Source organism: Bacillus sp. Cr_A10, from assembly GCF_029222665.1.
Classification (GTDB): Bacteria; Bacillota; Bacilli; order Bacillales_A; family Planococcaceae; genus Psychrobacillus.
Genome location: NZ_JARHXR010000003.1, coordinates 1 through 115,343, shown reverse-complemented (window position 1 = coordinate 115,343; position 115,343 = coordinate 1). Strand labels below are relative to the sequence as shown.

The window sequence follows — 115,343 nt, the reverse complement described above, 5'->3', positions numbered from 1 at the left end:
GCCTTCCAATAAACCGGGTAAACGAATAGCCAAAAACCCCAACCCAATAAACAGAATTAACCAAGCAATAAGAATTGCTTTGTAATAACGCATGACTATATTAGATAAAAAACGCATAAATTTCCCCCTAACAAAATATCTAACCCCATTGTACTGTAAAGAAGAGAAAACATACTAATATAATGTTAATATTATAGGAACAATGAAAGGGAGGTTTAGTGAATGAAAATTACTCCACCGAAACTATCTAGCTCGTTAGAAGAACTGGACATCCAAAGTGCACTTCAGGAAGATAATTATGTCTCAAGCGGTATCGTTACAGAATTAAATTTCGAAGAGGAACAAGAGGATAAAATTATATTCGATCAAATCCATTTTCAAAACATTTCGATGGAAGGAGTTCGGTTTCATCAAGTAGAATTTATCGATTGTTTATTTGATAAATGTGATTTGTCCAATGTAGACTTTGGGGACGCGGTGTTTCATCGTGTAGAAATTCGAGGCTCCAAGTTAATTGGTGCAAATATCTCACAGAGCAGACTAACAGAAGTAAAAATAGAGGACTCTGTTGCAAATTATGTAAGTTTGAGTTTTTCTAAACTAAAGAAAGTAGCCTTTAAACAAGTCACGTTAAATAGAGCAGATTTCATAGAGGTTGCTTTTGATAAAGTAAAGATTGAGAAATGCGAACTAAACGACGCTAACTTCACGGAAACTTCCATGAAGGACATTGATTTAAGTTCCAATACATATGAGCAATTAACTGTTTCCATTGAGAAGCTTAGAGATTGTACAGTGTCTACTGAACAAGCAATTGGTTTTGCAAAGTCACTAGGATTAAAAATAATAGAATAAAGAAAACCCCTTGTCCTAAGACGAGGGGTTTTCTATTAAAAGAATAAGTTTAGTACTTGGTAGATAAGTCCTGCAACTATCGCAGAGATTGGAAGTGTAATAATCCATGTTAAAACGATTTTTTTAGCTACTCCCCATTTTACACCTTTCACACGTTGTGCAGCTCCAACTCCCATAATAGCAGAAGAAATTACATGTGTTGTAGATACTGGTAAATGAATGGTTGTAGCACCAAATATAATCATAGCAGATGATAAGTCAGCTGCGGCACCGTTGATCGGACGTATCTTCATAATTTTACCGCCAACTGTTTTAATGATTTTATAACCACCAATGGATGTACCTAGACCCATTGCTAATGCAGCAGAAATACGTACCCACATCTGAATATCATCCGTAGTTTGTAATTCTGCAGCAATTAATGCCATCGTAATAATCCCCATTGCTTTTTGCGCATCATTAGTTCCGTGTGTAAAAGATTGAAGTGCAGCTGTACCAATTTGGAATATACGGAATCCTTTGTTTGTCCCATAGAGGCTTCCTTTTTTAAAGATGACTTTAAACAAAGACATCATAAGGAATCCGACTGCAAGTGCAAGGAAGGGGGAAAGGATTAGTGCTTGAATTATTTTAATGAACCCTGCCCAATTTAAAATGGCAAAGCCGGCAGCAGAAACTGCAGCTCCTGCGATAGATCCAATCAGCGCATGTGAAGAACTGGATGGAATTCCAAAATACCATGTAACCAAGTTCCAAATAATAGCTGAAAGAAGTGCAGCTAATATAATGAGGGAGCCGTTTTGCAGTGCAAAAGGATCCACAATATCTTTTGTAATTGTTTTGGCAACACCTGTAAAAGTGAGGGCACCAACAAAGTTCATAATTGCAGCCATCATAACAGCTACTCTTGGTTTTAAAGCTCTTGTTGAAACGGATGTTGCAATTGCATTAGCAGTATCATGAAATCCATTGATAAAGTCAAAGGCTAAAGCAAAAAATACTACTAGAATCGTAAGAATGAAAATAGTTTCCATTTTAAAGCACTCCTACGCATTTCGCATGATAATTGCTTCAATCGTAGTTGCTACGTTTTGACAATAATCCGCGACTTCTTCTAATTTTTCATATATATCTTTAAATTGTATAATTCGAACTGGATCTTTTTCTTTTAGGAATAATTGTTTAATCGACGAACGAAGTACATCGTCACACTTACGTTCATAATCTTTTATAAGAATAGCATGTTCATGCATTTGAAGTAACTTCTTATTTGCAAGAAGCTCCATAGCTTTTACAATTTCATCCGTACTTTTAACGATATAACCTAAAAACGTACGCATAGAATCATCGATTTCAATGAGCGAGAACATTTCTAGATTAGCAGTGAAATCGTCAATTCCGTCTAAAATATCATCCATTCTAACAGCTAATGACAAAATATCTTCGCGTTCAATAGGAGTCATGAAGGATTTGTTAAGCATCACGATTAAATCGTGTATTAGTTTGTCCCCTGCAGTCTCATAATTTTTTACATGCACACTGATTTCTTTTAAATCAGCAACAGTGTTGATACGGAAGTCGTCAGCGTAATGAGCTGCTTCTTGGACGTTCTGAGCTACCTTAAGTAAAGATGTAAAAAATGGATCTTGTTTTTTTGAACTAATCATAAAAGCCTCCTGGACTTTAGAATTTTTTTTGTCGATTAATCTCAAATATCATAACAAAAAAATTACAAAATCTACACACTTTTTACTTAAAAACTGTGAAATTTACAATGCTGTAACATTGTTCCCTAAAATAAGGGTGATAAAACATATTGAAAACGTTTACATATTTGAATTTACAGTAAATATTGATATTTTCAGAGGAAAAAATTTGTCGATTTAAGCAAAAAGATAGAAAAAACTATTTTTGAAAAAAAGTAAAAATATGAAACTTTCAGAAAGTGTTTCCGTATATATAAGTAGTTGGAAAAAGGGGTGATAAAAATCGAGCAAATCTTTTTATACGGTTTAATCATTGTTGGTCTTGTAACGATTTTATATGTTTTGTTTGCGGATGCGATTGACGGTCTAGATGCCGGGATTTTTAATCCTACTGTTATTTTATCTTTTGTTTTATTTGTATGTGCTTCAGGCTTTATATTATTTAAAATTACAGACTGGAGTAATACGATTATTATCGTAGCTGCACTAATCATTTCTAGTATTTTGTCCTTTTTAATGTATTACTTTATTTTAGTTCCGTTGGCTTCATCAGAAGTATCAACAGCTTATACGGATGAATCACTTCAAGGACAGGTTGGAAAAGTAATTGTTCCTATTCCAAAGGACGGTTTTGGCGAAATTGTTATTGAGACAGTTAATGGATTGATATCCAAAAGGGCAACTGAGTATGACAATGAAGAGATTGACTACGGTAAACAAGTATTAATCATTGATGTAGATGCGGGTACTTTTTTAGTGAAAGAATATGAGCCATTAAAATATAAGGGGTAGGGGGAAATGAAATGTTGGATATGGGACTTTTAATAGTAATTGGGGCTGTTGTATTTGTGATAGTTGTTATCCTAGCAGTTTACATTACAAAATACCGAACAGTTGGACCGGATGAAGCGCTAATCGTAACGGGGAGTTATTTAGGGTCGAAAAATGTACATACAGACGACTCTGGCAATCGCATTAAAATTATTCGTGGTGGAGGTACTTTTGTATTTCCAGTATTTCAACAAGGCCAACCACTAAGCTTATTGTCAAGTAAATTAGAGGTTACAACACCTGAAGTGTACACGGAACAAGGAGTTCCAGTTATGGCAGATGGAACAGCTATTATTAAAATAGGTGGTTCGATTTCGGAAATTGCAACAGCGGCGGAGCAATTTTTAGGGAAATCAAAAGAAGATCGTGAAAACGAAGCGAAGGAAGTATTGGAAGGTCACTTACGTTCTATATTAGGATCGATGACAGTTGAAGAAATTTATAAGAATCGTGACAAGTTTTCGCAGGAAGTACAACGTGTTGCTTCGCAAGATTTGGCTAAGATGGGTCTTATAATTGTTTCATTTACAATTAAGGATGTTCGAGATAAGAACGGATACCTAGACTCTCTAGGTAAACCAAGAATTGCACAGGTGAAAAGAGATGCAGATATTGCTACTGCAGAGGCTGAAAAAGAAACACGTATTAAACGTGCGGAAGCTTCAAAAGATGCACAACGTGCTGAGTTAGAGCGAGCTACAGAAATTGCGGAAGCGGAAAAAGAGAACCAACTGAAAGTAGCAGAGTACCGCCGTGAACAAGATATTGCTAAAGCACGTGCGGACCAAGCGTATGAGTTGGAAACTGCAAGATCGAAGCAAGAAGTAACAGAGCAAGAAATGCAAATTCAAATCATAGAACGTCAAAAGCAAATTGAATTGGAAGAGAAAGAGATACTTCGTCGTGAGAAACAATATGATTCGGAAGTGAAGAAAAAAGCGGATGCCGATCGTTATGCTATTGAACAAAATGCAGCCGCAGCTAAGTCTCGAGAGATAGCGGAAGCAGATGCGGAAAAATACAGAATTGAAGCAAAAGCAAAGGCTGAGGCAGAAAAAGTTCGATTAGATGGTGTTGCTAAAGCAGATTCTCAAAGAGCACAAGGAGAATCTGAAGCAGATATTATTCGTCTAAAAGGTCTTGCCGAAGCGGAAGCAAAACGTAAAATTGCAGAAGCGTTTGAAATGTATGGGCAAGCTGCAGTTCTAGACATGATTGTACGGATGTTGCCTCAGTATGCAAAGGAAATTGCAAGCCCGCTTTCAAATATTGACAAGATTACAGTGGTCGATACAGGCAGTGGTGAAGGTGGAGGTGCAAACAAAGTTACTTCTTATGCAACCAATTTAATGTCCACTCTTCAGGAAACATTGAAGGCTTCCTCCGGAATTGATGTAAAAGAAATGCTTGAAAATTACGCAGGAAAAGGAAATATTCGTCCGAGCATTGAGCAGCTTACTCATGCTGTAACTGCTAAAAGTGAATCACAGTCGGTAGAAGATTTAGAAGAAGCACTAGTCAAATAAAAAGATGCAGACCGTTCGCTTTAATAGTGAGACGGTCTTTTTTTGTAAAGAAAAGCTCTGTGAAGACGGCCAAGGAGAGACTAATCCGGCGGAGGCTCACGCGAGCTTGCGGTAACCGCACACTAAAAGCTGTATGATACTTCCTATATATTAGGGATGCCTCACCAGACACAATCTGCCTAAAACTCTCCGTAACGATTTCGAGTTATGTCATTAAAGGGAACGAGTAGCTTTTTTCTATATACGCTTCTTTCATAAATGTTAGTGTAAAAGCTTTTGCTAATTGTTATAATAAATATAAATATTTCGTCAAATTCCAACAAAATAAGACTCTCTTAAAAATAGGCAGAATAATCAGATTTATATTTTGTGCATGAGTAGTTAAAGATATAATGGAAGAAAAAATAGTTTAAAATGCTGTCAGAACGCATGGAGGCCAAATGATACTTACTAAAGAGCAGATCCTGGATATCAAAACTAAATATTCTTTATCTAAAGTCGTGACAGATAAGACTATCACTACGTATATCGGAAGCGCTAATAACATTTCTTATTCTTTATATACTTTGCTACCGAACAGCACTTCTTGGATTAATTTTTATTCAAAAGAATATAACAATTATGTAGAGCGCTATACCATTGTTGATGGAGAATTAGAAGTTAAACGTAAAGGTGAAAAGGTTATTTTACAAGCAGGAGACGTCATCAATGCTAGTATGGAACCGTCCGTTGTAACCTGTTATGCACAGAAAGAAGTAGAGATATTATTGGAGATGACAACTCCTTTTTTTGAGAGAGATTTTACAGAACGAGAAATTTTGCACCGCGATGCGAGAAGGATACAAGAAGTAGATGGATATACATATCATCATTGTGCAAGAATAAGAGATTATTCCATTGAACTATGGAAGCGTATAAAACCTGGTGAAAGTATTAAGGTCATAAGTACAGGATCGTATTTTCATGACATAGGAAAGCTAGCAGTTCCAATTGAAATATTAAATAAGTCTGGGAAGCTTACAGATGATGAATGGAAAATCATTAAAATGCATACAACGTTAGGTGCAGAAATGATGAGAAATCATGAAATTGAACGATTACGTCAAGCCGCTTTTATTGTAGAGGAGCATCATGAAAGGTATGATGGAAAGGGATATCCCTTTGGGTTAATCGGCGAAGAAATTTCCTTAGAAGCTTCCATTGTTGCGGTAGTTGACGCTTTTGATGCAATGACGACAAATCGTGTATACAGAGGTGCTATGACATTCGAAGAAGCGATAAAAGAAATTAAAAATGGTAGAGGCACCCAATTTAACCCATTAGTAGTAGATGAATTTCTAAAAATGTTAAAAGAAAAGAATTATGAATGGAATTAAAAAGGAGAGAAGAAAAATGACTTATCGTATTGAGCATGACTCTATGGGAGAGATAAAAGTTCCGCAAGAAAGTCTTTGGGGAGCACAAACACAAAGATCGAAAGAAAACTTTAAAATCGGTACAGAAAAAATGCCGATTGGTGTTGTACACGGCCTTGCCCTATTAAAAAAATCTGCAGCAATTGTTAGTCATTCTCTTGGGAATTTATCTGAAGCCAAAAAAGATGCCATTTCCGTAGCTGCCGATGAAATTCTTGCTGGCAAACTAGATCATCACTTTCCATTAGTTGTTTGGCAAACTGGTAGTGGTACACAATCTAATATGAATGTAAATGAAGTAATAGCTCATCGAGGTAATCAAATCCTTGAAGAAAAAGGTATCGAAGAGCGTCTTCATCCAAACGATGATGTTAATAAATCTCAGAGCTCTAACGATACGTTTCCAACAGCACTTCATATTGCAGGAGTTCTAGCAGTTGAAAAACAACTTTTGCCTGCTATTGAGGTCTTAAAAGAAACACTTGGGAAAAAATCAGAACAATTCATGGATATCGTGAAAATTGGTCGTACTCATTTACAAGATGCAACTCCGCTTTCTCTTGGACAAGAGTTTAGTGGTTGGCACAGAATGTTAGAGAAATCAGCAAAAATGATTACCCAGGCAGTTCAAGACATGAAGGAACTTGCAATCGGTGGTACTGCTGTAGGAACAGGGCTAAATGCACCGAAGGGATTTGGTGATTTAGTTGCTTCGGAAATATCTAAAGAACTAGGTATTGAATTCACTTCGGCTAAAAACAAATTCCATTCCTTAACTAGCTATGATGATGTTGTATATGTACACGGAGCAGTTAAAGCACTTGCTGCTGACTTGATGAAAATTGCAAATGACATTCGCTTGCTTGCAAGTGGTCCACGCTCCGGAATTGGAGAGATTACTATTCCAGAAAATGAACCAGGAAGCTCTATTATGCCTGGAAAAGTAAACCCAACACAAAGTGAAGCGATGACAATGGTTGTTGCTCAAGTGATGGGGAATGACACGACAATTTCTTTTGCAGCTAGCCAAGGGAATTATCAATTGAATGTATTTAAGCCAGTAATTATTCACAATTTCCTTCAGTCTACTCGTTTACTAAGTGATGCAATCATTAGCTTTAACAACAATTGTGCTGTGGGAATCGAACCAAACCTGGAAACAATTAAACATCATGTGAACAATTCATTAATGCTTGTAACTGCTTTAAATCCTTATATTGGATATGAAAATGCAGCGAAAATAGCAAAGCATGCACATAAAAATGGAACGACATTAAAAGAAGCTGCAATTGAATTAGATTTATTGACTTCTGAAAAGTTCGATGAAATTGTACGTCCTGAAAAAATGATTTAACCAAAAATCATTGGTGTATGCAAATCTTCTTAAGGTGCAATTTGAATATAAAGAGGTTATCTATCAGAATGAAAAAGATATTGTTTATACTACTAAGTTCTATATTAGTGCTTTCTGCGTGTGGTCAGAAAGAGACGGAAGTAGGCCATGAAGAACATGCTGAGCATATTGCTCATTCAGAAAATGGCGATATACAAGAAACAACTGCATCAGCTGAAATTTTACCAACATTTTTAGACAGTCAATCTGAGGATATGAAGCTTGTGTACCAAGCAGCGGCAAAAGCAAATGATATCCTAAAATGGATGCCTTGCTATTGTGGATGTGGTGACAGTGCTGGTCACATGAGTAACTTTAACTGCTTTGTACAGGAGATTAAAGAAAATGGCGAAGTAGTATGGGATGACCATGGTACACGTTGTGCAGCATGTTTAGAAATTGCAGTTATGTCGATTAATATGACACAAGAGGGTAAGTCACTTGTAGAAATTCGAAATGCAATCGATGAAGCATATAAAGAAGGCTATGCAACTCCAACAGATACACCGATGCCATCATAAAAAAACAGCCCGTTTCACTAATTTAGTGAGAATGGGCTGTTTTCTTTTAAGAAGAAGTTTCCACCGCAACTTGTAAATTTTGTACCAGAGAGCTATTTACATCACAGACACTTCCTGTTAAAACATAAACTCCTATAGAAGGAAGGTTACAGATTGTTATGGAGAAGCGACTGCTCGGTTTTGGAAAACTGCAGAACCATCATTTTATATATACATTACTCACTAATGATTCTTGTATGACATCCGTTGGAATTTCAAATGTTACGAGACCCATTGAACCCGGTGCTACTTCATATTTATCGAAAGAAATGGTCAGTTTATGGTCTGCTGTAATAGAGAACGTTTGATCCGGGCGAATTGCTGCAAAGCCTATTTCCTCTTCGCTCGCAATCCAATACACAATACTTTCATCCGATTCCATTTGTCTTATCATTTCTTCCTTGATATAGGAGGAAATTACTTCTATATATGCATCATCTTTAAACAAGCTCGGTAACGTAATAAGAACTTCATTTTTCTTATCTATTGTATCTGTTCTTAGCGTAGTAGATGAGGAACCTACAAGGTTCACTTCATAACGACTTATCGATAGAATTTCCTCTGTATCGGTGACCACTTCATACGTAGATGCTACACCAAGATGGCCCCCACCAGCTTCTTTTAATGCTTCCATTTCAATTAGGAAGCTTTCGTAAAGTGCTTCGTTTTCAGCAATATATTTTTCATTTAAAATATTTTCTAATTCTTCATTTTCTAGTCCAGTGACGTTAGGAGTTTTTATATCAGCGTTGTATGTGTCCTCAGATACTTGAATTTCTTGTACTGTCACTACTTGAACAATAGAACCTAGCACGGGTACAGATGATAGCGTTTGGGCCAATGCGGGACTTACATTTACACTTGCCACAAAGATAGCGGCCGCTGCTACCATTCCAATGCCCCATTTTTTAAATGGCATACTTTTTTTCCTCTTTCCTTTTGACTCACGAATGGTGTCCATTACAACATGTTTTAGCTCAGTTGGTATTTCAGTATTATCGTATTGTTTTTTAGAATCATGTAACTTACTCATGCATGCACCTTCTCTTCCATATTTGTTCGTAATTTTCGCAAGGCAGCATATAATCTCGTCTTAACAGTATTAATGTTTTCTCCTAGCATGGTGGCGATATCCTCGATTTTCATATCTTCAAAGAATCGAAGAATAATTATGGTTTTGTGCTGCGCCGATAAATGGTCTATTGCTTCATACAAATCAATATCTCGAATTTCGTCCTCTTGAATTGGTAGATGAAAGTCTAACACATCATCCTCAATTAAGGTGATTCTTTTATTTTTGTGAATATAATCAATTGAGGTATTGATTAAAATTCTATAAAACCACGTTTTTAAATAATGAATATGGTCTAAGGAATCAATGGATTGTAGAGACTTCATAATACTTTCCTGTATTATATCCAATGCAGATTCCTTACTTTTAACATAGCTAAAAGCAAGACGATAATGCGCATGTTGATTTTCAATAATATAGTTTTCAACTAGCTGAAACTTTTCTTTTTTTGTCATGACATCTTTGTACTCCTTTTTCATTTCAGTAACATAATTATGTAACAAAAATTAGACGGAGGACTGGAGTGGAAAGTTTGCCTTATATAAAGAATATTTTCCCCAGCAACAATCCTTCAAATGTAAATATGAATGGCGATGTCCCTTTTCTTAAGAAATTCTTCATATTTATCCTTCTAAAATGTTAAGAAACAATCGATATACTATGTTCATAGTAAACGGAAGGAGAAATAAAATGATACAAGTACAGGATGTAAATCATACATTTTTAATCGGGAAAAAAGGAAAGGAAAAGAAAGTGCCTGTTTTAAAAGGGCTATCTTTTGAAGTGGAGCAAGGAGAGATTGTTGCGATAGTTGGAAAAAGTGGCTCAGGTAAGTCTACTTTGCTTCACACAATAGCAGGTTTTATGAGTCCTGAACAAGGATCCATTACTGTGAATGGTAAGGAAACTGCTTATTTAAATGAAGCAGAAAGAGCACAGTTCCGATTAAATAATTTTGGATTCATCTTTCAAAATTTTCAATTGATGCCGGGACTAACAGCGTCAGAAAATATAGAGCTTCCGCTTAAATTAAAGGGAGTATCTTCTAAAAAAAGAAAAGCTAATGTAAAACAATTGCTACAAAAAGTTGGACTACAAGAAGTAGCAGATCATTATCCAAATGAATTATCAGGGGGGCAGCAACAGCGTGTAAGTATTGCACGTGCGCTCATAACTAATCCACCGATTATCTTTGCAGATGAACCTACTGGTAGCTTAGACTCGGAAACAGAGCAAGACATTTTATTGCTTATACAGGATCTTAATCAAGGATTAGGTGTAACGTTTGTCATTATTACCCATGATGAAGAAGTTGCAAGTATTGCACATCGTAAATTTAAAATGCATGACGGGGAACTAGTAAAAGGAGGTGCTCCATATGTTGTTTAAAGACCAAGTTGATTTTGTACGTCAACATATTAAGAAGAATAAACTGAGAGTATTTATGACGGTTCTAGCTGCCACAATGGGATGTGCATTTTTAATCGTGCTTGCCTCCATCGGGTTCGGGATTCAAGATACAATGCGGAAAGAAATATTACAAGATCAAGCGATTACAGAAGTAGAAGTGTATCCAAATGCTGACGAGGAACTGGATATTTCACAAATAAGATCTATTGAGCATGTAGATGCAATTGTACAAAGGTTAAATTTAAATGCTATGGCTAATTCTCAAATAGAGGACCGTAGCCTTCAAGGAAATGTAATTCTTACAAACTTTGACGAAGAACAAAAATCAAATCTACAATTATCAGAAGGCAGAATGCCCGAAAAGGATAATGAAATAATAGTTGGCTATCAGTTTGCGGAAAGTTTGTTAACGGATGCAGAGCGTAAAGAAATGGAACAAAATGTAGAAGAAAATGCAGAACAAATCGGAGGATACAAGGACTCTTTAATTGGAAAAACAATTTCTTTATCACTTCAGTCTTATGAAGCTGAGGAAGCTTTTCAGGAGAAATGGAATTTTACAATTGTTGGAGTTACAGAAAATCCAGCAAGAGATTGGATTATAGATACAAATGTGTTGGTCAACGAATCTTGGAAGGACAAGTTTAAAGAAGTAATTGTTGCGAATTCAGAAATAGAAGTAGTAGAAGAAGATTTATTTTATGCACAAACGAAAGTATTTACCTCTAGTTTAGAGCATGTAAAATCAGTTACAGAAGATCTAAAGGAAAAAGGCTATAATGTCTATTCGGTCTCTGAACAGTTGGAACAAATAGATGTTTTTTTCATGGCATTTAAAATTGGCCTTATCTTTGTAGGCACAATTGCAGTATTGATTTCATCCATTGGAATCTTTAACACAATGACTATGGCTGTAACTGAAAGAACTCGAGAAATAGGAGTCATGAAGGCAATAGGGGCAAGTCCCAAGCTTATTCAACGGTTATTCTTAATGGAAAGTGCTTGGATCGGTATTATTGGAACAGTTTTAGCTGTAGTCATTTCATATGCAGTGAGTTTACTGGCAAATTTGGTATTGCCAATGGTAGTAGGAGCAGCGTTAGGGGATGAAGATATTCAAAATCTATCCATTACTTTTTCGTTGATTCCATGGCAGCTTGTTGTTATTGCATCGATCATTAGCATAGGGGTTGCAATGATTTCTGGTTGGAGACCCGCGCGAAAGGCAACGAATATTGATGTAATCAATGCTTTAAGACAGGAATTATAAAAGAAAGGTCGTCCTTGATTGGGACGACCTTATTTATTGTGCGATTGTAAAATAAGCAATAAATAGAACAAATACAACGAGTGCATTTATTAAATTGTATTTAGAACGAGAAATTTTTTTATCGAATCGATCAGATTTGTTAATGAATTTAACTCCTAAATAAGTAATGATAATTGCTAAAACCAAAGCGAGAATTGGCGGCATTGGATATACATGTACATCGACAAAATGAACGATAATGATTGCAATAGCCATGGCAATACCATAAGCAACTTTCTTTAAGGTTGGTTCTTTCACTGATTTTGCTCCATTTCTTTTAAAAATAACTTATTGTATAAGTATAACTTCTTTTTAAGATAATTCCTTTACTAGTTTCAATTCACTTTGAATTTTTGTTTTAATTCTTTATTTTCAAGGGCACAATGGGGATTTCATTATTGCACCACAGCAAGTGTTAACCCGAGTAACTCTATGTTAACCTTATTATAACCCCAAGTTGCAGAAGCTGGTTGGTGAGTAATTTTAATGACTGTTTAGCAAGTAAAGGAAATGTAGCCTAGTCTGGGCTAATACTGCACTCTTTGGAGACTGTGGATTTGCCTGCATAGGGATGGCTGGAGCATAAAACAATTAACTGGAGGTTTTGAAATGCTAAGTAATACATTGTCAGTAATCCTAATTGGGCTAGGCATCGTCTTAGCTTTATCTCTATTTGGTGTTATCGAAATTCCGCTAGCATTTGTGTATATCGGCATATTTATAGTGGCCATTGCCCTGTTAATAGTTATTTTTTATAGAAAAAGGAAAATGGAAGGAAATAACTCCTAGTAGGGAGCTATATAGGGAAAAGTCGGTTCTCAGAAGCAAGGAGAACCGGCTTTTTTCAATTAAAATACTCTTTTAGTTCATTTTCTAAGAAAGGATTCGCATGGAGCATTTGTTTAAAATGCTTATATCCTTCCAGTTGTTCAGATGTTGCCTTTTTCCCTGTTTTATATGCACGTATTAAGATGTTTTTAGGAGTGTTTTCTAAATCGATAAATTCGACAAGTTGTGCTTCGTAACCAACCATATTTAAGATTTCAGCTCGAATAGAATCTGTGGCAAGTGCTGCAAAACGTTCTTTTATAAGACCGTGTTTCAACATAATATCTAGACCTGGTGCATCTAGCTGTCTATTCAGTTCGTGCTGACAGCAAGGAACACTTAAAATAACGCTAGCACCCCATTTGACAGCGCGGGCAAGAGCCATATCTGTTGCAACATCGCAAGCATGGAGCGTGACTACCATATCCACAGCAGTTTCCTCGTTGTAATCATTAATATCTCCTACTAAAAACTCTAACTGATCATAGCCTAAGTCCTCAGCAATTTTTGCGCATTCTTCAATAACTTCTTTTTTCAAATCTAAGCCTGTTACTCGAATGTCGAGACCCTTTTCAATTTTTAAATAATGATAGAGGGCAAATGTTAAGTAAGATTTACCTGATCCAAAATCCAGAATTCGAACGGTTTTGTCCTTTGGTAAGTGAACAAGGGTATCATCGATAAATTCAACAAAACGATTGATTTGTTTGAATTTATCGTACTTTTGTTTTTTTACTTTTCCTTCAGCGGTTTGGACGCCTAAATGTATAAGGAATGGATACGGTGTATTTTCATCTAGCAAATAATTTTTTTTTCGATTATGTGATAGGTTGACTGGTTTTGTTGTAGCTAATTTCTCGGACTTCCACATTACTTTGTTTTTCTTGGAAAGTTGGATTTGTACTTTTTCCATTGTGAAATCAGCATGGATTTGACGAAATTGTTCCAATAGTTCGGTCAGTGTTGTTTCAAATGCCTCTATTGTAATATTTTCATGCTTCAAAATACGTTCATATTGATACTCTAGCTGAATATGATATACATTTTTTATTTCAATCGGTTTTAGTTTTACTCGTTTAATTTCATTTGACTTGGCACGAGGCTGACTGACTGTAGCAGCAACCAACTGCTTTTTCTCTATTTGCTCTAGCAGATAATCTTTCATTTCTTGAAATTCCATAAAAACCGCCTTCTTTTAGTAGGATCCTTGGCAATAGTGTATCACAACAAGGAGATTCTAGGGTAGAAGGATGGGTTAGTTGGAAAAATGAATATATTAGTTGGAATTTTAGGTCGACTAGTTGGTAAATAAGCAAGTTTAGTTGGAATTATCGGACCTTTAGTTGGAATGTAAAAGAAATCCCCTTCAGTCTTGAAGGGGTTATTCTTTGATATAGGTCAGAGTTTTACCAGTCACTCCAAATAATATGGTTAGGATGGGGCTAAGCAAGCAGAAAAATGCAAATGGCAAATAGTCGAGAGTAGAAACAGCTAATACATTCGTGATAAATATACCGCACACACTCCACGGAACAAGAGGATTAACGACAGTACCTGCATCTTCCATTACTCTTGCCAAGTTCTTATTGGCTAAACCGACCTTTTGGAATGGAGCTTGGAACGCCTCCCCAGTCAATAAAATCGATAAGTATTGCTCTCCGATTAATGTGTTTACTCCAATTGCGGTAAAAGCAGCTGCCGAAATAACGGATCCGACAGTTTTTAATGAACTCTCTACTTTTAGTAATAAACTTTGTACGATACCAAGAGTGAATAAGAGTCCCCCCATACTTAAGGCAAGTAAAACAAGACCGATAGTGAACATCATGCTATTCATACCACCTCTGGATAACAGGGAGTCTACTACTTCAATACCTGTTTGAGATGAATAGCCAGTGAATAATATGTTTAATATTTCTCCAGCTGTAAGATATTGATGGAAGTAAGAAACGACAATCCCTGCAATAGAAGTTAGAGCAAGAGATAATATTGCAGGCACTTTCTTTATGGAAAGTACAATAAGTAAAGCAAGTGGTAATAATGTGTACCAATGAATCATACCTGTTTGAAGAAGGCCTTCTTGAAAGCTTGAAATCTGCTCTAAATGTTGAGAATCTTTATTTGGCGATAACATACCGTAGCCTATTAGCGAAATAACAAATGCTGGAATGGTTGTCCATCCCATATTCTTTATATGGTCGAATAAATCCACACGAACAATTGCAGAGGCAAGATTTGTAGTGTCTGATAAAGGAGACATTTTATCTCCAAAAAAAGCACCGGAAACAATTGCTCCAGCTGTAATAGCTAAAGAAATATCCATCGCACCTGCCATTCCGATAAAGGCAACTCCAACTGTTGCGACAGTAGTTAACGAGCTTCCGATAGACAAACCAATTATACATGTAATGATAAATACGATGGCATAGAAAAAGTGTGGCGATATGAACTGAAAACCAAGATATATAAGTGTAGGGATGGTTCCACCTATCATCCAGCTACTAATTAAAATGCCTATAAAGAAAAAGATGAAAATGGCTCCAAGCCCCGCCTTTGAACCTTCAACAAGTCCATCTTCTAATTGTTTGTAAGGTACTTTTTTTATGAGTCCGTACGTAATGAGTAAAAGAATAGCGAGTAAAATAGGCATATGTGGAACTGTATCAAATTTTATAATACAAATGGCCATTATAGAAATAATTGATAAAGTAAGCAGTATTGACTCCCAAAATGACGGAGTGATCTTTGATTGAATACGAAACACTGTAAAACCTCCAAGGTGACTAATATTAGACATTAAAAAAACCTTCTATATCCCTATTTGTTAGGGACGAAGGAATCTCCGCGGTACCACCCTATTTGTTGGGCCATACATACCCAACCACTTCATTTCAAAAAGAGCTTTAAAAATTGTTGTAATTCATCTGTCATTCTACCTGAACTTTCACCAACCGTTCAGTCTCTTTTTTCTGTAAACATGCAGACTACTATGACAATCACTCTTATATAATTCACTTTCGCGATTCAACGCTTTCAATCACTGAAGTAATTAGGATTTTACCACTTTTCAGCGCCCTGTCAAGTAAACTAGTAATTTTTTAACACTATTATTTATTCAGAATTTTATGATAAAATGATACTGCATATAAACAATCAAAGGGGAGATTTGTTTGTTAAATGAAAAAACAGTAGGAGAAATTGTTAAAGAAGCAGCGAGAAAGTACCCGGAAACAGAAGCATATGTTTACCCAGAGCACGGTATCCGAAAAACTTATAAGGAATTCGATGAAGAAACTGACGAGCTAGCAAAAGCTTTTATTGGAATGGGGATACAAAAAGGGGAACATGTTGCAATTTGGTCAGACAACAAAAGAGAGTGGCTACTAAGTCAGTTTGCGACTGGAAAAATGGGGGCAGTACTCGTTACTGTGAACACGAACTATCAAGAAAAAGAGTTAGAATATTTATTACAACAATCTGATTCTACTACCCTAATTTTATGTGAGTCTTTTAAAGGTACTTCCTATTTAGATATTTTGAGATCGGTATGTCCTGAGATTTATCACTCGGAAAAAGGGAATATTCAATCCGAAAAACTTCCTCATTTTAAACGTGTCATTGTGATGAGCGAAAATCAGTATCCTGGAATCTATACTTGGTCGGAATTACTTGCTCATGGAAAAGGAGTATCTGATGAAACTTTAGATGAAACGTTTAAATCACTTAATAATGAAGAAGTGATTAACATTCAATATACTTCTGGAACAACAGGCTTTCCAAAAGGTGTAATGCTTTCACACAAAAATGTAGTCAATAACGGACAACTTGTTGGAGATTATATTCATCTTTCGGAACATGATCGTCTATGTATTCCTGTTCCATTCTTTCATTGTTTCGGCTGTGTGATGGGCACAATTGCATCGGTTACTCATGGCACTACAATGGTCATAGTGGAACAGTTCGATGCAGGGAAAGTACTGCAAATTGTACAAGATGAAAAGTGTACAGCCTTACATGGTGTACCAACGATGTTTATAGCAGAGTTAAACCATCCAAAATTTACTCAGTTTGATTTATCTACACTCCGTACTGGGATTATGGCAGGCTCCATTTGTCCAATAGAAGTCATGAAAAAAGTGATGGAAGATATGGGGGCATCCGAAATTACAATTGCATACGGACAAACAGAATCATCCCCAGTTATTACACAAACAAAAACAGACGATGCAATTGAAAAACGGGTTTCCTCTGTCGGTAAAGCACACCCTGGAGTTGAAGTTAAAATTATCGATCCGGTGACAGGAGAAGAAGCACCGGCAGGAGTTCCAGGGGAACTTTGTACAAGAGGTTACCTTGTAATGAAAGGCTATTATAAAAATGAAGAAGCAACAAAATCTGTTATTGATTCGAATGGCTGGCTTCACACAGGAGATATTGCTGTAATGGATGAAGATGGTTACATCGATATTACAGGGCGCATTAAAGATATGGTGATCCGTGGTGGAGAAAATATTTACCCAAAAGAAGTAGAGGAATTTCTATATCAGCATCCTGCTATTCAAGATGTGCAAGTAGTCGGCGTGCCTGATGCCAAATACGGAGAAGAGCTAATGGCGTGGGTCATTTTGAAGGCTGGTGAAAGCTTAACTTCAGAGGATTTAAAAGAGTACTGTAAAGGGAAAATATCGTTTCATAAAATACCAAAGTATGTGGAGTTTATCAATTCATACCCAATGACAGCTTCTGGTAAAATTCAAAAGTTCCTTCTAAGAGAAATGTCGAAAGAGAAAATTGAAGTTTAATAATTAGCGACATATTTCCTGGGAAATAGACATAAAAAGTATAGATGCATATTCAATAATGGAAGAGACAAATAAAAGTGGGGAATCTAGCGGTAGCACATTTTATTTTACGTAAAAATTTTTACCGTGGAAAATGTCACATTTTCTCGTTTATCGTCTAATGTATGTAGGTGATAGGAAAGATAGGATGATTGAATAATTGGAGTCTAGAAGGGTAATGAATAGTAAGGTGAAAAATTAAGAGTAAATTGTTTAATTGAATGGTCCATATATAAATTAAAAAATTATTATGAGGTGACAGAGATTGAGTTTAAAAGCGGACAATATATTTATTAATTTACCTGTAGAAGATCTAAAAAAGTCAGTTGAATTTTTTTCGAAGATTGGATTTGAATTTGATGCAAATATGACCGATGACAATGCAACGTGTATGATCATAAATAAAAATATTTATGTTATGTTGTTAGTTAAAGATTATTTTAAAACATTTACGAAAAAAGAAATTTCAGATACAAAGAACAGTGCTGAAGTGATTTTGGCATTATCGGCAGATAGTAAAGAAAAAGTAGATGAAATTGTAAATAAAGCATTGGAAGCCGGTGGGAAAGAATCATATGAGCCTGTTGATCATGGTTTTATGTATGTTTGGAGTTTCCAAGATATAGATGGTCATCAATGGGAGATAATGTTTTACGATGAAACGGGAGCCACTCAAAATTAAAGATTAAAGTTAATTTCTAATAACTAGCAGGCGTTGATCCAAGAGGATTGACGCTTTTTGTAATGATTTTTATTATAACTTTCGCAGTAGGTAGAACGGTTATTTTATTACTAGGCGCTAGAAGTGGAAATCAACGAAGAGATTTGAAAAGACCTTATAGAGCATCATTTTTATAAGCGATGCTTTTTGGATTTGTTGTATACTATTACAAAGGAAATTTATAGAATTAGAGGTGTATTCATGTATTTAGATCACATTGTTCATCTTGTAACAAAAAAACCAACAGAAGTTGTAGAAGAGTGGAAAGGTAATGGGTTTCATGCTGTTATAGGAGGACAGCATACGCGATGGGGTACGTATAATGCGCTTCTTTACACAAAAACTAGTTATATTGAATGGCTTGCACTAGAAAATGAAGAAATTGCATTAAATGCAAATCATCCATTAATCAATCTTCTACTACATGATTTGAAAACGAAACCAGGTTTTGGAACAGTTTGTATTCGAACTGAAAACATCGAGAGTCTATTTAATCAACTAGAACGAAAAGGTATAGAAACCTCCGGAGTTTTACATGCTGAAAGAAAAACGACAAGTGGCTTGGTTCGTAAGTGGAAAATGCTTTTCGTAAAGGAAGAAATAAGTAATGATTTACCGACTCCGTTCTTCATTGAATGGCAGGAAGATGATGAAGAACGCTATCAATTATTACAAAAGGATGGAACAATAGTAGATAGTAATTTAGAGTTGACTATTTCAACTTGTGAGTTTCATGTGAGAAATCCTAGGGAAGTAATGGATAAATGGAAAAACTACTTTGAGATAAAAGAACAAGATAACCAAACATTACTACTAGCTAATACAAATTTAGTTTTTAAAAAGCTTGAGACAGGAGAACAGGAAAGACTTGCTTGTATATATGTAAATGGCCACGGAAAGCAGGAGCCGATTTATTATGAGCAAGGGACTTATTGTTTTTGCGAATAGGGGGAATCAGTTTGGATGAATTATTAGAAAAGGCGATTGTCGTCGCTGTCAATTTGCAAAGTGACGAGCATTTTGAATATGAATTAGAGGAGTTACATAACTTAGCTAAAGCGTTAAATGTGGAAGTTGTAGGAGAAGTGACACAAAATCTTGAAAGAGTTACGTCATCCCATTATGTTGGTACAGGTAAAGTGGAAGAGATTAAAAACTTCTATGAAGAAGCAGGAGCAAATCTTGTCATTTTTAATGATGAACTTTCACCGTCCCAAATTCGTAACTTAGAAAAAGAATTAGAATGTAAGGTAATCGATCGTACGATGCTTATTTTAGATATTTTTGCACGTCGAGCTAAATCGAATGAAGCACAAATGCAAGTAGAGCTTGCCCAGCTCCAATATATGTTACCACGTTTAGTAGGACTAAGAGCATCACTTGGTAGACAGGGTGGGGGAACTGGCGGCGGATTTAAAAACCGTGGTGCTGGGGAAACGAAGTTGGAGCTAGATAGACGTAAAATTGAAGACCAAATTGCTAAGTTAAAACGTGAGCTAGAGCATGTAAAGGACCAACGAGAAACACAAAGAAAGCAACGGAAGAAAAATGCCATACCAGTTGTTTCACTAGTTGGATATACAAATGCTGGTAAATCCACTATTATGAATCAACTTCTTCATAAAATTGGTCAAGAAGAATCGAAGCAAGTATTTGAAAAGGATATGCTTTTCGCGACATTAGAAACTTCTGTTCGGCAAATAAAATTGCAGGATCAGAAAGAGTTTTTATTAACTGACACGGTAGGATTTGTTAGTAAGCTTCCTCATCATCTTGTCAAAGCTTTCCGCTCAACGTTAGAAGAAGCTCGAAATGCAAATTTACTTCTCCATGTGGTAGATGTTTCGAATGAAGAGCACCGCTATATGATGGAGGTTACAAACGAAACCTTACATGCTGTCGGGGTAGAAGATGTACCAACTATCTATGTATATAACAAATCAGATTTGGCAGAATTAAAGTATCCTCATGTATCCGGCAATAATATTTGGATTTCTGCAAAAGAAGGAACGGGTTTAGACGAGCTGCTCGAATTGATTAAAAAGCATATTTTTTCTAATTATGTACAATGTTCTTTACTCGTACCATTTGATCGAGGAGATATCGTGTCATATTTAAATGAACATGCCTCTATTATGTCCACCTCTTATGAAGAAGAGGGTACTCTTGTAAAAGTAGAATTAAAACAATCCGATTACAACCGTTTTCTAGAGTTTGTATATGCCGAGTAGTGATTAAAAAAAGGTTGCTCACAAGTAGGATTTTTACTTGCGAACAACCTTTTTCTATTGGTAATTAGAATCTTATAATTCTTGAAACTGAATATTATGAAGTCTGGCAAAAATTCCATCCTGCGCTACTAATTCACTATACGAACCATCTTCTGCAATTCCGTCATCGGTTACAACAATTACTCGATCCGCATCACGGATGGTTGCAAGACGATGGGCAATAATAAGGGTTGTACGATTTTCTGCAAGCTCCATTAAAGATTTTTGGATGATTTTTTCTGTCTCTGTATCAAGGGCAGAAGTTGCCTCGTCCAAAATTAAAATTGGAGGATTTTTAAGGAACATGCGAGCTATTGCTAGACGTTGTTTTTGTCCTCCTGATAATTTAAGTCCACGCTCACCGATTTGTGTGTCATATCCATCTGGAAGCGAACTAATAAAATCTTCCAAATGTGCTTTTCTCGCTGCATCCTGAATTTCTTCTTCTGATGCTTCTTTTTTACCGTACGCAATATTCTCTCGAATTGTACCAGTAAATAAAAATACATCTTGTTGAACGATACCAATTTGAGAACGTAAAGATTGCATCGTAACATCCTGGATGTTTAAACCATCAATAGAGATTGCACCTTCATTCACATCATAAAAACGAGGAATGAGCGAGCATATAGTTGTTTTACCAGCTCCAGAGGGACCAACAAATGCAACGGTTTCTCCAGCTTTTATCGATAAATTAATATTCTCGAGCACTGATTTATGCTCATCATAGCGAAAGCTGACATTTTCAAACTCAATGTCTCCATTCAAATGAGATACATTTAATGCATTCGGTCGGTCTTGAACCTCAGGATCCTGCTCAACAAGTTCTAAAAAGCGTTTAAATCCGGCCATTCCTTTTGGATACAGTTCTAAAAGTGCAGTAATTTTATCTACTGGTTTAATTAACACGTTTACATAAAGGACAAAACTTACTAGCTGTCCGTAGGATAGCGTCCCTTTGTATGTGAACCATGCTCCTACAACCAAGACTACCAATGTCACAAGGCGAGTCATCATATAGATGCTGGAATGTGTTCCAGCCATCACTTTATAAGCAATAAGTTTTGCTAGTCGAAATTGACCGTTATCTTCTTTAAAGCGAGCAATTTCAAAGTTTTCATTTGTAAAAGATTGTACTACTCTAACACCGGATACACTATCTTCAACGCGAGCATTTACGTCTGCAATTTTACCGTACATGTTCTTCCATGCTTTGTTCATCATAATATTTCCGTATGTAGCAACAATAGATAAGAACGGGACCATAATGATGGCGATCACTGCGAGCTCTGGATTAATGTTGAACATAATTGCAAAGGCACCGATCAATGTCATAATGGCGATAAATAAATCTTCGGGACCATGATGGGCAAGCTCACCAATATCAAATAAGTCATTTGTAATCCGGCTCATAATATGCCCGGTCTTTGTATTGTCAAAGAAGCGGAATGATTGCCGTTGTACATGGTTAAATAATTGCTGTCTCATATCCGTTTCAATATTTATACCGAGTTTATGACCTAAATAACTAACGATAAATTGAAGAAATGTACTTATTATATATACGATAAATAGTAAAATACTCACCCTTACTATCATATTCCAATCTCCACCTGGTAAAAGGTCATCAATGAACCATTGAACTGCTACCGGAAATGCAAGTTCTAAAATAGCTACGAACACTGCACTGCTAAAGTCGATAATGAATAATCGTTTATGCGGTTTGTAAAAGGCAAAAAACTTTTTAAGCACAGAAATCTACTCTCCTTTCCTATGTCATAACGACTATTATATAGAATAATTTCAGAATTCGAAATAAGTAAATGTTTTTTGACAATAAAAAAAGGGAAGTTTATAATATGTTTTTTATAAGCAACACTCAAAGGTCGGACATCTGTACAACTTTTTGATTACTTTGAGTTTTCTAAATTAGAAGAGAGGTATAAAACATGGCTACAAAAGAAGAAATAGTTCAGTCGGTACCGCAGAAAGGGTTTTTTGGGCATCCAAAAGGTTTATTGTCTCTATTTTTTACGGAGTTTTGGGAGCGCTTTTCTTACTACGGAATGCGAGCGATATTAATTTACTATATGTACTACGAAGTAACAGCAGGCGGACTAGGGATGGATCGTACTACAGCTAACTCCATAATGGCTATCTACGGTTCATTAGTTTATATGTCTGGAATTATTGGTGGTTGGATTGCTGATAGACTTTTTGGTACTACTAAAACCGTATTTTACGGTGGTGTCCTCATTATGTTTGGACATATTGTGTTAGCGTTTCCTGGTGGAACGACACCATTATTTATTTCAATGGCTTTAATCATTGTCGGTACGGGTTTATTAAAACCGAATGTTTCTAGTGTCGTCGGAGATTTGTATTTAGAAACTGATCCTCGTCGTGACTCTGGCTTTAGTATTTTCTATATGGGTATTAACATGGGGGCATTTATTGCACCTTTAATTGTCGGAACAATTGGACTAAAGTATAATTTCCACTTAGGATTTGGAATTGCAGCTATAGGTATGGCAATTGGTTTAATAGTATTCCTAATTACAAAGAAAAAGTATTTAGGTTTAGCCGGCTCTTATGCTCCAAATCCAATGGGAAGAGAAGAGCGAAAAAAAGTATTCACTAGAATTGGGGTTGGAGTATTACTACTTCTAATCATCGGATACTTTTTAATTGACCAAGGTATTATGACATTCGATGCATTTACAATGACCGTATCTATCTTAGGGATTGTTATTCCAACGCTTTACTTTATCGTTATGTATAGAAGTGAAAAGACAACGGTAGATGAAAAATCTAGATTACTTGCGTATATTCCGTTATTTGTCTCAGCGATGATGTTTTGGGCAATTCAAGAACAAGGATCAAGCATCTTGGCGGTATATGCAGACGAACGTGTAGATTTAACGATCGGTTCTTTTGAGATATCTCCTGCATGGTTCCAATCATTGAATCCGTTATTTATCATTGGGTTTGCTCCAGTGTTTGCTTGGCTTTGGGTAAAACTAGGGGATCGACAACCATCTACACCGAAAAAATTCGCATACGGCCTATTATTTGGTGGTCTGTCGTTTATCGTCATGATTATCCCAGCGTATGTAAATGGGACTGAATCACTTGTTAGTCCATGGTGGCTAGTATTGAGTTTCTTTTTAGTTGTTCTTGGTGAATTATTACTTTCGCCAGTTGGTCTATCTACAACTACTAAGCTTGCGCCAACTGCATTTGCTGCACAAACGATGAGTTTGTGGTTTATGACAAGTGCTTCTGCTCAAGCGATCAATGCACAAGTCGTTAAATTTTATTCTCCAGAGAATGAAATTCTTTACTTCGGGGTCATAGGTGCGGTAGCAATTGGAATAGGATTTTTACTATTCTTCTTAACACCACTTATTCAAAGATACATGCGTGGAGTAAACTAATAGAAAATAAATGAAACCTTTCCTTAACTTTCCTCGTAAAGTTATTATCAATAGGGAAGGGATGATAAACGATATGAAGAAATGGTCGACACTTTTAGCTGTAGCCACATTAACATTAGGTTTAGCAGCGTGTAATGAAACAGCTGCCCCGGCAAATGAGAAGGATGTAACTGAGAAAAGTGAGTTAACTTTACAAGAAGTATATGATAAGTCAATGGCAGCTTCAGAAGAATTAAAGAGTGTAAAAGCAAAAATTGATATGAAGCAAACGATGCAATTGCCTGGACAAGACGTAAATTTAGACATTAATTCATTAATGGATATGGATTATATAATTGATCCATTACAAATTCACCAAACAGGAACAACATCTATGAAATCTACTGATGAAAATATGGGAAATCAAGAGATGAAGATGGAGAGCTATATAACGAAGGATGCTTTTTATACGTATGAGGGAGAATCTGGTCAATGGATGAAGTTTCCTCAAGAAATGATGAATCAGTTAATGAGCACAACAGATCAATCGAATCCATCAAATCAATTAAAACAAATTGAAGGATATTTAGAAGACTTCACCTTTGAGCAAGATAACGACAACTATATTCTTACTTTAGAAGCGTCTGGAGAAAAATTCACCGAGTTAGTAAAAGAACAAGTGGATGAGGCTCTTCAAAACATGGTTGGTGTGGAAGAAATTGAAATGGATATGATTATTAATTCCGTAAACTACTTAATTCATATTGATAAAGAGACATTCCAAACAAATAAAGTAGATATGGTTCTTGATATGGATATGACAATCGACGGAGAAACAATGAATATGAAACAAGATATGAAATCCGACTTCTCTAATTTCAATCAAGTAGAAGAAATTGTTATTCCTCAAGAAGTAATTGATAATGCGGTAGAAATTTAAGCTTTAAATGTATATGCGAAGCGTCAAGTAGATATTGAAAATAGCGAAAAAGACTGCTGTAAATGTTGCGAAAAAGCGACAATTACAGGCAGTCTTTTTGTTTTACATATTTTTTATAGTAAAATTAAATATGAGCTAATTTCAAATAGTACTTTGTCATAAATACACTAACATATATCATTTTGTTGATAGGAGTGGCAGGCGACGACTCCAGCGGGATGAGTGAGACAGATAAGACATCACAAGCGACGCGTAGCGGCGGTGATGGTTTATCGCTCACCCCGCGGAAAGCGTCCGCCTATAACGGAAATCAACTATACCTTATATTACTAAAATATATATTTCTTTAGTTTCCTTTAATTTGGTTCGTGTTTTTCAAGTAAATTTGAATTATGAAATTGCTTCATATAAATAAAATAGGATGAACTGGCATATACGTGTATTTTCAATTGAAAATCATTTTCATTTAAGCGTTGACTTGTATTGTCAAGGTGCTATAATAAAAACTGTGAGTAAATGATAATGATTTTCACTATCGCCCTTTCACAAATAGAAATGTTGAGGATAGTTATGAAAAAAAGATATCTTGTAATTGCACTAGTCGCACTTTCTCTCTTATCTCTCTTTGTTGGTGTAACTAGAATCTCACCAATGGATTTGTTAGATATTACTTCGGAGGAGACACAAATATTTCTCATTAGTCGCTTACCTAGACTTATCGCCATAATACTTGCAGGAGCAGGGATGAGTATCGCAGGTTTAATAATGCAGAGTCTAAGTAGAAATAAATTTGTATCACCGACCACAGCTGGTACTCTTGATGCTACCCGCTTAGGTATTTTAATCTCGATGCTTGTATTTACAAATGCAACGTATATGCAAAAAATCTCTTTTGCATTTATATTCGCACTAGCAGGTACATTGCTCTTTATGCAAATACTAAATCGGATTAAATTTAAGGATGCAATTTTTGTTCCGCTTGTAGGTCTGATGTTTGGAAATATTTTAGCCTCTATAACGACGTTTTTCGCTTACAAATCAAATATAATTCAAAATATCACCGTTTGGTTACAAGGAGACTTCTCTTTAATTTTAAAAGGTAGATATGAATTGCTTTACATAAGCGTACCAGTACTTATTATTGCCTATATTTACGCTAATCGCTTTACTGTAGCAGGAATGGGAGAGGATTTTGCAAAAAATCTCGGTCTTTCCTACAAAAGAGTATTAAATTTAGGTTTAGTGCTAGTTGCTTTGATCTCTACAACTGTTGTATTGACAGTTGGAATGATTCCTTTTTTAGGATTAATCATCCCAAATATAGTATCCATATTTAAAGGAGATCATTTAGAAAAAACATTACCACATACTGCGTTGCTAGGAGTCATTTTCTTGTTGATATGCGATATTCTAGGTAGGGTATTAATCTTTCCTTATGAAATCCCGATTAGTATGACAGTTGGTGTAATCGGAAGTGCAATCTTCCTATTCTTGCTGTTTAGGGGGAAAGCATATGCGTAACAAAACAAAAATGATTATATTACTAGCTTTGGCAATAGTTTTTATAGTACTTTATTTGTTTCAAGGGTTGAATGGAAGCTATGATTATGCATTGCCACGTCGAGCTATAAAGGTATTGGCGATGGGACTTACTGGGGTAGCGATTGCTTATTCTACGGTAATTTTCCAAACTATTACACATAATCGAATATTAACTCCAAGTGTAATGGGTCTGGATTCGTTATACATGTTAGTACAGACATGTATTTATTACTTCTTTGGTTCAATGTCGATTTTAGTTATAAACAAAAACTATAATTTCTTTATTTCTGTTATAGCAATGATCGGATTTGCTCTGTTACTTTATCGCTTTTTGTTCAACGCAGGGAAACGCCCAATCTATTTCTTGCTACTTGTAGGGATAATTTTAGGAACATTTTTAGGAAGTATTACAACTTTCCTTCAAGTACTTATTGATCCAAACGAGTTTACAAGTTTACAAAATAAGATGTTTGCAAGTTTTAACAACGTAAACGGTGATTTAGTTTGGTTAGCGATGGTTATTATCGTCTTAGCCATCCTATATGGTTGGCGCACGATTAGAGAGTTGGATGTAATGTCGCTAGGACGCGATAATGCTATTAATCTCGGTGTGGATTATGACAAAATAGTTAAAACGATGCTCGTACTATCAGCTGTTTTAATTGCTACTTCTACAGCGCTGGTTGGTCCTATTACATTCTTTGGCTTAATCGTCGCAAACTTATCGTACCAATTCTTCAACACATACAAGCATTCGGTATTAATTACTGGAGCTAGCATAATGAGTTTAATAGCACTAATTGGAGGACAGTGGATTGTAGAACGTATATTTACATTTGATACAACACTGAGCGTGATAATTAACTTTCTCGGAGGAATTTACTTCATTTATTTATTACTAAAGGAGAGTCGAGCTACATCATGATACAAGTTAAAGAAGTAACAAAGTATTTTTCTAAAAAGCCAGTAGTGGATAACGTAAGTGTTAATATCCAGTCAGGAAAAATTACATCCTTTATCGGACCTAATGGTGCTGGAAAATCTACACTTTTATCAATGGTTAGCCGCTTATTGGATGCAGATACAGGTGAAGTTCTACTAGATAAATCGAATGTTAGTAAATGGAAATCCGATGAGTTTTCTAAACGCGTATCCATATTAAAACAATCAAACTATATGAATGTACGCTTAACGATTCGTGAACTAGTGTCATTCGGCCGATTTCCTTATTCTAAAGGACGTTTAAATGCAGAAGACATGAAAATGGTCGACCAGGCTATTGAGTATATGAATTTAGCTGATATCGAGGATAGCTATTTAGATGAACTTTCTGGTGGTCAACGCCAACGCGCTTTTATCGCGATGGTTATTGCTCAAGATACGGAATACATCTTGCTAGATGAGCCATTAAATAATTTGGACATGAAGCATTCTGTACAAATTATGAAGATTCTTCGCAAGCTTGTAGAAGATCTAGGTAAAACGGTTGTCATCGTATTGCACGATATTAACTTTGCATCCGTGTATTCAGATTATATTGTCGCATTGAAGGACGGCCGTGTGATCAAAGACGGTCCTACTCATGAAATTATTAACTCTGATGCACTAAAAGAAATTTATGACATGGATATTCCAATACAAGAAATGAATAGCTGTCGAATTTGTGTTTATTTTAATTCATAAGAAAAAGGAGCGTTTAATAGATGAAAAACAAGAAATTTTTAGCGGTGATTTTCGCCATGCTAGTTCTATTACTTGCAGCGTGTGGATCAAACGAAGATGCGTCAACTAAAGAAGAAGGTACTTCAGAAGAAAAAACAGGATCAAACGAAGCATCATCAGTTTTCCCATTAACTATTCCTCAACCAGAGGGATATAAAGAAGTAACACTAGATAAAAAACCAGAAAATGTTGTTGTTTTTGACTATGGTTTTCTTGATACATTAGATGCACTAGGCGTTGATGTAACAGCTGTATCTCAAAGCAGCCTTCCAAAATATTTAAGCAAATATGCAGATGAAGCTGCATATAAAAATGCTGGCGCACTTAAAGAGCCAGACTTTGAAGCAATCAGCACGATGAATCCGGATGTAATTTTCATTTCTGGTCGTCAAGCAGACGCTTATGAAGAATTAAGTAAAATTGCTCCTACTGTTTATGTTGGAGTTGATACTACTGACTACATGAATTCATTCAAAGCTAATACTGAGTTAGCTGGTAAAATTTTCGGTAAAGAAGCAGAAGCAACAAAGGCATTAGAAGAAATTGATGCAAAGGTTGCAGAAATGTCAGAGAAAACAAAAAGCATTGAAGAAAAGGCTTTAGTAGTTCTTGCATCTGAAGGTGAACTAAGTGCATATGGTCCAGGTTCACGTTTTGGAATAGTACATGACGTGTACGGCTTTAAAGCAGTTGATGAAAATTTAGAAGTTTCTACACATGGTCAAAATGTTTCATATGAATATGTGTTAGAGAAAAATCCAGATATCCTATTCGTAGTAGACCGTGATGCAGTTGCCTCTGAGGGTGAGTCTGGCACAAAAGCGGCGATTGAAAATGAAATCGTAAGCAAAACAAATGCTGTTAAAAACGGTAAAGTATATTATTTGGATCCAGAAGCTTGGTACTTAGCAGGTGGCGGTATTGAATCGGAAAATGCAAAAATTGATGCAGTCCTAGAGGCAATTAAATAATATGTTTTATCAAATAAAACGGATGGTTATAAAAGAAGGTTTTTCGTCTAGTGTGGTAGAACGTTTTCAAGGAGAAGGAAAACTTGAAAAGCAACCGGGCTTTGAAAAGTTAGAAGTTCTAGTGAAAAAAGTTCGCCGTGGGGAAGAAGAAGTCCTTGTAGTAGTAGGTTGGAGATCAGAAGAGGACTGGAAGAATTGGGAGAAGAGTCCCGAGCATATTGCTGGTCACAAAGCGAATATAGGAAAGCCAAAGCCTGATTATATTATTGAATCCAGCCAAAATGTATATGAAGTAAAAGTAAGTAAATAATTTGAAATCCACAAGGTACACGTACCTTGTGGATTTTTTTTGGCAGAATCGAAGTCGGCTCCATAAACGAACCGAATTGCTCTATTAATTGGATGCTTATATTTTAATTGTACATAATATATTATCTAGCTTATACTTTTTGTTAGGAGGGGATTTTGTGAAAAAATGGTTTTATCCACTCGGAGTAGTTACTTTGGTAGGATTTGTCATGTTGTTTCTAAAAGTTTCAAAAGAAGAAATTATAGCAATTGATCATACAATGTCCGAACTTCTTGCAGGAAATGCTTTTATAACTTTATTTCATTATATTGGCGAAACAAAGTTTATTTTAGTAGCTATGCTTCTATTAATTATCTATTTGTGGTTACATTCAAGAAATTATAGAGCTATGCTCTTTGTTTTATTTTCAGTGGGTGTAGGAAATGTGCTAAATCAATTATTAAAAAAGTGGATTCAAAGAGAACGACCAGATGTTCCTCATCAATTAGAGACCTTTAGTTTTCCTTCCGGCCATGCAATGGTTGGTTTACTTTATGTATTTACCATTACCTATTTATTGACAGAGCATCAGTCAAATAATAAAATCAAAATTTTTACGTGGATTTTGGCTGTTCTTCTTGCAATGATGATTGGTCTATCCCGTATTGCAGAGAGTCGTCATTATGCTTCAGATGTGTTTGCTGGATGGATGGTAGGGTATACATGGTTTGTAGTGGTTGCCTTATGGTACGAATGGAGAAAAAAGAGTTTTAAAAAAGAATAGAAACAAAGGTCCTTTCCTTTATGGAGAGGATTTTTTGACTTGTAGAATAAAAAAAGGAGCAAATGTATATGTTTGAGCTACCAGATGAACTAGTTAAACTTGCTAAAAAGAGAATAGAAGGTTTTCCTGTAGAAGGTTTTGTTAAGGGGAGAGGGCCTCAAACCCCTACAATTATGTTAATTGGGGAAGCGCCAGGAGAAAATGAGGCAGTTGAAGGTATACCCTTCATAGGAAGAGCAGGGAATGAATTAGCAAAATCACTTGCCACAATCAACCTAACGAGAGATGAAGTATATATGACGAGTGCTGTAAGAAGCAGACCATATTTGTGGAAAGAGAAGAAAATGAGAAATGGGGAAATAACGAAAAGAAAATATAATAGGCCACCTACTCAGCAGGAAATAATTGCTCACGCACCACTTCTCGATTTTGAATTAAAAAATATTTCCCCACTCGTTATTGTAACTTTAGGCAATGTAGGACTCCAGCGTCTATTAGGAAAGGAAGCAAGGGTGTCAGAGATGCATGGCCAAATCATAAAACATCCCGTTCAACACCTTGCTTCACTAAAAGAAAGTGTATATAAATGGTCTACAGAGGAATATATTATAATGCCTACGTATCATCCAGCCGCAGTTTTTTACCGCCCGTCTAATCGAGATATATTAGAAAAGGATTGGTTAAATATTGGAGAGTATATTAAAAAATCTACTGCATTTTAATGTTTTCTTCAATTGAAAATTGTTGCGTCAAGGAAACTTAATGCGTATAATAAAGTGGAAATCATTGATAAGAAAGAAGTTGGTACAATGGAAGGCAATGTTGTTTTTGCACTATTACTTACATTGTTTGCGGGATTAGCAACAGGAATAGGCAGTTTGCTATCTTTGTTAACTTCTCGAACAAATACTAAATTTTTATCTGTTGCGTTAGGATTCTCGGCAGGTGTAATGATATATGTATCTTTAGTTGAAATATTTGTGAAAGCAAAAGTTTCACTAGTAGCGGAGCTAGGCGAGAAAAATGGTTATTGGATGACCATTGTTGGTTTTTTTGGTGGGATGATTTTTATTGCGATTATTGACCGTTTATTACCTTCCCTTGGCAACCCACATGACGCTAAAAGTGTAGAAGATATGGATGTGACACCAACTAATGCTGAATACACAAAACTAATGAAAATGGGTATGTTTACTGCACTCGCCATCGGAATACACAACTTTCCAGAGGGAATTGCAACATTTGCTTCTGCGTTGCAAGATCCAAATCTAGGGATTGCCATAGCGATAGCTGTAGCTATTCATAATATTCCAGAAGGGATTGCGGTTGCTGTTCCTATTTATTATGCGACTGGAAATCGTAAAAAAGCATTTAAATTATCATTTCTTTCGGGACTTGCAGAGCCTGTGGGTGCGTTTGTTGCATACTTAATATTAATGCCATTCTTAAACGGTGTAGTTTTCGGTGTAGTATTTGCCGCTGTTGCAGGAATTATGGTGTTTATTTCGTTAGATGAACTATTACCAGCTGCAAGAAAATACGATGAAGCGCATTCTTCTATTTACGGTGTCGTAGCTGGAATGCTTGTAATGGCACTTAGTCTAGTTTTAATGGCATAGAAAAGAATATGTTTCAAATGTATAAAGGCAGTGCAGTTCTCATTAAGAGAGAACCGCACTGCCTTTTTTATTTTTTAATGCAACAATTCCTGTCCGATTGATTGACACTGGTACAAGTTGAAAGTTAGGGAATATACCACTTAACTTAGAGATAAAGTCTTCCTCTGTTCCTCTTTCCACCAAAGAGAGAAGGGTAGGTCCAGCTCCACTTATACAGGTTCCGTATGCACCGGCTCTTTTCGCAGCAATTTTAATCTCTTTGCTTTCTGGAATAAGGTTTAGACGGTATGGTTCGTGGAATAAATCCTGTTCCATATACACACCAGCTTGTTCAAACGATTGAGATAGAAGTGCGGCTATTAATAAATTTGCAGCAGCACTTGCTTGTGCGGCAATTTTACGTGTATAGGTTTCAGGTAAGGCATTTCTTGCTTTTTCTGTTTTTAATTCAAAGTTTGGAATGAACAAAACAAAAGCAGCACCAATATTAGCTGTATGAAATACGTGAATTTCTCCATTTTCAGCAGAAGAAGAAATAGTAAAGCCACCGAAAATAGAGGCAGCTGCATTGTCAGGATGTCCTTCCATTGACGTTGCTACTTTTAGCTTGTCTTGTGAAGTAAGCTGAAGATCGAGCACTTGGTTAGCAACTTCTATTCCAGCCACAATCGCAGAAGCACTACTCCCCATCCCGCGAGCGAGGGGGATTTCACTTCTGACTTCTAAGTGGCAGGCAGGTAATTCTAATCCGTGTATTTGTGCAGTTTTTTGTGCAGCTTGCACCATTAAATGATTTTGTGGATCTGGTACTTCTGGAAGATTATCTGTTAAATTATCAATCTTCCATTTCTCAGAAACTTCCACGTCTACTTCTAAGTATTTATCCAATGCTATTCCGATTGAATCAAAACCAGGGCCTAAGTTAGCGGTGCTTGCAGGTATTAAAATGGACCATTTGTTACTCATAAAACTCCCTCAATGTATTGACGAATTTCTTCCTCGTCATTTTTTAATGAAACTAACTCAACTGTAGATACATTCATCGCTGTATCTGGATCTTTTAAACCGTTACCAGTAAAAATAGTAACCACTTTACTTCCTGCGGAGATTTTTCCACTTTTCACTGATTTAATAACTCCTGCTAAAGAAGCAGCAGATCCAGGCTCTACAAATATCCCTTCGCGATTAGCGATTAATTGATAAGCGTTTAGAATTTCTTCGTCTGTGACAGAATCAATAATACCACCAGATTCGTCTCGTGCCGCTTCAGCTAAAGACCAGCTTGCAGGATTCCCAATACGAATCGCTGTTGCAACTGTTTCTGGATTAGCAATTGGAGCACCTTGAACGATTGCAGCAGAGCCTTCAGCTTCAAAACCGAACATTTTAGGTAGACCTGATTGTTTTACTTCATTATATTCTTTGAAGCCTTTCCAATAAGCGCTTATGTTACCGGCATTTCCAACTGGAATACACAGAAAGTCAGGTGAAAAGCCTAAAGTGTCGACAATTTCAAAAGCAGCTGTTTTTTGACCTTCTATTCTATATGGATTGACAGAGTTAACTAAAGCAACGGGTGATGTTTCACTAACTTTCCTAACAATTTGTAGTGCATCATCAAAGTTACCGTCAATTTCAATTATTTTAGCTCCATACATACATGCCTGAGCTAATTTACCAAGCGCGACTTTTCCTTTTGGGATGACGACAATCGATTTTATTCCTGCACGAGCAGCGTATGCTGATGCAGCTGCCGAAGTATTTCCTGTAGAAGCACAAATGACACATTCACTGCCATCTTCGATTGCTTTAGCAACAGCGAAAACCATTCCTCGGTCTTTAAATGATCCAGTAGGATTTGCACCCTCTACTTTTCCGTAAAGTTCAATACCCAGTTCTTTGGACAAGTTATTTAATTTTATAAGAGGCGTATTTCCCTCGTGTAATGTTAAATTTGGTGTTTTATCTGTTACAGGTAAAAAATCTTTGTACTCTTCGATTAAACCTTGCCAAGCCATGTTGTGTTCCGCCTCTCTGTTCTTCTTGAATAAACATATGTATTTGTATAAAGGACATTTTACCTTAATAATACTTAAAAAACAAGATAAACTTTCTATTGAAAGTTTGCTAAACGAGCATTATACTAATCATGTAAACAAAAAACATTACAGGTGTAAAGACAGGAGAAAAAATGGCTACTATAAAGGAAAACAAACCCCTATCAAAAAATAAATTACTAGGCATTGCGGGTCTAGCTTGGATGTTCGATGCAATGGATGTAGGAATTTTATCCTTTGTTATTGCAGCGCTTGTTAGAGAATGGAGCTTGACTCCTAATGAGATGGGCTGGATTGGAAGTATAAATTCAATAGGGATGGCTGTTGGTGCATTGGTATTTGGAGTACTTGCAGATAAAGTAGGTCGTAAAAAAGTATTTATGATTACATTGGTCTTGTTCTCTGTGGCAGGGGGTTTATCAGCTCTCACCACTACATTAGCTGCATTTTTAATTCTACGATTTTTTGTTGGAATGGGGCTAGGAGGAGAATTACCGGTTGCATCCACGCTTGTTTCTGAAAGTGTCGAAGCAAAAGAACGAGGTAGAGTAGTAGTATTACTTGAAAGTTTTTGGGCAGCGGGCTGGCTTTTATCAGCACTAATTTCTTACTTTATAATTTTAAATTACGGTTGGAGAATAGGTTTAATTATTACGGCACTACCAGCGTTTTATGCAATTTATTTACGTTTAAAGTTACCAGACTCTCCGCGTTTTGTATCCAATGAAACACAATCAAGATCAATTATGCAAAATATGAAAGATGTATGGTCGAAGAAATATGCAAAAAGAACACTTATGCTTTGGATTGTCTGGTTTATGGTAGTCTTTTCGTATTATGGAATGTTCTTATGGTTACCAAGTGTAATGGTAATGAAGGGATTCGATTTGATAAAAAGTTTTGAATATGTATTAATAATGACTCTTGCTCAATTACCTGGCTACTTTACAGCTGCTTGGTTAATTGAAAAGGCAGGTCGTAAATTTGTATTGATAACGTTTTTACTTGGAACAGCAGCGAGTGCACTAGTTTTTGGTTCCGCTGATTCAACAGCTGTATTAATCATTTCAGGTATGCTCCTTTCATTTTTTAACTTAGGAGCTTGGGGTGCTTTGTATGCTTATTCACCAGAACAGTATCCTACAGTAATACGCGGAACTGGTTCCGGAATGGCTGCATCCGTTGGGCGTATTGGTGGGATTTTAGGACCTTTGTTGGTTGGTTCTCTTGTAACTGCTGGCTACGAAATTGGTTATATTTTTGGCATTTTCTGTGTGGCCATAGTAATTGGCGTTTTAGCAGTACTCTTCCTTGGTACAGAAACAAAACAAGTGGAATTAGACTAACTAAATATATAAAACCTGTTCCTTAAAGGGAGCAGGTTTTATTTTGTTTCATTCCCAATAACATAGTAAAATGAAAGAATGGAAATACGGGAGGTGCAGGACTTGGGAGATCTACGTCATAAACGAATTCTTATTATCGGTTCAAGTGGTGCAGGCAAATCAACCTTATCAAGAAAGCTTGCTGAACAATGGAAATTACCAATTGTCCATCTGGATGCCCTTTTTTGGAATCCCGGATGGGTACCTACACCAAAACAAGCATTTCGCGAAAAAATTCAGACGAAACTAGAGGGAAATGAGTGGATTATCGATGGCAATTTTGACTCTACTTTGGCATTAAGAGCTAAATACGCAGATTTAATTATCTTCTTAGATTTTCCTCGGTTACTCTGTACGTATCGAGTTTTCAAGAGAGCATGGGAGTACAGAGGTAAAACACGTCCTGATATGGGTGCCGGGTGTGAAGAAAAAATAGATTTAGAGTTTGCTCTATGGGTATGGCGTTTTCCAAAAGATGTCCGCCCAGGTATATTAAAAGTATTAAGAGAAGCAAGTAACGTTGATATATGTATATTAAGAAATCCGGTGGAAGTGAAAGCCTTTATTGATACTGCCCCAAGTAGATAAATGTAGGAGGAACAGCTATGAGAGACAAACAACTATCGGAGAGGCAAATTATCGAACTAATTGAAAAGGATGCCGATATCATTCTCCCGTTAACGAATGGAGAGCCACATAAATTACTTGATATTTTGGAAGAAAATACGGATGCTTTAACTAATGTGAAAATTCATCAGTTACTCGCATTAAAGCATCGAAAGTATATGGAAGGTGCATTCCCTGGAAAGCTTAGTCATGTATCCTATTTTTTAAGTGGTGCTACTCGGAATATGTTTCACCAAGGATTAGTAGACCTAGTGCCAAATAATTTTCACGAAATGCCAAAGATTTTAAGACAATCGACCAATTTATCGATGATTATGGCAGTAGCTTCTCCGATGGATGAATATGGATACTTTTCACTAGGTACTCAAGCGGACATTGTGTCTGAATTTATTGGAAAGGTTCCTTTCCTATTAGAAGTAAATAAACATATGCCTCGTACATTTGGTGAAAATCAAATACATATAAGCCAAATTGAAGGTTTTGTTGAAAACGATCGTCCTCTTTTTGAAGATATTTCACCGCCAATTGGTGATAAGGATATGAGAATAGCTTCTTATGTAGCAGAAAGTATTCAAAATGGGGACACTTTACAAATCGGAATCGGCTCCATTCCTAACGCAGTAGTAAGTTTACTGAAAGATCATAGACATTTGGGCATTCATACAGAAATGTTTGTAGATGGAATAGTGGATCTTGTGGAAGCTGGTGCAATAGATGGGACGCAAAAGTTTACAAATAAAGGGAAGATAATAGCGACCTTTGCACATGGATCCAATAAAATCTATAACTTCTTGCATAACAATCCTGCTGTTCAATTTTTGCCAGTAAGTATAGTAAATGATCCTAGGGAAATTGCAAAGGAAGAACGAATCGTTTCTATTAATGCTACGACAGAAGTTGACTTATTTGGTCAATGTGCATCGGAAACGGTTGCCGGAAAATATTACTCCTCGACGGGAGGACAAGCTGACTTTGCAAGAGGGGTGCGTTTTGCAAAGGAAGGAAAAGGCTTTGTATGTATGACATCTACTGCAAAAAATGATGAGATTTCTCGGATACAACTAAGACTTTCCCCTGGATCGGTCGTTACAACGTCTAAGAACGATATTGATACAATTGTTACAGAATATGGAGTAGCGAAAATGTTTGGAAAGCCAATTTCTGAGCGTGCAAAACAACTCATATCAATAGCGCATCCTAAATTTAGAGAAGAACTAACTTTTGAAGCGAAGCAAATGGGGTTTATATAAAATGAGACCAATGGACGTATCATTTTTTCATCAACCAACATTAGAGCTAGCTAGAAACTTAATAGGAAAGAATATAGTCCATGAGCATGGAAGAGGGCTAATTGTAGGTAAAATAGTTGAGACGGAAGCCTATATGGGACCTGAAGATCGTGCAGCGCACAGCTTTGGAAACAGAAGAACAAAACGAACAGAAGTAATGTTTGGTGGGCCAGGGCTTATATACACGTATCAAATGCATACACATACACTGATTAATGTTGTAGCAGGTATGGAGGGCATCCCCAATGCAATATTAATTCGAGCTGTTGAACCTGTAGAAGGCTTAGAGCTAATGAAAGAATTTCGTAACAATCTACCAATGAAGCAGTGGACAAATGGCCCCGGGAAATTAACGAAAGCTATGGGAATCACTATGGAATATTACGGTAAACATTGGACGGAAAAGCCTTTATATATTGCAGAAGGTAGTGAGGTGTCGTTCATATCAACAGGTCCTAGGATTGGTATTGAAAACAGTGGGGAAGCTGTGCATTACCCTTATCGTTTTTGGGAAACGGACAATCCCTTTGTATCTAAAATGAGATGAACCTACTGAAATCAAAAGATAGCGTCATATCGAAAGTACAAGAAAAAATACCGACCAGAAATGGTCGGTATTTCAGATAGTGACAAACTCAATTTTGGGTGCATAGAGTTGTATATTAAATTCGGCAAAGACCACCACTTCGCTTTCCGTGGGCTTGGCTTCAGCCTCCTAGGCCAACACGATGTTGGTCATGCAATCGTTGCCGCAGGATGTGGCGAACTTAGATTGCCTTCCCCTTAACTGCGGGGTCTTCTGCTCAAGCTGTTCCCACAGGAGTCTTCGTGGTTATCCTTGCCTTATAAACAATTACTTATAGATATCTACTATCTATACTTTTAATTGGATAGAGCAAACTCTTTTGGAAGATCTAAGCGTTTATTAAAATACTTTTGTCGTGAAATCTGAAATACCGACCAGAAATGGTCGGTATTTTATATGAATTAGATAAGTTTTCCCATATAATATTCATCTACGAAATGTCCATTAATGATAAGTGCATTTTTACGGTCGCCTTCTTTTTCGAAACCAAGCTTTTTATATAGTTTTTGAGCACCTATATTTTCTTTAATAACAGACAGTTCAAGCTTGGATATTCCTACTTCTTTAGCCCATTTTTCTCCATGTACCATTAAGGAAGAGGCAATTCCCTTTTTAGAGAATTCTTGTTTCACACCGATTACTACAGAAGCTCGATGCAAAGCACGTGGTGCTGGTCCACCCGTAAACAATACATATCCAGCGAACTGCCCGTTCATAATAGCTAAAAGTAAATTAGAGTTTTCGATATTTTTCCATGCTGTCATCTCTTTTCGGATACTCTGTACTGTCATTTGAATATCAGATTTTCCATACAACATAAAATCAGTTTCTGAAAATATGGTTTCTTGCAAACGAATAAATGAACGGGCATCATCTAACTCTGCTTCTCGTATGATCAGAATGTCCTGGTGGTTATTTACATCATCCATTATCGAATCGGTTTCGAGAACCGTACTATGAAATAAAACAGATTTTCCTAGGTCTACTTTTTTTACTGAGTAACCATGGTCTGTCCAAGCGAAATAATGTAATGCAGGAGGCTTTGTTTTTTTCCACCAACTACTACTTAAATAAGCTGCGTTAGGTAGTACTTGTCCGATGATTGCTTCAATTTCTGCATATGTTAATCTAATCTCTTTGTTCGTCGATTGTTGAAAGAAAGTGGAAAGGGGGATATATTTGCTTTCAAATATTTTAGGCATTATTTCACTCATTTCATAATTTATAGGCTAAGTATAGCATCAATTGTAAGACATGCGCACTACTAAAAGCTTATTTTAACGTCAATATATTCCTATAAAAAGAAGTGTTACTTCATAACGAAGTAACACTTCTTTTTAAGAATATTATGCTTGTACTAAATCTAGCTGTAAAGCAGGTCCAAAGAATTCATAGTGAATTTGTTCATTTACAAAGCCTAACTCTAGTAAATGATTGATCATTGCTTCCATAAATCCAACTGGGCCACAAACATAGACATCCCCATCTTTACGTGCATGTTCTTTTAATACATCCTTCGTTATGAAGCCATCCCCACTATCAGAGTATAGAGTAACATATTTTGCATCATCCATTGTTTCCATTAAAGAACGAATATCTTGGTCGAATGGATGTAAGTTTTCATTCCGAGCACTATAAAGGAAGGATACTGGTCGATTTGGTTGAGTCTTAGCTACTGTTTCGAACATACTCATCATTGGTGTGATACCAACTCCTCCACTTAAGAAAGTTACAGGAGTTGTTTTTTCTGGATCTAAAACAAATTCACCAGCTGGAGCAGTAAGTTCAACTATATCTCCAACATTAACATTATTGTGGAGGTGAACAGAAACTTTTCCTTCTGGATTATTTTCATCTTCTTTTTTCACTGAAATACGAAATGATTCTGAATCAGCTGCTTTAGATAAGCTATACTGTCTGTTCATCAAATACGTTTCGCCTGGAATGCTCACACGAATCGTAATGAATTGTCCAGGCTCATAAGAAGGAACCGTAGATCCATCTGCTGGTTTTAAATAAAATGAAGTAATGTTTTCACTTTCTTTTACTTTATCTGCAATAACGAAGTCTTTAAAGAATCTCCAACCGCCATCTTTTGACTCTGCTGCTACATACATTTCTTCTTCGATGCCTATAAAAGCATCTGCGATAACTCCATATGCTTCTGCCCAAGCATTAATGATATCGTCAGTAGCAGCATCTCCTAATACTTCTTTGATTGCGCCAAGTAGATGCTCACCTACAATTGGATAATGTTCGGGTTTAATGCCTAAACTTACGTGTTTTTGTCCTATTTGTTTCACCACTGGAATAATTGCCGCTAAATTATCAATATGGGTTGCTGCTGCGTATACAGTGTTCGCTAGCGCGGTTTGTTGACGACCTTTTGCTTGGTTTGCATGATTGAAAATATTTAAAAGCTCTGGGTGTGCGTTAAACATATTTTTATAAAAAGCTGTGGTTATTGCAACTCCGTGAACTTCTAATACAGGTGCAGTTGATTTTACGATATCAATTGTTTTTTGAGATAACATAATTTACACGTCCTTTTATTTTATTTACAAATACAGAATACTCCTAGCCATTTTTTAAAGCAATATTTAAAATACATCTTTAAAGTAGATGTAATATTTCAGACACATTTCTTTCACGATTCAGACATAGTCGTTTATAATGATTAGTAGAATGGCGGTGGAAAAATGAGATTGACTATGTATACAGATTTCTCACTTCGAGTGTTAATATACCTGGGAACCAAAAATAGAGATGAACTTTCTACAATACAAGAAATATCCACTGCTTATGGAATATCAAAGAATCACTTGATGAAGGTGACTTATGAATTAGGGAAACTTGGCTATATAGAAACAATCCGTGGCCGAGGTGGTGGAATTCGTTTGGCAATGGAGCCTGAAAATATCAATATAGGACAAGTTGTAAGGAATACAGAAGATGATTTCCATCTCGTTGAATGCTTCGATTGTCATTCGAACTCCTGCGTAATTACACCGGTTTGTGGACTAAAAGGTGCACTAAATAGGGCTTTGCTAGCTTATTTTAAAGTGCTGGACGAATATACATTGGCAGATTTTTTACTTCAAAAACATTTGTTAGCAAATTTACTTTTTAAAGAGCAACAGGATATATGATAAAATAAGTTCGGAATTGATTATTAGGAGGATTATTAATGGAAAAAGTATTAGTTTTTGGTCATAAAAACCCTGATACAGACACAATCACATCAGCAATTGTATATGCATATTTAAAAAATGCCATTGGGGTAGAAGCAGAAGCGGTTGCTTTAGGTGATGTGAACAATGAAACAAAATTTGCTCTTGAAAAATTCGGATTTGAAGCACCTCGAATTATTGGGGATGTTTCAAGTGAAGCGAAGAAAGTAATTTTGGTAGATCACAATGAAAAACAACAAAGTGCAGATGGTATTGAAAATGTGCAAGTAACGGAAGTTATCGACCATCACCGTATTGCAAACTTTGAAACAGCAGATCCATTATACTATCGTGCAGAACCAGTAGGATGTACTGCAACTATATTAAATAAAATTTTTAAAGAAAAAGGTGTAGAAATCCCTGCAAACATTGCTGGATTAATGCTTTCTGCAATCGTTTCAGATTCTTTATTATTTAAATCACCAACATGCACGCAAGAAGACATTGCTGCTGCTCGTGAACTAGAAGCAATTGCTGGTGTAAACGCGGAAGAGTATGGACTAGCTATGTTGAAAGCGGGAGCAGATTTAAGCGATAAGAGCCTAGAGGACCTTCTTTCATTAGACGCTAAAGAATTCGTTATGGGCGAATACAAAGTAGTCATTGCACAAGTAAATGCTGTAGACGTAAATGACGTAATGAATCGTAGAGTAGAGCTGGAAGACTTAATTAATCTTGAAATTCAAGAAAAAGAATTAGATCTATTTTTCTTTGTAGTAACGGATATTCTAAACAATGATTCTGTAGCGCTAGCGCTTGGTAAATTGGCGTTAAAAGCAGAAGCTGCCTTTAATGTAAAATTCGATGATAACAATATCGCATTACTGAAAGGCGTAGTATCTCGTAAAAAACAAGTAGTACCAGCCTTGACTGAAGCGCTAGCATTATAATTGTAGAAAATGGCTATCTCTTGGATAAAGAGATAGCTTTTTTATTTGGAAACGAAGTGCATCTCAGAAAATCTCGAGTGGATCTCAGAAAATCTCGAGTGGATCTCAGAAAATCCCGGAGGTATCTCAGAAAATCCCGGAGGTATCTCAGAAAATCCCGAGTGGATCTCAGAAAATCTCGAGTGGATCTCAGAAAATCCCGAGTGGATCTCAGAAAATCCCGGAGGTATCTCAGAAATCCCCAGGTATCCCCGAGAATCTAAGAACTCGAATTTTCAGAGAGCATTAAAATTGTTGAATACTTAAGAAGTCTTTACAATGTAATGGAGGTGAGAATAATGAAAATTGAAGTATGGTCAGATTTTGTTTGTCCTTTTTGTTATATAGGAAAAAGACGTTTGGAAGAAGCTTTAGAGCAGGCTGGGTATGCAAGTCAAGCAGAGGTTGAATTTAAGAGCTTTGAGTTGGATCCGAATACTCCTAAAATTTCGGACCAAAGCATGTATGAAGTGCTTGCTGAAAAGTATGGATCTACTGTGGAAGCAGCTAAAGGAATGACCGCACAAGTAGTGGAGCAAGCAAAAACAGTTGGTCTCGATTACAATTTTGACAAAATGAAACCTGCAAATACGTTAGATGCACACCGTCTGGTGAAGTGGGCAACCGAACAAGGGAAGGCTGCAGAAGCCAATGAATTGTTACTGCACTCTTATTTTATTGAAGGTAAAGAGATTGGCAAACACGAGGTTCTCCTTGATTTAATTGATTCTCTTGGATTACCTAGAGATGAAGCGGAAGAAGTGTTGAATTCCAATAAGTATTTGACAGAGGTTCGTCTTGATATCGCTAAAGCTGGACAAATTGGCGTGCGCGGTGTTCCATTTTTTGTTTTAAATGATAAGTATGCAATTTCTGGTGCACAACCACTTGAAACGTTTGTTGGTGCATTGAATAAAGTTGCGGAAGAAGAAGGATTACAAGCTAAATAATATACAAAAAATCAGTAGGAGAAATTCTGCTGGTTTTTTATTTTGCGTTAGTTTTTTAATGGAATAGGGTATAACAATTTATGTGAAATTGAGGGGATAAGATAAAAAAACGTGCAGCAGATGCGCTAGCACGTTTTTCCTTAACTTCTTCTCTCAAAACTTAAAAATCTAGTGCCTTGAAAAGTAAGAACACCTAAATCATCTTCAGCGAGCATACCATATTCTTGCCCGCTAACGTGAAGCTCCATTCGATCCCCGCTTTCTACTTGAAATGTTACGTAATACGAAGTAGAAGCAGAACTATTTCCAGAACCACCGCGTGTATCGGAACGTTTTGCTACTACCTGAGTTGGCACAGAAAGCTTTGGAGAGTTATTGTTTTTATTCCACTGGGATATGCTTTTTATGATAGTGAAAATAATAAGACCAAATACCAAAATGAAAATTAGACCGATGAATATGGGTATACCCCCAAAGAAAAAGCCTAAGCTATCCATTTTAAACCCCCTAATAAAAAAACTGTTTTTTTCTTATACGTAAATAATTGAATAAAGTTTCGTTTATAGATAGACACTAGAAGAAAAGGAGGAAATCCAATGAACGATCAAATACTACCAACTGAATCACAATCTTATTGGCGTGCCACAGAAGACTTTCCAATGTTTCCTGAAATAAGAGAAAATGTAGAAACCGAAATTTTAATTGTAGGAGCAGGTCTTACAGGGATTACTGCTGCGTATTTACTTAGCAAGAGCGGAAAAAGTGTAATGGTTTTGGAAGGAAGCAGAATATTAAAAGGTACAACTGGTTTCACTACTGCAAAGGTGACAGCGCAGCATGGGCCTATTTACCAAAAGCTAATTTCCATATTCGGTGAAGAAAAAGCGAGACTATATTATGATGCCAATACAGAGGCTAAAAACTTTATAGAGGAAACAGCCAAAGAATTGGGAATTAAATGTGATTTTGAAAAGGTAGATGCTTATATATATGCTGATACTAAAGAAGGAGTACAAACAGTAAGGAAAGAAATGGACGCCTATAATAAGCTAGGTATAGAGGGGGCAACTCTTACAACAAATACCGGTCTTCCTTATGATGTAATGGAGTCATTAAAGTTGGAAAATCAAGCACAGTTTCATCCGTTAAAGTATGCCACTGGATTAATGAATAAAGCAATAGAGAATGGTGTGCAGTTTTTTGAAAAATCGCGAGCAAAAACTATATCAAAAAATATAGTAGAAATGATGAATGGTCATAAAATACGTGCAAACAAAATATTAGTTTGTAGCCACTTCCCATTTAATGATGGAAATGGTCTGTATTTTTCAAGAATGTCCCCAGAAAGATCTTATGCGTTAGCTGCGCCAGCCGAATCTAATTATCCAAAAGGCATTTATATTAATGTAGAAAAGCCAACAAGATCCGTACGTACAGCGTTGGGTAAAGATGGAAAAAGATATTTAATACTAGGTGGAGAAGGTCATGTTACCGGTAGATATGAAGGTGATATGATGGATAATTATGATGCACTAGCTGCATTTGGTAGAGAGAAATTTAATATAAAGCAGTTTACGAATCGCTGGTCTGCTCAGGATTTAGTGACCCTAGATCAAGTGCCGTATGTAGGAATCATGACGTCAGGTCTTCCTGATGTATTGGTTGCAACTGGTTACGCAAAATGGGGTATGACGAATAGTACGGTAGCTGCCCAAATAATGGCGGACAATGTCATGGAAAAAGAAAATCGATACGCGGAACTTTACAATCCAATCCGTTCCAAAATGAAAAAAGAAGATATAGCTAGTTTTGCCAAGTATAACGCAGCCGTCGCAAAAGAATTAGTAAAAGGAAAGACTGAAAAAATAGATGTCTTGTTTAAAGATTTACAACTTGGTACTGGAGACATCGTAAAACTAGACGGTAAAAAGGTTGGAGCATTTAAGGATGTCACTGGTGAGATATATTTAGTTAAACCAGTATGCACACATATGGGTTGTGATGTCGTATTCAATAATGCAGAGACTTCATGGGACTGTCCATGTCATGGGTCACGATACACATTTAAGGGTGACGTGATTGAAGGTCCCGCATTCGAGCCGTTAGAGAAAATAGAAAATATTGAATAACCGAGCTTAGAGAAAAATCTCTAGGCTTTTTTAATTCTATTAAAACAAACGATTGTTCTCCTGCGATATCTCTATTAAAATTGGGATATAGTTAAGGAGAGAAAATGAATGAAATCCCTAAAAAGATTACTTCCATATGTGAAGCCATATACATTGTTTGCGATTCTTGGACCACTTTTAATGTGTATTGAAGTAGCTATGGATTTACTACAACCTACCATTATGCAACATATTATTGACGTTGGAATTGCAAATAATGACAACGCATATGTCATGAAACTTGGATTCTTTATGCTGTTTACAGCATTCATAGGATTAATGGGTGGAGTGGGTAGTACGGTTTACAGTGCTAAAGCATCTGTAAATTTTGCAACCGATATTCGCCGAGATGTATTCAAAAAAACGGAGCAGTTTTCAAGTGAAAATATGGATTCATTTGGTGCCGGTAAATTAATAACTATTGTTACGAATGATGTGGCAGCAGTTCAACAAGCATTAATGATGACGTTAAGAATCTTTGTGCGTGGACCCTTACTGTTCATCGGAGCTGTCGTTATTGTATGGTTTACTGCTCGAGAACTGTTTCCGGTGCTGTTAGTTGCGATACCAATATTAATGGTTTTAATTTATTGGTTTTCTTCAAAATCTGGTCAATTATTTGCAAGAGTACAGAGAGCAATGGACACCGTAAATACGAAGTTACAAGAGAATTTCGCCGGTATTAGGGTAATTAAAGCATTTGGCCGATCAGATTTTGAAACAAACACGTTTAAACAGGTAAATGATACATTAACGAAGCGAAACATTGCTGCTGAGCAAGTAATTTTAACACTCATGCCTATTATGCTTTTTGTAGTAAATATCGGTGTCGTTTTCGGGATGTGGATGGGAGCCATTAAAGTAAATGAAGGTACGCTCCAAGTCGGTGTCATTCTAGCTTTTATTAACTACTTGAATATTATAATGAACGGACTAATGACGAGTAGTCATGTTTTGATGCAAATTACGAAATCTTTTACTTCATCAAATAGAATTCAACAAGTACTTGATACTGAAATAGATATTAGGGAGCCTGTAAATCCTGCTTCGCTATTAGAAATGGAAGGAAAAGTGGAGTTCCGACATGTTAATTTTAGTTATAGTAAAAACGGTGAGTATGTTTTAAAAAACATTTCCTTTCAAGCGAAGGCAGGGGAGACAATTGGTATTATTGGCTCTACTGGTAGCGGAAAAACAACACTTGTCAAACTGATACCACGGTTGTATGATCCAGATTCTGGGGAGATTTTGATTGATGGAATAAACATTAAAGAATATCCTCTTAGAAAACTGAGAGAATCTATAGGTTTTGTGCAGCAAAAGGCAACATTATTTTCTGGAACAATTGAGGAAAATCTTCGCTTTGGTAAAGAGGAAGCAAATCTAGAAGAGATGAAGGAAGCAGCACGGTCTGCAGCTGCTACTGAGTTTATTGAAAAACTCGATGGTCAGTTTACTTATGAGCTCATGCAAGGAGCGACTAATTTATCAGGAGGACAAAAGCAACGTCTTGCAATGACACGTGCTTTCATTCGGAAGCCTAAAATATTGATATTAGATGATTCTACATCCGCAATAGATGCTTTATCGGAAGCGTCTGTTCAACACGCATTAAACCAAAACCTTTCCAATACGATTGTGTTCATCATTTCTTCGAAAGTATCTTCCATTATCAACGCAAATCAAATTTTGGTGATTGATGAAGGAGCGATTGAGGCGTGTGGGACACATGAAGAATTGTTAGCAAGTAGCGACGTCTATAGAGGGATTTATGAAACACAAAATGGGAAGGAGGTTCTTTCCTATGAATAAAACTTCTCCAAACGACGCGATTGGCCGAGCACGTGGTCCAAGAGGGTTTAGCGGGCCAGTAGAAAAAGCAAAGGATAAAAAGGGAACCATTAAGCGTATATGGAACTATATGGAGAAGCAAAAGATTGCGATGATTGCTTCTATTATATTTGTTATTATCTCAACTATTTTGAATTTACTCGTTCCATATTTAATTGGAATCACCATAGATGACTATATCATTCCTAAGGATATGGAAGGGACTCTTCGTGTTTTATTATTATTAGCATTGATTTATATTGCTGCATCTATCTTCACTTGGCTACAAACATTCTTAATGGTTCGAGTGTCTCTTAAGACAATTCGAATTTTACGACAACATTTATTTGAGAAATTTCAAACACTGTCTTTACGTTTTTTTGATAAACGGACACATGGTGACTTAATGAGCCGAGTGACAAATGATATTGAAAGCTTAAACAATGCACTGAGCCAAAGCGTTATACAAATATTTTCATCGATATTAATGGTGTCGGGTGTTGCCATTGCCATGTTTATGCTCAATTGGATGCTTGCCTTAGTGTCTCTAACAATTATTCCCTTAATCATTATTACGACGAAAAAAATAATTACGTATAGTGGTAGTAATTTCATTAGAAGACAACGAGACTTAGGAGAATTAAACGGGTTTGTTGAAGAAGCTATTTCGGGAAATGAAGTAATTACCATCTTTGGACAAGAGGATAAAACATTCACAAAGTTTGCACTGGTAAATGAAAGATTACGTCAGTCTGCAACAGCAGCGGATACTGTATCTGGCTTTCTCGGCCCAATTAATAACTTTATAAACAACTTAGGACTAGCGTTAATCATTGGCATCGGAGCATTGATGACAGTCCAAGAAATGGCAACTGTAGGGATAATTGCTGCTTTCGTTACATATTCTCGTCAATTTTTTCGACCTATCAATCAATTATCAAGTCTATTAAACACTTTCCAGTCTGCAATAGCAGGAGCAGAGCGAGTTTTTGAAATTATGGATGAGGCACCTGATCTAACGGACAAAAGTGATGCTATTGAAATAAAATCGTTTAGAGGCGAGGTCGAATTTTCCAATGTGAACTTTTCCTATGAGGACGGAAAGCCAATTTTAAAGGAAATTAGTTTTCGGGCGAGGGCAGGAGAGAAAATTGCTTTAGTAGGTCCAACGGGTTCAGGGAAAACAACTGTTATCAACCTGTTAATGCGATTTTATGATATAAATTCAGGTGAAATTAAAATTGATGGTCGTAAAATTCAAGATTATAAAATTAGTTCACTACGTGAAAAAATTGGCATCGTATTACAGGACACTTTTCTATTTTCTGGCACAATCATGGAAAATATTCGATATGGTCGATTAGAAGCAACTGATGAAGAAGTCGTAAATGCGGCTAAGATGGCCTCTGCACATGGATTTATAAAACATTTACCTGACCAATATGAAACGGAAATCACTTCGGGTGGTTCAAGCTTAAGCCAGGGGCAACGTCAATTGTTATCTATCGCTCGTGCGATTCTAGCGGATTCGGATATTCTAATTCTAGATGAAGCAACTTCTAGCATTGATACACGTACAGAAATTGCAATTCAGCAAGGATTAAGTCGTTTATCGGAAGGGAGAACTAGCTTTGTTATCGCACACCGATTAAAAACCATTGAAAATGCTAACCAAATTCTCGTTATCCATGAAGGGGAGCTCATAGAATATGGCACCCATGAAGCGTTACTTCAAAAGAAAGGCTTTTATAACGAACTCTATGAAAGTCAGTTGAATAGGTAAAATTGTGCATGAAAGTAGTAACGTAAACCGGTACTTAAACACCATTTTTGAAGGTGACTTTCCCACATGAAAGTTGTGGCATTCTGGCTCAAATTAAAGAATAATAGAATTAAAAGAAGAGGTGATTCTATTGTCAAACATTTACTCTGTAAAACTTTTATTTGAACATATCTCCTCACCAGAATCGATGCCTAATAAAACATTTGAAGAAACGATCAATATTGTCCGAGCGGATAAATTAGAGGACGTAGATGGATTAGTGAAGCAACACTTTAAAGACGTGACATATGCCAATGCATTTGGGGAAACCACCACTATAAAGTTATTAATGATTCTTGATGTATTTGAACTTGTAGATAATATAGAAGAATGTTTAGAGTTTGGAGAAGTATATAGTCATCATATAATTCTGGATGAAGAAGTTTGTCTAGAACGTAACTATGGAAATTAGAAAGGACCCAAGAGTTAATTTCTTGGGCCCTTTTTTATTAGATGTAAAAATTGATAGAAGTGATATCAGGTTTGTCTTGAACTGCGAATTTATTAATAGAAGTGATATCGGGTTTGTCTTGAACTGCAAACTTATTGCTAGAAGTGATATCGGGTTTGTCTTGAACTGCAAACTTATTGCTAGAAGTGATATCGGGTTTGTCTTGAACTGCAAACTTATTAATAGAAGTGATATCAGGTTTATCTTGAACTGCAAATTTATTAATAGAGGTGATGTCAGGTTTATCTTGAACTGCTGATTCTACCCCACCTAAATTAAATGTAATTATTAATCCTAATAGACACAGTGAACCGATAATAAATTTTTTCATGATAATTCCTCCCAATTAGTTACATGCGATAGTTTTAAATTATAGTTAAAACCTAACTGATAATAAATTGTTGATTGTTTGTATTGTTTTTTATCAGCTAATCTTTTTGCCAGCACTTGGCAATAAATAAAACAATATTTGTAGTCTTGAATTTCTTCAAAATATGCTAAGGATTCTTTAAATATAGAAATAATATTATTTTCCTCCAATAAAAGTGCCCTGTATATATTAAAATGACTTTTAAAGAAGTTTCTATTTTCTCCTGATAAATAATTAATTATCTCGAATCCTTTTTCTAACCAAACTATTGCATTTTGAACATCATTTATTTTGTGATATTCCTTAAGTAAAGATAAGATAGTCACTATTTTATCATTCGGTCTAGTTTTTACTTTTAAACTATTTTGAAAATGATAAAGTGCTTGTTTTTGATTACCTAGAATAGAATAAGTTGCCCCTAAGTTATGTTCAATCTTTCCATTGTATTTAGAGGAGTCAATTTTTAAGCTGATTTCTTTTGCTTTTTCAAATGTGACTATTGCTTCTTTTAAAACTCCGGAATCGATTTGAGCAATACCTAAAATTATTAAACATTCAATCGAACGTTCAATTAATAATTCTTGATTAAAATAGGAAAGAGCAGATTTTACATAATCGATAGCCACTATATAACGTGATTCTGACAGAAGTGATAAGCTCGATACGTAATAAAGTTCGGCCATTTCCCAGTCTTCCATACGATAGTTTTTTATAAGTGTGAAAATTTGAGAGAAAAACTCGGATGCTTGACTGAACTGATTATTTTGATAAGCTACTATTCCTTGAATCGTATATAGATAAAATAACTGTTCGGAATCCATTTCCTTTTTAAACTCCGCTAATATAGCTAGATTGTTTCTAATATTAATCGTTTGATCTGGTAGCATAAGTATTAATCTAGTTTCTATTAATAGAAGTGTCAGTCTATTGGGTTCGAAAGGATGACTCTCAATATAGTTATGGATATCTAGTTGCAGAGCTTCTGCTTTTTGCTTGTTTCTAGAGTTAATGACTGTTTTAAATTTAGTTTTAAATTGAATCGTTTTCTCTTGGTCTATTTCACTCTTTAAAGAGTCCAGAGGGATGTTCAAGCGCGTAAGAATATGCTTTTGGATATCTTCACTCGGTATTACTAAACCATTTTCTATTCGACTTAAGTAAGAAGGAACACAAATACCTGAAGCCAAGTATTCTTGTTTCATATTCTGTCTCTGGCGTTCTAATTTAATCAATTGTCCTATTTCCATACACAAGCACCTCCTCAATAGGACCTAGTAAGAAAAAAGAAAACCAATACAATATTAATGATAACATAATATTATTTGGAAATCAGAAGAAATAGAGAACAGGAAAGTGCGAATAAAAAACACCCAAATAACTCCCTATTTTCATATCAACTTTCCCAAATATTTGTTGTGGAATTATTTGGGTTTTTAGTTAATACTTAAATTATAAATGTAAATGGGTGGTGAATTTTTGAGAAAAAATTTAAGTATCTCGATTCGCAAACTTCTTTTTTTCTTGCTTCTTTTTTCCATCATGTGTTGGTTTCTATTAACAACTCTACCATATAACGCAGACGAACATAATCTAAATCACGATGCAATTCCAATTAAAATAGAAGAAAATAAAAGTAGAGAAGCACTAACTGCTAAAAAGATGGAAGAATTTAAAACAGCGTTAGAAGTTTTCTACTCCAAAGCAAAGGAACTATGGTGAAAAAAATTCAAAATAGACTTCATTGACTTTCCATTTTACGAAAAACCTTGTCCATGAGTGAATTCCCTGTATAGATCATGTTTAGCGATTAGCTCTTCATGAGTACCTGTTCCCGAAATTTTTCCTTGCTCTAGGAAGAATACTTGGTCAGTAAAAAGACATCAATTAACCCGACAATGGTACTTACGAGTGATAAGATCACTGCTATAATTGTTATTTTGACTGATCATCTAAGGCTTTTAAGAAGTAGAAAAAATCCTTTTGTAGATGTTTACATTGTATGCTCCTTTTCATAAAACAATTAAAAAAACGTGCGAAATAATCTCGACACGATTTTTATGAAGATATAACTTTTGACTCGGTTTGAGCACGCTTTTGTAACTCTATGATTAAAGGATCCGCTGAAGTTTCGAGTAGACTTGCTTGTTTTTGCTGTAAATCTATTCGCATTCTTTCCGTTTCAAGTAAAAAATTATCATATTTGAGCTTTTCTAACTCTATTTCGTCTTTTACAATTTGTGCACGTATGTTTTGTGATTTGCGTAAATGAGTTGACCATATTGCGGAAAGTGGTATCGAGAAAATCATCACCACTGCAATAAGTCCGATTCCAAGTCCAATAATATCTTCCATTATTATCACTCCATTTCCATTTTCTTTAGTATATACGAAAATCTCAAAAGATAGTTTCAAAATTTAAAAAACTACTCTGAATAATTTCAGAGTAGTGGAAAATGAACGAAATTTAGTTGAGTTAGAATGTTGACTTTCCATTTTCTTACTTTTTTAAATAAGCCCAAGCATACTGAGCGTATAGTTCTGCACCAGTGACGAGTGCATCTTCATCGATATCAAAGTTCCCATGGTGATGAGCCCATTCTGTATCTTTTTCTGGATTACCACTTCCTACAAGAGCAAAGCTACCAGGAGCCTTTGTAAGGAATGCAGAAAAATCCTCACCGCCCATTGTAGGTTTTTCGTTATAAATAACTTCTGAACCGAAAGCTTCAGTAGCTACCTGTTGAACAAGTTCCGCGCTTTCTTTGTCGTTGTCTACGGCATCTGTACCTCGGATATACTCTACTTCAGCAGAAGCACCGTATATAGAAGCTACACTCTCAGCGTATTGTGTAATGCTTTTTTCGATATGATTACGAGTATCTGGATGAAACGTACGTACAGTTCCTTCAATTTCAGCATTTTCAGCAATTACGTTAAATCTTGTTCCTACTACCATTTTTCCTACCGTGAGAACCGCTGGACTTTGTGGATCAATTGTTCGAGAAACAACGGTTTGCACATTCATGACAAACGATGAGGCAACAAGTGCCGCGTCAATACAAGCTTCTGGTATAGCACCATGCCCACCGCGTCCTTTAAACTTCACTTTAAAAATATCAGCAGCAGCAAAGGAAGGCCCTGGTGTACAAGAAACTTTGTTTGTTGGCATTTGAGACCAAATATGAATACCAAAAACATTGTCTACTCCATCCATTGCGCCTTGGTCAACCATTGCTTTAGCCCCGGCAGCTGCTTCTTCAGCTGGTTGGAATAGGAAGCGTACATTTCCAGGAAGTTCATCTTTCACTTCAGATAAAACCTTTGCAGCGATTAGTAGCATAGAGGTGTGCGCATCATGTCCACATGCATGCATTTTTCCTTCGACTTTAGAAGCATAAGGTACATGGGTATTAAGCTGTTGAACCGGGAGTGCATCCATATCACCGCGAAGAGCAATGGTTTTTCCGCCTGGAGTTCCTTGAATTTCGGCAATAACTCCTGTAGGCTCAGTTTTTCGATATGAAATTCCGAGTTTATCTAAGTACTCACACACAAAAGCTGTCGTTTTAAATTCTTCAAAAGATAACTCTGGCTCACTATGTAATTTACGGCGTAGAGCAGTTAATTCATCTTTAGAATTAGTAATAGAGTCTTTCAATTTTAAATTAATCATTATTTATTTCCCTCCGTTAAATGTAAAGCTGTTTGGAACAAAATATTAGCTCCTGCAGCCAGGTGGCTCGAATCAGACCATTCCTCTGGGCAATGACTTAGACCATCTTTACTTGGAATAAACACCATCCCACAAGCGGTGAAATCAGATAAAATCATCGCATCATGACCAGCACCGCTATTAATTGTGCAATAAGGAATGTCTAATTTGTCGCTCACTTCTTTAAAAGTAGATTGAATTGTTTCGTTCATTTCTTTCGGTGCAATATAAAGCAATTGTTCAGTGGAAGTAAGGATACCCATACCATTTTTGGAGGCAATTAATTGCTCTACTTTTTGCATTGCGCTATGAACATGTTCTTCTTTAGCTGAACGTATATCTACCGAAAAAATTACTTTGTTTGGGATGACATTTGATCCATTAGGAAATACATGTAACTGCCCGGTTGTAATAACCGTACCGTTTCCTTCCTCGAAGGCAAGCTGAGGGAAAGCTGCAATGATTTCGGCGGCAGTGACAAGTGCATCTGATCGTCGTTCCATCGGTGTAGTACCAGCATGTCCTGCTTGCCCTTGAATCGTAACTTCTAATTGAGTTAAACCAACGATTGCTTCCACAATACCAATTGGAATATTTTTTTCTTCTAAAATTGGACCTTGTTCGATATGAAGCTCTAAGAATGCTTTAATCGTTTTTGGATCACGAATTTTATCGTTCGAAGGATCTAATCCAATGCTCATCATCGCATCTTCAGCAAGTATCCCATCTTTATCAGCAAGACTTTTAAACTCTTCATTAGTCAATAAACCCATCATTCCTCTCGAACCCATTAACCCTCCACCAAAACGGGAGCCTTCTTCTTCGACAAGAGCAATAATTTCGAGAGGATAGGCTGGCTTGCAACCGGTTTCTTGAAAGAGTGCGGCTACCTCTAAGCCGACCACCACTCCTGCAGCACCATCATAAGCTCCTCCATTTGGGACAGAGTCAAAATGGGAACCGACAATAATAGATGGAGCATCTGGCTGATTTCCTTCGAGTTTTCCAAAAATGTTACCAAATCCGTCTTCAGAAACAATAAGCCCATATTCAGTCATTTTCTTTATGATGTATTTTCTAGCGTCTTGATCTTCTTTAGAATAGGTAAGCCTTGTGACTCCTGCGCCTGGAGTAGCAGTAAATTGACTTAGTTGCTTAATATGTTCTTCTATTCTAGCTTGATTTGCCATATTATCTCTCCTAATCTTATAAGAATCCTACGAAAATACCTGCGAGAATAACAGAAACGATCGTAACACTGATGAATCCTCCGACTAGCATAGGTGGCAGCATATGTGCAGTTAAAGCTTCTCGTTCTTTTTCATCCTGGGTTAAAGAATTAATTACTTCGTTTGTAATGATGTAATCAGCAGGAAATCCGTAAAGTGCAGTTAACGAAATGGCAAAAGCCATATTTTTGCTCACTTTTAGAACTTTTCCCATAAGTAAAGAGAAAATATACATACCTATTACTCCAAGGATAATTGTTCCGATAAGTGGATATAGAATTTGCATAATCATCGAAGGTGTTGCTGTCTTTAAAGCATCAAAAACGAAAAGCATCAGAACCATGATACATAAGCCGAAACCATTTGCTTTTTGTAATACTTGGCGTTCTAAGAAACCAATACTCGATGCGATAATACCGAATAATAGGCAAAGAACATACGGACTAATGGATACAATAGGTTCTAAAACAGTTGAAACAAGATAGGCAAGAAAACCTACCAAAGCTAAACGGAAAAACTTAAAGTAATCTGTGTTATATTTTGCAGGCATTTTGCGGAACATTTTCAGCTCTTCTTGTGGTTCATCTGAAGAAGTGTTGGTTTGTCCTGGTATTGTAAGTTCTCCTTTACGGAATTTTTCAAGAAGTGATTTCCCTTCTTTCTTAAGTGCGATAGATGTAAGTGGATAACCAGCAAAGCCTTGCATAACGTAAATAACAATTGCAAATACAGATAATGTTGTTAATCCAGCATTTGCTGCTCCCTCAGACATGATCAATGCGGAGACCAATCCTCCAACAAGAGGGGGGATTGCAACAATAACCGTTTCAAGATCAAATAATAAAGTTCCTATACTAAATAGAACAGCGATAATACCTAATATTCCAGCTAGTGAAATTAAGATCGTTTTCCACTGCTCCTTTAATTGTTGAATGGAAAGTAAAGTACCCATATTAGTAATAAGTAAATAAATCATCATTGTTGCTACTACAGGAGGTACCCCTGCAATGGAAACAATCTCTTTTGGAAAGAAAGTCCAATAACCAATAATAAATAGAACGGCGGAAACGAAAACGGAAGGGATCCATGCCTTCGTTCTATTAGAGACAAGATCTCCGATAAATAAAATTCCGACAACCAAAACTAAAGCTAGCATTTGAGGCATAATAAACTTTCCTTTCTGACAATATAGAATACTCCATACAATAGCACAGATTTGATGTAGTATAAAGTATATAATATATTCCAGAATAGTCAGTTTTTTTAGTTTGGAAATGTATGTGTTTTCATATTTCTAGCGTTTTGAAAGAAACAAAAAAAGCTATCCTAGTTTTTTAGGATAGCTTAAGATGTATATAGATTATTGAGCTGGGTTTAACTCTAGTTCCACAGTGATTTTGATGTCTTCACCAACAAGAACGCCACCAGTTTCAAGTGCTTGGTTCCATACTAGATCAAAATCTTTACGGTTAATTTTTGTATCCGCAGAAAATGCTACTACTTCTTGGCCCCATGGGTTAGTTCCTTTACCGCCGTATTCTACTTCGAAAGTCACTGGTTTTGTTACACCTTTAATTGTCATATCACCAGTTACGTCATATTCACCATCATCCGTTTTTTTAATGTCTGTAGCAACGAATTTAATACTTGGGTATTTTTCTGTATCAAAGAAGTCACCTGAACGTAAGTGGTTATCACGATCTTCGTTATTTGTGTTAATTGATTTTACATCGATATCGAAGCTGATAGTTGCACCAGTTAAATCTTCAGCAGTACCTTCTAGGTCAGCTGTAAAATTTGTGAAAGAACCTTTTACTTTGGAAACCATCATGTGTTTCACAGAAAAGTCGATACTAGAGTGTGCCGCGTCAAGATTAAATTTTGTCATTATAAATTTCCTCCTTGGAATGTTTTTTGATAAACTTATTATAAAACAAATTTGTTTTGAAATCAAGATGTTTTATTTCAAGATAAATAAAAAATTCAACATTATTCTGTTCCCATTAAAAAGTTTATTAAACTATAAGTTACTTTATGTAACTAACTTTAAAATAATGCCATGGTTACGTCAAGTAATTAAATTACTTTGTTTTACAAATTACTTAGAGGAGAATATAATAGAAAATGATAGAGGTGAAACAGATGAAAGAATCATTATTATGCCCGCGATTATCGAAGGCAATGGAATTGATAGGGAAAAGATGGACAGCTTTGATTGTTTACCAACTAATAGATGGAGCGAAACGATTTAATGAAATTGAATCTTCTCTTCCTATAAGTGGGCGGTTACTTTCTGAGCGTTTAAAAGAACTTGAAAAAGAAGGTATAGTAGAAAGAACTGTCTTTTCAGAAGTCCCAGTGCGGGTCGAATATAACTTAACAGACAAAGGTCTTGCCCTAAAAGATGTAGTTGGCGGAATAGAAACCTGGTCTAAAGAATGGTTATAACAATTTTGCTTGATATATTAGTTGCTAAAACGCATACTATGTAAAGGTGAATTGTATATGAAGAAAGGATTGTCTTTTTTGAGTAAACAAAAATGGTTTCAAGATATAACTACACAACTAGATGCAAGAAATGTAAAAATAGATGAAGCACTAAATTTGCATACAATGACACGGATGGGTGGGGTTGCGGACTTATTCGTCACTCCCGAAACGGAAGACCAAGCAGCATTTGTTGTTCAATATGCGTTCAAAAATGATATCCCTTTATTACTTCTTGGAAACGGATCAAACATGGTCGTCCGGGATGGTGGAGTTAGAGGGATTGTTCTTCGCTTAGAAAAACTAAATAAGATTACGATAAATGGAAATAGAGTAATTGCAGAAAGTGGAGCGGACATTATTGACGTTTCAAGAGCTGTGGCCAAAGAATCACTAACAGGATTAGAGTTTGCCTGTGGAATTCCTGGATCGATTGGCGGTGCAATGGCAATGAATGCTGGTGCTTACGGTGGAGAAGTTCAGGATGTAATTGTTCAATCTACAGTCCTCACACGTACCGGAGAAAAACTTGTTCTTTCTAAAGAAGCATTAGAGCTTGGCTACCGTAAAAGTATCATCACAAAAAAAGGATACTATGTTTTATCGGCTGAATTTGAATTAAAACCCGGTAATCAAGAAGAAATTGATGCTAAAATAGCTGACCTAACATATCAAAGGGAATCCAAACAACCGCTTGAGTATCCTTCTGCAGGAAGTGTATTCAAACGTCCTCCTGGTTATTTCGCAGGAAAGCTTATCCAAGATAGCGGATTACAAGGAAAAGGCTTCGGCGGGGCAGAAGTTTCAACAAAGCATGCTGGTTTTATAGTCAATAAGAACAATGCAACCGCTACTGACTATATAAGCACAATTGAAATGGTTAAGAAAGCGGTAAAAGAGAACTTTGGAGTCGAGTTAGAATTAGAAGTAAAAATTGTTGGTGAAAACAAACAAGAATAATATAAATATTGACCTATGAATATATTTATTCATAGGTCTTTTTTTATGTTATAAAGGTAATTTAATACGGATGTCGATGAATGTAATGTAATAAAAGGGGGTACGAATGTGAAGAAAAGGTGGAAAATAATTGCTTGGTTATTGGGGAGTATCCTTGCGATAATTGCAATTGCGGTAATTGGAGTGAATATGTATATATCCAATTCCAAGCCTATAATTAAGGGAGATCTTTCCGTAGATGTATTAGAGGCAGATGTCAAAGTTGTGCGAGATGCTGACGGTGTACCTCATATTCTAGCAAAATCGGATGCAGATTTATATCGCGCTCAAGGATTCGTACAAGCACAAGATCGACTGTTCCAAATGGATTTAGCGAGAAGGCAAGCAAGTGGGCAATTATCAGAAGTTGTAGGTGAAACAGCTTTAGATACAGATAAGTTTTTCTTAACATTTAGCTTGCGAGATGCTGCAGAAAAATCATATGAAGGTTATAGTCCAGAAGCAAAAGATGTGTTGAAATGGTATGCGGAAGGGGTTAATGAGTTTATCGCCTTCGCGAAAGAAGAAAAGAAATTGAGTTATGAGTTTAAGCTCCTTGGATATGAACCAGAAGAGTGGACGCCTATTGATTCTTTGGCAATAGGAAAATTTATGGCATATGATCTAGGAGGAAATTGGTCAACCTTGGCAATTAGGCATTGGGCGCTAAATGAATATGAGGAAGAAAAGGCGAAAGAATTATTTATTACTTATCCAGAGGATGCAAAATCGATCATAGAGGCAAACAAAAATAAACCAGTAAATGTAAGCGGTTACTTTAATGCTTCTTTACTACCGAATGAATTTAACGGGAGTAACAATTGGGTCGTTAGTGGGAATAAAACGGAAAGTGGCATGCCGCTACTTGCGGATGATCCACATTTAGGATTAAGTACGCCTTCTATTTGGTATCAAATGCATTTAGAGTCTCTAACGTAAGCGGGGTTATATTTGCTGGAATCCCTGGAATTATTCTAGGGCACAATGAAGACGTTGCATGGGGTGTCACGAATGTGGGACCTGATGTCCAGGATTTATATATTGAAACACCAAACCCGGATGACCGAACACAGTTTTTTTATGAAGGTAAGTGGGAGCAGGCAGAGGTACGTAAAAATGAAATTAAAGTAAAGGGACAAGAAGCCATTCCTTTCGAGGTTGTGGTAACTCGTCATGGGCCAATTATTTCAGATGTTTTATTCAAAGAAGAGAAAGCATCCGCTTTGTTTTCCATGCAATGGACTGCGCTAGAGCCAACGCTTGAATTACAAGCAATTATTAAAATGAATAAATCGACTAAATGGGATGAGTTTGAGACTGCTCTAGAGGATTTCCATGCACCTGCACAAAACTTTGTGTTTGCTGCTAAAGATGGAACAATTGCATATAAAGCAAATGGTAGGCTACCAATACGTAAATCGGGAGACGGACAATTACCTGTGCCGGGAGACTCTGCTGACTATGGGTGGGAAGGGTATGTGCCATACAATGAACTACCTAATATTGTGAATCCTTTAGAAGGGTTTATTGCGACAGCGAACAATCAAGTAGTAGATGATTCTTATAAATATCATATTACAGACTTTTGGGCACAATCCTACCGATTTGATCGTATTGCAGAAGTGTTGAAAAGTAATTCCGATTTAACAAAGGAAGATATGATGAATTTACAAATGGATCAAACGAATTTATATGCTCGGGAATTTTTATCTTCTATGATTAATTCAGTGGAAAAGCTAGACAATGGTGGGGAATATAAAGAGATTATTAGTTTACTAACTGAGTGGAACCAGGTGGATGACAAGGAGTTAGCGGCTCCTCTTGTTTTTCATAAGTGGATGAAGCAGCTTCCAAAGACTTTGCTGGAAGATGAAATGCCAGAGGATGTATACAATATGTTATCCGGAAAAGGAAATATCTCGGATCAGTTTTTAAGGAAAGGATATCGTAATGAATCTAGTGCATGGTTAGATGAGTATGGTGGAGTGGACAAATGGGTTTATGATTCTTTTGTAGATGCGATTGCGGATGTTAAAGAGGAGTTTGGTTCAAAAGAAGAAAAGTGGAAGTGGGGGGATTATCATCAGTTAACATTTGACCATCCCTTGGCAGGTGCCTCGCCGATTTTAGAGTATTTATTAAATCCAAAATCTGTGCCAATTGGCGGCTCAAATATTACAGTGCAGGCAGCTGGTTTCGGTGATGATGGAAGAGTCGACCACGGAGCATCCTGGCGATTTGTTGCGGATTTGGCAGATTTAAGTGAGTCATATCATATCGTTGGACCTGGTCAAAGTGGGCATATGAAATCAGATTGGTACCATGATCAGGTGATGGATTGGGCAGAAGGAAAATATCATACAACAGTTATTGATGGGGACATAGAGAAAGGCTATGAATTGAATTTGAAAGCTAAATAAGTTTGGAGAGACCACTCAGTATCTGAGTGGTTTTTTTGGGTTGAAACTGCTATGCGGTCAGAAAAATACCTATCCGGACAGAAACTACAACTATCCGGTCAGATATAATTTTATACGGACAGAAACCACACTTATCCAGTCGGATATAATTTTATACGGACAGAAAATCGATTATCTGGTCACATCGGATGGTTTGCTCCAATAATCGGATGGCTCACTCATAGAATGAAAAACATTCAAATAAATGTTTGAATGAAGTTGCATATTAAATAGTGTGAACATATAATGAAAGTAACAATCAAATGAACATTTGAATGAGGTGAGGAAATGCAGACCAAAGATATGTGTGAAGTGACAATTGTACATGAAGAAGTAGTGCAGGCTGTCAAAAAGAAGCTGCCAGAAGTTACAAAGGTTGCGCAAATTTTTAAAGCGTTGGCAGATGAAACAAGACTTAAAATTGCATACGCACTAACAATAGAAGAAGAATTATGTGTTTGTGATGTGAGTGAGATTATTGGATCATCTACAGCAACTGCATCACATCATTTACGATTTTTAAGAGATTTATCCCTTGCAAAATCACGTCGTAAAGGTAAATTAGTTTATTATTCATTAGCAGACCATCATGTGAACGAGCTAGTTAAAATCGCGTATGAACACGCGGTAGAAGAGGGTGGGAAAGATGGAGAAAACAGCTAAAAAAGAATATCGCTTAGAAAATCTTTCATGTGCCAGCTGTGCCATGAAATTCGAAAATAATATAAAAAGTCTTCCTAATGTCGATGACGCTCTTGTTAATTTCGGAGCATCTAAAGTTTCTGTAATAGGAGATGTGACGATAGAAGATATTGAGAAAGCAGGGGCATTTGACGGCATTAAAGTAGCACAAGAAAAGCAACGTAAAGTAGAAGGAAAGGTACCGTTCTTTAAACGAAAGGAAAATATCGTAACAGTCATTTCCTTCGTATTTTTAGTCATCGGGATTGTTGCGTCCATTGTCAATGGTGAGTCCCATCCATCTGCAGTCGGCTTATTTGTTGTTTCCATTGCTGTTGGTGGATACGAAATGTTCAAACATGGGTTTAAGAATTTATCAAAATTTTATTTTGATATGAATACGCTAATGACTATCGCCATTATAGGGGCAGCGATTATCGGTGAATGGAGAGAGGGTGCAGTTGTAGTCTTTTTATTCGCAGTGAGTGAAGCATTAGAAGCTTACTCGATGAATAAAGCACGACAATCAATTAGCCAGCTAATGGATATTGCTCCTCCAACTGCAACGATTCGCCGTGATAATCAGCTTGTAGAAGTCGATACAGAATTTATTCAAATTAATGACATTCTCATTGTGAAACCAGGACAAAAAATTGCAATGGATGGAATTGTTTTAAAAGGTACATCAGCTGTCAATCAAGCGTCTATTACAGGTGAGTCAGTACCTGCAGTAAAAACTATAGGGGACGAAGTGTTTGCTGGTACATTAAATGAAGAGGGCTCTTTGGAAGTTCAAGTAACTAAGAGAGTAGAAGATACTACGATTGCTAAGATTATTCATTTAGTAGAAGAAGCACAGGCTGAAAAGGCTCCTTCACAAAAGTTTGTCGATAAATTTGCGAAGTATTATACACCTGCTATTATTGTGATCGCCTTTTTAGTAGCAATCGTTCCTCCATTATTCGGAGCAGATTGGCAGACATGGATTTACCAGGGACTTGCAGTTCTAGTAGTAGGATGTCCATGTGCATTAGTCGTATCTACACCTGTTGCAATCGTAACAGCAATAGGAAATGCCGCAAAACAGGGTGTACTTATTAAAGGTGGAATACATTTAGAAGAAATAGGCCGTTTGAAAGCAATTGCGTTTGATAAAACAGGAACATTAACAAAAGGTTATCCTGAAGTGACTTATGTGGAAGCAGAATCCGATAATGACTTCATTCAAAAAGTAATGTCGATTGAAACGTATTCACAACACCCACTTGCACAAGCAATTGTAAAGTATGCTTCTAAGGAACATATACAAGCGGTAGAGGTCGAGGAATTCCAATCTGTTACTGGAAAAGGTGCAGAAGGAGTAATAGAAGGAAAGAAATGGGCGGTAGGAAGCGTTGCTTGGATAGGTGCGATTAACACTGTTCCAACGGAAGTTATAGCTCGTGTGGAAAAGTTACAAGCAGAAGGAAACACAGTGATGCTGGCTTCAGAGGATGGAATATACAAAGGATTTATTGCTGTAGCAGATCCAATTCGTTCAACTAGCATGACAGTATTAGCCGATTTAAAATCTGCAGGTATCAAACATACTGTAATGCTTACCGGAGATGATGAGCGAACAGCTCAAGCTATTGCTGTTAAACTTGGACTAACTGATGTAGAAGCCGGGCTTATGCCTGAACAAAAACTATTAGCTATAAAATCACTGAAAGAAAAGTATGGGTCAGTAGCAATGGTTGGAGATGGTGTAAACGATGCTCCAGCACTTGCAGCATCAACGGTTGGAATTGCCATGGGTGGAGCCGGAACAGATGCGGCTCTTGAAACAGCGGATGTTGCTTTGATGGCCGATGATTTAGAAAAACTCCCATATACGATTCGATTAAGTCGAAAAGCATTGCATATTATTAAAGAAAATATTATGTTTGCATTAGGATTAAAAATCATTGCACTTTTACTCATTATTCCAGGATGGTTAACGTTATGGATTGCCATCTTTGCTGATATGGGTGCGACATTACTGGTGGTACTAAATTCTTTACGACTACTAAAAGTGCATAAGTAGCACGGGAGGGGTAGCATGAAGCTTACAGAATGGACAATGGAAGAACAAGAAGAGCTAATACATTTTATGACGACTAACACTTGGCCATATCATGGTAACTCTCATCCGGCGAGAGAATTAATAGAAAAGACGATTGAAGAAGGTGGATATCAATCGGATCAAGTGAAGACATTTTGGGTTGAAAATGAAAAAAAAGAACAAGTAGGAATTGTTAAAATCTATGACTTACAAGATGAGATTCCTTTATTTGATTTACGAATTGCAGATGAAGCACGTGGAAGAGGATATGGTCCTCTTGCATTGAAAATGGTTACTGAGTATGTTTTCCAACTGCCTGAAGTGAAAATACGATTGGAGGGTCATACTCGACAGGATAATTTTGCTATGCGTAAAACGTTTGAAAGAGCTGGCTTTGTGAAAGAAGCTCAGCTCAGACAGGCTTGGTTTTCTCCCAAGGAAAACTCTTACTATGATGCAGTGACATATGGAATGACGAGAGATGACTTTTTAAAGGGAACCGCAACTCCGGTTAACTGGGACGATGATTTCAATAAAAAAGCAAAGAATGAAGAGCGACACTCTATTTCAGAGGAGTTTTACACAGAACGACTTATAATTAGAGCACCTCGTTTGGAGGATGCAGAAGTTGTGTGGAGGTCAGTAATTAACTCTCATGATGCATTAAAAGAGTGGATGCCCTGGGCACAAAATAAACAAACATTGGAACAGATGACGACTAATTTACGCCAAGCGGTTGCTGATTTTATAACACGAAAAGACTTACGACTTCATTTGTTCTTGAAAGATACTGGTGAATTTGTAGGTGCATCCGGATTACATCGAATAGATTGGAATGTACGAAAGTTTGAAATTGGCTATTGGATTGATTGTAAGTTTGAAGGAAAAGGTTTAATGACGGAAGCTTGTGAACGAATAACACAGTTTGCTTTTGAGGATTTACAGGCAAACCGAGTAGAGATTCGTTGTGATAGTGAAAATGTTCGAAGTCGCTCCGTTGCAGAAAGAGTCGGATATACATTAGAAGGATTACTTCACAATGACTCCTTATCAGCAGATGGGAAAAGACTTAGAAACACATGTATTTATGGGAAAACAATCCAATAAAAAAGGATGCTCATAGAGCATCCTTTTTCTATACGGACCGTCTTCCTGTTACAAGTTGAATAACAAAAATAATACCTGCTATAATTAGTAGTGTGTGGATTAGCCCTCCACCAATTTTTAATACTAAACCGAGTAACCAAAGTACGATTAAAATAACGATAATAGACCATAAAATTTTACCCATATATATTCTCCTTTCCGCTTTAGCATTTGGTTATTAAAGTTTTACCCTTTCGTATATAGTGTTAAACATCATGATAATTTTTAAGGAGAAGAGATAAATTTGCTCACAAACGTAACGGAAGAAATTGTGAAGAGCCTGGTGACGATGCTTATGAGAGGTCCGGAATACCAAACCTTTTGTAAATGTGAACAATGTGAATTGGATATTATAGCTTTAAGCTTAAATACTTTACCCGCACATTACGTCACAACTGACAAAGGAAGAACGGCTGTATTTGAACGTTTAAATTCAAAAGAGAACTTAGAATGGATTAATAAGAGAATTATCCAATCAATACATGTAATTGGAAAGTATCCTCATCGTAGTTAAACCTTAAACTTTTCTCTCAGAACCTTATCAAACGATAAGGTTCTTTCACTTAGAAAAGCTCTACTTGGATAAAATAGCTATATTTGTGAAGAAGAGAGCGTTGTAGTAAAATAAACGGAGTAGTTATGAAAGGAAGATACGTATGCCAACACCAAGCATGGAAGACCATATCGAACAAATATATTTGTTAATCGAGCAGAAAGGATATGCTCGTGTGTCTGACATTGCAGAAGCCTTATCTGTCTTGCCTTCGTCTGTAACGAAAATGGTACAGAAGTTGGATAAAGACGGTTTTTTAATTTATGAGAAATACCGTGGTCTTACACTCACTCCTAAAGGATTAAAACTTGGGAAAAAATTAGTGAAAAGACATGATTTATTAGAAGACTTCCTAAGACTAATTGGAGTAAAAGAAGAGAATATATACAATGATGTAGAAGGAATTGAACACCATTTAAGCTGGAATTCCATTGATCGTATAGCAGATTTAGTTTTGTTTCTAGAAGAGAATCCAGATCTTCAATCAAAACTCCTTGAATTACAAGAAGAAGAGAGCGATTAGTTTATATACATAGTCTTTGTTACGGATTAGTTGGAGAGTTTATAATGCAAACGAAAAGGTAATAAGTAAAGTAAGGGTTTCTGAATATATAAGTGGATAATGTACGATACAAATTAGAAGTAAGGTCAAGACCATTATCATAATTGGTCAGAAGGAGAGCGGTGAATTTGGCAGAGCTAGAATCAGGAGAAATTGTAAAATTAAAAGTTGAAGAAAAAGAAGGATCAAAATGGATTCTCACACATAAAGGAGAAGAAATCTCTTTAAATGCTTCTGAAGCACCAGAAGATTTACAAGTGGATGACAAGATTGAAGTATTTTTATTTGTAGATCGTAGAGGGAATTTATCAGCTACCACACAACTGCCACATATTACAAAGGGGACGTATGGATGGGCGAGGGTGATAAAAGTTACGGATAAAGAAGGGGCATTTGTCGATATTGGCACTTCTAAGGAAGTACAAGTAAAGGCAGAGGACTTACCGAAAGTGAAAGAACTGTGGCCAGTTATTGGCGATCACTTATATATGACACTTCGCACAGATAAAGAAGGAGAATTGTTTGGTCGTCTTGCAACAGAAGATCGCGTGGAGGAACTATATATAGATGCTCCAACTACTTTACTAAACAAAAATGTACAAGCTAGAGCGTATAGACTTCTTCCGATTGGATCTTTCTTACTTAGTGTTCCAGAAAATTACCGTATTTTCGTGCACCAATCAGAACGTGTGGAAGAACCTAGATTAGGCCAGGATTTAACGGTTCGTATCATAGATACAAAGGAAGATGGATCATTGAACGGTTCCTTATTACCTCGTAAACATGAACGTTTGGGAGACGATGCGGAATCTATTTTTAGATATTTAAATGACGTAGGTGGTAGAATGCCATTTACTGATAAGTCAACGCCTGAGGAGATCCAAGAAATGTTTACGATGAGTAAAGCGGCTTTTAAACGAGCACTTGGTAAACTCATGAAAGAGGGTAAAATTGTTCAAAATGATGGCTGGACAGAAGTAAAAATGTAAAAGAAAGTTTCCAATAGTTAAACTTGGAAAGGTCTAAATAGTTAGAAATAATTGGAGAAGGAGTAAAAAGAATCGATCAGTCGGAACTTTTTGCTCCTTTTTTCGTACTAATGGAAGAATGGATTGGAAGAAAGGGGATATTTGAGTGAAGAAATTATTACAACCATTTATCGCTGTCATTTTATTGTTTGGAGTTTTAGTTACTCCTTCTATCACGTTTGCAGACTCTACGGGTACTACGGAACCAGTTAACGAAAAATTCGGTGCACCAATAGTCGTTTATGGTGGGAACCTGACAGATGAACAAAAAAATAGTGTGAAAAATAGTTTAAAAATAACCGAGAATTCAGATGTTCAAGAAATAATCGTAACAGGGAAAGATTTAGCGACGTATTTAAAAGATGGTGATGCATCTGCACGAATGTTCTCTTCAGCCAAAATCACTAGAAAAGATGCTGGTAAAGGTTTAGTAATCAATATTGTCACACCAGATAATATTACTGAGGTAACTTCAGAAATGTATGCAAATGCAATGCTTACAGCTGGAATTCAGGACGCAGTTGTAGAAATCGCTGCTCCAAAACCAGTTACTGGTCATTCGGCGCTCGTAGGAATATATAAAGCGTACGAAGTGACAGGCGGAGAGTTAGACCCAGAACGTACAGATGTAGCAAACGATGAACTATCGGTAGCGACAAATCTTGCAAAAGAAGCAGGTATTGATGAAGCGAAAGTAAGTGAATTGTTAACAGAAATTAAAAAACAAATTGCTGAGCAAAATCCTGTTTCACGTGAAGAAGTTGAAAAGATAGTTACGGAGCAGTTAGCTAAGTTACAGATTGAACTATCTGAAAAAGATCGCCAATTACTAATAGATTTGATGGATCGAATTCGTCAACTAGACATCGATTTTAGCCAGTGGTCTGATCAATTGAATGATTTAAGTAAAACGATAGAAGATAAGATTGGTAAGATTGTAGATGATGAAGGATTTTGGCAAAGTGTCAAAGACTTCTTTAATAATTTAATTGATTCCATTCGTTCTTTATTTAATTAAACGATACACCCTAATTGTCATCGCAGGCATTTAGGGTGTTTTTTATGGACTAGCGCTTAGAGTTTGGAAAGACGGATATACCTCTTGCTGCACGCTACGCATGACTCTCCGAAGGATAAGTCGCTCCTATATCCTTTACGGGGTTCATTAGACCCGTTAATTTCCGTTCCAGGCGGACGCGTTCCGCCGGGCATGGCTTCAGCCGCTTCCCTTGCTCCTGCGCAAAGCTCGTCGCAAAAAACAATGCTCCTGCGCAAAGCTCGTCGCAAAAAACAATGCTCCTGCGCAAAGCTCGTCGCAAAAACTAATTTCGCTAAGCTCAGTCCAGGGTCCTTTCACTCATGCACCTGCCGCTTCGCTTTCGGTGCAGAAAACATTTGCTATTCCGGCTAGAGTCACCGCCTTCCACTACAATTATCTATTAACCGCCTTTCAATTAGAAAACCATCATACCATTGATAGAGCAAGTTTCTATCACTTACATTTTTTCAATTAGTATTTATAGAAAATCGTTGAAAAAGGTGACACCACTGCGGGAATAGCGTTAGCAGAAGACCCCGCAGTTGAGGGGAAGGCAATCTAAGTTCGCCGCATCCTGCTCCTGCGCAAAGCTCGTCGCATAAGAACTTTTGCGGCAACGATTGCATGACCAACACGTGTTGGCCTAGGAGGCTAAGGCAACGCCCGCGGAAAGGGAGCCGTTTCAATGATTTTCTTATTTATCGGACGCAGGCGCGAATGCCTATAGAAATTAGTACTATGACTTTTAATTTCATTGCATACTAGCGATGAACCATTAATAATAACTTCCTATTTGCACATATTATATTTATTTGATATTATAAAACTAATAAAATTATCTTGAATTCGAGATAAAATGGAGGAGAAAGCAATGAAATTAGCAGGAATACACCATGTGTCAGCAATCACAGCAGATGCTGATAAAAATCACGACTTTTTTACAAGAATACTGGGCATGAGATTAGTGAAAAAAACAGTCAATCAAGATAGTACATCTTCCTATCATTTGTTTTATGCAGATGCTGTAGGAACCCCTGGAACAGATATGACTTACTTTGACATTCCGATGGCAGGAAGAACATATCCTGGTGTATCAAGTATTAGCAATACGGGATTCCGTGTAAAAAGCGAAGATGCTCTGAAATTTTGGAAAGAAAGATTTACGAAATTGGAAGTACCCCATGACGAAATAAAGGAAAAATTCGGGCGGAAAACACTTTATTTTGAAGACTTTGAGGGCTCTCGTTTAATGCTAGTAGTCGATGATGGTAAAGGAATTCCATATGGAGAGGCTTGGGTGAAAGAAGAGATCTCTGCTGAAAATGCGATTGTAGGATTAGGTCCAGTGAAGCTAACTGTGCGAAAAGCAGATCCAACAGAAAAAGTGCTTACAGAAATTCTAGGATTCACGTTAGCTGGATCTTATCCATCAGAAATAGCTAATATGCCTGAAGTGTTAGTATATACCACAGGTGCAGGGGGGCCGGCAGGCGAAGTGCATATTGAAACAAGAACTGATTTACCACAAGAGAGACCTGGTAGAGGAAGTGTGCACCATGTTGCATTCCGTGTGCCGACAATGGAGGACTATCCAAAATGGGAAGAATTATTGCGTGCAAAAGGATTTGTCACATCAGGTTTAGTAGATCGTTATTATTTCAAATCCATTTATTTCAGAGAACCTAACGGTATTCTATATGAATTGGCTACAGATGAGCCAGGCTTTAATTCAGATGAACCATTAGAATCCTTAGGTGAGTCTCTCGCTCTACCTCCTTTTTTAGAAACAAAAAGAGAGCAGATAGAAGCTAAGTTGCGTCCGTTGTCAATTAACAAATAACTATGTTAAAATTCAAAAAAGGAGTGGTTGACTGTGGAATTTCAATACAAAGAATTAGGAAATGATGTTTATGCCTATCAATATGTCCAAGATGGTGAAAGACTTGGTGAAATTACGTGGACTTTACTTGGAGATGTCATGGTGATGGACCACACATACGTTTCAGATAAACTACGAGGGCAAGGTATAGCAAAGAAATTATTAGATACTGCAGTAGCCTACGCACGTGAAAAAGAATTAAAGATGGAAGCTGTATGCTCATACGTTGTGGCAGCTTTTAATAAATCAAACGAATATGACGATGTAAAAGCTTAATAAATATAAAAGGCAATCCGCTTATTTAAGAAAAGTGGATTGCCTTTTACATTTGTAATGTTAAATAAATAAAACTAAAATACCGGTTAATACGGATGCACCTGCCAATGTGTATAAGAAATCAGACTGATTAAAGATTAACTTTTTCTCCATCCTATTCCTTCCTTTCTGTAGTAAGTGTTAGTATTTAAGTACCCCCCTAAAACAACTATTAAACAAGTTTATTTCATTTTGTATAGGGTAAAAGTAAAAAAAGATGAAACTTTTAGTAAGGTTGAACGTAAAATTACTATATAAAACATTAATGGAGGTATACATATGTCTCGAACAGGAGAAAAGGTTTTAGGTATTATAAGTGCAATTTTTACACTTCTAGCAATTATATTGATGGCGATAATTGTAACTACTGGAAGTGCAGCCATACAGGATGAGGCATTTAATACGGAGTTTGAGCAACAAATATTAAATGATCCAACTTTAACTGGCCAGGATGCGGAAGCAATTGCACAATTGGTGGATATACTTCCAAGTGTGTTTGGTGTATTTGGTTGGGGATTTGTTGTTGCCCTTGTAATTAGTCTTATACTAAATATTGTAGGGATTGTTTCTATATCCAAAAATAAAAATCCAAAATTAGCAGGTATTATGTTTATACTAGCTGGATTGTTTGCGGGGATCATATCGTTAACATCGATATTATTATACATCGCAGCAATTATGTGCTTCGTCCGTAAGCCGCCAGTTGAATTCGCTGAGCAAGAATACTACAATCCAGATCAAACGGTATAACTAAATCACAATTCTTTATAAATAAGAAGATAAGAAAGAAATTTTTTGCGACGAGCTTTGCGCAGGAGCAAAATGTCTTTCTGCGACGAGCTTTGCGCAGGAGCAAAATGTCTTTCTGCGACGAGCTTTGCGCAGGAGCAAGAATACTACAATCCAGATCAAACAGTATAAAGATAAAACACCGACTTACTCAGTAAGTCGGTGTTTTTAATAAATACACATATTTAGCCGTGGATAGAGGATGACCTTCAAAGTATTCGTCAAATTCTTCCAAGCATTCAAAACCGAAACGTTCATAAAATGCACGCGCTCCATCATTTTTGCTTTCTACATAGACGAATAACTGACGTCCCGTTGGCATCTCGTTCAAGCCGGCCTGTAGTAGTTTTTTGCCGTAGCCTATTTGCTGATACTCTGGAAGTACATAGATAGCGGTTAGCTCGGCATCTCCATCTTCATCTACATACGTAAAATTAGCAAATCCAATTGGCTTTCCTTCAAACTCTGCAAGTAAAAAAATAGTTTTTTCCATTCTTTTGGCTAACATCGTATTTGAATAAGCCTTTTTTAGAAAAAGCTCTTGTATATTGTCTGGAATAATTCCTTTATATGTGCTGTTCCAACTGATCTTTGCGATTTGTTGAACAGTTGCTAGATCATTTAACGTGATCGCCCTAATCATTTGAGTCACCTCTAAATTCTTTTTGTTATCATAACAAAAATAATATCAATCTTCTACTATTGTGTGATAATAAAAATGAAAGGTGGGTTTTTTATGGAATGGAATTTACAAAAATTTAATGAAATGGACGTATATCAATTGTACGAAATACTCAAGCTACGCGTGGATGTTTTTGTTGTAGAACAAAATTGCGCTTACCCTGAATTGGATACTTATGATTATAATTCTTTGCATTTATTTGCTTGCGACGAAAATGAGATAATTGCCTATTGCCGAATACTTCCACCTGGTGAAAAATATGAGGAATGCTCTATTGGTAGAGTAATTGTGAAAGAAAAATTTCGCGGGACTGGTGTTGCAAGACAACTTATGATAAAAGCTTTAGAAGAAGCAGAACGCACTTATCAAATAGAATCGATTCAACTTTGTGCTCAAAGTCATTTGAAAAACTTCTACAGTTCCTTTGACTTTCATGCTAGCTCGGATGAATTTGATGAAGATGGAATTCCTCATGTTTATATGGTTAGAAATAAAAAAGTGTAAGTTTTGAAATAAAGGGTAAGTAATAAGTAGAACATAAAAAATTAGGAGGTACATATCATGGCTAAAGGAAAAAATAACACATTACTACTAGCAGGAATTGCTGCGGGAGCCTATGCATATTTTAGTAAAAAAGAAAATCGTGATAAAGCGATAGTTGCATTTAATAATACAAAAGCAAAGGTTAACTCATTTATAGATGCACAAAAACATAATCGCTCCGATTTAACTGTTGCTGGGCACCCAGATCCGCACAATACTCCCGATAGCAAGATGGTAGACGAAGGCGCAATGACAAGTGTTCAATATTATAATGATGAAGTGCAAAATAAGGACAAGAAAACTCCAGAATATAATGAAGTGAGTTCTTAATAGAAAGGGTCTCCAGCATGGGGACCCTCAATTTTTTTTATCTTTTAGTATAGATAATACTGATAAACATATTAACAATCCACCCGTCAATAGAAATCCGCCGTTTGCAGTAAGTTGCAGTAGTCCAGTAACACTAGAACCAACTACCACGCCTATTGAAAAAAAGGCGTAAAAATATCCGTATGCCTTTCCCCGATAAGTAGGTTCTGTTGAGTCAATTAGCAACGAATTTATAGAGGGGAATAGAAATGCAAATCCTACTCCATATAAACTCATTCCCACGTATAGCAGTTGTAATGTGTCAATCTGTCCGAGTAAAAGCATGCTTATCCCCATTAATCCCATCCCAAAAGCGAGTGTTTTAATAGGTTTAACTTTATCAAATAGTCGATTAATAGGTAATATGAAGACTAAAATTGCCACAAAGCCAAAAGTACTCAGTAATAGTCCGCTTGTTTTTGAATCATACCCTAGATACAGTACTTTTAAAGGGAGCATATAGGCGAGTACGCCCTGTGAAAACATCAAGAAAAAGGCACCTGCAAATGCTTTTACCAAACCACTTTCTGCAAAAATGTCTCTTACTGTTACAGAAGCATTTTCCTTCGTTTTTTTGTGAATGGAAACTGTACTTAATAAGAAAACTGATAAAATACTAAGAATAAGCATAATAGAACCTGTGATACTTAAGACAAATACTTCATCTTTTTTACTAGCCATAATTCCACTAAAAGCAGGACCTAAAATCGCAGCTAGTCCTACAAATGCTCCTGATAATGCAACACTTTTTCCACGCTTTTCAGCAGAGGTTTGATTCGCAGAATACGTAAAAGCTGCAGGAACGATAAGACCTGCAAGCAGTCCATGGATAAAGCGGACAATTAATAGACCGATTGGGTCTGATACCCCTTGGTACATAAAGAGGGAAATACTCGTAGCAAATAAACCAATGATTAATATAGAAAAAGGACCTTTTTTATCGGTTAAAAAACCTGAGATGATGTTTCCGATTGTATTTGAGAATGAATACATTCCTACAACCAAGCCCGTTAAGAATGGGGTAGCACCTAAAGATTTAGCGTAAGGACTCATTATAGGTAGCTGTGCAAATAAATCAAAAAAAGAAAAAAAGACAATTATATATATAAATACCCGCAAGTATATTCCTCATTTCTATTTCAGCTTCTACTCTAGTTTAGCACTTTTTTATTATGTAATCTGTTTCATAATAGGTAAATAGGGTATTAGGGAAATAAAAATTACAAATAAAGGAGGTAAATAGATTGAAAAAAGCAATGGTTATATTTAATCCTTCATCTGGGAAGGAAGAAGCCGAAACATATAAAGAAAGGGCTCTTACAGTTCTCGATGCACTTGGATATCAAATAGTTGAAAAGGAAACAGAAAAAAAAGATGATGCTATTACGTTTGCCAAACAAGCTTGTGAAGAGAAAATGGAGTTCCTCGTAGCTATGGGTGGAGATGGGACGATAAATGAAGTTATAAACGGACTAGCCAATCAATCATATCGACCTCTATTTTCAATAGTGCCTCTTGGAACAGTAAATGACTTCGCAAGAGCATTAGGAATCCCTTTAGAGCCAGAGATTGCAATCGAGGCATTAAAGATGACCAATACAGAGTTTGTAGATATAGCTCAAATTGGTAATAAATATTTTGGAAATATCGTTGCAATCGGTGAGATTGCAAGTAGAGTTGCGAACACTTCCGTTGAGAAAAAAACGAAACTAGGTTCATTAGCATATTTAATTGAAGGTGCAAAAGTAGTTATTTCTAACGAAGAGGTGGGTTTCACTATTCAACATGACCATGGGACCTGGACTGGAACATCGATGCTCGTTTTAGTTGGCTTAACAAATTCAGTAGGTGGATTTGAAAAAATGATGACAAATGCCGAAATCAACGATGGACTTCTTCATGTGTATATTTTTAAAAAATCTGGTATTGCTAACCTCGTTCGAATGGGTACAAAAATTTTATTGGGCACATTAAAAGAGGATGATGGAGTGGAGGTCATTACGACTAAAAAGGTTTACATGGAGTCTGATCGACCATTATTTTGTAACGTTGACGGGGATGAAGGTGTATGTACACCATTTGAAATTAAGGTACTACCAAAGCACTTAAAATTATTAATTCCAAATAATAGCTAAATTATCATCATAAATGTTTCCATTTTCCAACAAAGTGTTATAAAATGATTCTACGTACCCAATAAAGAACAATACCAAAAGTACTATAAAAAAAGAAAGATGAGGTCCTTATGCAATACTCACAAAAGATTTTTTTAGAAAGCTTTTCCAAAGCGTATACAAAAGAAATAAGCGTAATTAACAGCATTGAAGGTTTGAGTTTGTTTTTAGATTTAGAAAAAAAATTATTTCTTCATATGTATGCTTTCGAGCTTGAGGAAGCTAAAAAAGTATTAAGAGAAATCATAGACTTAATTATTATTAGAGCTGAGAAGTTAATGATTATGTATGTCAAAAATTACTACATACAATTAGTTGCTGTGATGGCAAGGAAATTACAAGAAAGCCAAGTTCCCTCTGATAAGGTAATGGCTTTTAATATCGCTAGTGTCAACGTTATAGAAACAAAAATGAGCGATGCACAGTTTCTTCAATGTGCAGATGAATTAGTAGAGTTTTTTGTATTGGTCATTACAGAAAGAAAAAAACCGTCCTTTGGTCATCAAACAGTGAACAAAGTTATCTTATTTATAAATGATGAAATTGAAACAAATTTAACTGTGGAAGATATTGCTAAGTGTTTTAATATTAGTACAAGTCATTTATCTCGAATTTTTCGGGAACATACAGGGGTAACTCTAGTAGAATATTTAAATATTCGTAAGGTAGAGGAGTGCCAGTATTATCTAAGACATACGAACAAAGGGATTTCCGATATTTCTGATTCATTTCACTTTTGCAATCAAAGCTATTTCACTCGTATATTCAAAAAGTATACAGGTCTAACACCGAAGCAGTTTAGGGATCATCATGAATACCCTAATTTCAAATATAATTTTCCAAATGAAAGCAGAGCTATATAAGTATTGCTATGTTTATATTTGATAAATAGCTTCATAGAAGGTATACTCGTTATAGTTTGAAAAATGAAGGTGAATGAATGAAAAAGAAGATTAGTTTGCTTTCTATTCTTGTCTTTGCAGCAGTTGTTCTAAGCGGATGTTCAGGAGTAGAGAATAAAGAAGGTACTTTTTATAATATTTTTGTTCGACCTTTTGATTTTTTACTTCATTTCTTTGGAGAAATATTCAATGGTAGTTATGGACTTGCTATCATTGCAATTACATTAATTATTCGATTTGCTTTAATGCCTTTGATGCTTAAAAACTATAAGAATCAACAAGGTATGAAAGAAAAAATGGATAAATTGAAACCAGAAATGGATGAGATTCAAAAGAAATTAAAAGCTACAAAGTCAAAAGAAGAACAAATGGCTTTACAACAAGAAATGATGGGATTATATCGTAAGCATAATGTAAATCCTTTGAATATGGGTTGCTTACCAATGCTTATTCAAATGCCAATCGTCATGGGATTATATTTTGCAATCCTGCACTCAACAGATGTGAAAACACATCCCTTTTTATGGTTTAACTTAGGTTCTCCGGATATTGCGATGACGCTTATTGCAGGTGTGGTTTATTTTGTTCAAGCAAAAGTTTCATTATGGACGGTACCGGAGCAACAAAAGCAACAAATGAAAATGATGATTTATATTTCTCCTATCATGATTATGTTCATCTCGTTCAGCTCTATGGCTGCATTACCATTGTACTGGGCTGTCGGTGGGATTATCTTAATCTTCCAAACATACTTAGGGCGTAAATTTTATTCAAATCATCCAGAAAAAGCAGAAGAATCTGTATAACGAAAACGTTTGTCAACAGTCTAAAACGAAGCTTTTTATAGCTTCGTTTTTTCTATGAGAGGTGTAGTTTAAAAGTGAATAAGAATTGGATCATTGGAATCTTAATTGCAGCGGCTTCCATTGCCTCTTTAATATTTATTATAGTAGGGAATTTAAACATGGCAGTCCTCTTTATGACAGCTATATTTGCTTTAAGTAATGGTTACCGAGCGGTCAGCTTTAAGGAAAAAGGTTTTGAACGGGAAGCAAAATGGATGAAGGGAATGTCTATTTTATTTATCGTATTATTTTTCGTCGTTCTAGGAATGGTTTTAATATAACTTTTGTTCATGGGTTGTCCACAAAGACAACCCATTTTCTCATCCAGTTTTAGAAGAAAAATGTTAAAATGATAGTATCGTTATTGGAAAGAAGGAAGACAATGCATTCTCGACAAAGTTTATTTAAAAAGAAAAAACAAAAAAAATGGCCATATATTGTCTCGGGTACAATTTTGGGATTGTTAGTTGCAGCCATTGTCACTTGGATTGGAATAAATGATTGGAATATAAACGAAAGTCTTGCATCTTTAGGTCTGACGAATAAAACAGAAGAGATGACTACAGAGGAAAAAGAAAAAGACATGATAGATGAGCAAGAAGCAGAGGAACCGACGAAAGAAGAGCAGGTAGTAGAACCACCAGTTGTCGAAGAGCCTGAAGTCGATATGTCAGGAGCAAATGGATACATAGGTCATGAAACGTTACCAACGGAACCGACATACTTCCAAGGAGTACTCATTGCAAGTAAAAAGTATCCACTACCTTCAACATTTGACCCTGGAGAAAGTAAGGATGCAAGAGCAGCATTTGAAGAAATGGCTGCCGAAGCAAAACTTTCTGGTTTTGACCTCGTTGCATTTAGTACATATCGTTCATTTGAATATCAAACTACACTTTATCAGAGATATGTGAGTAATGATGGGCAAGAAGAGGCGGATCGCTATAGCGCACGTCCAGGATACTCCGAACATCAAACTGGTCTTGCTTTTGATATAGGAGAACAACATTTTGAGCAACATTTTGCGCGTGAAAGCTTTGGAGAAACTGAGGCTGGAAAATGGGTTGCTGCCAATGCACATAACTATGGTTTTATCATGCGATATCCAAAGGAAAAAGAAAAAATTACCGGATATATGTACGAGCCATGGCACTTCCGCTATGTTGGTAAGCAACTAGCGGGCGAGATTTATGAAGCAGGCACTACGCTAGAAGAATATTTGGATATATAAAAAGTCAGCGTCCTCATTAAGGGACGCTGACTTTTCTAGTTATAGGATTGGGGATAATAATCGTGCTAGAGATTCTTTAAACTTAATCATACGAGTTCTTTCCTCATATAGTTCCATAGTCAATGGAGTAGATAACTTCATATCCTCCTCGAATAGCTCTGCAAGCGCATGAGAAGTTTCGCGGTCATAGATAAATGCATTAACTTCAAAGTTTAACTTAAAGCTTCGGACATCAATATTTGCTGTTCCTACAGTAGAGGCTTCATCATCAATGACAATCATTTTTGTATGAAGGAATCCATTTTCATAAATATATACTTTTGCTCCGGCTTTTATTAATTCTCCTACATAAGAATAGGTAGCCCAATAAACGAATATATGATCTGGTTTGTTTGGAATCATTATCCGAACATCGATACCAGATAGACAAGCAATACGAAGTGTATCCATAAAGCTCGCATCTGGAATGAAGTATGGTGATTGAATGTAAATATACTTTTTCGCCATCATTAGAAGCTTTAAATATCCGTTTTTTATCTGCTCCCATTCGGAATCAGGTCCACTGGAAACAATTTGCAATCCAACTGAGCCTTTCATCGGGATGGCTGGGAAAAATACATCGGAATATTCAATATCATGTTCGGCGGAAGCTTGGTTCCAATCAAGTATAAATCGGGTTTGAAGTGGATGTACTGCACTTCCTTCTATCCTTAGATGTGTATCACGCCAATAACCAAATCGTTTATTTAATCCTAAATATTCATCCCCTACATTAAATCCTCCGATATAACCAATTCGACCATCAATAACGACAATTTTTCGGTGGTTACGATAATTCATACGTGGATTAATAAGAGGTAGGATAGAAGGGAAAAATGCTTCTACACGGCCACCTAATTCTATTAACTCTTTAAATTGCCTTTTCCGCAAAGAGCGTGAACCTGTGTCATCATATAAAATTCGAACTTTTACTCCTTGCTTCGCTTTATCTAATAGTACTTGGTAAATCTCTTGACCAAGATTGTCTAGACGAAAAATATAATACTGAATGTGAATATGATCCTTTGCATTTTCTAAATCCTGCAAAAGTGCCTGGAATTTTTTTCGTCCGTCATTAAAAATATCTACTTTGTTATCTTGAGTTAGTACCGCTTGGTTATTGTGTAAATGCATAATAATTAACTCTTTATAATGCATGGCATCATCCAAACGAAAATCAAACGAATCATCCTCAATCGCTTCCATTTGAAATTCTATTAATTTATCGATACCAATTTTGTTTTTACCTTCCCAACGAAATAAATGCTTTTTACGCAACTTTCTTCCAAATAATAAATAAATACCGAAACCTACAATAGGTACAAAGAATAAAACCAAGATCCAAGCCCAAGTAGAGGAAGCATCTCTACGTTCCAAAAATATTAATGCAATTGCAAAGAAAATATTTAAAATAATTGTCCCTGTCACTATTAAACTAATAATGCTAGCCGCCACAGTTTCACCTCCTTCTATTTTATTTTTTTTGGAAGTTAGTTTTAGTATATCCGATTTAGGGGAAAGAATGAAGAAACTAGGTATTATGTGGTAGAAAGTATAACCTACTTGACCTATTGGAATAAAAGTATTATTCTATGTTAGGTGAAAAAATGGAGGTAATGAAATGGACATATTGTTTATCATTCTTAATATAGCTGCCTTACTGTTGTTCGTGGGTGTTCTAATAGTAATGCAAAAGAAACATGTATCATTTTCTAAACGCGTATTTACAGCGTTAGGTTTAGGTATAGCTTTAGGATTAGCATTAAATCTAATTTACGGTGTAACATCTGAAGTGTTAGCTAAATCCGTAGATTGGTATAACTTGATAGGAACTGGCTATGTGAAGTTACTTCAAATGATAGTAATGCCACTAGTATTTATTTCTATTCTAGGCGCTTTTACGAAGTTGACGATTGGGAAAAACTTTGGGAAGATGGCTGCAATTATTTTAAGTATTTTAATTGGAACTACTGCTATAGCAGCACTAATAGGAATTGGTTCTGCAGCAATCTTTGATCTAAATGCAGATCAGATTGTGCAAGGTGAAGCAGAATCTGTACGCGCAGAGGACTATGAAGCACGTTCTGCTGAAGTAGGAGATAAAACACTTCCTCAGCAAATGCTTGATTTACTTCCAGCTAATCCATTTTTAGATTTCACGGGTGCGCGTGATACATCTACAATTGCGGTTGTAATATTTGCAGCATTTTTAGGCTTTGCCTACTTGAGAGTAGCTCGAAAAGATGGTGAAACTGCTGCTACGATTAAAAAAGGAATAGACGCTGTGTACTCGCTTGTTATGAGTGTAGTGACACTTGTTCTTCGATTGACTCCATATGGTATCCTGGCAATTATGGCTAGAACCGTTGCGACATCTGATTTTGCAGCAATATATAATTTAGGTAAATTTGTGGTAGCATCCTATGTAGCATTAGCTATTATGTTTGCAATCCACTTAATAATTATTTCACTTTCAGGTTTAAATCCTATAACGTATGTGAAAAAAGCAGCAGAGCCACTCATTTTTGCATTTACATCACGTTCAAGTGCAGGTACTTTACCTATTAATATTAATACACAAACAAATAAACTAGGCGTATCTGAAGGTATTGCAAATTTCTCTGGTTCCTTTGGATTGTCCATTGGGCAAAACGGTTGTGCGGGTGTATATCCTGCCATGCTAGCATTTATGATTGCTCCATCTCAAGGTATTAATCCTTTAGATCCGATGTTTATTCTTACTGTAGTTGCCGTAGTGGCTATTAGTTCTTTTGGAGTTGCAGGTGTAGGTGGTGGAGCGACGTTTGCCGCGATACTTGTACTTTCTGCTCTGAATTTACCAGTTGCATTAGCTGGTTTACTCGTTTCAGTAGAGCCATTAATTGATATGGCACGTACAGCTGTAAACGTGAGTGGATCAATGACTGCAGGTGTTACAACTGCGAAAGTAACCGGTGAATTAGATAAAGACGTTTATAATGCACCATTAGAAACACAAACAGTAGAATAACAAAATTACAAAAAAAGCTGTCCTTTATCGGACAGCTTTTTTGTATGCGCTCAAATAAAATCTATGCTCTTAACATAAACTTTACTTGTGGTTTTTTAATATTACAAAAGAATTTTGGTATAATTGTACTAAATACCAACTTTAATCCAGGTCTAAATCTCGACTGACTGGAGTTAAAACCTCCGGCGTATGTCTCAGATTTTCAATCTAAACGAGAACGGATATACGCCAATGTGAATTTAATTGATAAAGGGGATGGAGCCGTGTTACAAGCAATAAATCTTCATAAAAAGTTTAAGACAAAGGAAGTGGTTCGCCAAGTAAATATGCAGCTAGAAGCAGGAGAATCTATTGGACTTCTCGGGCCGAACGGGGCAGGAAAATCAACAACTATTTCCATGCTTTCTTCTTTAGTAATGCCAACAAGTGGTGAAGTACTTTGGAATTCAGAATCGATCAATAAAAATCCCGAGTCGCTTCGCAAAACATTGGGGGTAGTTCCTCAGGAAATTGCTTTATACCCTGAGCTATCGGCAAGAGAAAACCTAGCTTTTTTCGGTAGAATCTATGGTTTAAAAGGTTCACTATTGACCGAACGTGTAGAAGAAATATTACAGAAAATTGGATTAACTGATCGAAAAAATGACATTGTTAAAACATTTTCTGGTGGTATGAAACGTCGCCTTAATATTGGAGCTGCACTTTTACATAATCCATCTATTTTAATTATGGATGAACCAACCGTAGGGATTGACCCACAGTCAAGAGCGTATATTTTAGATACTGTTAAACAGCTTGTTGAGGAAGGAATGACCTTATTATATACAAGTCACTATATGGAGGAAGTTGAGCTCCTTTGTGACAAAATTTATATTATGGACCAAGGTGAGATTATTGCTTTCGGTACAAAAGAGCAGTTAAAATCACTAGTTTCTGATAATCAAACGATTGAATTAAAGGGACATTTACTTTCAAAAGAGTTTGGGGAGGTACTGAAGAAACAATTTCCTGCTGCCAGTGTTCGTCATGAAGAAGATATTCTGCTATTATCCATGCCTAAAAAGGAAGAGCCACTTGCTAGCATTTTCGCAATAGCTGCAGAAAATGATGTGACAATCACTTCGGCCATCATTAAAATACCTTCTCTTGAAGATGTATTCCTACATTTAACAGGAAAAGCATTAAGAGACTAGGGGGATGGCTATGCTACTTACTTTAATTGGAAAGCAAATAAAAATGCTATTACGAAACAAGCAACCACTTATTATTTTATTACTCATGCCACTTGTACTTATTACAATTCTTTCTACTGCGCTTGCTGGTGTGATGAATAGTGGTGGGGAACCAGCTATTCAAGCAAGATTAGTTTTAATAGATACTTCTAGCTGGGAGAAAGAAGAGGAATCTATCATAAATTTCTTAAAGGAACAGGGATTGAGCGGCTCTTCTTTAGATTCGGTACTAATTCAAATGAAAAATTATGATCCTATAAAAATTTTAGAAGACTCCATTCTATCAACCGATGGTATAAAGGAGTATATAGTGGTTGAAAAGAAACAGTTTACAGACTTAGAAAATATTCGAAAAGACGAAAATACGGATGGTATATTAACAATTCCATCGAGTTTTCGTTTGGATTATATAAAAATGGCTTATTTTAATGAGACGCAAACACCAGAGATTGATTTATTTCTTAGTCAAGAAAATGAAATACGAGCTTCTATTATTCAATCCGTAATCAATGAATGGCAAAATGGCTATACGAAGTCACTTGCTCTTACGAAAGCTGGATTATCACTGGATCAACGTTTGCTAAACAGTTCAAGTGTTGAAAAAGTGGAACAGGTGCTGGAAGAAAGTGAAAGAAAAATTCCTGCCTCTGTTTACTACACTGCTGGAATGCTTGTGATGTTTGCTCTGTATATCCCGTCATTTTTAGCAGGCTTTGCTTTGCAGGAGGTGCAATGGAAGGTATATGACCGAATTATTTTAGCAGGAGTATCGGCTAATTGGTACTCAATTTCTATTTTTATTACAGGGACGCTGGTAGCTTTTGTTCAACAATTGTTACTTCTACTTTATGGGAAGTTTGTGCTTGGAATCGAGTGGATTGGACTAGATGCAATGGCTATTACCGTTTTAACCTATAGCTTTTTTATTGGGGGACTATCAGCATTACTGACCACCCTTCAACTTAGAACGAAGTCAGAGGGAGCAGCGAATATATTTAATGGCTTAGTAATTACTATATTCTCATTTCTTGGTGGTTCTTTTTTCAATATAGGGGAAGTATCTACACTACTTGCCAATATCGGTAATCTTACACCAAATGGAGCTACCATGACTGCCATCCTATCCATTCAAAAAGGTAGAGAATTAGAGGTAATATGGCCATTTATGTCTGTTTTGGTTGTGGCATTTAGCCTTTGTGTGTTTCTCTCTATTGTTTTATTTCCAAAAAGAGGGGTGACATCATGAAGGGTATATGGATTGCAAGGTTACAAAACTTAAAAAGAAAGCCACTTATTCTCATTTCAATGACTATCATGACCGTTATCTTTGCATATGTGTTAAGTGGTTCAGTTGGTAGTAAATTGTCTCTATTAATTGCTACGGATGAATCTAAAATGAGTAAGGAAGTTTTAGAGAGGATACAGATAGAAGAGGATTATGCAATAACTGTTTTATCGGAGCAAGAACTTCAGGATACAATAAAGGAAAAAAGGGACACGATCGGTGTATTGCTAAATGAAAAAACGTATAGTGTTCTAGCAGACACAGAGTCAGATGTAGTAAGAAATCTTTCTTTAAATGTAGAGACTATCTATAATGAGCTAGCTTTTCAATATCAGATAATTGATGTAGGTGGGGAAAGTAAGTGGGAGGAAGTAGAAAAAGGCTTAGAAAATCCTGCTTTTCAAATAAAAGAAGCATCGATGGATGAGTCAAAAGTGTTCCGCTATGATGGAGCATTACAAAGTTTATTTGGTTTTATGCTTTATTTTGTTTTTTATACAATCTCTATAAATGTACAATTTATATTAGAAGATAAACGTTCAGGAGTATGGAATCGTTTGAAGCTAGCATCAATCAGTAGATTTCAATTGTATTTTGGGCATTTATCGTTTAGTTATTTAATTGGACTGGTCCAAATGCTTTTAGTCATTTTTGTTTTCCGATTTATAGTTGGCACAAATATGTACGGGGGATTATGGAAGGTTATCGTCATTTGTAGCTTCTATGTATTACTTGTGATGGCATTTTCTTTATTTGTTATCTCGTTAGTCAAAACAGTAAGTCAAAGCAGTGTAATTATTTCTTTGCTATCTGTCGCTTTTGCAATGATCGGCGGTGCTTATTGGCCACTCGAGATCGTACAGTCAGAAGGCTTGCTAGCAATGAAATGGTTGTCTCCTATCTATTACGGAATGGAAGCATTAAAGAGAGTTACCATTTATGGGGAAACCTTAAGTAACGTTTGGACGTATGTTAGTATGATGTTACTTTTAGGCGTTATCCTATTAGCGGTCGGAATCACTTTATTGGAAAAGAGAACGGAACGCTATCATTCAAGTGAATAGATTGGGGAGTTTGGGGTTATGTATTGGTGTAAAATTGCACGGACCGAAAAAGAATTTGATGCAATCGCTCGATTAAATTATCAGACATTCGTGGAAGAGATTCCGCAGCATGAACCAGATCCGAGTGGAATGAGAGTCGATCCATTTCATCATGAAAACGTATATGTGATTGTATTGAAGGATCAAGAACTAGCGGGGATGGTTGCCTTTCGAGCAGTCCGTCCTTTTTCGCTAGATCTAAAACTTGGTCCAGTAGAGGATTTACTTCCTGAGGATGCACTTCAAGGGATGCTTTGCGAAGTTCGATTAATGGCGGTTGATAAAGCACATCGAAATGGACGAGTGTTTTATTATTTAGCTAGGGCATTGTCTGATTATGCCTATGAAAATGGCTATGGAGCAGCTGTCATATCAGGGACGATTCGTGAACAAAAACTATATAACCAGCTAGGTTTTGAACCCTTTGCAGACACGGTCGGGACAGGAGAAGCTCTGTTTGTTCCGATGGTACTGACAAGAGAACGATTTGACAACTCGGTTGCTGCTCGTTTTAAACAAAAAAGATATTCATTTTATCCTGGGCCTGTCCAACAATCGGAATCTATTCAACAGGCATTTTTAGAAAAGCCAATATCCCACCGTTCGCATGAGTTCAAGGTAATGCTGGAGCGAGTGAAGAGTCGTCTGCTAGAGATGAGTGGAGCAGCACAAGTCCATCTGTTAGTTGGGAGTGGAACTCTTGCCAATGAAGCGATGATTGCCCAATTGCATGTGCTTGGCGAGAGGGGGTTACTACTAACAAATGGTGCCTTCGGAGAACGTTTGGAAAAGCAAGCGAAAAGATGGGGACTTTCCTTTGAGGTTGACAAGTACGAATGGGGAACTTCCTTTGATATAGCTGCGATTGAAAAAGAACTTGCTACAGGTAATTATAGCTGGTTGCTAATGACACATGGTGAGACCTCTACTGGAATGTTGAATGAATTGGAGAAGTTAGCTGATATATGTAAGCGTCATAATGTATTGTTATGTGCAGATTGTGTGAGTTCATTTGGTTCACTTCCTTTTCAGCTAGATGGTGTTTATTTAGCTACGGGGGTAAGTGGAAAAGCTATTGGAACAATGAGTGGCTTGGCATTTGTATTTGCTAATACGGACATTACAGTAAGTGAAAACATACCAACGTATTTAGATATAGCATTTAGAAGTAATCACGCAGTTCCATTTACAATGCCTTCCCAGTTTGTATTGAGTTTAGAATATGCATTAAAGGCATATGATGGAGGATTTAGATATAAACAATTACATAATCGGATGCGATTTATCGAAGAAGATGTGAAACAGCATCAAATTGAACTGTTAGCAGATAAACATTATCCAATGATTTTTACGTGGAAGGAAAAGAATTATCCGCACTTAGCGGAAGACGCAAGAATGTCAGGATTTGATCTGCATTATAAAAGCGATTATTTAATTGAAAACGGCTTGCTACAAATTTCATGCATCCAACCTGATTTTGAAGATGCATGGACTAAATTTATGGAATGGCTTGATAATTATCGTGCTTATCACGGTGAATGAAAGATTGTGACCGGATAGTAAATAGAATGACCGGAAACTAAAAAATCTGACCGTTTAGAAAAAAATGTGACCAGATAAAAGAATTTCTGAGCGGATAAAAAATAATACGTCCACACAGTCAAAATAGGGCAGTCTCCAAGTTAGGAGACTGCCCCTTTTTCAAAACCTTCATAAATTGCATTTCTAGGATATCTCTTTCGCATATTGTTTAAATATACTAGGAAAGAAATCTCAATGATTAGCATAAACACTACAATCAAAATACTCCCAGTTATGCTATTATCGAAAGTTGTATTCATTAAAAACGATTGTATGAACAAGGATGGCAAAGCAATCGCCATATACCAATAGAACATTCGCTTAGTTGAAATGAAACCTTCTTTATATGGAAGCTGCTTTGCAACCTCTTGCAGAAGGGCAAACAATAAATATATAAGAATCACTTTCAGCAAACTGAGAAGAGTTGAGTAATATCCTAGCCATTCATTCAGTTGGATAACTTGATCATTTAAAAAGAAGTTAGGCACCGAAATAATAACTAAAATAATCGATAGGACCTTTAGTTTCTCATAAGGTTGAGAGGATAAAGTCGCTATTTGTTTGATACCATTGTAAACAAAGATATATCCGATAAAATCTGGCAAGAGGTCAACGATCAAGTGAAACTTGATGAACACGAAAAGAAAGCCGATGAATAGCTGTTTGAATCCATTTCTCATTTCGCTTCACCTCTCGCTTTCTTTACAATGTTATTCACTTGATCTTGCGTCAATATAGGATTACTAATAATATTGATCACGTGCTTGATTTGAGTCCCGTCGGCATCCTCACCTGTCCAATCTTGGATAAGTCTAATCGTTTTTGCCTTATCCAAGTCATCTTTCGTGTGAAAGAAAATTCCTATTGAATCTCCTGCATTTATTTGAAGCGGCCATTTTACATCTGTATAAAGAGGAGCGTCCAGATCCCCCCATTCTTTTGAAGCGTCTTCTCTTATAATAGGGCTATGTTCATCTGTATCTTTCCATACCATCAGTTTTACATCGATATTTTGTTGAACTTCCTTTGGTAACTCAAAAGCCTCCATCTTTAAGGGTTCTTTAATATATAGATATTCCGCTAGAGAGTTGCCATTATATTCAAGACCTCCACTATTTACAAATTCTATATCGGAAACTTTGTGAGGGGAGAAATTTAATTTTGTTAAATTTAACGGCACAGTCTGACCGTTTGTAAAAGTGGCGTATATCTGATTATGATTTTTTAATTCCTCTTGAAAGTTTTTTATATCCTCTTCGCCTAAGCTGAACATAGCCTCTTTTGAATAATGATGAGTAAATTCTTGATTGAAAGATTGTGCAGTTGGATTCTCGAAACCAGGGAATGTGAAGTTTCGCTCATTCCATAAGCTTTGTGCGCCAATGGAAAGCGACTGCAACTCTATAATATCTTTTTTATTCGTTATATAATGTATGGAAAAATTTGTACTATCACTTATTGGTATATCTAAATAAGCATTTAGAATAACTGGTTCCTCTAGTTGCTTCGATTGAAAGTAAATGGAATTGACAATCCAACTTATCACAATAAGGCTAATAACTCCCCAAAACCAATTTTTCTTCATAGACTACTTTCCCCCAGTGATTTTCTCGTACGTCTCTTTAATAAAGGATTTATACGGAGAGTCAGGCATTTTATTGATATTATCTATAGCAAACTGTGCTGCTTCCAAAGCTTTTTCCTGTTGACCAAGCTCCATGTAGCATAATGCAGCATATGCATCCTTTTCGTAGAATATTGACAAATCAAATGGGTGATGGAGAATACTAGGGATTTCAACTGCCTCTAACTTTTTAAGTGCATCTTCAAATTGCTGTAAACCATATAATGTTTTTCCTCTTTCAAGTAGGAAATAAGGTGCGAATAATTTATTCTGTATGCGGACCTTAAAAGTATCGTTATATAACTGGTCTGCTTCTTTATATAGTTTTTTAAAAGAAGTTAAGTAGTGAATATTAGCGTACGAAATGAAAATCTTCGAATCCTCATCCTCGGCAAATTCACTATATGCAAGTAACTTTTGTAAATAATACTCTTTTTTCTCTTCGTCCGTAGCCATCATAGCGTGGGCGGTAGCTAATCGATATAAATTATCTACTTGCTTAAATATTTTATGCTTATTTGAATATGCAATTGCTTTTTCCATCTTATCGATAGCATCTTCATGTTGACCTACTGCAAAATAAAGAACAGCCTCCAGATAGTCATAGTCTAGTCGAGATAGAGGGTCAATCCATAAGGGATTCATTTCTAACTGAGAACGCTCTGAAAGTAAAATATTTAGCGCTTCCTGATAATTGTGATTAGTATAAGGAACTAAAGCAAAAAATGTCCCTATTTCTGCCCGTTTGGTTGTTAAATTTAATTGCTCATACATTAAAGCTACTTGTTTTAATAGCTTCAGAGAATATTCTTTGTCCTTTAATGATATACATCTACTATACAATTCAAGTAAACGAGCTGCTTCATACCCCTGAGTGAGCTTTGGGACACATGGCTCGATTAGATCGATTATTTGTTCATATTCATTCGTTAAATCTTCATACTTCGTATTAAAAAGTAGTTCAGCCTTCTCTAATACTTCTCTTAAATCCTGTGTGCTTACTTCTTCCAAAAGCTCTGAAACATCTACTCCTAACTGATAGGCAATGTAATTTAAGCTTTCCATAGAAGGATTGGCTTTATTGTTTTCAATTAGACTAAGCATTCCTTTAGTGAGTTCTGAGCCTGCAAGTGCTTCTAATGTAATCTTTTGTTGTTTTCTAATTTTGCGTATGCGATCGCCTAATGTTGGCACAAGAATCACCTCTTTATCCATTTGTTTAATTATATTAAACTTTTCGTTGAATTGAAAGGATAAATATGGTATTATTTTCTTTACATAGAAAAAAAGTAAGGCCTTTGGTGGTTGCCAAAGATTTTGAACAGGGGTAAATCGTATTTGCGATTCAAAATCTCGGCCTTTTACCAATGAGAATTTGAAAAAAGGGGAAATAAAAATGGAAGAAGTGTTAAAGCTCAAAAGGGCAACGTATCATTTGTGGACATTCACGATAAGCAAGATCATATCAACATTTGGGGCGCAAGTGTATTCATTTGCCATCAGCTTTTATATTTTGCAATTAACTGGTTCTGCCTCAAGCTTTGCAATGAATTTGATTTGTAGTATTTTACCAAGGACGCTTGTAGCACCTTTTGCTGGTTATGTAGCTGATAATTACTCTAGGAAAATGATTGTCATCGTTGCTCAAATTGCCACCACAATTGCAATTGGTGGTTTGCTAATTGTTAGTTTAACAGCAGGTTTATCATTGTTAGCAATTTATACAACTACTGTAATTTTATCCATCACTTCATTATTTTCAGGTGTAACATTTAGCTCGTCAATCACAGGACTAGTGGATGAAGCAAGAATACAAAAGGCAATGTCTTTAAATCAAATATCCATTTCATTTGCTGCAATTGGTAGTCCAGCCGTAGGTGGGTTACTCTATGGTACTGTAACAATGCCAGTTTTTCTTGTTATGTATATGGCTGCATCGATTATTGCAGTACTCTTAGAGTCCACGATGAATTTTAATTTATTTGCTAAACGGAAAGAGGTAGTAGAGGGAGAAGTAAAAGAGTCGATGCTTCAAAGCATGAAGGCGGGATTCAACTATTTAATGAAACATTCCATTTTAAAAACGATGGTTGTAATTTCTCTTTTTATTAATTTTCTGTTCGGTGCATACCAAGTGGGATATTCATTTATTTTAATTGAGAAATTAAAAATAAATGCTCAGCATTTTGGATTCACTGAAGGAGCATTTGCAATCGGAATGTTGATTATGTCCATTTATTTTACTTCTCGTAAAGAGCTAAAGTATCCATTTTTAGTTTCTAAATGGAGTATCGTGGTGATGGGAGTGCTAATGGGCGGAGTGGCATTACCTTTGCTGTTCGATATGTCCTATAATTGGTTAGTAGGCTTTTACATTCTCCTTATGTTTGGTTTTGGTATATCGATGATTGTGACTAATACACCAATTCAAGTGATGATGCAAAAAATGATTGAGGATGATTATAAGGGGCGCGTGTTTTCTATCATTGAAACTTGTGCAATGGCTCTCATGCCGCTTGGAATGGTATTGTTTGGTTTCTTATACGATGTTTTACCGGCAGAAGGTATTCTCATAGTATCAAGCCTTGTATTAATCTTGGTGGTATTACTACTTGCAAGACCATCCGTTGTAAGAGCAGCACATCCTGAATTACAAACTGCGCAACCAGAGTTACAATAAAAAAATGCCAAGGAGCGAATCCTTGGCATCAGACTGTTGAAAAACGCTTTCATTCTTCGTTGCTTACACTTCGTTGTAAGCTCATGAACCTAAGTTCTATTCGCTTCCGCCTCGTGTCGGCGCGCCTCGACTGACAAGCGTTTTCAAACAAGTCTGAAGTGACACTTTAGAAATCTAAATTTAGCTGCTACCTGAAGCCAAGGAAAATCCTTGGCGTTTTGTGGTAAATTAGGTGAATCGCTCAATGACGATCAAGTATCGCACAATCTCTACTTACAATCCCTCAATCTCACGCTACTTCTCTCAATGATTTTGTAGATTTACGATATGCGAAGATTAATCCGATGGAAAGAACTGCGAGTACACCAGAGAACATATAAATATTATTTGGTTGGATTGTGAAAAGCCATGCAAATAATAATGGGCCGATAATTCGACCTAAGTTATCCATCGAATAAGTCATACCAGCCGCTGTACCGTAGCTTCCACCAGATTCCTTCGTAGTAAGTGAAACAATTGTTGTTCTAGCTAGTGCATTCCCAGCGGTAAACACACAAAGGGAGAATCCTGCCCAGAAAATACTCGATGTAAATACGGTCATAAATAGACCAATTGCAGTAATGATTTGTGCGTATAATAGCCATTTCGTTTCTGTACCGTTTTTAATTCGTCGTACCACTCCGCCTTGAATTGCCGCATCCACGAAGCCGCTAAACATAAACAAATAGCCGATTTGCAAAGGGGTAATGGCAACTTTCTCGATTTGGAACAGCTGGAAGGTTGCTTCTAATCCAGCCAATAAAAACGTCACCATGAATGAAAATAGGAATAAATACTTTATTCGATATGACCAAAGACTCGCAGCACCCTTAGGAAGAAGTGCTCGTTTATTCGCTTCTCCAGATCTCTCTGGCTCCTTCAATATAATAAGTGCATATACAAAAATTACTAGCAATAAAATTGCAGACACGGTAAATGGAAGTGATAAGCTTACGTGTCCGAGAACACCACCAATAGCTGGTCCAAAAATAAATCCTAGACCAATGGACATTCCAAGAAGCCCCATATATTTGTTGCGATTTTCTTCGTTGGATAGATCTGCTGCAAATCCCGTTACAGCTGTGTAGAGGGCTCCTGAAAAAAGACCTCCAACGACACGAGAGAGATAAAGCATAAAGAGCGAATCAAAAAATAATGAAAATAGCCAAAAGCTTAAACTGAAACCAACTAGTCCAACTAAAATGAGTGTCTTTCTTCCAGTACGATCCGAAAGCATTCCCCAAAATGGAGCAGTAAAAAATGAAGCTAGTGAGTAAACTGTTAATAGACCACCGACATGTATTTCATTATAATTTTGCTCCAAAATAACCTCTGGCAATATAGGTATGATTATTCCAAAACCAAGATAAACTAAAAATTGTATGGACATTAGTATAAATATAGTCTTTTTCATACAGAAACCTGCTTTCTGAAAATCTTCTAGTTTCTATATTACACTTTTCCTATATGTTTGACATCTCAGTACCTAAAACCATATAAAAAAAGCTACCCAATTATAAAAAAGGATAGCTAATGATGTTTAATAACTCCTTGGTTCGGATATACTTTCCATAGCGTGAGAAACTTCTTGTACATGTGGAAATGGAAATGCTAAATCTGCTAATGATACAAAACCAACGAGCGTACCGTTCTCAACTACTGGCAGACGACGGACTTGACATCTTGCCATCACTAATGAGGCTTCTACTGTAGTATCATCAGGTGAAACAGAGATTACGGATTTCGTCATGACATCTTCGACTTTACTTTTCACATCTTTTGCAACGGATCTTGTTACGATATCTCTATCGGTTATCATACCAACCAATTTTTTATTGCTTACAACGGGAAGACAACCGATATCCAATGTTCGCATTTGCTCAGCAACCTCATTTACGTAATCCTGTGGATTGCAAGTCGCGACTTCTCTACTCATCACATCTTTTACATTCACGTGAATCACTCCTTATGGTTATTGCTTAGCTTGGTTTACAATCAAATAAAATATGTAATAAAAATGAAAGATTAAAACGATGTAAATAGTGGTATTATAGGATTGAGAAAAATTAATAAATAAGAAACTTTTTTGTATATAAATCGTAATACTATATGGAAGGACGAGGTGGAAAGAATGGCTAAGGAAGTTGATTTAAAGAAAATTGTAAGTAATCTTTCAAAGCTTGGTGTGACTGTTACAATGACAAAATCGAGACTTGACATGCTTAAAGCGTTAGCACCACCAGCACAAAGTCCTCAAAGCTAAAAAGAGGGTGACTCGGAATAATTCGAGCCACCCTCTTTTTATTTGGTTTTTAGTCATCTTCGTTTTTAGCGAACATATACGTTTTATGATGAAATTTCATACTGAATACTAAGCCGATTGCTAGCATATTTCCCATTAGCGAACTACCGCCATAGCTTATGAATGGTAAAGGGATACCTGTAATCGGGAGTAACTGAATCGTCATTCCAATATTCTCAAAAACGTGGAATGTAATCATTGCAATGATTCCGGCACATACATACGTACTATAGGCATCTTTTAACTGTAATGTAATCTTTGTTAAGTGGAAAATAAGTAAAAAGAAAAGACTAATGACGATACTAGCACCTACAAACCCATATTCTTCTCCAATAACAGCGAATATAAAATCGGTATGGTTTTCTGGGACATATACAACGCGACCACCATATCCTTTCCCAAAAATTTCACCAGAACCGATAGCATTTAAAGAGGTTATCAAGTGCATGCCTTCATTGGAGGCATAAGAATACGGATCTAACCAAGAATATATTCGAGCAAATTGATAACTTTGTAAGCCGAATTTTTCCTCTAAAAAGTCCTGCATATAAATTGCCATCCAAAGAAGGGAAGCTCCTATTGTTACGGAGCCCAATAATAAAGGAAGAATAATTTTCCAAGTTATTCCCGCTACAATGACCAATGCAGCAGTAATAGCAATGAATACTAGTGCAGTTCCAAGGTCGGGCTGTTCAAGAATAAAAAATAACGGAACGAGTAAGGTGATACCAATTTTTCCAAGCAGAATAAAATCCGTTTTTATGGTCTTCATAAGATATACTTCATGATGTTTTGTTATTAAACGAGCAAGAGCCAAGATATAAAAGGTTTTCATAAATTCAGCTGGCTGAATATCGCCTATTGGTAAATGGAACCAGCTTTTTGCATTGTTCCGGGGTTCAACAAGTGCCATGCTTCCTGGCAATATAAAAAGAATAAAAAGTAATAATAGTCCAAAACCGTAAATATACCAAGACATTTTTTTGTATTGTTCTGGTTCAAATAACATTACAAGTCCAATAATAACTGTTCCTACTATATACCAAAACACTTGCTTAGCAACAAAATTCGTTGCGTACTGTCCTGATGTCATAGCAGAAGAAATTGCTAGCAAACTAACAATCAAAAATAGCAATATTATAAAAGCGAGCGTCCAATCAAATCGATCGGCAAAGCCTTTTTTGTTTTCCATAAAGTCACCTATATTTCTATCAAATTTCATTTTTTCCTGTGCAGTATTAACAAACTACTAGTCGCAGCTTACACTTTTCCTATTATAGCTTAAAAAAATGTTTTTTGCTTGTCGGTTAATTAAGACGATGCACGAAAATCATATGTTTCATTTGTAAAAAATTATGCTAATATAAAACAGACAATGAAGGAGTGAACCTAGTGGCAAAAAAAGAGAAAGAAGTAGAAGAATATTTAACGCATCTATATGTACATGTAAATGACATTGAACATTTCGCATTATTTAGTGGACTTACGATCCAACAGTTTATAAAGAATTTCTCTGATTTGTCGGCTCTTTTATTATTAAAACATCATTATGAGGACGCATCTTTTAATATTCATACGCAATTAGAGTTTGTGGTGAAAGAACAATATAATCATTTTCTAAAGGATTATGCAGAAAGACCAACAGCACTTTGTTTGCTTGATTTTTCGGATGAGCGGAAATTAAATATGATGTCCCCTCAGGAACAAGCAGAGCTACTTTACATAGCACACAAAAAAGAGGCATTTCGTCTTCCTTTTTATCATCATATACAAAATCGTTTTGTTTATTTATCAGATGAAGGTCAACAGATCACAAAAATATATTTTCGTGATATTGAGGATATTAACAATTTAATAGCTAGTGTATTTAATCAATACATCCATGAAAAAATGAAATCAACTGCTTTTTGGAGAAAAAAGAACAACGTAATTTTACCTGAATTATCCATAGATAAGGTAGAAGCATACGCTGATTATTTTGAAGATGGTGCATTACTCTCCTTTTTTAAATTAGATAAAACAAACTATGGCATAGAGATTAGAAGCTTACCTGAAAATATTTTTCCGGATGAAGTTCTTGGGGATTTGAACGATCATTTAGCAAAACCTGCAAATTTGATCATACAATTTTAAATTCGGCTATACTTAACGCTTTTGCTACTTTCAGTTGCAAAGGCGTTTATTATATTTTGTGGTAATACTTAATGAAAACGATTCCGATTGTAACAGCATATTATAGTGGAAAAAGTGTTGGGTATGATTTAAGTCGTTGAAGTGCTACCTAAAATAGTTAATTTATATCATCGGTTGATGGTTCATCTCTCGATACAGTACGTGATAAACTAATACTATCCAAAACGTGGAGGTTATTTACAAATGAAAATTAAAATAGGTTTATTATATGGTGGGAAATCAGCGGAGCATGAAGTTTCGTTATTGACGGCAAGAGCAGTTTCTCAAGCTATTAATTTTGATAAATACGAAGTATATCCAGTTTTCATTACTAAAATGGGTGAATGGAGAAAAGGTAGTGCCTTAACTGGTCCTATTGAAGATATTGAGTCTTTAAAGATTGGAAATGAAAATAGTAAGCCTAATACAATTACAAGCTTCTTGCCTGTAGAGGGAGACGTGACTTCACAATTAGATGTAGTTTTCCCGCTACTACATGGTCCTAATGGGGAAGATGGTACGGTTCAAGGTTTACTGGAAGTATTGAACTTACCGTACGTGGGAAATGGTGTGTTAGCATCTGCTGCTGGGATGGATAAAGTAGTGATGAAGCAATTATTTGCACAAGCAGGCTTATCTCAAGTTCCTTACGTACACTTTATTCGTAAAGAATGGAAAAATGGTCAAGAAGAGTTATTACAAAAAATGGAACAAAATTTAAATTGGCCATTATTTGTTAAGCCAGCGAACTTGGGTTCCAGTGTTGGGATTACGAAAGCAAGTAATAGGGAAGAGCTTATAAAAGCGGTAGAATTTGCTTTCAAATATGACCGTAAAATTATTGTGGAGCAAGGAATTGTAGCTAGGGAATTAGAAATGAGTGTGCTAGGAAATGATTCTCCTCGATGTTCTGTGGCAGGGGAAGTCTTACCAACGAAAGATTTTTATGATTATGAAGCAAAATATGAGGATGGTACAACGAACTATGCTATTCCAGCAGTTATTTCTCCTGAATTATTGAAGAAGATGGAAGATGCTGCGATTCGTGCTTTTAAAGTTCTAGATTGCTCAGGTCTTGTTCGTGCGGACTTTTTTGTAACAGATAACGAAGAAGTTGTTATTAATGAGGTAAATACGATGCCTGGATTCACCCCAATTAGCATGTATCCTAAGCTATGGATTGAGTCGGGTTTATCTTATTCCGATTTAATTGAAGAATTGATTACTCTTGCAATCGAACGCTTCGAGGAAAAACAACAACTTGAGCATTCGAAGGATGGAGAGTGACATAATTGAAAAAATACTTACAAGAAATCGCAGATTGGTTAGGGATACAAAAACCTGCACTGAATCCACAAGTGACTGGTGTATCAATTAATACAAGAACGCTGCAACCTGGGGACATATTTATCCCTTTTCGTGGGGAAAATGTAAATGGCCATCGTTTTGTGAAGGATGCTTTTGATAAGGGAGCAGCAGCGTCTTTTTGGTTAAAAGATGAACCAAATCCTCCAGAGGATGTTCCTCTTTTATTCGTAGAAAGCGGGGAAAAGGCACTTCAGCAGATGGCAGTAGCGTATCGTGAAGAATTGAAAGCTACTTTCATTGGTATAACAGGATCTAATGGGAAGACTTCAACAAAGGATTTAGTTGCCGGAATGTTATCTCCCTATTTTCGGGTGAAAAAAACGGAAGGCAATTTTAATAATGAGCTTGGATTGCCTTTAACGATTCTTTCGCTTGAGTATGACACGGAGTTTGCTGTACTTGAGATGGGTATGAGTTCATTTGGAGAAATTGAATTTTTATCTAATCTTGCAAAGCCTATGTATGCAGTAATCACCAACATAGGGGAAGCACATATGCAAGACCTTGGTTCCCGAGAAGGAATCGCGAAGGCTAAATTTGAAATCATATCTGGATTAAAGGCAAATGGACAGCTGTTTTATGATGGGGATGAACCATTATTACGCCCATTTGTGGAAAATGCTCCTTCTATACAGACGAAATCCTTTGGCCTCAATAAACAAAATGATTTATCTATTATTGAAGTGAATTTTACAGAACAAGGAAGCACTTTCCGTGTAGCCGGAGAGTTAAACGAAGAAATGTCTATTCCTGTTCTTGGAGAGCATCAAGTGAAAAATACATTGGCTGCTTTATTAATCGGGAAAGAGGTTGGCTTAACTGCTGAGCAAATGCGAGATGCATTGAAAAAAATCGTCTTAACCGATATGCGCATGCAGGTGATCGAAGCTTCAAATGGCTCTATTTTTATTAATGATGCATACAACGCAGCACCAACTTCAATGAAAGCCGCTATATCATTTTTGGAAAGCTCATCGATTAAACCAGTTAAGTGGCTAGTACTTGGAGATATGCTAGAGCTTGGTGAAAATGAAAAGCAATACCATGAACAAATGAGTGAGTTTATTTCTAATGATGTATTTACAGGAGTTTGTTTATTTGGACCAAGAATGGAATGGTTATACGGTCGATTAGTCGAGAAATTTAATGAAGACAGTATTATTTGGGTTGAAAATGACTATGAACAACTCATATTATTTTTAGAAAAGCGTATAAACGAAAAATCAATTGTTTTAGTAAAAGGGTCTCGGGGTATGAAATTAGAAAGAGTTATTGAACCGTTTCAAAAATAGAAACGGGAATGGAGGGGCAACATGAAAACAGGAGTACTTTGCATACACGGATTTACAGGTGGACCATATGAGGTGCAACCTTTTGTAGATTATTTACATGCAAATACAGACTGGAAATTTGTTGTTCCTACTCTTCCAGGCCATGGGGAAACGCTATCGCTTGAAAAAATATCCGCAGAAAATTGGATGATGGAAGCAGAGCTAGCACTTAGACAGCTACAAAAAGAAGTAGATCGTTTGTTTATTATTGGATTTTCTATGGGTGGTGTAATTGCGCTATATTTAGCAAATCGTTATAAAATCGATAAATTGATTTTACTAAGCGCAGCAGCCAAATACATTTATCCTACTCAGTTACTTCAAGACATCCGAGAGATTGCAAAGGAAGCTATGACTGGAAAACTTGAAGATAACAGCCTATATAAATTGTATAGAGCTAAATTGAAAGCTACTCCAATTCATGCCACGATAGAATTTATGCGTTTAGTACGTATGGTTGAACCTTATTATGGCCAAATTAAAATACCAATCTGTCTAGTCCAAGGAAAAAAAGATGGGATTGTACCTTATACTACTGCCCAGTTCTTATTTGACCAATTAGGATCAGATAAAAAAGAACTTATTTATTCCGAGGTTGGAAAACACCATATATGTTATAGTGACGACAGTGTAGGTTGGTATAATAAAGCACTCCAATTTTTAATGGAAGAAGAGGTGGAAAGTATAGGGAGTAATTAATTAATTATTATAACAGTTGCTTATTCGTTGCAACGTAGGATATAGCATGATAGACTGTAAAGAGCAATGGATACATTTTGTGTGAAGACTCTTCAGCTTTTTATTGAAGAGTACTTTTTTTTGAACATAACGGTTTGTTGAAGTAATCAGAGTAATTACTCTATAACGAACCGCTCGGCAAAAGACCGGGCTTTCCCTTTAAATAAGACCCCTCTGAACTGAAAACCACAGAGAATTTTAAGAAACGGAAACGTTCCTCGTATAGGCTCGAATTTGCCGCAATTTCATCTGAAAATGTAACCATTTGTCAAAACAGAACAAAAAGGAGATTAAAATTTTGACAAATTTTTCAGAATTAAATATTAGCGCTTCTACACTAAAATCCGTTCAACGCATGGGTTTTGAAGAGGCAACACCAATCCAAGAAGGTACTATTACACATGCTATGGAAGGCCGCGATATTATTGGCCAAGCACAAACAGGTACAGGTAAAACTGCTGCTTTTGGTATCCCTATGATTGAAAAAATCGATACAAAAAACCCTAATATCCAAGCACTTATTATCGCTCCAACTCGCGAACTTGCAATCCAAGTTTCGGAAGAGCTTTATAAATTAGGTTACGACAAAAAGGTTCGTCTTTTATCTGTATATGGTGGTCAAGAAATTGGTCGTCAAATCCGTGCACTTAAAAACAAACCTCAAGTAATCGTTGGTACACCTGGTCGTATTCTTGACCACATCAACCGTCGTACGTTAAAACTTGATCAAGTTCAAACTCTTATCTTAGACGAAGCAGATGAAATGCTTAACATGGGATTCATCGAAGACATCAATACAATTTTAGAAAGTGTTCCTGATGAACGACAAACATTATTGTTCTCAGCTACAATGCCAGGACCAATTCGTAAAATTGCTGATAAATTCATGAAAGATCCAGTAGAAGTAAAAATCAAGTCTAAAGAAATGACTGTTGAAAACATTGAACAGTTCTTCGTAAAAGCTACAGAGCGTGAAAAGTTCGATGTTCTTTCAAGAATATTAAATGTACACCAACCTGAGCTTGCAATAGTCTTCGGTCGTACAAAACGTCGTGTAGACGAATTAGCTCAAGCACTAAGCATTCGTGGTTACCTAGCGGAAGGAATTCACGGAGATTTAAGCCAAGCGAAACGTATGTCTGTATTAAAACAATTCAAATCAAATAAAATTGATATCCTTGTTGCAACAGATGTAGCAGCACGTGGATTAGATATTTCTGGTGTAACACATGTATATAACTTTGATATTCCACAAGATCCTGAAAGCTATGTTCACCGTATTGGTCGTACAGGCCGTGCAGGAAAACATGGTATCGCTGTAACTTTCGTAACACCAAGAGAAATGGGTTACTTACGTATCGTAGAGGATACTACGAAAAAACGTATGACACCTCTTCGTCCACCAAGTTCAGACGAAGCGTTAGTCGGCCAACAACGTGTTGCGATTGAAACATTATCAGAAATCGTGAACAAAAATGATTTAGGTGATTACCGCACATTAGCTTCGGAAATGCTTGAAAAGTTTGAAGCTGTTGATGTAATTGCTGCAGCAATTAAATCATTGACGAAAGAACCAGATGATACGCCAATCGCACTTTCTGAAGAACGTCCATTACCAGCTCGTAGAGAGCGTAGCGGTGGTGGCGGACGCAGTGGCGGCGGTGGTTACAAAGGTAATCGCAGTGGTGGCGGCGCGGGACGCAGTTCTTCAGGTCGTGGAGGTAGCGATCGTGGGGGTTCACGTTCAGGTGGCGGTGGTCGTCCTAGCAGCTCACGTCGTAGCAGTGGTCCACGTGATGGCTCTACTCAACGTAGCACTAGAACTCGTTCACCACGTAACGAAAACTAAAATTAACTCAAAGGATGAATCTTACATTTCGATGTGGATTCATCCTTTTTTTATGTAAAATTAAAAAGCCAAGGATAATCGAACCACGGAATAATCGGTTGGCTCTAATTAAAAGTTGATAGACTTCGAGAAACATTCCTAAAAATTTTGAAACATTTTGTCTTACAAATCGTATACAATGACAAGAGAAGAGGTGTTTACAATGAGAACAGAACCAATAAATCGGATATCTGAAAAAGGGCTTCGCGTGTGGAGAATTTATGGAATCTTTCAAACGCTCCTTGCGATTTTGCTTGGAGTTGGAGTAAGTGTTATAAATTATTTTAATGGGAACTTTATTTGGTTATACATAGTTGTAGGAGCAGTTGTATTATTGATAGCATATTTATTGATTTACTTATTTCCCAAAGTAAGATGGATGCGCTGGCGTTATGAAGTACGTGAACAAGAAATTGAATTACAGCATGGATTATTTGTAGTGAAGCGAACGTTGGTACCAATGGTTCGTGTCCAACATGTTGATACGGAGCAAGGTCCAATATTAAGAAAGTACGATTTAGCTTCTATTACTATTTCTACTGCAGCGACGAATCATACTATTCCTGCACTCATTACAGAAGAAGCAGATGAACTAAGGGGAAGAATTTCTGTACTTGCAAGGGTGGCGGAAGATGATGTCTAACGAAAAATATAAGCTACACCCAATCTCCGCTGTTATTAACTTTGTGAAAGTTTTAAAAGATATGATTGTGCCGTTAATAGCTGTTGTGGTGTTAAATGGTTTTGGAACAAGTACCGAATCAGATGGTTGGTATTCTTATATTACATCAGGTATTTATGCTGTTGTTCTAATATTTCTATTAGTTAGCGGTATCATCAAGTGGAAACGGTTTAGATATTGGTTCGAGGATGAAGAATTGCGAATCGAGTATGGATTGTTCGTCAAGAAAAAACGATATATTCCATTTGATCGTATTCAAAGCTTAAACTATACAGAGGGTATTTTTCATCGACCATTCGGTCTTGTTAAAGTAAAAGTTGAAACGGCTGGTGGCGGACCAACAAAAGAAGCGGACGCCGAATTAACCGCAATAACAAAACATGCCGCTGAACAAATAAAAAAAGAAATGCTAATAGCTAAAAATAAGCAATCAGAAGAAATAGAAATAGATGAATCGATTCTAATAGAAGAAGTTGTAAAAGTAGAGACGCGACCGATTTTTAAAATTTCGATGAAAGATTTATTTGTCTTAGCGAGCACTTCTGGTGGTATGGGAGTATTTTTCTCGGGGATAGCCGTATTTGCTTCCCAATTTTCCAATATCATCCCCTATGAAAAAATATATGATGAGATAGTAGTGTTCATTCGTTTTGGAGCCCTTCTAATAGCATTGGCTGTTTTCCTTGTTTTATTGGTTGCCTGGATTGTATCTGTAGTGCTTACCATTATTAATTATTATGACTTCACTATTCGTGTAGAAGATGACGAGATAATTATTACAAGAGGGTTATTGGAAAAGAAGAAAATCACGCTACCACTTTCTAGAATTCAAGGGGTAAGGATTGTGGAAAATCCTCTTCGGCAATGGACAGGATTTGCATCAGTTATTGTAGATAGTGCGGGTGGGTCCCTTGCAGAGAAGGATGAAAAGATTCGACTGCTACCTTTAATAAAAAAAGCAGAAATCAATCACGTATTGGAACAGATTTTTCATGAAATTCATATGGAACCAACATTCACAAAAGTTCCGAAGAAATCGAGAAGGTTTTTCTACCGACTAGATTATCTCTGGATTATTCCTATATGTGCGGCTGTTATTTACTTTTTTTATCCGTTTGGGCTCCTGTCGCTTATTTTAATTCCTCTAAGTTACCTCTTAGGAATGTGGCAACATCGAACTGCTGGATATGCAATAGAGGGACAGCACTTAATAATGCGCTATCGAAATATTAGTAAAGTAACGATTTGGATGGAAAAGAGACGCATCCAGTCTATGACGGAAAGAACGACTTATTTTCAAAAAAGACAAAACATATCATCCGTTATCACCACTATTAAATCGGGAATAGGTGGCGAATCATCCACTGTTCCTCATTTAGATAAATCGGATGCAGAAAAGCTGCTCAATTGGTATGAACCATTCAAACCTCATATGATAGAAAAAGAACAGCCGGAATAGGCTGTTTTTTTTAGACTGTAGACAAACTTAATTTTGGGTGCATAGAGTTGTATAATTAAATTCGGCAAGGACCACCACTTCGCTTTCCGTGGGCTTGGCTTCAGCCTCCTCGTCACTGCGTTCCTGCGGGGTCTTCTGCTCAAGCTGTTCCCACAGGAGTCTTCGTGGTGGTCCTTACCTTATAAACAATTTTTTATAGATATCTACTATCTTTACTTTTAAATGGATAAAGTAATCTCTTTTGGAAGATTTCTTTATACATAACGTTTATAAAAATACAATTCTCGTCAAGCTGAGGGGCTGTCCAATAAGTCCCTAAAATAAAGCAGATGGAGAAAAACGACTCTTTTTTCTCCATCTGCTTTTGTGTTTCCATCTAATAATGTTGATTGAGTGAAGTAATTGATTGGGGTGAAAGGCGGCGACTCCTGCGGGAAAGCGAGAAAGTCCGAGACCCCGCACGTAGCGTGAGCTGCGGAGGAGGCTCGGCGCTCGCCCGCGGAAAGCGTCCGCCTGGAACGGAAATCTATCATATTTTTTAATAGAAGCTACGAAGAAAGAAGCTGCCCTTAAAAGTCATTTTTTTGACTTTCAGGACAGCCTCTTCTATTTGAAATTTACAATACCTTAAATTTGTTCTTTTTCTTTTTCCATGCTGCGATTCGTTTTGGGTGGAAGTATATTAACCCAATGATAAACCCTGTAACTAGCCCCGCTATATGGGCAGTAACATTAATATTTGCTTGAAGGAATGTCATCACCACACCAATTACAATGATAGGCAAGATAATTTGTTTTAACTGTGGCAATAAATTTTTCGTATAATAAACTAAAGCGCCAAATGCTCCCAAAATACCATAGATTGCTCCACTAGCACCAACGCTCATATAATTCCAATCTTGAATTAAATAGGTAACAATATTACCGACAAGTCCAGATAGCAAGTATATTGTTAAAAAGCGTGCTTTTCCAGTTAATCGCTCTAGCTCTGGACCAAACAGATACAAAGAGAACATATTGAAAAGCAAATGCATAAAGCTAGCATGTAAAAACATTGGTGATATTAATCGCCAATACTCACCTTCACTAATGAGCAAATTAAAACCAATTCCTAAATTAAATAATTGATCCCCTAGAATTGGAATACCCGTTAGAATAAAGATAACAATATTCAAAGCAAGTAAAATAGACACAACAGGATATAACTTAATATATTGCTTAAAGTTTTCTCTTCTTACAAACATATCGTCACCTCAAATTTTCTAATAATAGTATAGCCTGTATTAGCGGCATTTGAAAGGAGTAACATCGTGATTACTGGAATTGGATTAGATATTACAGAACTACATAGAGTGAAATCAATTAAAAATAAAACAAATAAATTCGAAGAACGTATTCTTACAAAAAAAGAAATCGAGCAGATGCAAGGGTTATCCGAAAACAGACAAATAGAATTTTTAGCAGGACGCTTTGCTGCGAAAGAGGCTTTTTCCAAAGCAAAGGGAACTGGAATCGGCAAAAACTGTAGTTTTCAAGATATTGAAATAATTCGAGAGACTAGTGGAAGACCAACCCTTTATTTTAAAGGAAAGCTAGTAAATGGATTTGTTTCAATCACCCATACAAAAGAATATGCAGCTGCTCAAGTAATTCTGGAATCATAAATGGTAGTCCACCTACATACAATGAACGAACGCAGTGATAATAGAAAGGGTGGACTGATTTGAAGAGCCGACTGGCTAAAATGTTGTTTGCATTAACGATGATCCTGATACTTTCTGCATGTGGGGCCCAATCCAAAGAAGACGTTTTGAAAAAGTTGAGCAACAAATGGATAGATACGAAAGGGTATGAACTGACAGCAGAAATGAGTATTCAAACGGGTCAAGATCCAAGAGTTTATCAAGTGGAAGTATGGCACACAAAACCAGATTTTTACCGTGTGAAAGTTGCTGACGCAAAAGAAGAAAATACGCAAATGATTGTTCGAAACAAAGAGGGAGTTTTTGTTGTAACACCTGCACTTAACAAAACGTATAAATTCCAAAGCAAATGGCCATCTGAAAATAGCCAAGCCTATTTAATAGGTTCTCTTGCGGAAGACATTAAAAAAGACAAATCTGCCAAATTTAAAGAAGAAGGTAATAAATACGTCTTTGAAACAAAAACAAATAATAACCATAAAAACATGCTACCGTTCCAAAAAATCTATATCGACAAAAAGACATTATTACCAACGGATGTTTCTATCTTAAATGAAAATAAAGAAGAACAAATTCACATTAAATTTAATAAGGTGACATTGGGTAAAGTTCATACTGCGGATGAATTCAAAATTGAACAATCTCCAACTGGTCAAGCAGATGAAGGGACAGTAGAAGCTTCAGCTGATATGGACAATGCTGAATTTGAAACACACTATCCAATGGCGCAAATTGATCAAGTGCATTTAATTGATGAGAAGGTTTTAGAAGTAGATGGTGATAAGAGAGTTATTTTAACATTTAGCGGTGAAAAAGAGTTTACAATTATTCAACAGCTTACGGAGAAGAGTACTTCTTCAACGATTCCAGTATTTGCACCAGGAGATCCAGTTGATTTAGGATTTGCTATTGGTGCTGTAACGGATCAATCTATTTCTTGGGAAAAAGATGGAATGTCCTTCTTCCTAGCTTCGTCATCCTTATCGAAAGAAGAAATGATAGAAGTAGCATCCTCCATGTCCGTAGCTGAACCGAAGTGATTGAGTGTTGACTACTCCTTCGTAAGAGGAGGATAATAAACACTAAAAATGAAAAAGAGGTAAGTTCCATGTCGCAATTATTGTATCGACCAACATTCATTCAAATAAACTTACAAGCAATCCAATCAAATATACAACAATTGAAGCAAACACTCCCAAAGCACACACAAATAATTGCAGTAGTAAAGGCGAATGCCTATGGGCATGGCGATATAGAAGTGGCAAATGCCGCATTAATTGCTGGTGCTAAAGTATTAGCAGTTGCGACTCCAGAGGAAGCACTGCATATTAGAGAGGCAGGAATAACAGCTGAACTTCTTGTACTCGGAGCAGCACCAGCATCTTTTTTCTCTAAAGCCTCTGAGTTGAATATTACATTAACCGCGTATTCTCTTGAATGGCTCCAAACCGTTCAAGATGAATCGCTTAAAGTTCATTTGAAAATAGATAGTGGTATGGGAAGAATCGGTTTCGTAAAAGAAGAAGAACTAAAAGAGGCAATAGCATTTATTGATCAAAAAAAATATCTACAAGTAACTGGCGTATTCACGCATTTTTCCACAGCTGATGAAGAAGATAAAGAACATTTTCATAAGCAAGTAGCTAATTTTGCACGTATGCTTTCATTATTCGAAAGAAAACCGGACATGGTTCATACATCGAATAGTGCTGCTGCTTTAAGGTATCCCGATCAATCTTGGGATGCAGTTCGTTATGGAATTTCCATGTACGGTATTGCTCCTTCTCTATTTATGGATAATTGTTTACCTTTCCCTTTAAAAAGAGCGCTATCTCTCGAAACTGAAGTGGTGCACGTTAAAAAAGTGGAAAAAGGAACACCGATAGGCTATGGGGCTACATACAAAGCTGAAGAAGATGAATGGATTGCAACACTTCCTATTGGATATGCAGATGGACTGTTTAGAAAGTTGCAAAACCAGGCAGTTTTAATAAAAGGAAAAAGGGTACCAATAGTAGGAAGGGTTTGCATGGATCAATGCATGATTCGACTAAAAGAACCCGTTTCTATAGGTGAAAAAGTAGTTCTAATAGGCAAACAAAAAACGGAAGAAATCAAAATAGAAGAATGGGCAGATGCACTAGAAACAATACCATATGAAGTTTGTTGCATGCTCTCTAATAGAATACCAAGGGTATACAGTAATAAAACTTCGACAAAATAATACTACAAGCAGAATTTGTCAAACCATTTCTTATTATGTCTTTTATTTCGCTGATAGTAGTGGTAATATAAAGTATATTGTCATATAGGGAAATGTTTTGTCGGAGGTGTTTGCTGTGGTAAGTGATAAAAAGAAAAAGGAAGCGATTATTCAGCTTCCAAAGCAAATGGTTAATGAAGGAGTAAAAACCGTAAAACAATCATTAGCTGGTAGTGAAGGTATTGTACGTGTACAGGCAAAGGAATATATGAAGAAAGGCCAGTCAAATCTTATAAGAGAAGCGATGATGAAGGGCTATGTTGAAATGTCTCATATAAACTTAACTATCTGCACTGAGTGTTTACATGCAGAGTATGAAGCTCAACATACGACAGAGCGACTCGTAAGTGGAGGATGAAAACTTGATCGTAAAACGTGGGGACGTTTTTTTCGCAGATTTATCACCAGTAATAGGGTCTGAGCAAGGGGGCACCAGACCCGTTTTGGTGATACAAAATGATATTGGTAATCGATTTAGTCCTACTGTCATCATTGCAGCAATTACCGCACAGATACAAAAAGCAAAATTGCCGACACATGTTGAAATAAATGCAAAACAGTATGATTTCGAACGTGATTCTGTTATTTTATTAGAACAGCTACGAACGATAGATAAATCACGACTTACTGATAAAATTACACATCTTGATGAAGATGTAATGGATGAAGTAGATCATGCTTTAGGTATAAGCTTAGGAATTGTAAAATTTTAATACATAGATAAAACACGATGTGTGACCGACGAGACACATCGTGTTTTTTATTTTTTAATATATGTTAAACTATGTAATAACGTAATCTATTTAGAGTAGTTGAAAAAGATGTAAAGTAAATGAATATTCGATACAATAATACTAACAATTTTGATTGAGGAGTTGTATGTAATAAAATGAATAAACAAATTGCTGGGTATATTCACGAGCATTTAGATGAAATATTAGAAAAGTGGACAGTGAAAATGGAAGAGGAGAACGACGATCGATTTTTTCAAATAATGTCCGATCAAGTTATTAATAGCACTGTACGTGAATTTGGAGATCTGATTATATCTAGTTTAACTGAAAGTGAAGAAATATATAAAGTAAAGTTAAATGAGTTCTCGGTCAAAGTAGTTCAATACGGATGGTCCGTTTCTTTCGTGTTAAAAGCGCTAACTAATTTTACGAATGTTCTCTATGTAAAAATGGATGAAGACGGTTATTTAAATGAAAAGAATATTCAATCATATATGGAAATTATTAATAACTGGATGACACCACTAACACATAGTATTGTCGAAGCGTATTCAAAAGTATGGGATAGAACCGTACAAGTACAAAAAATGGCTTTGCAGGAGTTATCTGCATCTCTTATTCCGATGTTCGACAAAATTTCAGTAATGCCTTTAGTAGGTACAATTGATACGGAACGAGCAAAATTGATCATGGAAAATTTATTGCATGGTGTAGTAAAACATAGAGCGGAAGTCGTATTGCTAGATATTACAGGTGTTCCAGTTGTAGATACCATGGTAGCGCACCATATTATTCAAGCGGCAGATGCCGTTCGTTTAGTTGGCGCAAAATGTATGCTTGTTGGTATTCGACCAGAAATTGCACAAACAATCGTTGCACTTGGCATCAATTTAAATGATTTTACAACAACTAGCACAATGCAAAAAGGAGTCGAGCAGGCGCTTGCTCTTACAAATCGAGCTATTGTAGAGGTGGATGAACAATGAAAACAAGAATTCCAATATTAAAATTAAAAGACTGCTTAATCGTTTCTATTCAATGGGAGCTAGATGATCAAACGGCAATTTCTTTTCAAGAGGATTTATTGGACAAGCTTCATACTACTTCTGCAAGAGGGGTAGTGCTAGATTTAACTCCAATCGACTTTATCGATTCCTTCATCGCAAAAGTGCTAGGAGATGTTATTAGTATGTCTAGTCTTATGGGAGCAAAAGTTGTCATCACTGGAATTCAGCCTGCAGTAGCAATTACATTGATAGAATTAGGGATTCGACTAGAAAATATAGTAACAGCCCTGGACTTAGAAAATGGATTGGAAAAATTAGAACGAGAATTGGAGGCCTAATCCATATGAACTTTGAGTCTTCTGTTGATATTATAACAGAGTGGGACATTGTTGCTGCTAGGCAGCTTGGAAGAAACAAAGCAAAAGAAGTAGGCTTTGGAACAGTCGACCAAGCAAGAATTACTACAGCTATCAGTGAACTTGCTCGTAATATTTATTTATATGCTGGAAAAGGAAAGATAGAGATCAACCATATTACAGAAGGCAATCTTAAAGGGTTATTAGTTATCGCATCGGATGAAGGCCCAGGAATTGCGGATGTTCGAAAAGCTTTGGAAGATGGTTATACCACTTCCGGTGGACTAGGTGCAGGACTTCCTGGTGTGAAACGTTTGATGGATAATTTTAAGATTGAGACAGTAATTGGAGAGGGTACAAAGATTAGTGCTACTAAGTGGCTTAGATAGGAGGTGATTGAGGAGTGCCTCAAGAGTTTAAACGAGAATATAAAAATATATTAAAAGATTATACGTTAAGGCAAACAGAGCATAATTTATATGAGGGGCAAAACTTTAGTAAGCAACTTATACAGAAGAACATCTCCCCAGAAGATGTTATAAGCATACATAAGGCCTCTTTAGAAGAAATAATGCCCGAGTTACCTGAGAACGTCTCACATTCTTTTGATTTATTAATAGAAGTGATGATTCACTATGGTTTGGCGCTAAAAGAGCATCAAACTTTAATAAAAAAACAAGAAAATTTTAAAATGGAAATGGAACTAGCTGCAAACGTTCAAAAAACATTGCTAAAAACAAAAGTTCCAAATATGTCTGGTTTAGATATTGGAATGATTTCTGTCCCTGCAAAAGAAATGAATGGTGATTATGCTTATTTCTTAAGTGACGAAACAAACTTAGGTATAGCTGTAGCAGATGTTATTGGAAAAGGAATTCCCGCTGCACTTTGTATGTCGATGATTAAGTATGGGATGGATGGTTTATCAGGAGCAAAAACAGAACCTGTTGTTGTTTTGGATATTATTAATAGGATCGTAGAGAAAAGTGTTAGTGATTCGATGTTTATATCGATGTTTTATGGAACATATGATTCAACGAATAACGAGTTTACTTACGCTTCTGCTGGACATGAACCACCATTATTTTATTGTGAAAAAAGCAGTAGCTTTAAAGAGTTACAGGCAAAAGGCTTACTCCTTGGTGTTATTCCAAATGTTAAATATGAACAACAATCTATTGTATTAGATAAAGGTGATTTTGTTGTCATGATGACAGACGGTGTGACAGAGTGTCGCTCGAAGGAAGGCTTCATCGAACAACAAAAGGTGATGGAAATCATTGAAAGTGTGAAAAATGAACCTGCGCAAGTAATGGTTGAATACGTATTCCATAAGTTAGAAGAGTTACAGGATTTCGAACAACGAGATGATTTTACATTGGTCATCTTAAAGAAAATGTAATAGAAATGTTTATCACTGGCTAAAATGTGGTATAGATTACTATAGATAGCGAAAACGGGGGATAAAATAATGAATATTACAGTAGAGTTATTAGAAGAAAACATGAAGGTGACAGGGATTATTAAAGGCGAAATTGATGCTTTTACCGCACCTATTCTTCGAGAAAAATTAGCAGAAATTCAATTAGCAGAAAATCTTCAAGTTGAATTAAACTTGAAAGATGTATCATATATGGATAGTACAGGTTTAGGAGTTTTTGTTGGCTTTTACAAAAGCGTTAAAGCTTCCAATAGTCACTTAGAATTAACTGGTCTTTCATCTCGTTTAAAACGATTGTTTGATATAACTGGTTTAGGAGAGATTATGGATATTCAAGCAGTTAGTAAAGAGGTGAAAATAGATGAAACCGTTTGATTATGTTGAAATTCGATTGCCTGCAAAGCCACAGTATGTAAGTGTTGCTCGTTTAACAATTTCTGGGTTGGCAAACCGAATTGGATTTACTTATGACGATATAGAGGACTTAAAAATCGCCGCTAGTGAAGCCATTACTAATGCTGTTCAACATGCTTATACAGAGGATGAAGAAGGCGAAGTAGTAATTGGATGTGCCGTTTATGAAGATAAACTAGAAATAATGGTAGCAGATCATGGAAAGAGCTTTAACTTTGAGGAAACAAAAGCTAAAGTTGGACCGTATCACGATTTAGAAGAAGGTTCATTTCTACGGGAAGGCGGCCTAGGGTTATATTTGATTGAAACGTTAATGGATGAGGTTAAAGTCCATCACCAAGAGGGTGTAACTGTATTTATGACGAAGTATGTCGGAGTAGAGCAGGTGGATGAAAATGTCGAACACATCTCTTCATAACAAACAATCAAAGGAACAAATTTTAAAATGGATCGAAGATTATCAACAAAATGAGAGTGAAGAAGCACAAACGAATCTCGTATTAAATTACACTAGACTCGTGGAATCGATTGCGCGTAAATATTCGAATGGTAAGTCACATCATGAGGATATAGTACAAGTAGGGATGCTTGGCCTCTTAGGTGCTATTAGAAGATATGATCCATCCTTTGGAAGAAACTTTGAAGCATTTGCAATTCCAACGATAATTGGTGAAATTAAACGGTTTTTACGTGACAAAACTTGGGCGGTTCATGTTCCTCGAAGAATTAAAGAGCTAGGACCACGTATTCGTGCAGCGGTAGAAACGTTAACCATTGAATATCAGCGATCACCGTTAGTCCCAGAAATAGCGGATTATTTAGGAGTAGAAGTAGAAGACGTTTTAGAAGCGATGGAAATGGGTAAAAGCTATCAGGCTCTGTCTATGGACCATTCGCTGGATTCAGATTCTGATGGAAGTACTATCACTCTTTTTGACGTTATTGGAAACACAGACGGAGAGTACGAGAAAACAGATCAACGTTTACTTGTAGCTAATGCTTTAAATATACTTTCTGAACGAGAAAAAGAAATAATTCAGTTTACATATATTGAGCAATTAAGTCAAAAGGAAACTGGCGATCGTTTGGGGATTTCTCAAATGCATGTTTCTAGAATTCAAAGAAAAGCTATAAAAAAATTGCAAGCAGCAATATTAGCGTCAGGTGGAGTAGAAGAGTGAAATATATTTCAGATGAATCGGTAGACGTTTTAGTCTATCAAGAAGCTAAAACAGGTAACTTGGACTCTGGGGATACGTACTATATTTATAAAGATGATGATTACTTACTTTGTGCGATTGCGGATGGACTAGGAAATGGTCCGGTTGCAAAAGAATCAGCAGATGTAATGCCTGAGATTCTTGCTAACAACCTAAATGAGTCTTTGGATGATTTGCTGTTACTTTGCAATGAAAGAATGTTTCAAAAGAGAGGCGCCGCAGTTGCAATTGTAAGAGCAGATTTAAAAAACAAAACTATTTCGTATAGTTGCGTTGGCAATATTAAATTTTACATGTATCAAAGTAAAACAGACAAAATGATATATCCTTTACCTGTAATGGGCTATCTATCTGGTAGGAAGCAAAAGTTTCGCACTCAAACTTACTCTTACTCTGAAAAGGATAAATTCCTGATGCACTCGGACGGAGTAGAATTAAAGAATCCGAAAGAAACATTAAAAAGGGCGAATAGCACCAAATGTTTATATGAGTCTTTAATTGACATTATCAAGCATGGTGATGATGCAACATTTATCGCAGGAAGCTTACTCTAGCATTAGGGTAAGCTTTTTTGTTTGTTCAGTTTAGAACAAGTATGGGGCTTGTGTTAAAATAGATACAATATGGAAAGGGTGACTTTGTTTTGGAAATAAAAAAAATGTTACAGCTTGTTTCAAAAGAAACAGGCGTTAAAACTACGCAAGCAGAACAAGTAATCAAACTATTAGAAGAAGGAAATACAGTTCCCTTTATCGCACGATATAGAAAAGAACAAACTGGATCTTTAGATGAGGTGCAAATTAAAGCAATTGAAGATCGGTACAATTACATACAACAGCTAGAACAACGAAAAGAAGAGGTTATCCGCTTAATAGACGAACAAGGCAAGTTAACTGAAGAATTGATTACTTCTATTAATAATGCAACCGTACTACAGCGTGTAGAGGATTTATATCGTCCCTATAAACAAAAAAGAAGAACGAAGGCTACGATTGCAAAAGAAAAAGGATTAGAACCTTTAGCGAACTTGCTACTTTCTTTCCCAAAAGAGTCGGTAGAAAAATTAGCAACTGATTATTTAAATGAAGAATTAGAAGTTCTTACTATTGAGGATGCTCTTCAGGGAGCAAGAGATATACTAGCGGAACAATTTGCAGATGATGCAAAAATTCGTGAACAAATACGTAATATCTCTAGAGCAGATGGTAAAGTGATTTCCTCCGTCAAAAAGGCTGAATTGGATGAGAAAAACATATTCGAAATGTATTATGAATATGAAGAACCGGTGAAAAAAATAGTACCGCATAGAACACTAGCTTTAAATCGTGGTGAGAAAGAGGATGTTCTAAAGGTAAGTATCCAAGTTCCTATTGAAAAAGTAACTAGTGTTATGAAATTACAATGGGTTCCAAATAACACTTCCAGTGATGCGGTTGAACATGTAGAAATGTCCATTGAAGATTCTTACAAACGTTTGATTCAACCATCTGTCGAAAGAGAGATTCGTACGGAGCTGACAGAAAAAGCAGAAGCACAAGCAATTCATATATTCTCGGAAAATTTACGTAATCTGTTACTACAACCTCCTTTAAAAGGAAAAATAATTTTGGGTGTAGACCCTGCATATCGAACAGGGTGTAAGTTGGCGGTAGTAGATGATACAGGAAAATTATTAGAAGTATCCGCTATTTATCCGCATGCCCCTAAAATGGACGTAGAAGGATCTAAAAATAGAGTTCTATCTTATTTAGAGAAATATCCAATTTCATTGATTGCAATCGGAAATGGGACAGCTTCTCGTGAAACAGAGCAATTCATAGTTGATTGCTTAAAAGAAGTAGAGGGCGATGTAGCGTACGTTATTGTCAATGAAGCAGGTGCCAGTGTTTACTCAGCGTCGGAAACTGCAAGAAATGAGTTTCCTGACTTGCAGGTGGAGCAGCGAAGTGCCGTTTCCATAGCAAGACGTTTACAAGATCCCCTTGCAGAACTTGTGAAAATCGATCCAAAAGCAGTGGGTGTAGGTCAGTACCAACATGATGTATCCCAAAAGAAACTATCCGAATCACTTTCTTTTATAGTAGAAACTGCAGTTAATCAGGTTGGAGTTAATGTAAACACTGCCTCTGCATCTTTACTACAATACGTTTCAGGGCTATCTAAGACAGTAGCAGAAAATGTCGTGAATCTAAGAAACGAACAAGGTAGATTTACATCAAGAGCACAGCTAAAGAAAATACCTAGACTTGGAGCTAAAACCTATGAGCAAGCAATTGGATTCTTGCGTGTTCCGGATGCAAAAAATCCATTCGATGCCACTGGAATTCACCCAGAGAGCTATAAAGCTGCAGAACAAGTATTAGAAATTGCAGGATTGAAAAAGTCTCAAATCGGATCTAAAGAGGCAGAAGAAGCCTTGAAGAATATTAATATTGCAGATGTGAGTAAGGAATTAGAGATTGGTGAAATCACTCTAAAAGATATAGTGGATACATTGATTAAACCTACTAGAGATCCACGAGAAGCATTTCCGCAACCGATTTTGAAAAAAGATGTACTTAAGATGGAAGATCTTCAAACAGGAATGGAGCTCCAAGGAACAGTTCGAAACGTAGTAGATTTTGGAGCATTTGTCGATATAGGTGTAAAACAAGATGGACTAGTTCATATATCTAAGCTGAAAAAAGGATTTGTTAAACATCCACTTGATGTCGTTTCATTAGGAGACATCGTAACTGTATGGGTAGAACAGTATGACGCCAATAAAGGAAGAATCGCACTTACGATGCTACCTCCACAAGAACAAGTGTGAGAGTTAAGAATTGTCCAATGAGCACTCATTGGACAAGTTCTTTTTTAGGAGCGAGTTAAATGACAGATGAAAAACTTTTAAAATTAGTATGCAATGTATCAAAAACAATCTTTGGGAAAGACTTTCAACATGAAGCTACCTTTAATAGGCGCCTCCGAACAACTGGCGGAAGGTATTTGTTGCGAACACATAATATCGAAATAAACCCACTAGTCTTTGAAAAACATGGGTTGGAAGAATTAGTTGGTGTTATAAAACATGAACTTTGTCATTATCACCTACATATAGAGGGAAAAGGATATAAACATAGAGATGCCGATTTTAGAGAACTTCTAAAAAGAACAAACTCTCCAAGATTTTGTTCGACCCTCGTTGAACCTAAAGTGATTAAAAGGAAGAAAATCTATACGTATTTATGTGAAAAATGCTCACTTCTATATAATCGAAAAATTCGATTAAATACTGAGAAATACAGGTGTGGCAAGTGTTTAGGGAAATTAGTTTTAGTTACTAGTAAAATTTCTAAATAAATTTCGGAAAAGTGGTTGACGTTTTGTTAAAGGCTCTCTATAATAGAAAAAGTCGAGTAAAACAAAACGACAAAAATTATTCCGAAGTAGCTCAGTGGTAGAGCAATCGGCTGTTAACCGATCGGTCGTAGGTTCGAGTCCTACCTTCGGAGCCATTATATGGCCCCTTGGTCAAGCGGTTAAGACACCGCCCTTTCACGGCGGTAACACGGGTTCGAATCCCGTAGGGGTCATTTCTAATTATAAAATTTTTTTCAAAGGTCCCGTGGTGTAGCGGTTAACATGCCTGCCTGTCACGCAGGAGATCGCCGGTTCGATCCCGGTCGGGACCGCCATGTTGGGGTATAGCCAAGCGGTAAGGCAACGGATTTTGATTCCGTCATGCCCTGGTTCGAATCCAGGTACCCCAGCCATTTATTTCGAGCCATTAGCTCAGTTGGTAGAGCATCTGACTTTTAATCAGAGGGTCGTAGGTTCGAATCCTACATGGCTCACCATTTTAGTTGTTGACAATCTCTCGTTTTGGGAGTATAATAAATTTTGTCCTAAGTGATAACTACGCGGTCGTGGCGGAACGGCAGACGCGCTAGGTTGAGGGCCTAGTGGGGGTTAACCCCGTGGAGGTTCAAGTCCTCTCGGCCGCACCAAAGCACATGCGCCCGTAGCTCAATTGGATAGAGCGTCTGACTACGGATCAGAAGGTTGTGGGTTCGACTCCTGCCGGGCGCGCCAAAAAAACAACAACATTATATCTTATATTAACGCGGGTGTAGTTTAGTGGTAAAACCTCAGCCTTCCAAGCTGATGATGAGAGTTCGATTCTCTTCACCCGCTCCATTATTTTTAAAACATGAACATTGAAAACTGAACATGCAAAACGTTAAGACATATAGCTTGATAGACTAGCTT

Annotated in this window: 115 protein-coding genes, 8 tRNA genes and 1 pseudogene (1 of these 124 running past the window's edge); 92 read left to right on the top strand and 32 right to left on the bottom strand. The window is 36.4% G+C overall.

The features are described 5' to 3' along the window. A protein-coding gene (locus P2Q73_RS02870) for an MMPL family transporter (RefSeq protein ID WP_275783675.1) crosses the window boundary here: on the bottom strand, window positions 1-117 show its 5' end (the start). The gene continues 2,007 nt to the left of window position 1, outside the view; 117 of the gene's 2,124 nt are visible here — the first part of the coding sequence; the start codon lies at window positions 115-117; its stop codon lies off the left edge, out of view. Between the two features lie 105 nt (window positions 118-222). On the opposite strand from P2Q73_RS02870, the gene P2Q73_RS02865 reads away from it, so the two are divergent. Continuing rightward, complete coding sequence (locus P2Q73_RS02865; protein WP_053591583.1) at window positions 223-855, top strand: pentapeptide repeat-containing protein; 633 nt, start codon at window positions 223-225, stop codon at window positions 853-855. Window positions 856-890: 35 nt separating this feature from the next. Here the strand turns inward: P2Q73_RS02865 and P2Q73_RS02860 are convergent, their stop codons facing one another. Then, window positions 891-1,889 carry an inorganic phosphate transporter gene (locus tag P2Q73_RS02860; protein WP_053591584.1) on the bottom strand — a complete coding sequence of 333 codons (999 nt, stop codon included), beginning with the start codon at window positions 1,887-1,889 and terminating at the stop codon, window positions 891-893. A gap of 12 nt (window positions 1,890-1,901) precedes the next feature. Then, window positions 1,902-2,522 carry a DUF47 domain-containing protein gene (locus tag P2Q73_RS02855; protein WP_053591585.1) on the bottom strand — a complete coding sequence of 207 codons (621 nt, stop codon included), beginning with the start codon at window positions 2,520-2,522 and terminating at the stop codon, window positions 1,902-1,904. Between the two features lie 312 nt (window positions 2,523-2,834). Between P2Q73_RS02855 and P2Q73_RS02850 the strand changes: the two genes are divergently transcribed. From P2Q73_RS02850 to P2Q73_RS02830, 5 genes are all read left to right on the top strand, one after another. Next, window positions 2,835-3,353, top strand: a complete 519-nt coding sequence (locus P2Q73_RS02850; protein ID WP_371256545.1) for an NfeD family membrane protein — start codon at window positions 2,835-2,837, stop codon at window positions 3,351-3,353. Between the two features lie 20 nt (window positions 3,354-3,373). Next, entirely contained in the window at window positions 3,374-4,918 is a 1,545-nt protein-coding gene (locus tag P2Q73_RS02845; RefSeq protein ID WP_481747132.1) for a flotillin family protein, read from the top strand. Window positions 4,919-5,358: 440 nt separating this feature from the next. Beyond that, entirely contained in the window at window positions 5,359-6,294 is a 936-nt protein-coding gene (locus tag P2Q73_RS02840; RefSeq protein ID WP_056830990.1) for an HD domain-containing phosphohydrolase, read from the top strand. Between the two features lie 16 nt (window positions 6,295-6,310). Continuing rightward, window positions 6,311-7,687: a class II fumarate hydratase gene (gene fumC, locus P2Q73_RS02835; protein ID WP_275783670.1), complete on the top strand. Its 1,377-nt coding sequence runs from the start codon at window positions 6,311-6,313 to the stop codon at window positions 7,685-7,687. Between the two features lie 68 nt (window positions 7,688-7,755). After that, a complete protein-coding gene (locus P2Q73_RS02830) occupies window positions 7,756-8,247 on the top strand; it encodes a PCYCGC motif-containing (lipo)protein (RefSeq protein WP_056830986.1) in 492 nt (163 codons plus the stop codon). Between the two features lie 199 nt (window positions 8,248-8,446). Here P2Q73_RS02830 and rsiV read toward each other — a convergent pair whose 3' ends face one another. Then, entirely contained in the window at window positions 8,447-9,319 is an 873-nt protein-coding gene (rsiV, locus tag P2Q73_RS02825) for an anti-sigma-V factor RsiV (protein ID WP_275783667.1), read from the bottom strand. After that, entirely contained in the window at window positions 9,316-9,813 is a 498-nt protein-coding gene (locus P2Q73_RS02820) for an RNA polymerase sigma factor (RefSeq protein ID WP_275783664.1), read from the bottom strand. Before P2Q73_RS02820 ends, rsiV begins: the two co-directional genes overlap by 4 nt. Window positions 9,814-10,048: 235 nt before the next feature. On the opposite strand from P2Q73_RS02820, the gene P2Q73_RS02815 reads away from it, so the two are divergent. Both P2Q73_RS02815 and P2Q73_RS02810 read left to right on the top strand, forming a co-directional pair. Further along, window positions 10,049-10,747, top strand: a complete 699-nt coding sequence (locus P2Q73_RS02815) for an ABC transporter ATP-binding protein (protein WP_053591591.1) — start codon at window positions 10,049-10,051, stop codon at window positions 10,745-10,747. Next, window positions 10,737-12,038, top strand: coding sequence for an ABC transporter permease (locus P2Q73_RS02810; RefSeq protein ID WP_275783660.1), 1,302 nt, complete (start codon window positions 10,737-10,739; stop codon window positions 12,036-12,038). Before P2Q73_RS02815 ends, P2Q73_RS02810 begins: the two co-directional genes overlap by 11 nt. Window positions 12,039-12,071: 33 nt before the next feature. Here P2Q73_RS02810 and P2Q73_RS02805 read toward each other — a convergent pair whose 3' ends face one another. Beyond that, on the bottom strand, window positions 12,072-12,335 hold the full coding sequence (locus P2Q73_RS02805; RefSeq protein WP_053591593.1) for a hypothetical protein: 264 nt from the start codon (window positions 12,333-12,335) through the stop codon (window positions 12,072-12,074). A 351-nt stretch (window positions 12,336-12,686) separates the two neighbouring features. On the opposite strand from P2Q73_RS02805, the gene P2Q73_RS02800 reads away from it, so the two are divergent. Then, window positions 12,687-12,866: a hypothetical protein gene (locus P2Q73_RS02800; protein WP_275783657.1), complete on the top strand. Its 180-nt coding sequence runs from the start codon at window positions 12,687-12,689 to the stop codon at window positions 12,864-12,866. A 55-nt stretch (window positions 12,867-12,921) separates the two neighbouring features. Here P2Q73_RS02800 and P2Q73_RS02795 read toward each other — a convergent pair whose 3' ends face one another. Both P2Q73_RS02795 and nhaC read right to left on the bottom strand, forming a co-directional pair. Continuing rightward, window positions 12,922-14,085 (bottom strand): class I SAM-dependent methyltransferase, encoded by a 1,164-nt coding sequence (locus P2Q73_RS02795; RefSeq protein ID WP_275783654.1) that lies wholly within the window; start codon window positions 14,083-14,085, stop codon window positions 12,922-12,924. Between the two features lie 201 nt (window positions 14,086-14,286). Further along, entirely contained in the window at window positions 14,287-15,669 is a 1,383-nt protein-coding gene (nhaC, locus tag P2Q73_RS02790) for a Na+/H+ antiporter NhaC (RefSeq protein ID WP_275783651.1), read from the bottom strand. A 406-nt stretch (window positions 15,670-16,075) separates the two neighbouring features. Between nhaC and P2Q73_RS02785 the strand changes: the two genes are divergently transcribed. The 4 genes from P2Q73_RS02785 (at window position 16,076) to hflX (ending at window position 20,698) form a co-directional block, all read left to right on the top strand. Next, on the top strand, window positions 16,076-17,707 hold the full coding sequence (locus P2Q73_RS02785) for an AMP-binding protein (RefSeq protein WP_275783649.1): 1,632 nt from the start codon (window positions 16,076-16,078) through the stop codon (window positions 17,705-17,707). Window positions 17,708-18,011: 304 nt separating this feature from the next. Continuing rightward, window positions 18,012-18,428 carry a VOC family protein gene (locus tag P2Q73_RS02780; protein WP_056830971.1) on the top strand — a complete coding sequence of 139 codons (417 nt, stop codon included), beginning with the start codon at window positions 18,012-18,014 and terminating at the stop codon, window positions 18,426-18,428. Window positions 18,429-18,668: 240 nt separating this feature from the next. Beyond that, a complete protein-coding gene (locus P2Q73_RS02775; protein WP_275783644.1) occupies window positions 18,669-19,415 on the top strand; it encodes a VOC family protein in 747 nt (248 codons plus the stop codon). Window positions 19,416-19,426: 11 nt separating this feature from the next. Further along, complete coding sequence (hflX, locus tag P2Q73_RS02770) at window positions 19,427-20,698, top strand: GTPase HflX (protein WP_056830968.1); 1,272 nt, start codon at window positions 19,427-19,429, stop codon at window positions 20,696-20,698. A gap of 72 nt (window positions 20,699-20,770) precedes the next feature. Here the strand turns inward: hflX and P2Q73_RS02765 are convergent, their stop codons facing one another. After that, window positions 20,771-22,489 carry an ABC transporter ATP-binding protein gene (locus P2Q73_RS02765; protein WP_275783640.1) on the bottom strand — a complete coding sequence of 573 codons (1,719 nt, stop codon included), beginning with the start codon at window positions 22,487-22,489 and terminating at the stop codon, window positions 20,771-20,773. Window positions 22,490-22,686: 197 nt separating this feature from the next. Between P2Q73_RS02765 and P2Q73_RS02760 the strand changes: the two genes are divergently transcribed. The 10 genes from P2Q73_RS02760 (at window position 22,687) to zupT (ending at window position 32,020) form a co-directional block, all read left to right on the top strand. After that, complete coding sequence (locus tag P2Q73_RS02760; RefSeq protein WP_275783637.1) at window positions 22,687-24,174, top strand: peptide MFS transporter; 1,488 nt, start codon at window positions 22,687-22,689, stop codon at window positions 24,172-24,174. 73 nt (window positions 24,175-24,247) lie between these two features. After that, the gene (locus P2Q73_RS02755) at window positions 24,248-25,093 is read left to right on the top strand and encodes a DUF6612 family protein (protein ID WP_156316831.1); all 846 of its coding nucleotides are present in this window, start codon (window positions 24,248-24,250) and stop codon (window positions 25,091-25,093) included. Window positions 25,094-25,663: 570 nt separating this feature from the next. After that, the gene (locus P2Q73_RS02750) at window positions 25,664-26,614 is read left to right on the top strand and encodes an ABC transporter permease (RefSeq protein WP_053591603.1); all 951 of its coding nucleotides are present in this window, start codon (window positions 25,664-25,666) and stop codon (window positions 26,612-26,614) included. Then, a complete protein-coding gene (locus P2Q73_RS02745; protein WP_056830965.1) occupies window positions 26,607-27,560 on the top strand; it encodes an iron chelate uptake ABC transporter family permease subunit in 954 nt (317 codons plus the stop codon). The genes P2Q73_RS02750 and P2Q73_RS02745 overlap by 8 nt, the downstream gene beginning before the upstream one ends. After that, on the top strand, window positions 27,557-28,318 hold the full coding sequence (locus tag P2Q73_RS02740) for an iron ABC transporter ATP-binding protein (RefSeq protein ID WP_053591605.1): 762 nt from the start codon (window positions 27,557-27,559) through the stop codon (window positions 28,316-28,318). The genes P2Q73_RS02745 and P2Q73_RS02740 overlap by 4 nt, the downstream gene beginning before the upstream one ends. Before the next feature lie 20 nt (window positions 28,319-28,338). After that, window positions 28,339-29,328, top strand: coding sequence for a siderophore ABC transporter substrate-binding protein (locus P2Q73_RS02735; protein ID WP_053591606.1), 990 nt, complete (start codon window positions 28,339-28,341; stop codon window positions 29,326-29,328). A gap of 1 nt (window position 29,329) precedes the next feature. Further along, window positions 29,330-29,638 (top strand): antibiotic biosynthesis monooxygenase family protein, encoded by a 309-nt coding sequence (locus tag P2Q73_RS02730; RefSeq protein WP_053591607.1) that lies wholly within the window; start codon window positions 29,330-29,332, stop codon window positions 29,636-29,638. A gap of 157 nt (window positions 29,639-29,795) precedes the next feature. Further along, the gene (locus P2Q73_RS02725; protein ID WP_056830960.1) at window positions 29,796-30,401 is read left to right on the top strand and encodes a phosphatase PAP2 family protein; all 606 of its coding nucleotides are present in this window, start codon (window positions 29,796-29,798) and stop codon (window positions 30,399-30,401) included. Between the two features lie 68 nt (window positions 30,402-30,469). Continuing rightward, the gene (locus tag P2Q73_RS02720) at window positions 30,470-31,123 is read left to right on the top strand and encodes a uracil-DNA glycosylase (RefSeq protein ID WP_275783626.1); all 654 of its coding nucleotides are present in this window, start codon (window positions 30,470-30,472) and stop codon (window positions 31,121-31,123) included. Window positions 31,124-31,210: 87 nt separating this feature from the next. Beyond that, window positions 31,211-32,020 (top strand): zinc transporter ZupT, encoded by an 810-nt coding sequence (gene zupT, locus P2Q73_RS02715; RefSeq protein ID WP_056831147.1) that lies wholly within the window; start codon window positions 31,211-31,213, stop codon window positions 32,018-32,020. Window positions 32,021-32,062: 42 nt separating this feature from the next. On the opposite strand, the gene thrB is transcribed toward zupT, so the two are convergent. Together thrB and thrC are read right to left on the bottom strand one after the other, a co-directional pair. Further along, window positions 32,063-32,986 carry a homoserine kinase gene (thrB, locus tag P2Q73_RS02710; RefSeq protein WP_275783623.1) on the bottom strand — a complete coding sequence of 308 codons (924 nt, stop codon included), beginning with the start codon at window positions 32,984-32,986 and terminating at the stop codon, window positions 32,063-32,065. Continuing rightward, window positions 32,983-34,038, bottom strand: a complete 1,056-nt coding sequence (gene thrC / locus P2Q73_RS02705; RefSeq protein WP_056830957.1) for a threonine synthase — start codon at window positions 34,036-34,038, stop codon at window positions 32,983-32,985. The genes thrB and thrC overlap by 4 nt, the downstream gene beginning before the upstream one ends. A 173-nt stretch (window positions 34,039-34,211) precedes the next feature. Here thrC and P2Q73_RS02700 point away from each other — a divergent pair, with 173 nt between their 5' ends. The 4 genes from P2Q73_RS02700 (at window position 34,212) to P2Q73_RS02685 (ending at window position 37,925) form a co-directional block, all read left to right on the top strand. Next, complete coding sequence (locus tag P2Q73_RS02700) at window positions 34,212-35,423, top strand: MFS transporter (RefSeq protein ID WP_056830955.1); 1,212 nt, start codon at window positions 34,212-34,214, stop codon at window positions 35,421-35,423. Window positions 35,424-35,525: 102 nt separating this feature from the next. Beyond that, window positions 35,526-36,050, top strand: a complete 525-nt coding sequence (locus P2Q73_RS02695) for a DNA topology modulation protein (RefSeq protein ID WP_481747131.1) — start codon at window positions 35,526-35,528, stop codon at window positions 36,048-36,050. Window positions 36,051-36,067: 17 nt separating this feature from the next. After that, window positions 36,068-37,339 carry an acetyl-CoA hydrolase/transferase family protein gene (locus tag P2Q73_RS02690; protein ID WP_056830953.1) on the top strand — a complete coding sequence of 424 codons (1,272 nt, stop codon included), beginning with the start codon at window positions 36,068-36,070 and terminating at the stop codon, window positions 37,337-37,339. Window position 37,340: 1 nt separating this feature from the next. Further along, complete coding sequence (locus P2Q73_RS02685; RefSeq protein ID WP_056830951.1) at window positions 37,341-37,925, top strand: DNA-3-methyladenine glycosylase; 585 nt, start codon at window positions 37,341-37,343, stop codon at window positions 37,923-37,925. 440 nt (window positions 37,926-38,365) lie between these two features. Here the strand turns inward: P2Q73_RS02685 and P2Q73_RS02680 are convergent, their stop codons facing one another. Both P2Q73_RS02680 and hmpA read right to left on the bottom strand, forming a co-directional pair. Next, window positions 38,366-39,166 (bottom strand): GNAT family N-acetyltransferase, encoded by an 801-nt coding sequence (locus P2Q73_RS02680; protein WP_053591616.1) that lies wholly within the window; start codon window positions 39,164-39,166, stop codon window positions 38,366-38,368. Window positions 39,167-39,310: 144 nt separating this feature from the next. Beyond that, window positions 39,311-40,498, bottom strand: coding sequence for an NO-inducible flavohemoprotein (gene hmpA, locus P2Q73_RS02675; protein WP_056830949.1), 1,188 nt, complete (start codon window positions 40,496-40,498; stop codon window positions 39,311-39,313). Between the two features lie 165 nt (window positions 40,499-40,663). On the opposite strand from hmpA, the gene P2Q73_RS02670 reads away from it, so the two are divergent. From P2Q73_RS02670 to P2Q73_RS02660, 3 genes are all read left to right on the top strand, one after another. Beyond that, window positions 40,664-41,113 carry an Rrf2 family transcriptional regulator gene (locus P2Q73_RS02670; RefSeq protein ID WP_275783613.1) on the top strand — a complete coding sequence of 150 codons (450 nt, stop codon included), beginning with the start codon at window positions 40,664-40,666 and terminating at the stop codon, window positions 41,111-41,113. A gap of 38 nt (window positions 41,114-41,151) precedes the next feature. After that, window positions 41,152-42,084 carry a manganese-dependent inorganic pyrophosphatase gene (locus P2Q73_RS02665; protein WP_275783610.1) on the top strand — a complete coding sequence of 311 codons (933 nt, stop codon included), beginning with the start codon at window positions 41,152-41,154 and terminating at the stop codon, window positions 42,082-42,084. 338 nt (window positions 42,085-42,422) lie between these two features. Beyond that, window positions 42,423-43,073 carry a DsbA family oxidoreductase gene (locus P2Q73_RS02660; RefSeq protein ID WP_275783607.1) on the top strand — a complete coding sequence of 217 codons (651 nt, stop codon included), beginning with the start codon at window positions 42,423-42,425 and terminating at the stop codon, window positions 43,071-43,073. A 140-nt stretch (window positions 43,074-43,213) separates the two neighbouring features. Here P2Q73_RS02660 and P2Q73_RS02655 read toward each other — a convergent pair whose 3' ends face one another. Next, window positions 43,214-43,570, bottom strand: coding sequence for a DUF2500 domain-containing protein (locus P2Q73_RS02655; RefSeq protein ID WP_275783604.1), 357 nt, complete (start codon window positions 43,568-43,570; stop codon window positions 43,214-43,216). 99 nt (window positions 43,571-43,669) lie between these two features. Here P2Q73_RS02655 and P2Q73_RS02650 point away from each other — a divergent pair, with 99 nt between their 5' ends. The 4 genes from P2Q73_RS02650 to P2Q73_RS02635 all read left to right on the top strand — a co-directional run bounded on the left by P2Q73_RS02650 (window position 43,670) and on the right by P2Q73_RS02635 (window position 49,305). After that, on the top strand, window positions 43,670-45,202 hold the full coding sequence (locus tag P2Q73_RS02650; RefSeq protein ID WP_275783601.1) for an FAD-dependent oxidoreductase: 1,533 nt from the start codon (window positions 43,670-43,672) through the stop codon (window positions 45,200-45,202). Window positions 45,203-45,310: 108 nt separating this feature from the next. Next, on the top strand, window positions 45,311-47,053 hold the full coding sequence (locus P2Q73_RS02645; protein WP_275783598.1) for an ABC transporter ATP-binding protein: 1,743 nt from the start codon (window positions 45,311-45,313) through the stop codon (window positions 47,051-47,053). Continuing rightward, a complete protein-coding gene (locus P2Q73_RS02640) occupies window positions 47,046-48,854 on the top strand; it encodes an ABC transporter ATP-binding protein (protein ID WP_275783596.1) in 1,809 nt (602 codons plus the stop codon). Before P2Q73_RS02645 ends, P2Q73_RS02640 begins: the two co-directional genes overlap by 8 nt. A 121-nt stretch (window positions 48,855-48,975) precedes the next feature. Continuing rightward, the gene (locus P2Q73_RS02635; RefSeq protein WP_231687491.1) at window positions 48,976-49,305 is read left to right on the top strand and encodes a DUF4288 domain-containing protein; all 330 of its coding nucleotides are present in this window, start codon (window positions 48,976-48,978) and stop codon (window positions 49,303-49,305) included. Between the two features lie 37 nt (window positions 49,306-49,342). Here P2Q73_RS02635 and P2Q73_RS02630 read toward each other — a convergent pair whose 3' ends face one another. Together P2Q73_RS02630 and P2Q73_RS02625 are read right to left on the bottom strand one after the other, a co-directional pair. Then, window positions 49,343-49,675 (bottom strand): hypothetical protein, encoded by a 333-nt coding sequence (locus P2Q73_RS02630; RefSeq protein WP_275783592.1) that lies wholly within the window; start codon window positions 49,673-49,675, stop codon window positions 49,343-49,345. Then, window positions 49,672-50,961, bottom strand: coding sequence for a helix-turn-helix domain-containing protein (locus P2Q73_RS02625; RefSeq protein WP_275783589.1), 1,290 nt, complete (start codon window positions 50,959-50,961; stop codon window positions 49,672-49,674). Before P2Q73_RS02625 ends, P2Q73_RS02630 begins: the two co-directional genes overlap by 4 nt. Before the next feature lie 229 nt (window positions 50,962-51,190). Here P2Q73_RS02625 and P2Q73_RS02620 point away from each other — a divergent pair, with 229 nt between their 5' ends. Further along, window positions 51,191-51,433 (top strand): hypothetical protein, encoded by a 243-nt coding sequence (locus P2Q73_RS02620; protein WP_275783586.1) that lies wholly within the window; start codon window positions 51,191-51,193, stop codon window positions 51,431-51,433. Window positions 51,434-51,769: 336 nt separating this feature from the next. Here the strand turns inward: P2Q73_RS02620 and P2Q73_RS02615 are convergent, their stop codons facing one another. The 5 genes from P2Q73_RS02615 to P2Q73_RS02595 all read right to left on the bottom strand — a co-directional run bounded on the left by P2Q73_RS02615 (window position 51,770) and on the right by P2Q73_RS02595 (window position 56,543). Further along, complete coding sequence (locus P2Q73_RS02615) at window positions 51,770-52,066, bottom strand: hypothetical protein (RefSeq protein WP_053591628.1); 297 nt, start codon at window positions 52,064-52,066, stop codon at window positions 51,770-51,772. Window positions 52,067-52,211: 145 nt separating this feature from the next. Then, complete coding sequence (locus P2Q73_RS02610; RefSeq protein WP_275783583.1) at window positions 52,212-53,387, bottom strand: M20 metallopeptidase family protein; 1,176 nt, start codon at window positions 53,385-53,387, stop codon at window positions 52,212-52,214. Further along, a complete protein-coding gene (locus P2Q73_RS02605; RefSeq protein ID WP_275783579.1) occupies window positions 53,387-54,616 on the bottom strand; it encodes a Zn-dependent hydrolase in 1,230 nt (409 codons plus the stop codon). Before P2Q73_RS02605 ends, P2Q73_RS02610 begins: the two co-directional genes overlap by 1 nt. A gap of 16 nt (window positions 54,617-54,632) precedes the next feature. Continuing rightward, window positions 54,633-55,820: a hypothetical protein gene (locus tag P2Q73_RS02600; protein WP_275783576.1), complete on the bottom strand. Its 1,188-nt coding sequence runs from the start codon at window positions 55,818-55,820 to the stop codon at window positions 54,633-54,635. A 195-nt stretch (window positions 55,821-56,015) separates the two neighbouring features. Continuing rightward, a complete protein-coding gene (locus P2Q73_RS02595; protein WP_053591632.1) occupies window positions 56,016-56,543 on the bottom strand; it encodes a YceI family protein in 528 nt (175 codons plus the stop codon). A 254-nt stretch (window positions 56,544-56,797) separates the two neighbouring features. Here P2Q73_RS02595 and P2Q73_RS02590 point away from each other — a divergent pair, with 254 nt between their 5' ends. The 6 genes and pseudogenes from P2Q73_RS02590 (at window position 56,798) to P2Q73_RS02565 (ending at window position 64,471) form a co-directional block, all read left to right on the top strand. Next, a complete protein-coding gene (locus P2Q73_RS02590) occupies window positions 56,798-57,103 on the top strand; it encodes a winged helix-turn-helix transcriptional regulator (protein ID WP_053592289.1) in 306 nt (101 codons plus the stop codon). Between the two features lie 78 nt (window positions 57,104-57,181). Then, the gene (murB, locus tag P2Q73_RS02585) at window positions 57,182-58,102 is read left to right on the top strand and encodes a UDP-N-acetylmuramate dehydrogenase (RefSeq protein ID WP_275783713.1); all 921 of its coding nucleotides are present in this window, start codon (window positions 57,182-57,184) and stop codon (window positions 58,100-58,102) included. A gap of 108 nt (window positions 58,103-58,210) precedes the next feature. Then, window positions 58,211-60,561, top strand: a pseudogene (locus P2Q73_RS02580) (penicillin acylase family protein). Between the two features lie 327 nt (window positions 60,562-60,888). Next, window positions 60,889-61,263, top strand: a complete 375-nt coding sequence (locus P2Q73_RS02575; protein WP_275783573.1) for an ArsR/SmtB family transcription factor — start codon at window positions 60,889-60,891, stop codon at window positions 61,261-61,263. Continuing rightward, window positions 61,247-63,346 (top strand): heavy metal translocating P-type ATPase, encoded by a 2,100-nt coding sequence (locus tag P2Q73_RS02570; RefSeq protein WP_275783570.1) that lies wholly within the window; start codon window positions 61,247-61,249, stop codon window positions 63,344-63,346. The genes P2Q73_RS02575 and P2Q73_RS02570 overlap by 17 nt, the downstream gene beginning before the upstream one ends. A 15-nt stretch (window positions 63,347-63,361) precedes the next feature. Then, window positions 63,362-64,471, top strand: a complete 1,110-nt coding sequence (locus tag P2Q73_RS02565) for a GNAT family N-acetyltransferase (protein WP_056830916.1) — start codon at window positions 63,362-63,364, stop codon at window positions 64,469-64,471. A 28-nt stretch (window positions 64,472-64,499) separates the two neighbouring features. On the opposite strand, the gene P2Q73_RS02560 is transcribed toward P2Q73_RS02565, so the two are convergent. Further along, entirely contained in the window at window positions 64,500-64,655 is a 156-nt protein-coding gene (locus P2Q73_RS02560) for a lmo0937 family membrane protein (RefSeq protein WP_156350779.1), read from the bottom strand. Window positions 64,656-64,754: 99 nt separating this feature from the next. Between P2Q73_RS02560 and P2Q73_RS02555 the strand changes: the two genes are divergently transcribed. The 7 genes from P2Q73_RS02555 to P2Q73_RS02525 all read left to right on the top strand — a co-directional run bounded on the left by P2Q73_RS02555 (window position 64,755) and on the right by P2Q73_RS02525 (window position 70,636). Beyond that, window positions 64,755-65,024: a late competence development ComFB family protein gene (locus tag P2Q73_RS02555; protein ID WP_253278911.1), complete on the top strand. Its 270-nt coding sequence runs from the start codon at window positions 64,755-64,757 to the stop codon at window positions 65,022-65,024. Between the two features lie 142 nt (window positions 65,025-65,166). After that, window positions 65,167-65,586: a transcriptional regulator MntR gene (gene mntR / locus P2Q73_RS02550; RefSeq protein WP_053591638.1), complete on the top strand. Its 420-nt coding sequence runs from the start codon at window positions 65,167-65,169 to the stop codon at window positions 65,584-65,586. A 167-nt stretch (window positions 65,587-65,753) separates the two neighbouring features. Then, on the top strand, window positions 65,754-66,614 hold the full coding sequence (locus P2Q73_RS02545) for a CvfB family protein (protein ID WP_156316833.1): 861 nt from the start codon (window positions 65,754-65,756) through the stop codon (window positions 66,612-66,614). A 145-nt stretch (window positions 66,615-66,759) separates the two neighbouring features. Beyond that, on the top strand, window positions 66,760-67,671 hold the full coding sequence (locus P2Q73_RS02540) for a DUF1002 domain-containing protein (protein WP_053591640.1): 912 nt from the start codon (window positions 66,760-66,762) through the stop codon (window positions 67,669-67,671). 892 nt (window positions 67,672-68,563) lie between these two features. After that, entirely contained in the window at window positions 68,564-69,532 is a 969-nt protein-coding gene (locus P2Q73_RS02535; protein ID WP_275783558.1) for a ring-cleaving dioxygenase, read from the top strand. 33 nt (window positions 69,533-69,565) lie between these two features. Beyond that, on the top strand, window positions 69,566-69,847 hold the full coding sequence (locus tag P2Q73_RS02530; protein WP_053591642.1) for a GNAT family N-acetyltransferase: 282 nt from the start codon (window positions 69,566-69,568) through the stop codon (window positions 69,845-69,847). A 318-nt stretch (window positions 69,848-70,165) separates the two neighbouring features. Next, the gene (locus P2Q73_RS02525; RefSeq protein WP_275783554.1) at window positions 70,166-70,636 is read left to right on the top strand and encodes a DUF4064 domain-containing protein; all 471 of its coding nucleotides are present in this window, start codon (window positions 70,166-70,168) and stop codon (window positions 70,634-70,636) included. A gap of 190 nt (window positions 70,637-70,826) precedes the next feature. Here P2Q73_RS02525 and P2Q73_RS02520 read toward each other — a convergent pair whose 3' ends face one another. After that, complete coding sequence (locus P2Q73_RS02520) at window positions 70,827-71,318, bottom strand: GNAT family N-acetyltransferase (RefSeq protein ID WP_053591644.1); 492 nt, start codon at window positions 71,316-71,318, stop codon at window positions 70,827-70,829. 93 nt (window positions 71,319-71,411) lie between these two features. On the opposite strand from P2Q73_RS02520, the gene P2Q73_RS02515 reads away from it, so the two are divergent. Continuing rightward, on the top strand, window positions 71,412-71,861 hold the full coding sequence (locus P2Q73_RS02515; protein ID WP_275783550.1) for a GNAT family N-acetyltransferase: 450 nt from the start codon (window positions 71,412-71,414) through the stop codon (window positions 71,859-71,861). A gap of 57 nt (window positions 71,862-71,918) precedes the next feature. Next, a complete protein-coding gene (locus P2Q73_RS02510) occupies window positions 71,919-72,230 on the top strand; it encodes a hypothetical protein (protein ID WP_056830906.1) in 312 nt (103 codons plus the stop codon). A gap of 27 nt (window positions 72,231-72,257) precedes the next feature. Here the strand turns inward: P2Q73_RS02510 and P2Q73_RS02505 are convergent, their stop codons facing one another. After that, window positions 72,258-73,388 (bottom strand): MFS transporter, encoded by a 1,131-nt coding sequence (locus P2Q73_RS02505; protein ID WP_275783546.1) that lies wholly within the window; start codon window positions 73,386-73,388, stop codon window positions 72,258-72,260. Between the two features lie 125 nt (window positions 73,389-73,513). On the opposite strand from P2Q73_RS02505, the gene P2Q73_RS02500 reads away from it, so the two are divergent. The 5 genes from P2Q73_RS02500 (at window position 73,514) to P2Q73_RS02480 (ending at window position 77,421) form a co-directional block, all read left to right on the top strand. Further along, window positions 73,514-74,404 carry a diacylglycerol/lipid kinase family protein gene (locus P2Q73_RS02500; RefSeq protein WP_056830902.1) on the top strand — a complete coding sequence of 297 codons (891 nt, stop codon included), beginning with the start codon at window positions 73,514-73,516 and terminating at the stop codon, window positions 74,402-74,404. Between the two features lie 110 nt (window positions 74,405-74,514). Beyond that, window positions 74,515-75,306, top strand: a complete 792-nt coding sequence (locus tag P2Q73_RS02495) for a helix-turn-helix transcriptional regulator (protein ID WP_053591649.1) — start codon at window positions 74,515-74,517, stop codon at window positions 75,304-75,306. Between the two features lie 77 nt (window positions 75,307-75,383). Continuing rightward, the gene (gene yidC, locus P2Q73_RS02490) at window positions 75,384-76,151 is read left to right on the top strand and encodes a membrane protein insertase YidC (protein WP_053591650.1); all 768 of its coding nucleotides are present in this window, start codon (window positions 75,384-75,386) and stop codon (window positions 76,149-76,151) included. Between the two features lie 74 nt (window positions 76,152-76,225). Beyond that, on the top strand, window positions 76,226-76,471 hold the full coding sequence (locus P2Q73_RS02485; RefSeq protein WP_056830900.1) for a hypothetical protein: 246 nt from the start codon (window positions 76,226-76,228) through the stop codon (window positions 76,469-76,471). Between the two features lie 101 nt (window positions 76,472-76,572). Beyond that, window positions 76,573-77,421, top strand: coding sequence for a M15 family metallopeptidase (locus P2Q73_RS02480; RefSeq protein WP_053591652.1), 849 nt, complete (start codon window positions 76,573-76,575; stop codon window positions 77,419-77,421). 39 nt (window positions 77,422-77,460) lie between these two features. Here the strand turns inward: P2Q73_RS02480 and cls are convergent, their stop codons facing one another. Beyond that, entirely contained in the window at window positions 77,461-78,915 is a 1,455-nt protein-coding gene (gene cls / locus P2Q73_RS02475; protein WP_053591653.1) for a cardiolipin synthase, read from the bottom strand. A 166-nt stretch (window positions 78,916-79,081) separates the two neighbouring features. Between cls and P2Q73_RS02470 the strand changes: the two genes are divergently transcribed. From P2Q73_RS02470 to P2Q73_RS02450, 5 genes are all read left to right on the top strand, one after another. Further along, window positions 79,082-80,470: an L-cystine transporter gene (locus tag P2Q73_RS02470; RefSeq protein WP_056830897.1), complete on the top strand. Its 1,389-nt coding sequence runs from the start codon at window positions 79,082-79,084 to the stop codon at window positions 80,468-80,470. Window positions 80,471-80,733: 263 nt separating this feature from the next. Further along, the gene (locus tag P2Q73_RS02465; protein ID WP_056830894.1) at window positions 80,734-81,663 is read left to right on the top strand and encodes an ABC transporter ATP-binding protein; all 930 of its coding nucleotides are present in this window, start codon (window positions 80,734-80,736) and stop codon (window positions 81,661-81,663) included. Window positions 81,664-81,673: 10 nt separating this feature from the next. Further along, window positions 81,674-82,948, top strand: coding sequence for an ABC transporter permease (locus P2Q73_RS02460; RefSeq protein ID WP_056830891.1), 1,275 nt, complete (start codon window positions 81,674-81,676; stop codon window positions 82,946-82,948). After that, window positions 82,945-84,051, top strand: a complete 1,107-nt coding sequence (locus P2Q73_RS02455; protein WP_056830889.1) for an ABC transporter permease — start codon at window positions 82,945-82,947, stop codon at window positions 84,049-84,051. The genes P2Q73_RS02460 and P2Q73_RS02455 overlap by 4 nt, the downstream gene beginning before the upstream one ends. Before the next feature lie 18 nt (window positions 84,052-84,069). After that, entirely contained in the window at window positions 84,070-85,632 is a 1,563-nt protein-coding gene (locus P2Q73_RS02450) for an aminotransferase class V-fold PLP-dependent enzyme (protein ID WP_275783534.1), read from the top strand. Window positions 85,633-85,772: 140 nt separating this feature from the next. Here the strand turns inward: P2Q73_RS02450 and P2Q73_RS02445 are convergent, their stop codons facing one another. From P2Q73_RS02445 to P2Q73_RS02435, 3 genes are read right to left on the bottom strand one after another with little or no spacing between them, the layout of a single operon-like run. Beyond that, entirely contained in the window at window positions 85,773-86,351 is a 579-nt protein-coding gene (locus P2Q73_RS02445; RefSeq protein ID WP_056830884.1) for a hypothetical protein, read from the bottom strand. Then, complete coding sequence (locus P2Q73_RS02440) at window positions 86,348-87,256, bottom strand: hypothetical protein (protein ID WP_056830882.1); 909 nt, start codon at window positions 87,254-87,256, stop codon at window positions 86,348-86,350. Before P2Q73_RS02440 ends, P2Q73_RS02445 begins: the two co-directional genes overlap by 4 nt. Before the next feature lie 3 nt (window positions 87,257-87,259). Further along, window positions 87,260-88,489, bottom strand: coding sequence for a helix-turn-helix domain-containing protein (locus P2Q73_RS02435; protein WP_056830880.1), 1,230 nt, complete (start codon window positions 88,487-88,489; stop codon window positions 87,260-87,262). Window positions 88,490-88,691: 202 nt separating this feature from the next. On the opposite strand from P2Q73_RS02435, the gene P2Q73_RS02430 reads away from it, so the two are divergent. Then, on the top strand, window positions 88,692-89,975 hold the full coding sequence (locus P2Q73_RS02430) for an MFS transporter (RefSeq protein WP_053591662.1): 1,284 nt from the start codon (window positions 88,692-88,694) through the stop codon (window positions 89,973-89,975). Window positions 89,976-90,264: 289 nt separating this feature from the next. On the opposite strand, the gene P2Q73_RS02425 is transcribed toward P2Q73_RS02430, so the two are convergent. Further along, window positions 90,265-91,428 carry an MFS transporter gene (locus tag P2Q73_RS02425; protein ID WP_275783527.1) on the bottom strand — a complete coding sequence of 388 codons (1,164 nt, stop codon included), beginning with the start codon at window positions 91,426-91,428 and terminating at the stop codon, window positions 90,265-90,267. A 126-nt stretch (window positions 91,429-91,554) separates the two neighbouring features. Then, window positions 91,555-91,968 (bottom strand): CBS domain-containing protein, encoded by a 414-nt coding sequence (locus P2Q73_RS02420; RefSeq protein ID WP_053591664.1) that lies wholly within the window; start codon window positions 91,966-91,968, stop codon window positions 91,555-91,557. A gap of 177 nt (window positions 91,969-92,145) precedes the next feature. Between P2Q73_RS02420 and P2Q73_RS02415 the strand changes: the two genes are divergently transcribed. Further along, window positions 92,146-92,277, top strand: a complete 132-nt coding sequence (locus P2Q73_RS02415; protein WP_253278910.1) for an Lmo0850 family protein — start codon at window positions 92,146-92,148, stop codon at window positions 92,275-92,277. Window positions 92,278-92,326: 49 nt separating this feature from the next. Here the strand turns inward: P2Q73_RS02415 and P2Q73_RS02410 are convergent, their stop codons facing one another. Then, window positions 92,327-93,508 (bottom strand): FtsW/RodA/SpoVE family cell cycle protein, encoded by a 1,182-nt coding sequence (locus P2Q73_RS02410; RefSeq protein ID WP_056830876.1) that lies wholly within the window; start codon window positions 93,506-93,508, stop codon window positions 92,327-92,329. A 200-nt stretch (window positions 93,509-93,708) separates the two neighbouring features. Here P2Q73_RS02410 and P2Q73_RS02405 point away from each other — a divergent pair, with 200 nt between their 5' ends. From P2Q73_RS02405 to P2Q73_RS02375, 7 genes are all read left to right on the top strand, one after another. Further along, entirely contained in the window at window positions 93,709-94,449 is a 741-nt protein-coding gene (locus P2Q73_RS02405) for a hypothetical protein (protein WP_053591666.1), read from the top strand. 243 nt (window positions 94,450-94,692) lie between these two features. Beyond that, window positions 94,693-95,775: a D-alanine--D-alanine ligase gene (locus P2Q73_RS02400; RefSeq protein WP_275783520.1), complete on the top strand. Its 1,083-nt coding sequence runs from the start codon at window positions 94,693-94,695 to the stop codon at window positions 95,773-95,775. 5 nt (window positions 95,776-95,780) lie between these two features. After that, window positions 95,781-97,148: a UDP-N-acetylmuramoyl-tripeptide--D-alanyl-D-alanine ligase gene (locus P2Q73_RS02395; RefSeq protein WP_275783517.1), complete on the top strand. Its 1,368-nt coding sequence runs from the start codon at window positions 95,781-95,783 to the stop codon at window positions 97,146-97,148. Window positions 97,149-97,169: 21 nt separating this feature from the next. Further along, complete coding sequence (locus P2Q73_RS02390) at window positions 97,170-97,886, top strand: alpha/beta hydrolase (RefSeq protein ID WP_056830869.1); 717 nt, start codon at window positions 97,170-97,172, stop codon at window positions 97,884-97,886. A 337-nt stretch (window positions 97,887-98,223) separates the two neighbouring features. Then, complete coding sequence (gene cshA, locus P2Q73_RS02385) at window positions 98,224-99,774, top strand: degradosome RNA helicase CshA (protein ID WP_053591670.1); 1,551 nt, start codon at window positions 98,224-98,226, stop codon at window positions 99,772-99,774. A gap of 202 nt (window positions 99,775-99,976) precedes the next feature. Continuing rightward, the gene (locus P2Q73_RS02380; RefSeq protein ID WP_053591671.1) at window positions 99,977-100,456 is read left to right on the top strand and encodes a PH domain-containing protein; all 480 of its coding nucleotides are present in this window, start codon (window positions 99,977-99,979) and stop codon (window positions 100,454-100,456) included. Then, window positions 100,449-101,954 (top strand): PH domain-containing protein, encoded by a 1,506-nt coding sequence (locus tag P2Q73_RS02375; RefSeq protein WP_056831144.1) that lies wholly within the window; start codon window positions 100,449-100,451, stop codon window positions 101,952-101,954. The genes P2Q73_RS02380 and P2Q73_RS02375 overlap by 8 nt, the downstream gene beginning before the upstream one ends. Window positions 101,955-102,571: 617 nt before the next feature. Here the strand turns inward: P2Q73_RS02375 and P2Q73_RS02370 are convergent. Continuing rightward, window positions 102,572-103,198, bottom strand: coding sequence for a rhomboid family intramembrane serine protease (locus P2Q73_RS02370; RefSeq protein WP_275783509.1), 627 nt, complete (start codon window positions 103,196-103,198; stop codon window positions 102,572-102,574). A 66-nt stretch (window positions 103,199-103,264) separates the two neighbouring features. Between P2Q73_RS02370 and acpS the strand changes: the two genes are divergently transcribed. From acpS to P2Q73_RS02255, 23 genes are all read left to right on the top strand, one after another. Next, complete coding sequence (acpS, locus tag P2Q73_RS02365) at window positions 103,265-103,618, top strand: holo-ACP synthase (RefSeq protein ID WP_053591673.1); 354 nt, start codon at window positions 103,265-103,267, stop codon at window positions 103,616-103,618. A 59-nt stretch (window positions 103,619-103,677) separates the two neighbouring features. After that, a complete protein-coding gene (locus tag P2Q73_RS02360) occupies window positions 103,678-104,697 on the top strand; it encodes a LolA family protein (RefSeq protein WP_275783504.1) in 1,020 nt (339 codons plus the stop codon). Window positions 104,698-104,765: 68 nt separating this feature from the next. Then, entirely contained in the window at window positions 104,766-105,881 is a 1,116-nt protein-coding gene (alr, locus tag P2Q73_RS02355) for an alanine racemase (protein WP_275783502.1), read from the top strand. A 115-nt stretch (window positions 105,882-105,996) separates the two neighbouring features. Further along, complete coding sequence (locus P2Q73_RS02350) at window positions 105,997-106,278, top strand: transcriptional regulator (protein WP_231687494.1); 282 nt, start codon at window positions 105,997-105,999, stop codon at window positions 106,276-106,278. Window positions 106,279-106,282: 4 nt separating this feature from the next. Next, window positions 106,283-106,633, top strand: a complete 351-nt coding sequence (locus P2Q73_RS02345; RefSeq protein WP_053591677.1) for a type II toxin-antitoxin system PemK/MazF family toxin — start codon at window positions 106,283-106,285, stop codon at window positions 106,631-106,633. A gap of 176 nt (window positions 106,634-106,809) precedes the next feature. Beyond that, window positions 106,810-107,640 carry an STAS domain-containing protein gene (locus P2Q73_RS02340; RefSeq protein ID WP_275783497.1) on the top strand — a complete coding sequence of 277 codons (831 nt, stop codon included), beginning with the start codon at window positions 106,810-106,812 and terminating at the stop codon, window positions 107,638-107,640. Beyond that, the gene (locus tag P2Q73_RS02335) at window positions 107,637-107,999 is read left to right on the top strand and encodes an STAS domain-containing protein (protein ID WP_053591679.1); all 363 of its coding nucleotides are present in this window, start codon (window positions 107,637-107,639) and stop codon (window positions 107,997-107,999) included. Before P2Q73_RS02340 ends, P2Q73_RS02335 begins: the two co-directional genes overlap by 4 nt. A 5-nt stretch (window positions 108,000-108,004) precedes the next feature. Beyond that, on the top strand, window positions 108,005-108,406 hold the full coding sequence (locus P2Q73_RS02330) for an anti-sigma regulatory factor (protein ID WP_053591680.1): 402 nt from the start codon (window positions 108,005-108,007) through the stop codon (window positions 108,404-108,406). 14 nt (window positions 108,407-108,420) lie between these two features. After that, on the top strand, window positions 108,421-109,419 hold the full coding sequence (locus P2Q73_RS02325; protein ID WP_056830858.1) for a PP2C family protein-serine/threonine phosphatase: 999 nt from the start codon (window positions 108,421-108,423) through the stop codon (window positions 109,417-109,419). 69 nt (window positions 109,420-109,488) lie between these two features. After that, window positions 109,489-109,833: an STAS domain-containing protein gene (locus P2Q73_RS02320; RefSeq protein ID WP_056830856.1), complete on the top strand. Its 345-nt coding sequence runs from the start codon at window positions 109,489-109,491 to the stop codon at window positions 109,831-109,833. After that, entirely contained in the window at window positions 109,820-110,290 is a 471-nt protein-coding gene (gene rsbW / locus P2Q73_RS02315) for an anti-sigma B factor RsbW (protein ID WP_053591683.1), read from the top strand. Before P2Q73_RS02320 ends, rsbW begins: the two co-directional genes overlap by 14 nt. Continuing rightward, window positions 110,268-111,053 carry an RNA polymerase sigma factor SigB gene (sigB, locus tag P2Q73_RS02310; protein ID WP_056830854.1) on the top strand — a complete coding sequence of 262 codons (786 nt, stop codon included), beginning with the start codon at window positions 110,268-110,270 and terminating at the stop codon, window positions 111,051-111,053. Before rsbW ends, sigB begins: the two co-directional genes overlap by 23 nt. Then, on the top strand, window positions 111,050-111,646 hold the full coding sequence (locus P2Q73_RS02305; protein WP_053591685.1) for a PP2C family serine/threonine-protein phosphatase: 597 nt from the start codon (window positions 111,050-111,052) through the stop codon (window positions 111,644-111,646). Before sigB ends, P2Q73_RS02305 begins: the two co-directional genes overlap by 4 nt. A gap of 89 nt (window positions 111,647-111,735) precedes the next feature. Beyond that, complete coding sequence (locus tag P2Q73_RS02300; RefSeq protein WP_275783485.1) at window positions 111,736-113,904, top strand: Tex family protein; 2,169 nt, start codon at window positions 111,736-111,738, stop codon at window positions 113,902-113,904. 59 nt (window positions 113,905-113,963) lie between these two features. Further along, on the top strand, window positions 113,964-114,434 hold the full coding sequence (locus P2Q73_RS02295) for a SprT family protein (RefSeq protein WP_275783482.1): 471 nt from the start codon (window positions 113,964-113,966) through the stop codon (window positions 114,432-114,434). Window positions 114,435-114,514: 80 nt separating this feature from the next. Then, a tRNA-Asn gene (locus tag P2Q73_RS02290) sits at window positions 114,515-114,589 on the top strand. A 6-nt stretch (window positions 114,590-114,595) separates the two neighbouring features. Further along, window positions 114,596-114,667, top strand: a tRNA-Glu gene (locus P2Q73_RS02285). 26 nt (window positions 114,668-114,693) lie between these two features. Then, window positions 114,694-114,769: transfer RNA gene (locus P2Q73_RS02280), tRNA-Asp, on the top strand. Window positions 114,770-114,772: 3 nt separating this feature from the next. After that, window positions 114,773-114,847 (top strand) — tRNA-Gln (locus P2Q73_RS02275). Window positions 114,848-114,855: 8 nt separating this feature from the next. Beyond that, window positions 114,856-114,931 (top strand) — tRNA-Lys (locus P2Q73_RS02270). A gap of 63 nt (window positions 114,932-114,994) precedes the next feature. Continuing rightward, a tRNA-Leu gene (locus P2Q73_RS02265) sits at window positions 114,995-115,081 on the top strand. Window positions 115,082-115,089: 8 nt separating this feature from the next. Next, window positions 115,090-115,166 (top strand) — tRNA-Arg (locus P2Q73_RS02260). Window positions 115,167-115,197: 31 nt separating this feature from the next. Then, window positions 115,198-115,271, top strand: a tRNA-Gly gene (locus P2Q73_RS02255). Window positions 115,272-115,343 lie beyond the last annotated feature (72 nt).

Bases quoted from the DNA above. Each gene is read 5' to 3' on its own strand.
- P2Q73_RS02865 (WP_053591583.1), top strand. From the start codon at position 223: ATGAAAATTACTCCACCGAAACTATCTAGCTCGTTAGAAGAACTGGAC.
- P2Q73_RS02860 (WP_053591584.1), bottom strand. From the start codon at position 1,889: ATGGAAACTATTTTCATTCTTACGATTCTAGTAGTATTTTTTGCTTTA.
- P2Q73_RS02855 (WP_053591585.1), bottom strand. From the start codon at position 2,522: ATGATTAGTTCAAAAAAACAAGATCCATTTTTTACATCTTTACTTAAG.
- P2Q73_RS02845 (WP_481747132.1), top strand. From the start codon at position 3,374: ATGGGACTTTTAATAGTAATTGGGGCTGTTGTATTTGTGATAGTTGTT.
- P2Q73_RS02840 (WP_056830990.1), top strand. From the start codon at position 5,359: ATGATACTTACTAAAGAGCAGATCCTGGATATCAAAACTAAATATTCT.
- fumC (WP_275783670.1), top strand. From the start codon at position 6,311: ATGACTTATCGTATTGAGCATGACTCTATGGGAGAGATAAAAGTTCCG.
- P2Q73_RS02830 (WP_056830986.1), top strand. From the start codon at position 7,756: ATGAAAAAGATATTGTTTATACTACTAAGTTCTATATTAGTGCTTTCT.
- rsiV (WP_275783667.1), bottom strand. From the start codon at position 9,319: ATGAGTAAGTTACATGATTCTAAAAAACAATACGATAATACTGAAATA.
- P2Q73_RS02820 (WP_275783664.1), bottom strand. From the start codon at position 9,813: ATGACAAAAAAAGAAAAGTTTCAGCTAGTTGAAAACTATATTATTGAA.
- P2Q73_RS02815 (WP_053591591.1), top strand. From the start codon at position 10,049: ATGATACAAGTACAGGATGTAAATCATACATTTTTAATCGGGAAAAAA.
- P2Q73_RS02810 (WP_275783660.1), top strand. From the start codon at position 10,737: ATGTTGTTTAAAGACCAAGTTGATTTTGTACGTCAACATATTAAGAAG.
- P2Q73_RS02800 (WP_275783657.1), top strand. From the start codon at position 12,687: ATGCTAAGTAATACATTGTCAGTAATCCTAATTGGGCTAGGCATCGTC.
- P2Q73_RS02795 (WP_275783654.1), bottom strand. From the start codon at position 14,085: ATGGAATTTCAAGAAATGAAAGATTATCTGCTAGAGCAAATAGAGAAA.
- P2Q73_RS02775 (WP_275783644.1), top strand. From the start codon at position 18,669: ATGTATTTAGATCACATTGTTCATCTTGTAACAAAAAAACCAACAGAA.
- P2Q73_RS02760 (WP_275783637.1), top strand. From the start codon at position 22,687: ATGGCTACAAAAGAAGAAATAGTTCAGTCGGTACCGCAGAAAGGGTTT.
- P2Q73_RS02755 (WP_156316831.1), top strand. From the start codon at position 24,248: ATGAAGAAATGGTCGACACTTTTAGCTGTAGCCACATTAACATTAGGT.
- P2Q73_RS02750 (WP_053591603.1), top strand. From the start codon at position 25,664: ATGAAAAAAAGATATCTTGTAATTGCACTAGTCGCACTTTCTCTCTTA.
- P2Q73_RS02745 (WP_056830965.1), top strand. From the start codon at position 26,607: ATGCGTAACAAAACAAAAATGATTATATTACTAGCTTTGGCAATAGTT.
- P2Q73_RS02740 (WP_053591605.1), top strand. From the start codon at position 27,557: ATGATACAAGTTAAAGAAGTAACAAAGTATTTTTCTAAAAAGCCAGTA.
- P2Q73_RS02735 (WP_053591606.1), top strand. From the start codon at position 28,339: ATGAAAAACAAGAAATTTTTAGCGGTGATTTTCGCCATGCTAGTTCTA.
- P2Q73_RS02730 (WP_053591607.1), top strand. From the start codon at position 29,330: ATGTTTTATCAAATAAAACGGATGGTTATAAAAGAAGGTTTTTCGTCT.
- P2Q73_RS02720 (WP_275783626.1), top strand. From the start codon at position 30,470: ATGTTTGAGCTACCAGATGAACTAGTTAAACTTGCTAAAAAGAGAATA.
- zupT (WP_056831147.1), top strand. From the start codon at position 31,211: ATGGAAGGCAATGTTGTTTTTGCACTATTACTTACATTGTTTGCGGGA.
- thrB (WP_275783623.1), bottom strand. From the start codon at position 32,986: ATGAGTAACAAATGGTCCATTTTAATACCTGCAAGCACCGCTAACTTA.
- thrC (WP_056830957.1), bottom strand. From the start codon at position 34,038: ATGGCTTGGCAAGGTTTAATCGAAGAGTACAAAGATTTTTTACCTGTA.
- P2Q73_RS02700 (WP_056830955.1), top strand. From the start codon at position 34,212: ATGGCTACTATAAAGGAAAACAAACCCCTATCAAAAAATAAATTACTA.
- P2Q73_RS02690 (WP_056830953.1), top strand. From the start codon at position 36,068: ATGAGAGACAAACAACTATCGGAGAGGCAAATTATCGAACTAATTGAA.
- P2Q73_RS02685 (WP_056830951.1), top strand. From the start codon at position 37,341: ATGAGACCAATGGACGTATCATTTTTTCATCAACCAACATTAGAGCTA.
- P2Q73_RS02680 (WP_053591616.1), bottom strand. From the start codon at position 39,166: ATGCCTAAAATATTTGAAAGCAAATATATCCCCCTTTCCACTTTCTTT.
- hmpA (WP_056830949.1), bottom strand. From the start codon at position 40,498: ATGTTATCTCAAAAAACAATTGATATCGTAAAATCAACTGCACCTGTA.
- P2Q73_RS02670 (WP_275783613.1), top strand. From the start codon at position 40,664: ATGAGATTGACTATGTATACAGATTTCTCACTTCGAGTGTTAATATAC.
- P2Q73_RS02665 (WP_275783610.1), top strand. From the start codon at position 41,152: ATGGAAAAAGTATTAGTTTTTGGTCATAAAAACCCTGATACAGACACA.
- P2Q73_RS02660 (WP_275783607.1), top strand. From the start codon at position 42,423: ATGAAAATTGAAGTATGGTCAGATTTTGTTTGTCCTTTTTGTTATATA.
- P2Q73_RS02655 (WP_275783604.1), bottom strand. From the start codon at position 43,570: ATGGATAGCTTAGGCTTTTTCTTTGGGGGTATACCCATATTCATCGGT.
- P2Q73_RS02650 (WP_275783601.1), top strand. From the start codon at position 43,670: ATGAACGATCAAATACTACCAACTGAATCACAATCTTATTGGCGTGCC.
- P2Q73_RS02645 (WP_275783598.1), top strand. From the start codon at position 45,311: ATGAAATCCCTAAAAAGATTACTTCCATATGTGAAGCCATATACATTG.
- P2Q73_RS02640 (WP_275783596.1), top strand. From the start codon at position 47,046: ATGAATAAAACTTCTCCAAACGACGCGATTGGCCGAGCACGTGGTCCA.
- P2Q73_RS02630 (WP_275783592.1), bottom strand. From the start codon at position 49,675: ATGAAAAAATTTATTATCGGTTCACTGTGTCTATTAGGATTAATAATT.
- P2Q73_RS02625 (WP_275783589.1), bottom strand. From the start codon at position 50,961: ATGGAAATAGGACAATTGATTAAATTAGAACGCCAGAGACAGAATATG.
- P2Q73_RS02615 (WP_053591628.1), bottom strand. From the start codon at position 52,066: ATGGAAGATATTATTGGACTTGGAATCGGACTTATTGCAGTGGTGATG.
- P2Q73_RS02610 (WP_275783583.1), bottom strand. From the start codon at position 53,387: ATGATTAATTTAAAATTGAAAGACTCTATTACTAATTCTAAAGATGAA.
- P2Q73_RS02605 (WP_275783579.1), bottom strand. From the start codon at position 54,616: ATGGCAAATCAAGCTAGAATAGAAGAACATATTAAGCAACTAAGTCAA.
- P2Q73_RS02600 (WP_275783576.1), bottom strand. From the start codon at position 55,820: ATGCCTCAAATGCTAGCTTTAGTTTTGGTTGTCGGAATTTTATTTATC.
- P2Q73_RS02595 (WP_053591632.1), bottom strand. From the start codon at position 56,543: ATGACAAAATTTAATCTTGACGCGGCACACTCTAGTATCGACTTTTCT.
- P2Q73_RS02590 (WP_053592289.1), top strand. From the start codon at position 56,798: ATGAAAGAATCATTATTATGCCCGCGATTATCGAAGGCAATGGAATTG.
- P2Q73_RS02575 (WP_275783573.1), top strand. From the start codon at position 60,889: ATGCAGACCAAAGATATGTGTGAAGTGACAATTGTACATGAAGAAGTA.
- P2Q73_RS02570 (WP_275783570.1), top strand. From the start codon at position 61,247: ATGGAGAAAACAGCTAAAAAAGAATATCGCTTAGAAAATCTTTCATGT.
- P2Q73_RS02565 (WP_056830916.1), top strand. From the start codon at position 63,362: ATGAAGCTTACAGAATGGACAATGGAAGAACAAGAAGAGCTAATACAT.
- P2Q73_RS02560 (WP_156350779.1), bottom strand. From the start codon at position 64,655: ATGGGTAAAATTTTATGGTCTATTATCGTTATTTTAATCGTACTTTGG.
- mntR (WP_053591638.1), top strand. From the start codon at position 65,167: ATGCCAACACCAAGCATGGAAGACCATATCGAACAAATATATTTGTTA.
- P2Q73_RS02535 (WP_275783558.1), top strand. From the start codon at position 68,564: ATGAAATTAGCAGGAATACACCATGTGTCAGCAATCACAGCAGATGCT.
- P2Q73_RS02525 (WP_275783554.1), top strand. From the start codon at position 70,166: ATGTCTCGAACAGGAGAAAAGGTTTTAGGTATTATAAGTGCAATTTTT.
- P2Q73_RS02520 (WP_053591644.1), bottom strand. From the start codon at position 71,318: ATGATTAGGGCGATCACGTTAAATGATCTAGCAACTGTTCAACAAATC.
- P2Q73_RS02515 (WP_275783550.1), top strand. From the start codon at position 71,412: ATGGAATGGAATTTACAAAAATTTAATGAAATGGACGTATATCAATTG.
- P2Q73_RS02510 (WP_056830906.1), top strand. From the start codon at position 71,919: ATGGCTAAAGGAAAAAATAACACATTACTACTAGCAGGAATTGCTGCG.
- P2Q73_RS02495 (WP_053591649.1), top strand. From the start codon at position 74,515: ATGCAATACTCACAAAAGATTTTTTTAGAAAGCTTTTCCAAAGCGTAT.
- yidC (WP_053591650.1), top strand. From the start codon at position 75,384: ATGAAAAAGAAGATTAGTTTGCTTTCTATTCTTGTCTTTGCAGCAGTT.
- P2Q73_RS02480 (WP_053591652.1), top strand. From the start codon at position 76,573: ATGCATTCTCGACAAAGTTTATTTAAAAAGAAAAAACAAAAAAAATGG.
- P2Q73_RS02470 (WP_056830897.1), top strand. From the start codon at position 79,082: ATGGACATATTGTTTATCATTCTTAATATAGCTGCCTTACTGTTGTTC.
- P2Q73_RS02460 (WP_056830891.1), top strand. From the start codon at position 81,674: ATGCTACTTACTTTAATTGGAAAGCAAATAAAAATGCTATTACGAAAC.
- P2Q73_RS02455 (WP_056830889.1), top strand. From the start codon at position 82,945: ATGAAGGGTATATGGATTGCAAGGTTACAAAACTTAAAAAGAAAGCCA.
- P2Q73_RS02450 (WP_275783534.1), top strand. From the start codon at position 84,070: ATGTATTGGTGTAAAATTGCACGGACCGAAAAAGAATTTGATGCAATC.
- P2Q73_RS02445 (WP_056830884.1), bottom strand. From the start codon at position 86,351: ATGAGAAATGGATTCAAACAGCTATTCATCGGCTTTCTTTTCGTGTTC.
- P2Q73_RS02440 (WP_056830882.1), bottom strand. From the start codon at position 87,256: ATGAAGAAAAATTGGTTTTGGGGAGTTATTAGCCTTATTGTGATAAGT.
- P2Q73_RS02430 (WP_053591662.1), top strand. From the start codon at position 88,692: ATGGAAGAAGTGTTAAAGCTCAAAAGGGCAACGTATCATTTGTGGACA.
- P2Q73_RS02425 (WP_275783527.1), bottom strand. From the start codon at position 91,428: ATGAAAAAGACTATATTTATACTAATGTCCATACAATTTTTAGTTTAT.
- P2Q73_RS02415 (WP_253278910.1), top strand. From the start codon at position 92,146: ATGGCTAAGGAAGTTGATTTAAAGAAAATTGTAAGTAATCTTTCAAAG.
- P2Q73_RS02410 (WP_056830876.1), bottom strand. From the start codon at position 93,508: ATGGAAAACAAAAAAGGCTTTGCCGATCGATTTGATTGGACGCTCGCT.
- P2Q73_RS02400 (WP_275783520.1), top strand. From the start codon at position 94,693: ATGAAAATTAAAATAGGTTTATTATATGGTGGGAAATCAGCGGAGCAT.
- P2Q73_RS02390 (WP_056830869.1), top strand. From the start codon at position 97,170: ATGAAAACAGGAGTACTTTGCATACACGGATTTACAGGTGGACCATAT.
- P2Q73_RS02380 (WP_053591671.1), top strand. From the start codon at position 99,977: ATGAGAACAGAACCAATAAATCGGATATCTGAAAAAGGGCTTCGCGTG.
- P2Q73_RS02375 (WP_056831144.1), top strand. From the start codon at position 100,449: ATGTCTAACGAAAAATATAAGCTACACCCAATCTCCGCTGTTATTAAC.
- P2Q73_RS02370 (WP_275783509.1), bottom strand. From the start codon at position 103,198: ATGTTTGTAAGAAGAGAAAACTTTAAGCAATATATTAAGTTATATCCT.
- alr (WP_275783502.1), top strand. From the start codon at position 104,766: ATGTCGCAATTATTGTATCGACCAACATTCATTCAAATAAACTTACAA.
- P2Q73_RS02340 (WP_275783497.1), top strand. From the start codon at position 106,810: ATGAATAAACAAATTGCTGGGTATATTCACGAGCATTTAGATGAAATA.
- P2Q73_RS02335 (WP_053591679.1), top strand. From the start codon at position 107,637: ATGAAAACAAGAATTCCAATATTAAAATTAAAAGACTGCTTAATCGTT.
- P2Q73_RS02330 (WP_053591680.1), top strand. From the start codon at position 108,005: ATGAACTTTGAGTCTTCTGTTGATATTATAACAGAGTGGGACATTGTT.
- P2Q73_RS02320 (WP_056830856.1), top strand. From the start codon at position 109,489: ATGAATATTACAGTAGAGTTATTAGAAGAAAACATGAAGGTGACAGGG.
- rsbW (WP_053591683.1), top strand. From the start codon at position 109,820: ATGAAACCGTTTGATTATGTTGAAATTCGATTGCCTGCAAAGCCACAG.
- sigB (WP_056830854.1), top strand. From the start codon at position 110,268: ATGTCGAACACATCTCTTCATAACAAACAATCAAAGGAACAAATTTTA.
- P2Q73_RS02295 (WP_275783482.1), top strand. From the start codon at position 113,964: ATGACAGATGAAAAACTTTTAAAATTAGTATGCAATGTATCAAAAACA.